At 45.4% G+C, this 96,021-nt stretch carries 87 protein-coding genes, 1 rRNA gene and 3 pseudogenes; 59 read left to right on the forward strand and 32 right to left on the reverse strand.

What is annotated here, in order from left to right; all coding sequences use genetic code 11:
- Nucleotides 1-553: 553 nt before the first annotated feature.
- Nucleotides 554-1,105, forward strand: coding sequence for a gamma carbonic anhydrase family protein (locus DPF93_RS16610; protein WP_114767232.1), 552 nt, complete (start codon nt 554-556; stop codon nt 1,103-1,105).
- Here DPF93_RS16610 and DPF93_RS16615 read toward each other — a convergent pair.
- The 4 genes from DPF93_RS16615 to tsaC all read right to left on the reverse strand — a co-directional run bounded on the left by DPF93_RS16615 (nt 1,095) and on the right by tsaC (nt 3,763).
- On the reverse strand, nt 1,095-1,361 hold the full coding sequence (locus DPF93_RS16615) for a DUF1488 family protein (protein WP_114767233.1): 267 nt from the start codon (nt 1,359-1,361) through the stop codon (nt 1,095-1,097). The genes DPF93_RS16610 and DPF93_RS16615 overlap by 11 nt on opposite strands.
- Complete coding sequence (gene aroE / locus DPF93_RS16620) at nt 1,361-2,194, reverse strand: shikimate dehydrogenase (RefSeq protein WP_114767234.1); 834 nt, start codon at nt 2,192-2,194, stop codon at nt 1,361-1,363. Before aroE ends, DPF93_RS16615 begins: the two co-directional genes overlap by 1 nt.
- A gap of 69 nt (nt 2,195-2,263) precedes the next feature.
- On the reverse strand, nt 2,264-3,187 hold the full coding sequence (hemF, locus tag DPF93_RS16625) for an oxygen-dependent coproporphyrinogen oxidase (protein ID WP_114767235.1): 924 nt from the start codon (nt 3,185-3,187) through the stop codon (nt 2,264-2,266).
- 18 nt (nt 3,188-3,205) lie between these two features.
- Nucleotides 3,206-3,763 (reverse strand): L-threonylcarbamoyladenylate synthase type 1 TsaC, encoded by a 558-nt coding sequence (gene tsaC, locus DPF93_RS16630; protein WP_114767236.1) that lies wholly within the window; start codon nt 3,761-3,763, stop codon nt 3,206-3,208.
- 251 nt (nt 3,764-4,014) lie between these two features.
- Between tsaC and purE the strand changes: the two genes are divergently transcribed.
- Both purE and DPF93_RS16640 read left to right on the forward strand, forming a co-directional pair.
- A complete protein-coding gene (gene purE, locus DPF93_RS16635) occupies nt 4,015-4,500 on the forward strand; it encodes a 5-(carboxyamino)imidazole ribonucleotide mutase (RefSeq protein WP_114767237.1) in 486 nt (161 codons plus the stop codon).
- Nucleotides 4,501-4,503: 3 nt separating this feature from the next.
- Nucleotides 4,504-5,637 carry a 5-(carboxyamino)imidazole ribonucleotide synthase gene (locus tag DPF93_RS16640; RefSeq protein ID WP_114767238.1) on the forward strand — a complete coding sequence of 378 codons (1,134 nt, stop codon included), beginning with the start codon at nt 4,504-4,506 and terminating at the stop codon, nt 5,635-5,637.
- A 49-nt stretch (nt 5,638-5,686) separates the two neighbouring features.
- Here the strand turns inward: DPF93_RS16640 and DPF93_RS16645 are convergent, their stop codons facing one another.
- From DPF93_RS16645 to DPF93_RS16660, 4 genes are read right to left on the reverse strand one after another with little or no spacing between them, the layout of a single operon-like run.
- Entirely contained in the window at nt 5,687-6,268 is a 582-nt protein-coding gene (locus DPF93_RS16645; RefSeq protein WP_114767239.1) for a DNA topoisomerase family protein, read from the reverse strand.
- A gap of 22 nt (nt 6,269-6,290) precedes the next feature.
- Nucleotides 6,291-6,767 (reverse strand): DUF494 family protein, encoded by a 477-nt coding sequence (locus tag DPF93_RS16650; protein WP_114767240.1) that lies wholly within the window; start codon nt 6,765-6,767, stop codon nt 6,291-6,293.
- A 2-nt stretch (nt 6,768-6,769) separates the two neighbouring features.
- Nucleotides 6,770-7,885: a DNA-processing protein DprA gene (gene dprA / locus DPF93_RS16655; protein ID WP_114767241.1), complete on the reverse strand. Its 1,116-nt coding sequence runs from the start codon at nt 7,883-7,885 to the stop codon at nt 6,770-6,772.
- A complete protein-coding gene (locus DPF93_RS16660) occupies nt 7,878-8,363 on the reverse strand; it encodes a hypothetical protein (protein ID WP_114767242.1) in 486 nt (161 codons plus the stop codon). The genes dprA and DPF93_RS16660 overlap by 8 nt, the downstream gene beginning before the upstream one ends.
- A 172-nt stretch (nt 8,364-8,535) precedes the next feature.
- Here DPF93_RS16660 and def point away from each other — a divergent pair, with 172 nt between their 5' ends.
- The 5 genes from def to DPF93_RS16685 all read left to right on the forward strand — a co-directional run bounded on the left by def (nt 8,536) and on the right by DPF93_RS16685 (nt 14,411).
- Nucleotides 8,536-9,048: a peptide deformylase gene (gene def / locus DPF93_RS16665; RefSeq protein WP_114767243.1), complete on the forward strand. Its 513-nt coding sequence runs from the start codon at nt 8,536-8,538 to the stop codon at nt 9,046-9,048.
- 32 nt (nt 9,049-9,080) lie between these two features.
- Nucleotides 9,081-10,028 (forward strand): methionyl-tRNA formyltransferase, encoded by a 948-nt coding sequence (fmt, locus tag DPF93_RS16670; protein WP_114767244.1) that lies wholly within the window; start codon nt 9,081-9,083, stop codon nt 10,026-10,028.
- Nucleotides 10,029-10,146: 118 nt separating this feature from the next.
- Nucleotides 10,147-11,427, forward strand: a complete 1,281-nt coding sequence (gene rsmB / locus DPF93_RS16675) for a 16S rRNA (cytosine(967)-C(5))-methyltransferase RsmB (protein WP_114767245.1) — start codon at nt 10,147-10,149, stop codon at nt 11,425-11,427.
- Nucleotides 11,428-11,575: 148 nt separating this feature from the next.
- Nucleotides 11,576-12,952, forward strand: coding sequence for a Trk system potassium transporter TrkA (gene trkA, locus DPF93_RS16680; RefSeq protein ID WP_075648186.1), 1,377 nt, complete (start codon nt 11,576-11,578; stop codon nt 12,950-12,952).
- Between the two features lie 13 nt (nt 12,953-12,965).
- Nucleotides 12,966-14,411, forward strand: coding sequence for a TrkH family potassium uptake protein (locus DPF93_RS16685; protein WP_114767246.1), 1,446 nt, complete (start codon nt 12,966-12,968; stop codon nt 14,409-14,411).
- Between the two features lie 14 nt (nt 14,412-14,425).
- On the opposite strand, the gene trhA is transcribed toward DPF93_RS16685, so the two are convergent.
- On the reverse strand, nt 14,426-15,082 hold the full coding sequence (trhA, locus tag DPF93_RS16690) for a PAQR family membrane homeostasis protein TrhA (RefSeq protein ID WP_114767247.1): 657 nt from the start codon (nt 15,080-15,082) through the stop codon (nt 14,426-14,428).
- Between the two features lie 108 nt (nt 15,083-15,190).
- Nucleotides 15,191-15,988, reverse strand: coding sequence for a sporulation protein (locus DPF93_RS16695; RefSeq protein ID WP_114767248.1), 798 nt, complete (start codon nt 15,986-15,988; stop codon nt 15,191-15,193).
- A gap of 438 nt (nt 15,989-16,426) precedes the next feature.
- Here DPF93_RS16695 and DPF93_RS21355 point away from each other — a divergent pair, with 438 nt between their 5' ends.
- From DPF93_RS21355 to DPF93_RS16715, 5 genes are all read left to right on the forward strand, one after another.
- Nucleotides 16,427-16,594, forward strand: a complete 168-nt coding sequence (locus tag DPF93_RS21355; protein WP_164675389.1) for a hypothetical protein — start codon at nt 16,427-16,429, stop codon at nt 16,592-16,594.
- A gap of 131 nt (nt 16,595-16,725) precedes the next feature.
- Nucleotides 16,726-16,992: a YihD family protein gene (locus tag DPF93_RS16700; protein ID WP_114767249.1), complete on the forward strand. Its 267-nt coding sequence runs from the start codon at nt 16,726-16,728 to the stop codon at nt 16,990-16,992.
- A 307-nt stretch (nt 16,993-17,299) separates the two neighbouring features.
- Nucleotides 17,300-18,718 (forward strand): cytochrome c oxidase accessory protein CcoG, encoded by a 1,419-nt coding sequence (gene ccoG / locus DPF93_RS16705; protein ID WP_114767250.1) that lies wholly within the window; start codon nt 17,300-17,302, stop codon nt 18,716-18,718.
- 57 nt (nt 18,719-18,775) lie between these two features.
- Nucleotides 18,776-19,762 (forward strand): serine/threonine protein kinase, encoded by a 987-nt coding sequence (locus DPF93_RS16710; RefSeq protein ID WP_114767251.1) that lies wholly within the window; start codon nt 18,776-18,778, stop codon nt 19,760-19,762.
- A 30-nt stretch (nt 19,763-19,792) separates the two neighbouring features.
- Nucleotides 19,793-20,395: a thiol:disulfide interchange protein DsbA/DsbL gene (locus tag DPF93_RS16715; RefSeq protein WP_114767252.1), complete on the forward strand. Its 603-nt coding sequence runs from the start codon at nt 19,793-19,795 to the stop codon at nt 20,393-20,395.
- A 15-nt stretch (nt 20,396-20,410) separates the two neighbouring features.
- On the opposite strand, the gene DPF93_RS16720 is transcribed toward DPF93_RS16715, so the two are convergent.
- Entirely contained in the window at nt 20,411-21,355 is a 945-nt protein-coding gene (locus DPF93_RS16720) for an acyltransferase (RefSeq protein WP_114767253.1), read from the reverse strand.
- A gap of 174 nt (nt 21,356-21,529) precedes the next feature.
- On the opposite strand from DPF93_RS16720, the gene DPF93_RS16725 reads away from it, so the two are divergent.
- Nucleotides 21,530-22,498, forward strand: coding sequence for a DUF2860 domain-containing protein (locus DPF93_RS16725; protein WP_114767254.1), 969 nt, complete (start codon nt 21,530-21,532; stop codon nt 22,496-22,498).
- Between the two features lie 111 nt (nt 22,499-22,609).
- On the opposite strand, the pseudogene DPF93_RS16730 reads toward DPF93_RS16725, so the two are convergent.
- Nucleotides 22,610-23,530: pseudogene (locus DPF93_RS16730) on the reverse strand (YifB family Mg chelatase-like AAA ATPase); the annotation flags it as partial.
- Between the two features lie 1,139 nt (nt 23,531-24,669).
- Between DPF93_RS16730 and DPF93_RS16735 the strand changes: the two are divergent.
- Nucleotides 24,670-24,921: a hypothetical protein gene (locus DPF93_RS16735; protein ID WP_114767255.1), complete on the forward strand. Its 252-nt coding sequence runs from the start codon at nt 24,670-24,672 to the stop codon at nt 24,919-24,921.
- 34 nt (nt 24,922-24,955) lie between these two features.
- Here the strand turns inward: DPF93_RS16735 and DPF93_RS21560 are convergent.
- Nucleotides 24,956-25,063 (reverse strand): annotated as a pseudogene (locus DPF93_RS21560) (IS630 family transposase); the annotation flags it as partial.
- A gap of 675 nt (nt 25,064-25,738) precedes the next feature.
- Here DPF93_RS21560 and DPF93_RS16740 point away from each other — a divergent pair.
- Complete coding sequence (locus DPF93_RS16740) at nt 25,739-26,404, forward strand: hypothetical protein (RefSeq protein ID WP_114767256.1); 666 nt, start codon at nt 25,739-25,741, stop codon at nt 26,402-26,404.
- A gap of 141 nt (nt 26,405-26,545) precedes the next feature.
- Here DPF93_RS16740 and DPF93_RS16745 read toward each other — a convergent pair whose 3' ends face one another.
- A complete protein-coding gene (locus DPF93_RS16745) occupies nt 26,546-27,175 on the reverse strand; it encodes a hypothetical protein (RefSeq protein WP_114767257.1) in 630 nt (209 codons plus the stop codon).
- A 216-nt stretch (nt 27,176-27,391) separates the two neighbouring features.
- On the opposite strand from DPF93_RS16745, the gene DPF93_RS16750 reads away from it, so the two are divergent.
- The 4 genes from DPF93_RS16750 (at nt 27,392) to DPF93_RS16765 (ending at nt 31,396) form a co-directional block, all read left to right on the forward strand.
- Nucleotides 27,392-27,763: a hypothetical protein gene (locus tag DPF93_RS16750; RefSeq protein WP_123777563.1), complete on the forward strand. Its 372-nt coding sequence runs from the start codon at nt 27,392-27,394 to the stop codon at nt 27,761-27,763.
- 365 nt (nt 27,764-28,128) lie between these two features.
- Nucleotides 28,129-29,583, forward strand: a complete 1,455-nt coding sequence (locus DPF93_RS16755; protein ID WP_114767259.1) for an SIR2 family protein — start codon at nt 28,129-28,131, stop codon at nt 29,581-29,583.
- Nucleotide 29,584: 1 nt separating this feature from the next.
- Nucleotides 29,585-30,025 (forward strand): TIR domain-containing protein, encoded by a 441-nt coding sequence (locus DPF93_RS16760; RefSeq protein WP_114767260.1) that lies wholly within the window; start codon nt 29,585-29,587, stop codon nt 30,023-30,025.
- A 459-nt stretch (nt 30,026-30,484) separates the two neighbouring features.
- The gene (locus DPF93_RS16765; protein WP_114767261.1) at nt 30,485-31,396 is read left to right on the forward strand and encodes a restriction endonuclease; all 912 of its coding nucleotides are present in this window, start codon (nt 30,485-30,487) and stop codon (nt 31,394-31,396) included.
- Nucleotides 31,397-31,606: 210 nt separating this feature from the next.
- On the opposite strand, the gene DPF93_RS16770 is transcribed toward DPF93_RS16765, so the two are convergent.
- The 5 genes and pseudogenes from DPF93_RS16770 to DPF93_RS16790 form a co-directional block, all read right to left on the reverse strand.
- The gene (locus tag DPF93_RS16770) at nt 31,607-32,011 is read right to left on the reverse strand and encodes a hypothetical protein (protein ID WP_114767262.1); all 405 of its coding nucleotides are present in this window, start codon (nt 32,009-32,011) and stop codon (nt 31,607-31,609) included.
- The gene (locus tag DPF93_RS16775; protein ID WP_114767263.1) at nt 32,004-34,061 is read right to left on the reverse strand and encodes a hypothetical protein; all 2,058 of its coding nucleotides are present in this window, start codon (nt 34,059-34,061) and stop codon (nt 32,004-32,006) included. The genes DPF93_RS16770 and DPF93_RS16775 overlap by 8 nt, the downstream gene beginning before the upstream one ends.
- A complete protein-coding gene (locus DPF93_RS16780) occupies nt 34,054-37,149 on the reverse strand; it encodes a hypothetical protein (protein ID WP_114767264.1) in 3,096 nt (1,031 codons plus the stop codon). The genes DPF93_RS16775 and DPF93_RS16780 overlap by 8 nt, the downstream gene beginning before the upstream one ends.
- Nucleotides 37,146-38,621 carry a tyrosine-type recombinase/integrase gene (locus DPF93_RS16785; protein WP_114767265.1) on the reverse strand — a complete coding sequence of 492 codons (1,476 nt, stop codon included), beginning with the start codon at nt 38,619-38,621 and terminating at the stop codon, nt 37,146-37,148. Before DPF93_RS16785 ends, DPF93_RS16780 begins: the two co-directional genes overlap by 4 nt.
- Before the next feature lie 97 nt (nt 38,622-38,718).
- Nucleotides 38,719-39,327 (reverse strand): annotated as a pseudogene (locus DPF93_RS16790) (magnesium chelatase domain-containing protein); the annotation flags it as partial.
- A 490-nt stretch (nt 39,328-39,817) separates the two neighbouring features.
- Between DPF93_RS16790 and ilvG the strand changes: the two are divergent.
- The 6 genes from ilvG to acuI all read left to right on the forward strand — a co-directional run bounded on the left by ilvG (nt 39,818) and on the right by acuI (nt 47,327).
- The gene (gene ilvG / locus DPF93_RS16795; protein WP_114767267.1) at nt 39,818-41,464 is read left to right on the forward strand and encodes an acetolactate synthase 2 catalytic subunit; all 1,647 of its coding nucleotides are present in this window, start codon (nt 39,818-39,820) and stop codon (nt 41,462-41,464) included.
- 1 nt (nt 41,465) lies between these two features.
- Nucleotides 41,466-41,750, forward strand: coding sequence for an acetolactate synthase 2 small subunit (gene ilvM, locus DPF93_RS16800; RefSeq protein ID WP_114767268.1), 285 nt, complete (start codon nt 41,466-41,468; stop codon nt 41,748-41,750).
- 12 nt (nt 41,751-41,762) lie between these two features.
- Nucleotides 41,763-42,707, forward strand: coding sequence for a branched-chain-amino-acid transaminase (gene ilvE / locus DPF93_RS16805; protein WP_114767269.1), 945 nt, complete (start codon nt 41,763-41,765; stop codon nt 42,705-42,707).
- Nucleotides 42,708-42,721: 14 nt separating this feature from the next.
- Nucleotides 42,722-44,563: a dihydroxy-acid dehydratase gene (gene ilvD / locus DPF93_RS16810; protein ID WP_114767270.1), complete on the forward strand. Its 1,842-nt coding sequence runs from the start codon at nt 42,722-42,724 to the stop codon at nt 44,561-44,563.
- Nucleotides 44,564-44,567: 4 nt separating this feature from the next.
- A complete protein-coding gene (gene ilvA, locus DPF93_RS16815; protein ID WP_114767271.1) occupies nt 44,568-46,118 on the forward strand; it encodes a threonine ammonia-lyase, biosynthetic in 1,551 nt (516 codons plus the stop codon).
- 228 nt (nt 46,119-46,346) lie between these two features.
- Nucleotides 46,347-47,327 carry an acrylyl-CoA reductase (NADPH) gene (gene acuI, locus DPF93_RS16820; RefSeq protein ID WP_114767272.1) on the forward strand — a complete coding sequence of 327 codons (981 nt, stop codon included), beginning with the start codon at nt 46,347-46,349 and terminating at the stop codon, nt 47,325-47,327.
- Nucleotides 47,328-47,415: 88 nt separating this feature from the next.
- On the opposite strand, the gene DPF93_RS16825 is transcribed toward acuI, so the two are convergent.
- The gene (locus tag DPF93_RS16825; RefSeq protein WP_114767273.1) at nt 47,416-48,357 is read right to left on the reverse strand and encodes a LysR family transcriptional regulator; all 942 of its coding nucleotides are present in this window, start codon (nt 48,355-48,357) and stop codon (nt 47,416-47,418) included.
- A 579-nt stretch (nt 48,358-48,936) separates the two neighbouring features.
- Here DPF93_RS16825 and tusA point away from each other — a divergent pair.
- Nucleotides 48,937-49,185, forward strand: coding sequence for a sulfurtransferase TusA (gene tusA / locus DPF93_RS16830; protein WP_114767310.1), 249 nt, complete (start codon nt 48,937-48,939; stop codon nt 49,183-49,185).
- Nucleotides 49,186-49,275: 90 nt separating this feature from the next.
- On the opposite strand, the gene DPF93_RS16835 is transcribed toward tusA, so the two are convergent.
- From DPF93_RS16835 to DPF93_RS16845, 3 genes are all read right to left on the reverse strand, one after another.
- On the reverse strand, nt 49,276-49,536 hold the full coding sequence (locus DPF93_RS16835; protein WP_114767274.1) for a hypothetical protein: 261 nt from the start codon (nt 49,534-49,536) through the stop codon (nt 49,276-49,278).
- A 228-nt stretch (nt 49,537-49,764) separates the two neighbouring features.
- Nucleotides 49,765-51,438, reverse strand: a complete 1,674-nt coding sequence (locus DPF93_RS16840) for an ABC transporter substrate-binding protein (RefSeq protein WP_114767275.1) — start codon at nt 51,436-51,438, stop codon at nt 49,765-49,767.
- 301 nt (nt 51,439-51,739) lie between these two features.
- Nucleotides 51,740-52,294 (reverse strand): TMEM165/GDT1 family protein, encoded by a 555-nt coding sequence (locus DPF93_RS16845; RefSeq protein WP_114767276.1) that lies wholly within the window; start codon nt 52,292-52,294, stop codon nt 51,740-51,742.
- 495 nt (nt 52,295-52,789) lie between these two features.
- Here DPF93_RS16845 and glyQ point away from each other — a divergent pair, with 495 nt between their 5' ends.
- From glyQ to DPF93_RS16860, 3 genes are all read left to right on the forward strand, one after another.
- Nucleotides 52,790-53,707 carry a glycine--tRNA ligase subunit alpha gene (gene glyQ / locus DPF93_RS16850; protein WP_075707150.1) on the forward strand — a complete coding sequence of 306 codons (918 nt, stop codon included), beginning with the start codon at nt 52,790-52,792 and terminating at the stop codon, nt 53,705-53,707.
- Nucleotides 53,708-53,721: 14 nt separating this feature from the next.
- Complete coding sequence (glyS, locus tag DPF93_RS16855) at nt 53,722-55,788, forward strand: glycine--tRNA ligase subunit beta (protein ID WP_114767277.1); 2,067 nt, start codon at nt 53,722-53,724, stop codon at nt 55,786-55,788.
- 318 nt (nt 55,789-56,106) lie between these two features.
- Complete coding sequence (locus DPF93_RS16860; protein WP_114767278.1) at nt 56,107-57,360, forward strand: valine--pyruvate transaminase; 1,254 nt, start codon at nt 56,107-56,109, stop codon at nt 57,358-57,360.
- Between the two features lie 113 nt (nt 57,361-57,473).
- Here the strand turns inward: DPF93_RS16860 and DPF93_RS16865 are convergent, their stop codons facing one another.
- The 5 genes from DPF93_RS16865 to dnaA all read right to left on the reverse strand — a co-directional run bounded on the left by DPF93_RS16865 (nt 57,474) and on the right by dnaA (nt 64,516).
- Nucleotides 57,474-57,911, reverse strand: a complete 438-nt coding sequence (locus DPF93_RS16865; protein WP_075648163.1) for an Hsp20 family protein — start codon at nt 57,909-57,911, stop codon at nt 57,474-57,476.
- A 506-nt stretch (nt 57,912-58,417) separates the two neighbouring features.
- Nucleotides 58,418-60,835, reverse strand: a complete 2,418-nt coding sequence (gyrB, locus tag DPF93_RS16870; RefSeq protein ID WP_114767279.1) for a DNA topoisomerase (ATP-hydrolyzing) subunit B — start codon at nt 60,833-60,835, stop codon at nt 58,418-58,420.
- Between the two features lie 17 nt (nt 60,836-60,852).
- On the reverse strand, nt 60,853-61,932 hold the full coding sequence (gene recF / locus DPF93_RS16875) for a DNA replication/repair protein RecF (protein ID WP_114767280.1): 1,080 nt from the start codon (nt 61,930-61,932) through the stop codon (nt 60,853-60,855).
- Nucleotide 61,933: 1 nt separating this feature from the next.
- Nucleotides 61,934-63,034 (reverse strand): DNA polymerase III subunit beta, encoded by a 1,101-nt coding sequence (dnaN, locus tag DPF93_RS16880; RefSeq protein ID WP_114767281.1) that lies wholly within the window; start codon nt 63,032-63,034, stop codon nt 61,934-61,936.
- Between the two features lie 75 nt (nt 63,035-63,109).
- Nucleotides 63,110-64,516 carry a chromosomal replication initiator protein DnaA gene (gene dnaA / locus DPF93_RS16885; protein ID WP_114767282.1) on the reverse strand — a complete coding sequence of 469 codons (1,407 nt, stop codon included), beginning with the start codon at nt 64,514-64,516 and terminating at the stop codon, nt 63,110-63,112.
- Nucleotides 64,517-64,913: 397 nt separating this feature from the next.
- Between dnaA and DPF93_RS16890 the strand changes: the two genes are divergently transcribed.
- From DPF93_RS16890 to glmU, 23 genes are all read left to right on the forward strand, one after another.
- Nucleotides 64,914-65,675, forward strand: a complete 762-nt coding sequence (locus DPF93_RS16890) for an amino acid ABC transporter substrate-binding protein (RefSeq protein ID WP_114767283.1) — start codon at nt 64,914-64,916, stop codon at nt 65,673-65,675.
- 71 nt (nt 65,676-65,746) lie between these two features.
- Nucleotides 65,747-66,418 (forward strand): amino acid ABC transporter permease, encoded by a 672-nt coding sequence (locus DPF93_RS16895; RefSeq protein WP_114767284.1) that lies wholly within the window; start codon nt 65,747-65,749, stop codon nt 66,416-66,418.
- The gene (locus DPF93_RS16900; protein ID WP_114767285.1) at nt 66,415-67,152 is read left to right on the forward strand and encodes an amino acid ABC transporter ATP-binding protein; all 738 of its coding nucleotides are present in this window, start codon (nt 66,415-66,417) and stop codon (nt 67,150-67,152) included. The genes DPF93_RS16895 and DPF93_RS16900 overlap by 4 nt, the downstream gene beginning before the upstream one ends.
- A 227-nt stretch (nt 67,153-67,379) precedes the next feature.
- Nucleotides 67,380-67,514, forward strand: coding sequence for a 50S ribosomal protein L34 (gene rpmH, locus DPF93_RS16905; RefSeq protein WP_005378825.1), 135 nt, complete (start codon nt 67,380-67,382; stop codon nt 67,512-67,514).
- A 46-nt stretch (nt 67,515-67,560) separates the two neighbouring features.
- Nucleotides 67,561-67,884, forward strand: a complete 324-nt coding sequence (gene rnpA / locus DPF93_RS16910; protein ID WP_244204749.1) for a ribonuclease P protein component — start codon at nt 67,561-67,563, stop codon at nt 67,882-67,884.
- Complete coding sequence (gene yidD / locus DPF93_RS16915) at nt 67,851-68,108, forward strand: membrane protein insertion efficiency factor YidD (protein WP_114767287.1); 258 nt, start codon at nt 67,851-67,853, stop codon at nt 68,106-68,108. The genes rnpA and yidD overlap by 34 nt, the downstream gene beginning before the upstream one ends.
- Before the next feature lie 2 nt (nt 68,109-68,110).
- A complete protein-coding gene (gene yidC / locus DPF93_RS16920) occupies nt 68,111-69,730 on the forward strand; it encodes a membrane protein insertase YidC (RefSeq protein ID WP_114767288.1) in 1,620 nt (539 codons plus the stop codon).
- 116 nt (nt 69,731-69,846) lie between these two features.
- A complete protein-coding gene (gene mnmE / locus DPF93_RS16925) occupies nt 69,847-71,208 on the forward strand; it encodes a tRNA uridine-5-carboxymethylaminomethyl(34) synthesis GTPase MnmE (protein ID WP_075648152.1) in 1,362 nt (453 codons plus the stop codon).
- Between the two features lie 75 nt (nt 71,209-71,283).
- Nucleotides 71,284-71,718, forward strand: coding sequence for an FMN-binding protein MioC (gene mioC, locus DPF93_RS16930; RefSeq protein ID WP_114767289.1), 435 nt, complete (start codon nt 71,284-71,286; stop codon nt 71,716-71,718).
- 505 nt (nt 71,719-72,223) lie between these two features.
- Nucleotides 72,224-74,119 (forward strand): tRNA uridine-5-carboxymethylaminomethyl(34) synthesis enzyme MnmG, encoded by a 1,896-nt coding sequence (mnmG, locus tag DPF93_RS16940; RefSeq protein ID WP_114767291.1) that lies wholly within the window; start codon nt 72,224-72,226, stop codon nt 74,117-74,119.
- On the forward strand, nt 74,119-74,751 hold the full coding sequence (rsmG, locus tag DPF93_RS16945; RefSeq protein WP_114767292.1) for a 16S rRNA (guanine(527)-N(7))-methyltransferase RsmG: 633 nt from the start codon (nt 74,119-74,121) through the stop codon (nt 74,749-74,751). The genes mnmG and rsmG overlap by 1 nt, the downstream gene beginning before the upstream one ends.
- Before the next feature lie 14 nt (nt 74,752-74,765).
- On the forward strand, nt 74,766-75,539 hold the full coding sequence (locus DPF93_RS16950) for a ParA family protein (RefSeq protein ID WP_114767293.1): 774 nt from the start codon (nt 74,766-74,768) through the stop codon (nt 75,537-75,539).
- Between the two features lie 24 nt (nt 75,540-75,563).
- Nucleotides 75,564-76,445 (forward strand): ParB/RepB/Spo0J family partition protein, encoded by an 882-nt coding sequence (locus DPF93_RS16955; protein ID WP_114767294.1) that lies wholly within the window; start codon nt 75,564-75,566, stop codon nt 76,443-76,445.
- Between the two features lie 187 nt (nt 76,446-76,632).
- Nucleotides 76,633-77,022 (forward strand): F0F1 ATP synthase subunit I, encoded by a 390-nt coding sequence (locus DPF93_RS16960; RefSeq protein WP_114767295.1) that lies wholly within the window; start codon nt 76,633-76,635, stop codon nt 77,020-77,022.
- Between the two features lie 8 nt (nt 77,023-77,030).
- Complete coding sequence (gene atpB / locus DPF93_RS16965) at nt 77,031-77,840, forward strand: F0F1 ATP synthase subunit A (RefSeq protein WP_075648145.1); 810 nt, start codon at nt 77,031-77,033, stop codon at nt 77,838-77,840.
- A 55-nt stretch (nt 77,841-77,895) separates the two neighbouring features.
- Nucleotides 77,896-78,150 carry a F0F1 ATP synthase subunit C gene (gene atpE, locus DPF93_RS16970; RefSeq protein WP_002540812.1) on the forward strand — a complete coding sequence of 85 codons (255 nt, stop codon included), beginning with the start codon at nt 77,896-77,898 and terminating at the stop codon, nt 78,148-78,150.
- A gap of 73 nt (nt 78,151-78,223) precedes the next feature.
- Nucleotides 78,224-78,694: a F0F1 ATP synthase subunit B gene (gene atpF, locus DPF93_RS16975; protein ID WP_114767296.1), complete on the forward strand. Its 471-nt coding sequence runs from the start codon at nt 78,224-78,226 to the stop codon at nt 78,692-78,694.
- Nucleotides 78,695-78,708: 14 nt separating this feature from the next.
- Nucleotides 78,709-79,242 (forward strand): F0F1 ATP synthase subunit delta, encoded by a 534-nt coding sequence (gene atpH, locus DPF93_RS16980; RefSeq protein ID WP_114767297.1) that lies wholly within the window; start codon nt 78,709-78,711, stop codon nt 79,240-79,242.
- Between the two features lie 13 nt (nt 79,243-79,255).
- On the forward strand, nt 79,256-80,797 hold the full coding sequence (gene atpA, locus DPF93_RS16985; RefSeq protein ID WP_114767298.1) for a F0F1 ATP synthase subunit alpha: 1,542 nt from the start codon (nt 79,256-79,258) through the stop codon (nt 80,795-80,797).
- A gap of 42 nt (nt 80,798-80,839) precedes the next feature.
- Nucleotides 80,840-81,706 carry a F0F1 ATP synthase subunit gamma gene (gene atpG, locus DPF93_RS16990; protein ID WP_114767299.1) on the forward strand — a complete coding sequence of 289 codons (867 nt, stop codon included), beginning with the start codon at nt 80,840-80,842 and terminating at the stop codon, nt 81,704-81,706.
- A 35-nt stretch (nt 81,707-81,741) separates the two neighbouring features.
- The gene (atpD, locus tag DPF93_RS16995; protein WP_114767300.1) at nt 81,742-83,145 is read left to right on the forward strand and encodes a F0F1 ATP synthase subunit beta; all 1,404 of its coding nucleotides are present in this window, start codon (nt 81,742-81,744) and stop codon (nt 83,143-83,145) included.
- Between the two features lie 18 nt (nt 83,146-83,163).
- Entirely contained in the window at nt 83,164-83,586 is a 423-nt protein-coding gene (locus tag DPF93_RS17000; RefSeq protein WP_114767301.1) for a F0F1 ATP synthase subunit epsilon, read from the forward strand.
- A 144-nt stretch (nt 83,587-83,730) separates the two neighbouring features.
- Nucleotides 83,731-85,092: a bifunctional UDP-N-acetylglucosamine diphosphorylase/glucosamine-1-phosphate N-acetyltransferase GlmU gene (gene glmU, locus DPF93_RS17005; RefSeq protein ID WP_114767302.1), complete on the forward strand. Its 1,362-nt coding sequence runs from the start codon at nt 83,731-83,733 to the stop codon at nt 85,090-85,092.
- A gap of 71 nt (nt 85,093-85,163) precedes the next feature.
- Here the strand turns inward: glmU and DPF93_RS17010 are convergent, their stop codons facing one another.
- The gene (locus DPF93_RS17010; RefSeq protein ID WP_425275312.1) at nt 85,164-85,868 is read right to left on the reverse strand and encodes an amino acid ABC transporter permease; all 705 of its coding nucleotides are present in this window, start codon (nt 85,866-85,868) and stop codon (nt 85,164-85,166) included.
- Between the two features lie 157 nt (nt 85,869-86,025).
- On the opposite strand from DPF93_RS17010, the gene DPF93_RS17015 reads away from it, so the two are divergent.
- Nucleotides 86,026-86,796 carry a transporter substrate-binding domain-containing protein gene (locus DPF93_RS17015; protein WP_114767304.1) on the forward strand — a complete coding sequence of 257 codons (771 nt, stop codon included), beginning with the start codon at nt 86,026-86,028 and terminating at the stop codon, nt 86,794-86,796.
- 34 nt (nt 86,797-86,830) lie between these two features.
- Here the strand turns inward: DPF93_RS17015 and punC are convergent, their stop codons facing one another.
- Nucleotides 86,831-88,042 (reverse strand): purine nucleoside transporter PunC, encoded by a 1,212-nt coding sequence (gene punC, locus DPF93_RS17020; protein ID WP_114767305.1) that lies wholly within the window; start codon nt 88,040-88,042, stop codon nt 86,831-86,833.
- A 156-nt stretch (nt 88,043-88,198) separates the two neighbouring features.
- Here punC and punR point away from each other — a divergent pair, with 156 nt between their 5' ends.
- On the forward strand, nt 88,199-89,101 hold the full coding sequence (punR, locus tag DPF93_RS17025) for a DNA-binding transcriptional activator PunR (protein WP_114767311.1): 903 nt from the start codon (nt 88,199-88,201) through the stop codon (nt 89,099-89,101).
- Between the two features lie 48 nt (nt 89,102-89,149).
- Here punR and fadA read toward each other — a convergent pair whose 3' ends face one another.
- Both fadA and fadB read right to left on the reverse strand, forming a co-directional pair.
- Nucleotides 89,150-90,325, reverse strand: a complete 1,176-nt coding sequence (fadA, locus tag DPF93_RS17030) for an acetyl-CoA C-acyltransferase FadA (RefSeq protein WP_114767312.1) — start codon at nt 90,323-90,325, stop codon at nt 89,150-89,152.
- Nucleotides 90,326-90,338: 13 nt separating this feature from the next.
- A complete protein-coding gene (fadB, locus tag DPF93_RS17035) occupies nt 90,339-92,510 on the reverse strand; it encodes a fatty acid oxidation complex subunit alpha FadB (RefSeq protein WP_114767306.1) in 2,172 nt (723 codons plus the stop codon).
- Between the two features lie 202 nt (nt 92,511-92,712).
- Between fadB and DPF93_RS17040 the strand changes: the two genes are divergently transcribed.
- From DPF93_RS17040 to DPF93_RS17060, 4 genes are all read left to right on the forward strand, one after another.
- Entirely contained in the window at nt 92,713-93,339 is a 627-nt protein-coding gene (locus DPF93_RS17040; RefSeq protein WP_114767307.1) for a YigZ family protein, read from the forward strand.
- 33 nt (nt 93,340-93,372) lie between these two features.
- Entirely contained in the window at nt 93,373-94,830 is a 1,458-nt protein-coding gene (locus tag DPF93_RS17045) for a TrkH family potassium uptake protein (RefSeq protein ID WP_114767308.1), read from the forward strand.
- Between the two features lie 9 nt (nt 94,831-94,839).
- Complete coding sequence (gene hemG, locus DPF93_RS17050; protein WP_114767309.1) at nt 94,840-95,367, forward strand: menaquinone-dependent protoporphyrinogen IX dehydrogenase; 528 nt, start codon at nt 94,840-94,842, stop codon at nt 95,365-95,367.
- 450 nt (nt 95,368-95,817) lie between these two features.
- Nucleotides 95,818-96,021: ribosomal RNA gene (locus tag DPF93_RS17060) — 16S ribosomal RNA — on the forward strand; the annotation flags it as partial.

Here is a 96,021-nt window from a genome sequence, read left to right on the forward strand (position 1 = left end):
CCTGCCGCCAGCGTTCAATCTGAGCCATGATCAAACTCTTCAATTTAAGATTTTGGTGACTCAATGAATACTGATTACATTACATAGTAATGTTGAATTGACTGTGCCGATACTAAGTATCGAATTGGTCACTCAGTTCATTGAAATCAAATTTGAAGCCTAAGCTTCTAATTGGATTATCATCAACGAGTGCCCACACAGATTGATAGGTTTATATTGTTAAAGAGCTTTCTTCTTTGTGACTCACATCACTTCGGAAGAGGCGGTCATTTTAGCGAGATAAAGTTTAGTGTCAACCACTTTTTTCAAACTTTTTTCAAGCGTTTCGCTTGGCTAAGTAACCTTGCTAACTTGGCGCTCGTTTCTTTCGAAGCTTTGCCGTGTCAGCGAGGTGGCATTATAGAGATCGGCGTCACATTGGCAAGCCCTTTTTATGCTTTTTTTTGATTTTTTTATCATTTGGGTATTTTCTAGTCACAAACGCCTATTTCTTCAACTCTTCTTCGCACAAACACAGCTATATTAAGCTTGAAACATCTATTCAGGAGCAAAAATGAGTTCATTACGCAGTTATAAAGGTATCGCCCCGACGCTTGGTCAACGCGTCTATATAGATAGTAGTTCAGTTTTAGTTGGCGATATCACCATCGGCGATGATTCAAGTATTTGGCCATTGGTTGCAGCTCGTGGTGACGTCAACCATATAGAGATAGGTCAACGTAGCAACATTCAAGATGGTAGCGTATTGCATGTCACTCATAAAAATGCGCAAAATCCAGCGGGCTATCCACTTATCATAGGTAATGATGTAACGGTTGGACATAAGGTCATGTTGCATGGCTGCACTATCAAAGATCGCGTTTTGGTTGGTATGGGCGCGATTGTGCTTGATGGTGCGGTAATAGAAGAAGAGGTGATGATTGGCGCGGGCAGTTTAGTCCCGCCAGGGAAAGTATTAGAAAGTGGTTTTCTTTATGTGGGCAGCCCAGTGAAACAAGCACGTCCATTAAAAGAAGAAGAACGTGCCTTTTTACTGAAATCTGCCAATAACTATGTACAGAATAAAGAAGACTACTTACATCAAGTCGAAAATATTACACTGTAAGTTCAATTAAGCCTGCAGAGTTGTACTCTTCCTCTTCTATTAGCTGTTCAGCAAGCTCTTCGATTTCAAAGCGGTTTTGCTCAAAAACCACTAACGCTTGCTGAGCAGTAGTCACTGACTCCCCTGCCAGAGAACTCAAATACTCAAGCGACGCCACGCATTTAATTAACGCCCCAGCTTGTTGAGCAGGAAACTTTACCCCGTTCAACCCATCGTCCCAGTCTTGAATATCTGGAAATAGAATCGACTGATTCATTATATACCTTCTAAGTTTTTTCTCAGTTCACGCAAGATTTGCTTTGTACCCGGTCTTAAACCACGCCACAACATAAAACTCTCTGCCGCCTGACCGACCAACATGCCGAGTCCGTCGTAAGCTTGAGCAATATCCTGCTCAAGTGCCCATTGATTAAAAGCGGTTTTACCTTGTCCATACATCATGTCATAGGCAATCGTCGTTGGGGTAAAAATAGCAGCAGAGATGGCAGGTAGTTCGCCACTCAAACTGGCAGAGGTGGAGTTAATCACCACATCAAAACCAGTTTGAACCTGATCCATCGGCAAAGCTTGAATCGGACCTAACTCGGCAAACATATCGGCGAGCTGCTGAGCTTTACTAAAAGTTCGATTGGTGATCACGATTTGCTGCGGCTTTAACTCTAACAGTGGTTGAATCACACCTCTCGCTGCGCCACCCGCACCAATGATCAGAATACGCGCACCTGTAAGTGGCACTTGGTAGTTTTGTAAATCCAACACTAAACCCGCACCATCAGTGTTGTCGCCCAAAATAATGCCATCATCCAGCTTCTTAAGGGTATTCACCGCGCCAGCCAACTCTGCTCTTGGCGTTAATCGATCGGCAAATTGATAGGCATCTTCTTTGAATGGTACGGTAACATTACAGCCACGACCACCTTGCGAGAAAAATGCTTGCGCCGCGTCGCTGAAACCATCGATTGGTGCTAGCTCTGCGGTATAGCTCAGCGGCTGGTTGGTTTGGCGAGCAAACAGAGTGTGGATAAACGGCGACTTACTGTGCCCAATGGGATTGCCAAACACGGCGTAGCGATCAATTTGCTGAGTCATATCCTTATTACCAAAAACAAAATAGGGTCATATCACGACCCTATCATTATCTATATATAGAGGAAAGAGCTACCACTCTCTTGGCTTTAGGTAATGCTGATACAAATCGGCTTCTGCTGAGCCAGGTTCTGGTTGGTAGCCATATTCCCAACGCGCCATTGGCGGCATCGACATCAAAATGGACTCAGTCCGCCCACCGCTTTGTAAGCCAAACAAGGTGCCACGGTCGAATACAAGGTTAAACTCAACATAACGACCGCGACGATAGAGTTGGAATTGTCTTTCTCTTACACCGTATGAGGTCGTTTTGCGACGCTCAACAATCGGTAGATAAGCTTGGGTGTATCCTTCACCGACCGCTTTCATGTAAGCAAAGCACTTATCAAACTCCCACTGATTGAGATCATCAAAGAACAAGCCACCGACACCGCGGGTTTCGTCGCGATGGGGTAAATAGAAGTATTTGTCACACCAAGCTTTGTGCTCGCTATAAACATCATCGCCAAAAGGAGCGCAGATTTCTTTCGCCGTTTGGTGCCAATAAACACAATCTTCTTCAAATGGGTAAAAAGGCGTGAGGTCAAAACCGCCGCCAAACCACCAGATCGGGGCTTCCCCCTCTTTTTCGGCAATAAAGAAGCGCACATTAGCATGCGATGTGGGTACATAAGGGTTATGCGGATGCATCACCAACGAAACCCCCATAGCTTCAAAACTACGCCCTGCAAGTTCTGGTCGATGAGCCGTCGCAGAGGCTGGCATCTCTTGTCCGCTGACGTGAGAAAAGTTTACCCCGCCTTGTTCGAACACCGCACCATTGGTCATCACACGGGTTCGGCCGCCACCAGCCAAACGTTCACCAGGTTGGCGTTGCCAAGCATCCTGCTCAAAGCTGGCTTTTCCATCGGCTTGCTCTAACTGCGCACAAATTTGATCTTGTAGCGCCATTAAGAACTGTTTGACCGCGTGTTTATCGATTGTTGAACTTGGCATGGTTGGCTTCCTTTATTGTTATCCCTGTCTTAGCACTTGCAGCGTTTTTGCATCGCGAATTTCACTCGGCTTATCGCGTCCACTCGTCTCACCACGTAAAATCGCCACCAGCTCTCCACCAAGTTGCGCTTCCACTTCTTCAGTGGTCATGCATGGCGGTAAGCCCGAAAGGTTGGCGCTGGTAGAGGTAAGTGGTTTACCAAAGGCTAGGCAGATTTTTTGCACCAGTGGGTGATCGGTCACGCGCACGGCAATCGAATCAAATTGCCCTGAGACCCAGTTTGAAACTTTATCGCTCGCCGGCATGATCCAAGTATATGGACCTGGCCAAGAGGCTTTAACCGTGTTTAATTGCTCTTCGGTTAACTGCGACTCATCAATATAAGGCAGCAACTGCTCATAGCTTGCGGCAATCAGAATCAATCCTTTCTCGACCGGACGCTGCTTTAAGGTTAATAGTTTTTCAATTGCTTGCGGGCTATCGGGATCACAGCCGACACCGAAGACACCTTCGGTTGGATAGGCAATCACTTCACCTTGCTGTAATGCACTCAGCGCTTGCTCAAAGTTGTCCACTCAAGTTTCCTTTCTAATTTCGAGACCGCAACAACTTGGCATCGTTGCTCGCCAAGATATCAAGTTGGAATGGTATGTTAACATTTTTGCTCAGTTTACTAACAATCTGCCGCGCTGACTAAAGCAATTTTTTTATAAATTGTGTCAATTCAATTTTTACCTCGCGCAAACGTTTGCTTGAGGTAAAAATACTCGTATAATGCGCACAAATTAACTTGGTATTCCCCAGTGGCAGCTTGAAGGAGTGTGAGATGAAAGTCGGAATTATCATGGGTTCAAAATCAGATTGGCCAACCATGAAACTTGCAGCAGAGATGCTCGACACATTTGGCGTAAGCTATGAAACCAAAGTGGTTTCTGCGCACCGAACCCCTCAACTGCTAGCAGAATACGCCACCAGCGCCAAAGAGCGTGGCATCAAAGTGATCATCGCGGGGGCAGGCGGTGCTGCGCACCTACCGGGTATGACGGCTGCCTTTACTAGCCTGCCAGTACTGGGGGTACCGGTACAATCTCGCGCACTAAAAGGCATGGATTCACTGTTATCAATCGTACAAATGCCAAAAGGTATTGCTGTCGGTACACTGGCGATTGGTGAAGCGGGCGCTGCCAACGCCGGCATTCTTGCGGCACAGATCATCGGCACTCATGATGAAACTGTGATGGCAAAAGTGGAAGCTTTCCGTAACGAACAAACAGAAACGGTTCTCGCAAACTCAAATCCAGCAGAGGATTAATCCATGCATGTTTTGGTTTTAGGCTCTGGTCAGCTAGCGCGCATGATGTCGCTGGCAGGTGCACCACTCAATATTGAGCTTACGGCTTATGACGTAAGTAATGGCAATATCGTCCACCCACTAACGCAAACAGTTTTAGGTAGTGGTTTAGATAATGCTATCGCTCATGCCGATGTGATTACGGCTGAATTTGAGCATATTCCACATCATATTCTCGACCTGTGCGAGCAAAGCGGTAAGTTTCTCCCATCTCCCGGCGCTATCAAGGCCGGTGGCGATCGCCGTATCGAAAAAGCTCTCTTGGATAATGCAGGCGTGCGTAATGCCAAGTATGCGGTGATTGAAACTCGCGAAGATTTTACTCGTGCGATTGAGCATGTCGGCATACCTATGGTGCTAAAAAGCGCTCTTGGTGGCTACGATGGCAAAGGACAGTGGCGTTTAAAAGATGCGTCTGATGTTGATGTGATTTGGCAGCAAATGGCAGATTGCATCGCAAGTAGCGATAACCAAGCCATTGTCGCCGAGCAGTTTATCCCATTTCAACGTGAAGTTTCTTTGGTAGGCGCGCGCGGTAAAGACGGTTCGATTGCAGTGTACCCATTGGCGGAAAATGTGCATACCAATGGTGTACTCAGCCTTTCCACCGCTATCGCCGATCAAGCACTGCAAGAGCAAGCACAGCAAATGTTTACCGCAGTGGCAGACAGCTTAGATTACGTGGGCGTATTGGCGCTGGAGTTTTTCGACCTTGATGGGCAATTACTGGTAAATGAAATCGCCCCACGCGTGCACAACTCTGGTCACTGGACCCAGCAAGGCGCTGAAACTTGCCAGTTTGAAAACCATCTGCGCGCAGTCTGCGGCTTACCATTAGGTAGCACCAAATTGGTACGAGAAACGGCAATGATCAATATTCTCGGTGAAGATAGGTTACCGAAAGAGCTACTCTCTATGCCGGGTTGCCATATTCACTGGTATGGCAAAGAAAAACGTGCAGGGCGCAAGATGGGACATATTAATGTCTGCGGCGACTACAGTGGTGAGCTGCAACGCAGACTCTGCGCACTAGCTGATGTATTAGATGCTAAAGCCTTTCCAGCCGTGCATGATTTTGCCAAAGCGTTCTCCGCTTAGCGATTCATATTCAGCACACAACAAAAAAGCGACGTATCTAAACGGAGCATTAACTGTCTGTTTGAGTGTGCTGGCATTTCCGATCGGCACACTGCAACCTATTTCCACTGGCGAGCTTCTTCTCCACCAACAACGGAAAAGCACATGCCTGACATTTGCCAGCCACAGGTGGCTGATTGACGGCAAATTTGCACTTCGGGTAGTTGTCACATGCGTAGAACAACTTACCAAAGCGCGTTTTTCGCTCCACCAAATGCCCTTTGCTGCACTCAGGACAAGCAACCTCGTCGCTTTGCTCCGGCTCATTTTGCTCAAGCGATTCGATATGATGACATGTCGGATAGTGACTGCAGCCAATAAACATCCCATAACGTCCTTGGCGCAGTACTAGCTCATTGCCACATTGCGGGCAAGGTACGCCGAGTTCTTTAATGATATGCCCATCGTTTTGGTGCAGCGGTTTGATGTAGTCGCACTCTGGGTAAAGATTACAACCTAAAAAGGGACCATGTTTGCCGTGGCGAAGCTGTAGCTCACCCTCACGCTGCTCAAGCTGACATTTCGGACAAGCTTGGTGCTCTAACGCGTGCTCATGGGCAGAAAACAGTTGCTGGTCGATTTTACTACTCATATAAATGTGGCTACTGCTTAAGTTAGTGAAGAATACCTTGCTCTTTGGTATACAGCAGCTCTTCCATAAGCGTGTAGGCATTTTCATTGCCCGGCACATTAAATAGCACCATCAATACAATCCATTTGAGGTCTTCGAGTTCAAAATCATCGGTCTCTAACCCCATCACTCGGTCAATCACCATTTCGCGAGTTTCAGTGGTTAATACACTGACTTGTTCCAAAAACATCAAAAAGCCACGACACTCGATATCAAGGCGATCCATTTCTTTGGCAGTGTAGATACGCGTTGACGACGCGCCACTCACTGAAATAGCCGAATCAAGCTCACCTTGTTGCAAGGCAGCCAACTCTTCTAACCAGACAAGGGCTTTATAAATGTCTTTTTGATCAAAACCCGCTCGAAGCAATTCATCTTCAAGCTCATCTTGATTGACCTGTAACTCAGCATCGCTATGGATGTAAGTTTCAAATAGATACATTAGGATATCCATCATCATAGCTAGCCCCTCCCCTTACGAATATAGCCACCGGAAACCGCAACAACATGCCCTAAGAGCTCAAGCTCTAACAGCTGCATCATGACATCTTGCACTGGAATATTGGTCCTTTGTGCCAGAATATCAACTGGTGTCACTTCTCTGCCTACGTTAGCTAGAAGATCAGCAAATGGCAATTTTTCTTTCGCTTCTTTTTCAATCGCCTGATTTGTCTCGATAACGGGTCGATACTGAGTAGACCAACTTCGCAGCGTCTCTATTTCATTTACGATGTCTTCCACGGTTTGGATTAAACACGCGCCCTGCTTTATCAGTTGGTTACACCCTTTTGCTTGCGGGCTATGAATCGAACCCGGTAAGGCAAACACATCTCGTCCTTGCTCGGCGGCATAGCGAGCTGTGATTAGTGAGCCGCTCTTTTCCGTCGCCTCAACCACCAATACTCCCAAAGAGAGACCACTAATAATGCGATTACGACGCGGGAAGTTTGCCGCTTTAGGCAGTATCGCCGGGTGAAACTCAGACACCAACGCCCCTTGTTGCTCTATTCGCGCGGCGAGCTGCTTGTGCCTTGAGGGGTAGATGGTATTAAGACCACACCCTAGCACTGCCACGCTGGTTCCACCGTATTGCAGCGCACCATCATGCGCATGACCATCAACCCCTAATGCTAAACCGCTGGTGACGGTCAAACCACTCTCAGCTAGTGCGCGGGCAAAATAGTGCGCGTTTTGTAAACCATCGATGGTTGCATGGCGACTGCCGACCATCGCCACTTGGGGTGAACTCAAACTGGCAAGCGCGCCTTTTACAAACAGCAGTGGCGGCGGTGCAGGCACTTGTGCCAACAAAGGGGGATAATGCGGGTCATCCAAGGTCACGATATGGTGAGAAGGAGATTGAACCAACCAGGTTAGACACTGCTCGATGTATTCAAGCTTCGGTCGCTGTAGGAAACCGACTTGCGCGGCTGTCAGACCTGTCGCGCGCAATTGCAATTCATCCCATGCGAGCAGCTCCTCAGGCGCCGCTTTGGCTAACAGTTTTTGTAGCCCTTTAGCACCGAGTCGCGGCGTAAAGTAGAGAGTTAACCAAGCCCTGAGCTTTGCCTCATTCATTGCGTTCAATCTGTGTCAGCGGCAAGGCAACATCATCTACACGCACTTCTTGTAGTAAGTGGGTTATCTGTAAACGAGACATCACGTTGCTGGTTTCTTGTAGCTTCGCCCAAGCCACCGCTTGCAATTGCACCCATTGCCTCTCTCCTTGCTCAAACACTTGCGTTGGATGATAGATCCCCCACAGCACTTGCGTTTGCTCGCCGCTGATAAATAAGCGCTCATCAGCAGTAATGTAGTGTTTACCATGATTCAGTCCCAACACTCGAGGAGCTTGTTGAATTTGTTGCTGCGTAATAATCACCGAGCGCTGATTGCGCTGCTGTTCAAGCAATGAAGAAGGCGCTTTTTCCAGTGAGGGCATGACTTGGCGCATTTGCGGCACCAGCTTAATCGTCGGCAGTGTCTGAGCATAGGTGTTAAAGGCGAGAGGATGCGAGATAACAAGGAGAAAAAGCGGGGCTGGTATCCGAGACATAACGCACTCCTTGCATTGATTGGTCGATAAACCTGACAACAAAGATGGTTACTTTATCGACAGAAAAGCACCTCAAAAAGCGTATTGATGCTGTCATTTGAGGTCTAAAATGTCTAGAATTGAGCCAACGAGGATAATCTCGATTCGGCACAAATCAATATTTCGAGTGAATATGTCTGTATTACAAGTATTAACATTCCCAGATGATCGCCTTCGCACTGTGGCTAAACCAGTAGAAGCTGTGACTCCAGAAATTCAAAAAATCGTCGACGACATGATTGAAACCATGTACGACGAAGAAGGTATCGGTCTTGCTGCGACGCAAGTTGATGTTCACCAGCGTATCGTCGTTATCGATATTTCAGAAAACCGTAATGAGCCAATGGTGCTGATTAACCCTGAAATTCTAGAGAAACGCGGCGAAGATGGCATTGAAGAAGGGTGTCTTTCAGTTCCTGGTGCTCGCGCTCTTGTGCCACGCGCAGCAGAAGTGACGGTAAAAGCACTAAACCGCGATGGTGAAGAGTACACCTTCGAAGCGGATGACCTACTAGCAATTTGTGTGCAGCACGAACTGGATCATCTAGAAGGTAAGCTGTTTGTGGATTACCTATCGCCACTTAAGCGCAAGCGTATTCAAGACAAGCTGGCGAAAATCAAACGCTTCAATGAAAAACAGCACTAAACTGCGATCATAATAATTAGAAGGAAAGTACCTTGAGCAAGCCTTTACGTATTGTATTTGCTGGTACTCCGGACTTCGCCGCCCGTCATTTGGCGGCGTTGTTGTCTTCGGAGCACGAAGTTATTGCGGTCTACACACAGCCTGATCGCCCCGCTGGTCGCGGTAAAAAACTGACGGCAAGTGCGGTAAAACAGATCGCGGTTGAACACAACATTCCGGTATACCAACCAGAAAACTTTAAGTCAGACGAAGCTAAGCAAGAATTAGCCGATCTAAATGCTGACATCATGGTTGTTGTGGCATACGGTCTACTGCTACCACAAGTGGTACTGGATACACCTAAGCTGGGTTGTATTAACGTACACGGCTCAATTCTTCCACGCTGGCGTGGCGCTGCACCTATCCAACGTTCAATTTGGGCGGGTGATGCCGAAACAGGCGTGACCATCATGCAGATGGACATCGGTCTTGATACTGGCGATATGCTAAAAATCGCGACGCTACCAATCGAAGCAAGCGACACCAGCGCATCAATGTACGAAAAACTGGCTGAACTTGGTCCGGTTGCCTTGGTTGATTGCTTAGCCGATATCGCAATAGGTAAAGCAGTGCCAGTTAAGCAAGATGACGAGCTGGCAAACTACGCGAAAAAGCTAAGCAAAGAAGAAGCGCGCATTGACTGGAATAACGACGCAGCGCACATTGAACGCTGTGTGCGTGCTTTTAACCCATGGCCAATGAGCCACTTTGAAGTCGCAGAAAACAGCATCAAAGTATGGCAAAGCCGTGTTGCAGAGCAAAGCAGCAATAAGCCTGCTGGTACGATTATCCAAGCGGATAAATCAGGCATCTATGTGGCAACAGGCAATGGCGTGTTGGTACTAGAGCAACTGCAAGTACCAGGTAAAAAAGCCATGTCAGTTCAAGATATTCTGAACTCACGTGCGGCTTGGTTTGAAGTAGGTAGCCAACTGGCTTAATTCAAACCAAAACCAATGCGTAATCCGCGCAATGGTGACAATACCTGTCAAGTAACAGGCAGGTATATAAGAACTTTTTGAGGGCAGAGATGCCCTCCTTTACTTTAAGGTATTCAACATGAATGTTCGCGCTGCGGCAGCTAATGTCCTTTTCCAAGTTGTCGACAAAGGTCAATCACTCTCTAACGCCCTTCCTGCGGCTCAACAGCAGATTCGACCTCGTGACCATGCTCTATTACAAGAGATTTGCTACGGTGCGCTGCGTTACTTGCCTCGTTTAGAATCTATCGCCAATGAGTTGATGGACAAGCCGCTAAAAGGCAAACAACGTGTCTTCCACCACCTAATCCTTGTGGGAATTTACCAGCTGAGCTTTATGCGTATTCCTGCCCACGCAGCGGTTGGCGAAACCGTTGAGGGCACCAAAGATCTTAAAGGTCCGCGCCTACGAGGCTTAATCAATGCGGTATTGCGTAACTACCAGCGCAATCAAGAGCAATTGGATGAGCAAGCCGTTAGCCACAACGCAGGCAAATACGGTCACCCAAGTTGGTTACTGAAACTGCTGCAACAAGCGTATCCAGAGCAGTGGCAAAACATTGTTGAAGCCAACAACAGCAAAGCGCCAATGTGGCTGCGTGTGAACCACCAGCACCATAGCCGTGATAAATACCAAGCGCTACTCGATAAAGAAGGCATCGAAACTAGCCTTCATCCACAAGCCGCTGACGCTCTGAAACTCGCTGCGCCTTGTGATGTCACTAAGCTGCCAGGTTTTGAAAAAGGCTGGGTATCGGTCCAAGATGCCGCGGCTCAGTTGTCACTGGATTACCTAACCCCGCAAGATGGTGAACTGATTCTAGATTGCTGCGCGGCACCAGGTGGTAAAACGGCACACATTCTTGAGCGCACCAAAGATGCACAAGTGGTCGCAATCGACTGTGATGACTCACGTCTAAAACGTGTGCACGACAACCTGAAGCGCCTTAACCTTCAAGCAGAAGTAATTTGTGGCGACGCGCGCAAACCACAAGATTGGTGGCACGGCGAACAGTTCGATCGCATTCTATTGGATGCACCATGTTCGGCAACGGGCGTCATTCGTCGTCACCCAGACATCAAGTGGCTACGTCGCGCTGACGACATCGACGCATTGGCTGAACTGCAAAGTGAAATCATTGATGCGATGTGGCAACAACTAAAACCAGGCGGAACCTTAGTTTACGCAACTTGCTCTATCACCCCGCAAGAGAACAAACTACAGGTGAAAGCTTTCCTTGAGCGCACTAAAGATGCACAGCTGCAAGGCTCTGAGAGCGACAACCCTGGTCGTCAAATCCTTCCAGGTGAAGACGATATGGATGGTTTCTACTACGCAGTAATGACCAAAAAAGCCTAGTTCTGTCATAAAAGTGAAACTTATTCTTCGTAGGTTTCACTTTTATTTTCAAGGCATTGGAATACGAACTATACCTAGTAGGTAAGAGTTAATATATATTAACCACAATAGCCTAATGGGTATTTCAGTAACAAAATGAGATAAGAATATGAAGATCATCATTCTTGGCGCAGGTCAGGTTGGCGGTACTTTGGCAGAAAACCTTGTTGGTGAAAATAACGATATCACCATCGTCGATAAAGACAGTGACCGACTGCGTGAACTGCAAGATAAATATGATTTACGTGTTGTAAATGGTCATGCAAGTCACCCAGATGTACTCCGCGAAGCAGGAGCGCAAGATGCCGATATGCTAGTCGCGGTGACCAACACCGATGAAACCAACATGGCAGCCTGCCAAGTGGCGTTTTCTCTGTTTAATACGCCCAATCGAATTGCTCGTATTCGTTCCCCTCAATACCTTGCTGAAAAAGAAGCGCTATTCCAATCTGGCGCGGTTCCCGTTGACCACCTTATCGCTCCTGAAGAACTCGTCACGAGTTACATTGAACGTCTGATCCAATACCCGGGCGCCCTGCAAGTAGTCAGCTTTGCCGAGCAAAAGGTCAGCTTAGTTGCGGTTAAAGCCTACTATGGCGGTCCATTAGTGGGTAATGCGCTCTCCGCTCTGCGTGAGCACATGCCGCACATTGATACTCGTGTCGCCGCGATATTCCGTCAAGGTCGTCCTATTCGTCCACAAGGCACCACGATTATTGAAGCAGACGATGAAGTGTTCTTCGTTGCTGCGAGTAACCACATTCGCTCCGTAATGAGTGAATTGCAACGCCTTGAAAAGCCATACCGCCGCATCATGATTGTTGGGGGTGGTAACATCGGTGCCAGCTTGGCTAAACGCCTTGAACAGAACTACAGCGTCAAGCTAATTGAGCGAAATTACCAGCGTGCTGAGCGCCTCTCAGAAGAGTTGGAAAACACCATCGTATTCTGTGGTGATGCCGCAGACCAAGAGCTACTGACCGAAGAAAACATCGACCAAGTGGATGTATTCATTGCCCTGACCAACGAAGATGAAACCAACATCATGTCAGCCATGCTTGCCAAACGTATGGGTGCGAAGAAGGTAATGGTGCTGATCCAACGCGGTGCATACGTCGACTTGGTACAAGGTGGGGTTATCGATGTGGCAATCTCGCCGCAGCAAGCCACCATCTCAGCCCTGCTCACTCACGTGCGTCGTGCTGATATTGTTAACGTATCTTCGCTGCGCCGTGGCGCTGCAGAAGCAATCGAAGCGATTGCCCACGGTGATGAGAGCACCTCAAAAGTGGTCGGTCGCGCGATTGGCGATATTAAACTGCCACCAGGCACCACCATTGGTGCGATTGTGCGTGGTGAAGAAGTACTGATTGCCCACGACAGAACGGTTATCGAACAAGATGACCACGTGGTAATGTTCTTGGTCGATAAGAAGTATGTCCCTGATGTAGAGACACTCTTCCAGCCGAGTCCGTTCTTCCTCTAAGGCGCAGTTCAACATGGTTAATTTTCGTCCCGTACTGTTCGTTATAGGGTTAGTACTGTCTAAACTCGCCCTATTTATGTACGTACCCACCCTAGTGGCATTTTTCTCTGGCACCTCGGGGTTTATCGAGTTTGGTCAATCGGTCTTGATCACGCACGTGGTGGCTTTTTTCTGCTTAACCATAGGTCGCACCGCGACCTTTAAACTCAGCGTGCGCGATATGTTCCTTATTACCAGTTTGGTTTGGACCATTGCCAGTGCCTTTGCCGCGCTGCCGTTTGTGTTTATCAATCACATTAGCTTTACTGACGCCTACTTTGAGACCATGTCGGGTATCACCACCACCGGTTCAACCGTGTTAAGTGGCTTAGATAACATGGCACCGAGCATCTTGTTGTGGCGCTCGATCTTGCAATGGCTGGGCGGTATTGGCTTTATCGTAATGGCAGTAGCCATCCTACCGATGCTTAACGTCGGTGGTATGAAGCTATTCCAAACCGAATCTTCCGATTGGTCAGATAAAAGTAGCCCGCGCGCCAAAACCGTGGCGAAAAACATCGTCTTGGTGTACCTAACACTCACAGGCTTGTGCATGCTAGGGTTCTTGTTCTCCGGCATGAATCTGTTTGAAGCGATCAACCACTCGTTCACGACACTCTCTACCGGTGGTTACTCCACTTCAGATGGTTCGATGAACCACTTCTCTCATGGCGCACACTGGAACGCGACCCTATTTATGTTCCTCGGTGGCTTGCCATTCTTGTTGTTTGTCTCAGCATTAACTAAGCGTAAACCGAGCATTTTGCTTAAAGACGCACAGGTGCGTGGCTTTGCCTATCTAGTATTGGCAACAGGGGTGGTGATCAGTACTTGGCTGGTGCTGCGTAATGACTACACCGTGCTGGATGCGGTACGTGTTTCGCTCTTCAATATTGTTTCGGTAGTGACCACCACAGGTTTTGGTTTAGAAGACTTTACCGCTTGGGGCGCCCTACCCGGCACGCTATTTTTCTTCCTGCTGATGGTCGGCGCATGTTCCGGGTCAACCTCTGGCGGGATGAAAATCTTCCGCTTCCAGATCGCCATGACGCTACTTAACAAGCAAATAATGAAGCTTATCCACCCATCAGGGGTGTTTATTCAGCGTTACAACCAACGCCCGGTCAATGACGATATTGTGCGTTCCGTAGTGGCATTTTGCTTAACTTACTTTATTACTATTATTGTTGTGGCGGGCTGTTTAAGTGCCTTAGGGCTCGATCCGGTAACCAGTATCTCTGGTTCAATTACCGCGGTGGCAAACGTTGGTCCAGGTATGGGGACCATTATCGGACCAACTGGTAACTTCTCTACCTTACCAGATACCGCCAAGTGGATTTTAAGCTTTGGTATGTTGATGGGGCGCTTAGAGATCCTCACCATTTTGGTGCTATTCTTCCCCGCCTTCTGGAAACGTTAATCTGTCAGCCAGTATCACACTGGCTGTACAAAATAATAAATTGCTAAGAAATGACAGGCGCATCCTGCCAAAACAAAGCCATGCCAAATGGCATGATTGTATGGGATGCGTTTGGCAACATAAAACACCACCCCCAACGAGTAAATCACCCCACCAACTGCGAGTAATGTCAGCCCTTCCCACGCTAAATTCATCGCCAATTGATAAATCACCACTAGCGATAACCAACCCATCATTAAATAGGTCAACAAAGAGAGCTTCTTGAAGCGATAAACAAATGCCAGCTTCATAATGATGCCAACCAGCGCAATGCTCCAAATCACGATCATCAGACCAATCGCCAGCGGCGTACGTAGACTGACCAATAAAAATGGCGTGTAACTACCGGCAATCAATAGGTAAATGGCGCAATGATCGAAGGTTTTAAGCGCCCGTTTTGCCCGCTTATAAGGAATCGCGTGGTAGAGGGTGGAAGCCAGAAATAGCAAGATAATACTGCTACCGTAGATACTCATGCTGGTTATCGTCAGCGCATCGGCATTGTGATCAATGGCTTTTACCAACAGCAGCACCAAGCCGACAATCCCCAGTAACATCCCAATGGCGTGGGTAATCGTATTGGCGATTTCTTCTTTGACGCTATAAGCGGCTGATTTGTTATCGTCAGGCATAAATGAGTACTCGAGATTGTAGCAACCAATCCCGAGTATGGCACATTAAGCTTACACGTGTAAGCTTAAATTAATAACAATCTGTGAAGGACGCAAAAGCAAGGAGACTTAACAGGTCTCTTCTAAATAGGCTAATACTTGCTTACCCGCGTCTTGCGGATCGGTCGACAATGGGATCGGCAACTCGCGCTTTAGCTGACCTACACCCAACAGAGACGCCAACATACCGCGTGCACCATCACGGTGTCGGTCGACTTCAAACCAAAGCTTAAGCTGTTGCTCTTCACGATACGCCACCAACTCCAACTCGCGCCAACGTCCGTGGTAAGGTCCAGTAGTCGGAACAAACTCAAACTCTTGTACAAACGGCAACGCAAAGCCGTCTACCGCTTCGCACTCAACTTGACGAATTCGCATCCCTTGCGCTTCAAGCGCCGTTAAAATGCCATCCATTAATGGGTCGGGACGCACCGTCAGAATATCGGTATCACTTGGGTCTTTGGCTAGCGCGATGTCCAGCCCTGTATCGAGCCAAACTTTAGAATCTCCAATGGTAATTGGTGTATTCCACGGCACATCTAGTTCCACATCAAAATCGCGGGTTTCTCCCGGATGAATGGTGAAGGCGTAAGGCAAGTTCCACTCCGCCAGCACATAACTTTGCGGCGCACGGCGTTTATTTGTCGTCTCATGCTGCGCTTTATCGGGATTAAGCGGCACTTCTTTGATGTAGCGACAACAAAGTTTGAGCTCAATATTATCGATCGCCTGCTCGGTCGAGCCGCCATAAACATGAATCGTCACATTCACTTTCTGCCCAGGGTAAAGCACTTCTTGCTGCAAGACAGAATCAACTTGAGCAGAGCCAATACCAAAACTGGCGAGGGTCTTCTTAAAAAATGACATTTCACTCCTCCTTGAAACAGCACAACGTCAAAGCAAACTGACTTTCTAATTATACGCGCTACTGAGCCAAGATAGCATTTCGGGTAAACCACCATATCGTAGCGCCATTGAATAACCATCGCATATTCTTTTACCTAGGGCTACTCACCTTGCTGCGCTTTTCAAATCATCGCTTGGTCACTGTTCACAATTTCACCACAACATCTGCATAATCCTGATAAATTGTAGTGATTTATACTGTTATTACAGTGATTACATATCGACCAATTTATAGCTTGGTGCTAACCTATCTTTGATATGTTGTTTATATCACCATCCCTCTTCAATCATTTGGATTGGCGTAGGCCAGAAGGAGCCAAACTTCAGCAATGAAGCTCAACTCATGATTGATTAGGCCATTACGTTGGCAATGGATATGCCTGACAGTTAGGTAAATAAATGCGCCCAACAACAGTCAGGTTTTCGCACACAAACCGTAGTGCAATGCGTCGTCGCAGTGGTTTCACCAAAGCGTTAGTCGCACCAAAACTTACGCCAGCAATCTCTTTGGTGGAGAAGCCAACTCTTTTGGTTACAACCCCAAGTGAAGAGATCAAGGCGGCATAATTAAAAAGCGCAGTCTCGCTGCGCTTTTTTCTTGCCAACAATCCCCACCAAACTATTTTGCTGATTGCTATCTACCCTGCGGATTTGTTACCTTTGACCGAAAATCATTATAAATATTGTGGAGAAAGTTAATGAATTGCCATCGCATCGAAGAGTTGCTCGAATTATTAGGTCCTGAGTGGCAAAAAGACCAAGAGCTCAACCTACTGCAGTTTATCGTTAAACTTGCTCAAGAAGCAGGTTACCAAGGTCAACTAGAAGATCTGACCGATGATGTGCTGATCTACCATCTTAAAATGCGCAACAGCGCCAAAGATGAAATGATCCCAGGTCTGAAAAAAGACCAAGAAGATGATTTCAAAACAGCGATCCTTAAAGCGCGCGGCATCATCAAATAAATGAAAACGCTCAATCACTTAAAGCAGCCAATGGCTGCTTTTTTCTTGCCTACTAGTTAAATCCTCTGTTAATCCGGTGATTTAATAAGGATAATTATTGTTAAAGGTTGATAGCGTTAAAGAAATGATTTTGTTATTCGCTGTATACTTTCTCTTCTAATGATAATGTTAATAAACACTGCAATGTCTGAAGTACCCCCGCTCAAACAACATTTTATCGCCCCATTTTGTTGAGCGAACGGTAACTTCACAATTCAAATGAGCGTAACAAAAGAAATGCGCCATGAAGAAGCCTAGAGGAAGCGTAATGAGTCAGGACAAAATCGATATAAAGGATGTGACTCCCAAAACTTTTAACCCCAAGACCCACAAAGGACAAGGCGACCGCTTTAATCCGAATAATCGTATCTACGTGCGAGAAAGTAAGGGCAAATATCAAAAACTGCGCCGCTATGGTGGTTGGTTCTTACTGCTATTATTCGCGTTAATTCCGTGGATTCCATTTGGTGAGCGCCAAGCGATTTTGCTCGATATTGGCAACCAACAGTTCAACTTCTTTGGTACCACGCTCTACCCGCAAGATCTCACCCTACTGGCGACCCTATTTGTGATTGCCGCCTTTGGTCTGTTTTTTATCACCACCTTTTTAGGTCGGGTATGGTGTGGGTATCTCTGTCCACAGACAGTGTGGACCTTTATCTATATCTGGTTTGAGGAGAAACTCGAGGGCAGCGCCAATAAACGCCGCAAGCAAGACTCCGGCAAACTCACATCACAACTGATGCTACGCAAAGCCATCAAACACTTAGCTTGGGTTGCGGTTGCGCTAATCACCGGCTTTACCTTTGTTGGCTATTTCGTGCCGATCAAAGCGTTAGTGGTCGATTTCTTCACCTTTAACGCCAGTTTCTGGCCTGTGTTTTGGGTGGTGTTCTTTGCCATCTGTACCTACGCTAACGCCGGTTGGATGCGTTCAATTGTCTGTATCCATATGTGTCCTTATGCGCGCTTCCAATCGGCGATGTTTGATAAAGACACCTTTATCGTCGGTTACGATGTGAAACGCGGCGAAAATCGCGGTCCTCGTTCACGCAAAGCCGATCCTAAAGCACTCGGACTTGGCGATTGCATTGACTGTAATTTGTGTGTGCAAGTTTGCCCAACCGGAATCGACATTCGCGATGGACTACAATACGAGTGTATTAACTGTGGTGCCTGTATTGATGCCTGTGACCAAACCATGGAACGCATGGGCTACGAAAAAGGGCTGATCAACTACACCACTGAACACCGCCTCTCAGGGCATAAAACCAAAGTGATGCGCCCTAAACTTATCGGTTATGGCGCGGTTCTGTTGGTGATTATCGGCTTGTTCTTTGCGCAAATTGCCACCGTTGAACCCGTTGGCATGAACGTACTGCGTGACCGCAATCAGCTCTATCGCGAGAATGGACAAGGTGAGATTGAAAACACCTACACCTTAAAAATCATCAATAAGACCCAGCAAGCTCAAGAGTATAACTTGCGTGTCACCGGCTTAGATGATGTCTCGTGGTACGGTAAACAAACTGTCCAAGTCGCTCCGGGGGAAGTTCTCACCTTGCCAATGAGCCTTGGCGTCAACCCAGAAAATCTCGACTCTGCGGTTTCAACAATTCAGTTTATACTGTCTGACAGTGAAGAGTTTACCGTGACGGTTGAAAGCAGGTTCCTCAAGAACTTATAAGCCGACTTGACCCAACAAGGATACGGAAAGGGCTCAGTAATGAGCCCTTTTATTTCTATGTCAGAAACAGCATTTAACTTTGAAGCGCTTACCCCTGATTTTATGTGGTATGCGCTCGAAAGCATCGGCATTCGTGCCGAGTCCGGCTTTCTTGCCCTCAACAGCTACGAAAACCGCGTCTATCAATTTAGCGACGAAGAACGTCAGCGCTATGTGGTCAAGTTCTACCGCCCAGAACGCTGGACGCGCGAGCAGATCCAAGAAGAGCATGACTTTACGCTTGAGCTGATTGAGTCTGAAATTCCAGTTGCACCGCCATGCAAAATCAACGGTGATACCTTACATGAGTATCAAGGTTACCTATTTGCACTCTTTGCCAGTGTCGGTGGACGCCAGTTTGAGGTCGATAATCTGGAACAGCTTGAAGGGGTCGGTCGATTCTTAGGTCGCATACACAAAGTTGGCGCACGTCAGCCGTTTATTCATCGCCCGACCATCAGTTTGCAAGAGTACCTCTACCAACCAAGAGAGATTTTACAACAATCACCTTTTATCCCGATGCACTTAGAGAATGCTTTCTTTAATGATTTGGATATCTTGATTGGTCAGCTAGAGCAACATTGGCAACAGCCAAGTCAAATTCTGCGTTTACATGGCGATTGCCACCCGGGCAATATTCTCTGGCGTGATGGTCCGATGTTTGTCGATCTGGATGACTCACGCAATGGTCCGGCGGTGCAAGATCTGTGGATGCTGCTTAACGGTGAGCGTGCAGATAAGCTTATGCAGTTGGATATCCTGCTTGAGGCATACCAAGAATTTAGCGATTTCAATATGAGTGAGTTGAAACTAATCGAGCCATTGCGCGGTCTACGTATGGTGCACTATATGGCATGGTTAGCAAAAAGATGGCACGATCCTGCCTTCCCGATTGCCTTTCCTTGGTTTGATGATCCAAAGTATTGGGAAAGTCAGGTGTTGGCATTTAAAGAACAGATTTCAGTGCTCAACGAGCCACCACTATCACTGATGCCACAATGGTAAAGTCAGCAAAGCAAATACATGGAGAAAATAATGAAAAAGCTGTTTGCACTATTTACAACTTTAATACTGAGCTTCTCAGTTCAGGCAGCTAAGTTTACCGAGGGCGAGTACTACAAAGTGCTAGACCTTGAGCCTGCGAAAAAACCAGTGGTAACTGAATTTTTCTCATTCTACTGCCCACATTGTAATACTTTCGACCCAATTATTCGCCAGCTAAAAGCACAGCTACCTGAAGGCGTTAAACTGCAAAAAAACCACGTATCATTTATGGGTGGTGCAATGGGTCTGCCAATGAGTAAAGCTTTCGCCACCATGATTGTGCTAAAAGTCGAAGAGAAAATGGCGCCAATCATGTTTAACCGCATCCACAACATGCGTAAAGCACCAAAAAATGAAGCAGAAATTCGCCAAATCTTCCTAGATGAAGGTATTGAAGCGAAGAAATTCGACGCGGCTTACAACGGTTTCGCGGTCGATTCGATGGTGCGTCGCATGGACAAGCAGTTCAATGACAGCGGTCTTGCTGGCGTTCCAGCGGTTATCGTTAACAACAAGTACCTAGTGGAAGCCGGCTCAATCACCAGCATCGATGAGTACTTCGCGCTAGTTAACTACCTACTGACGCTAAAATAATTAACCAAAAAGGAGCTACGGCTCCTTTTTTAGTACCACTGGCATTTCGGTTTGCTCGCCTGACGGCTCGGATTGTGGCGATGACTGATAGATACTGGCTAATTTGGCATCCTTACGTTGCCACACGTCTCCGAGCCAAAGCTGAAACTGGCGTTTGTACTTTTTATCGTTGAAGTAATCACCGCTAACCTGCTCATCAATTGGCAGCAACTCCACCTCAACCACGATGCGCTTCATTCGCCCCATCAACATATCTTTAAACGGCTGCTTGGTGTTTTCAGGATAAGCCAGTGTTACATCAATAATCTGATCAAATTGCTCGCCCATTGCCGCTAACGTATAAGCAATACCACCCGATTTTGGCTGTAATAAATGCTGATAGCCCGCTTTACTCTTAGCGTGTTTCTGCTCGGTAAAGCGCGTGCCCTCAACGTAGTTCACCACTGTAGTTGGGATATGTTTAAACTTGGCACAAGAACGGCGCGTGGTATGTAAATCATCACCGCGCTTTTCCGGATTACGCAGTAAATACTGGCGTGAGTAGCGGCGCATAAACGGCATATCAAGCGCCCAACAAGCCATGCCGATAAACGGCACATAAAGTAACTGCTGCTTGAGAAAGAATTTTGGCATTGGAATGCTGTCTTTGAATACATAGCACAGCACTACGATATCAGTCCAACTGCGGTGGTTAGAGAACATCAAATACCAGGCATCTTGGCTAAGTCCCTCGACACCTTTGATATCCCATTTCACATCATTTGTTGCACGCAAGATCACACCGTTGATGGTTGCCCATAACCACATCACGCGATTTGCACTATAGGTTATCCAGCGCCTGAAGAACTTTATTGGCACAATCAGTTTAAATATCGCTAATAAACAAATAATTAGCGACATCACTGCTGAGTTGATAACAACCAGCGATACATTGATGAAAAATAATAGATACGCCAACATAATAAATCAGGTTAAAATTCGCGCCGAATAAAAAACGATATGCAATTATACAAACCCTTTCACAGTTTGAAACAATTAGCCAATTGGTCAGATTTGTTGTTTTGAACGTACGCAGGGTTTCTATCCCACTACCAATCAACGTTAAGTGGCAAATTGCTTAATTACCGAGGAATCATGAACGTAAAATATTCTCTAGTTGCGTTAGCACTAATGAGTGGCTCTGCTTGGGCACAACTTGCTGAAACTGCCGGCTTCGCTGGTGAAATCTCTCTCAGCACAGGCTTTTACTCTGTAGAGTCAAACCTAAATACCCATGACGACAATAAAAACCTAAACACAACATCATCTGGTGCACCAAATGATTCAGTGAGCGGCGGTCTACTGCTTCCACTAGGTAACTTGTCATACACTTTTGGTGAGAACCTTAACCAGCAGTTCTACATGGGTACCTCTCGTGAAGATATCGCAACCGGTACACTAGCGTTCGAGATGGGTTACAAATATCAACTGGCATCAGGCATGATCATCGACGCATCGATTCTGCCAACCATTATGTCGGGTGAAGTGTGGGCAGACCCATACCAAGCAACCAATCGTCAAACAACAGATGAAGATGGTAATGCTTACCGCCTTAAGCTAGAGAATATTGCTGGTAGTAAGTTCTCTGTGGATATGGCTTACGCAACTAAAGATGTAGAAAACGACGTACTTGGTGCGACAGAACCGACTCTACGCCGCGATGCAGATGCGTTCTACTTTAAGACTGACTATAAGTACATGGTTGACCAAACCACGATGCTTAAACCACGTCTATCATTTATCAGCTCAGATGCAGATGGCGATGCCAACTCTTTTAAAGGCTACGGTGTAGAACTAAGCTACTTCAAATTCCTAGGTCGCCATCAATTTGCACTAACCGCTGGTTTTGACACGCGTGATTACGATGCGAACAACCCAGTGTTCAATCAAACTCGTGAAGATGATGAGATGAGCCTATTCGCTGCTTACGAATACGCGAACTTTATGGACTGGCAAGATTGGTCATTCATCTCATTTGCTGGTTTTAACAGCTCAGATTCAAACATCGATTTCTACGATAAAAACGAGCTAATCATGTCGGTAGGTATGAACTACCAGTTCTAATCAGCATAGCTAACTAATCTGTAAAGCTAACTGATTTACATAGTTAAATCATGACGATTTGTGAAACCCACCTTTTGGTGGGTTTTTTATTATTCACAATAGTGACTATCGCTAAACCGCTTGGGCATGCAGGTGTTTCAACAAGCGATCCATTGCCCGATAACCCAACGCTTCAGCGAGATGCGGGCGGGCAATACGCTCTTCACCAGCTAAGTCAGCGATGGTACGTGCCACTTTGATGATGCGATGGTAAGCCCGCACCGATAAGCCGAGTCGGTGTAGCGCCTGCTCCAAAAATTGCGCATCACTTTTCTCTAATTGGCAATCACGTTCTATTTCTCGACTTGCGAGCAGCGCATTGGCTTTGCCACTACGCGCTAACATAACCTCGCGCGCTTGCAGCACCCGTCCTTTCACCAGCGAGGTTGTTTCGCCACGCTCACCACCAGCGGCTAACGTCCCTTTGGGCAGCGCCGGGATTTCAATCGACATATCAAAGCGATCCAGCAGCGGTCCAGACAGGCGGCTCAAATAACGCAGCGCCGCTTGGGTATTGCCTTGCGGCTTGCTGGCATCATAGTGACCCGACGGACTAGGATTAAGCGCACCAATCAATTGAAAACGGGCGGGAAAGCGGGTTTTACCTTGCGCGCGCGAAATAATGATTTCGCCCGACTCAAGCGGCTCGCGCAATGCATCGAGCACTTTGCGCTCAAACTCAGGCATTTCATCGAGAAATAGCAAACCATTATGCGCCAGAGAGATCTCCCCCGGTCTGGGCACTGAGCCGCCCCCCACCAGTGCTGCCATCGAACTAGAGTGATGCGGGGCGCGAAATGGGCGCATTTTCCAGTTAAATTGATTGATGTCTTGCTGAGTTAGCGATGCCACTGACGCAGACTCCATCGCCTCTTGATCCGACATCTCAGGTAGCAGATCACTCAAACGTGACGCTAGCATCGTCTTGCCTGTACCGGGCGGACCGAGAAACAACAGGTTATGGTGTCCTGCAGCGGCAATTTCTACTCTTCTAGCGTCACCTGCTTTTTTACTAAAAGTATTACAAACATTGCCAGATAAAGCCTACAAAGAGATAACACAAAAAAGTGTTACTTATGCATACTTTATCTGTACTGATCTGAGTTTTTATGGGAAATCGTTACCTAAACCGAGGGATTTGAACGAGTCCAATAAAGTCGTTCATTTACAATAAAATTTGTCATTTCTCCTCTGTCAGTTCACTTGGTAGAGGTGATGCGAACTGACTATAGCAAACACGCCTTTGCCCCAATACGTGTTTAGAACGCAAGAAACCATCATGAGATTTATTTGAGAAACAAGCTGTTTCCCAATTGCCCAACAGGTTGTTGGACAAACTTTACCCCCTCAACTTTGCAATAGGTTATTGTGAAAATCACTCGAAAGCACTTCTGCCCCAAACCGGTTTGTAATCGGCATTAGAACGAATAAAAAATTCTGATTTAGATATGCTGTCCCATGCAACAACCTATGCTGTCCCATGCAACAACCTATGCTGTCCCATGCAATAACCTATGCTGTCCCATGAGTTAGGGCATTTGCGTCTCAATACATTTATAGATCACTAATTAAAACAAGAGCTTATAACGAAATTAATATAGGAACTTGGATAACATCAGAGCGCAGCTGTCCACAAGGTTATAAATGTGCACAAAGCGAACAATTGGATAAAGATGGGTAATCTTAAGTTTGAAGTGCGACCAAATACGTGTCGGAGGACAATAATGTTCGGTTCCAATAAAGATTGATCGCTTTTTGGCTATATCAAGTCAGCTAAAACACTTTTTTACAGAACCGTTACAGTCGGCACGTTTAAACACGAAAGTGCCCCATTCCCTGTTTCGACTGATTCAACACGTCCATCACAAAGCTTCATCTGACTTAATTTTCCTAATCCAACTACGTGACCCAATTCACTGTGCCACTACACTCTGCATTTAGTTAGCTTACGTGATAATTGATTTATGGGATCTTACTTTGGTTTTTGATAGAGATTGTTGTAGTGCGTACTGGATCAGGTAGTGCAATATCTTTATTGAAAAACAGTTATTCATAAGTACGATTTGGTGATGCGCAAAGATGAACTATATCGATTCAAAGCGTTATTTCAGTAACATTGCGAGGGTAAATAAATGAAAAGTATATTCGGTTACACTTGGCTTTTAGGTGTTTCTGTCTTAATGCTCCCCTTTATGGTACTCATTTGGATTAGTGCGATCTGGTGGCTCCCTATAAGTTGGCTGATGGATCTACTGGAAGCGAAAATGTCTCCTGAAGCTAAGAAGGTTTGTGAATATATTTGGAAAGCTATTTTGATAGTTTTCATTATTTACATGATCATTAACCCACCTTCTAGTGGTTATTACAATTACCGTGGTCGTTAATAAGGAGGGGTTATGAAGCTCTATCTATACCGAATCAACGTGAAGATGCAGGCTTGAGTACCTGAAAATCATCATTAATTCGAGATGTCAAAGAGCCAGCGATCTCTAGAAGAGTCACAGCAAAAAATGTTTGTATAGTAGCCCATCTATGCCCCAGACATATTGTGAACGCACGTAATCATGATGAGATTCATTTGGGCAACAATCTGTTGGCCAATTGCGAACAACTTGTTTCTGCCCCGAAGTTTGTTATGACTCACATCTGTACATGGAAACTTGAAGGGAAATATCTTAGTTTTTCTAACATCCAGATACGACAAGAGCCACTAGAAGTGGCTCTATTACGCGCTACCTGCGGTCAATACTCGATGAGCGGAAGAGAACAGGGCTATTTGAATTCATCTGTCTACGAGTGGAGCCGAAGCCACGCTTCTCATAGCAAGCATCAGTAGTATATGCTTGTAACCTGTTGAGTTCAAATTTAGCTGAACATACTGGCAAGCTTATGCCCCTTTTCTACTTAGTGCTTTTACTCATTTACATCCTGTTAATGAGGTTTTCCCCTACTAAAAGTTATCCATTCTGTAGCATCATTAGCACAGTGAGTTCTCGTGATGTATCACAGGGTAAATTTAATCTATACAGATTAATTCTACATTTAGTATTTATTTAGCTGGCTTTCGTAGTTAAGTTTATGTTTTTATGTATAAAAACCCACTAATCTTAGGGTAAAGAAAGAACTAGGCAGAAAATTTCTGTATTTAAATATAGATTAATTCTGCCTAATAACTGTTAGGCAATTAGCTGGAGACATACGATGGATGCTTTTGAAAGTGGCTTAGCTTGCTATTGTCATCAGAGCCAAAATGAAGTTAATCGAATTAGACGATTTTCCCAATCTATAGATTCTCACTGGGAATCGAAAGCTAAACGTTTGGACAGCGAATTTGAGAAATCGTTGGCAGAAACTACCTGCGAAGATAAGCGTCAAGAGTTAGGTGAGACCTATGGAATGTTTTACTATGAAGACATAGTAAAGAGTGAATGGATACACAAACATAGTGTAGTAATTACTATTTCGAGTTTTGTCGAAAATTCCTTATATGAGTTATGTGAACTACTCGCACTACATCAAGGTCAGCCTCTAAAGTTACATGAGAAAGGGAGGCTGTCGAAGGTAGAGAAATGTCTACTCTACCTTGAAGACAATGCTCATCTTAATCTCGCTGAGTGCAAAGAAGAAGCCGATGCAATGATTGTCGCTTATAAGTTAAGGAACCAGATAATCCATAACAACGGCAAAGTGACCGAACGGTTTGAGAAGCAGAAGGCTCAATGGAAAGGGTTGGTTAAAGGCCGTTTAGGTGCTTATATTGAAATCGACAGCAAATTTCTAACATGGTACTTAGAACAAGTTGCGGCGTTTTACTATAAGTTAGCTCCGGAAGTGTCGTCATTTATACAACGTACAAAAATTGCCTAACAAAGCGTTCAAGACGGACTCCCAACGCATGGCGTTTTCAGCTTTCTTCAGTTTAAGTGTTTATGTCACAATGGTTTAGGTAGGGTGGTTTGCGTTGCTCGCCACTTAACGCGGCGTTATGTGACCAACTCACCATCTGTCCTATGCAGGTCTACAAGCAGACCCCAGAAACTGAATGTGCTCGCTAGTTTTCACATTTGGTCCAATTAGAATAATGCTGATGTCTCCGTTGGTATTTAGATAGGGTATCCCTTGACCGCCAGCCATAGCCTCATATTGCATTGTTCTAAATTCCATCTCATAACCTTGAGCTATCAAGAAGTTACGAATTTCATATGCGTACTTCTCCGCTTCTTGGTCATTCATCGCAATTGAAAAGTCTACTTTCTTCTGAATATCTAAAGCCTTCAGCAACTCACGCTTAAGTTCTGATGTTAATGTGCGCTCTTGTGAGCCTAGTACAACTTTATGTGCTGTAATGCCGCCACTTTGGTTATGGGATGTTACTGATTGATTGTATTGAACTTGTTGCTCATTTCCGTTGTTACGTTTCTTTAAGCTAGTAAAAATAAAGGCAAGGCTTATACCGATTGTTACATAGGCAATTAGAGTAATTATGTAAGTATACTGCTCAAAAGTGTAGGACAGCTTCTCTGGATCAATGTTAAAAGTGATTAGCCACTTGTTAATGTTTGATTTTACAGACTCAGGGCTGTTTTCTATCAAAATGACAATTAGGCTAGCTAAAAATGCAAACAGTGAACCTTTCATATACATACTCCGAGTTTGAACATCATGAATGTTATCATATGCTGTATGGTTGGTAATGCATTTGGTAACATAACAAAGCATTTAAGACGGATTCTCAACGCTTGGCAATTTCAGCTTAGGTCAGCTTCAGTGCTAAATGTGGCAAGGTTTAAGGTGGGGTGGTCGCGTTGTTCACCACTTAATGCAGCGTTAGATTTTATACGGAGAATATTAGAGTTGGACGAAAAAACTATAGCTGATATAGCTGAGAAGATAACGATGGACGTCAGTATATTAACTGCTTTGATCGGATTAGGCGGAGTCATTGTTGGAGCTTTAATCGCAATCATAGGTAACGTGATTATTTTTAAAATGCAGAATAAACAGCAGAAAACAATCGATGATGCGAGAAAAGCATTACTTAATAAAATGCTAAGTGACAAAAAATTTAGCGAAGGACGCTCTTTAGAAACATTGTCGAAAGTTACAGGTGCAGAACCTGAAGAATGCCGTCGTTTACTTATCGAAATTCAGGCTCGGGGTTTTACTTTAAAAGATGGGCGCGAAGGCTGGGTTTACATTAAAAATAGACCACTTTCGACACAATAAATCTAACAAGCGTTTAAGATTTCAAGATGCTTTTTCTAATCAGGTAGACTCTTTGGGTGGCATCGCCCTATCACGCTTTTGTCCAGAACCTTCGCAGGTGGCACTTCGAAACTCAAAAGTGCCCCATTCCTTGTTAGGGAGCCAGCAAAACTAGTAGCTATAAACCCACTCCTTATCGTTTCCATGTATCCGCATGACTGTTCCATCTTTGGCGCAGGCATGTGAGGTGCTGGATCTGTTAACTGTATGATTGAATGCCATTATTTGAGATGTTAACTTTAGAGTCACTAATGGAAGAATTCCATTGAATAAGATGTCATACGAACCAGCATTGTTGCTAACAACTCGTCGTAAGGAATACACGCTTGACTAAAAAAGAAAGAGAAAAAGCAAGATTAGTAAAAGAGCTTCTAGATGCTATTGAGAATAGAAATTTAGCTGTATTTGCTGGAGCTGGCTTGTCGATACCTGCTGGGTACGTAAATTGGAAGCAGTTATTACAGCCCATCGCTGATGAGCTAGACCTAGATATTAACAGGGAAGAGAATAACTTAGTTCAGTTAGCCCAATATCACTGCAATGTGAATCAATCAAATAGGGGGAAGATAAATCAGCTATTAGTTAATGAGTTTTCTCAAATGGCGAGTCTTACCGAAAATCATAAAATATTGGCGCGCCTTCCGGTAGAAACATTCTGGACTACCAATTATGACAGGATGATTGAGTCAGCTCTGTTAGATGCGGGTAAAACGCCTGATGTAAAGTACAATAATAAACAACTAGCAATCACAGTGCCCAAGAGGGATGCGATTGTTTATAAAATGCATGGTGATGTTGAACATCCTAGCGAAGCCATTTTAACGAAAGATGACTATGAAAGTTATCACGTAAAAATGCAGCCTTTTCTCAATGCTCTGAGCGGCGACCTAATTTCAAAAACGTTCCTATTTCTTGGTTTTAGTTTTACCGATCCAAATCTTGATTACATACTTAGTCGAGTCCGAATCGCGTATAGCAGAGACCAAAGACCACATTATTGCCTGCTGAAAAATCTAACGAAAGATCAAGATGAAAGTGATGCAGATTTTGAATACAGGGAAAGAAAGCAAGAGCTTTTTATTCAAGATTTACTTAGGTTTGGAATCAAGTCAGTGATGGTTGATGAATATAGTGAAATCACTGCTGTTCTTCAAACGTTAGAAATGAAAACTAAGTCAAGGTCTATTTTCATATCTGGTGCTGCTAATGATTATGCCCCATATGAAAAAGCCGAATCGGAAAAGTTTGTGTATGAATTGAGTAAAGATCTGATTTCTAGCGGGTACCGAGTTGTATCTGGCTTTGGATTGGGGATTGGAAGTTCCGTGATATCTGGAGCACTAGAGTCATTATACATGAGCGGAAATAAGTTAGACGACAATCAGCTTTTATTAAGACCTTTTCCGCAGAATCAGATTGGGAAAACGGATTTGAAGTTACTTTGGCGAAAATACCGAGAAGATATGATTTCATATGCAGGCATAGCAATTTTCCTATTTGGTAACAAACTAGTTGAAGGGAATGTGATTCTATCTGATGGAATGAGAGAGGAATATGAAATAGCTCAAAATCAGGGGTTGTTTGTAGTGCCTGTCGGTGCGACTGGTTCTATGGCTGAAGTACTATGGACTGAGCTTAAATCAGCCATTGAGTCTAAGGAAGTTTCGTTCCCTAAGAATTTAGAAAATGCACTGTTATCACTTGGTGATAGTAGTTTGAGTTTTGACGAAATCAAAAAATCAATATTAGAAATTGCGTTAACCATAAATAAAGGAGTCTGACATGGCTAGGAAAGTATTTTTCAGCTTTAAATATCAAGATGTTTCAAGATCTATGGTGGTGAGAAATAGTTGGGTCACACAAGGGAAAGAAGCAGCAGGTTTTATAGATAAAGCCGAATTTGAAGAAGTAAAGAAGAAGGGTGATGCAGCTATTAGAAGTTGGATTGATAAGCAGCTAGAAGGAACTTCAGTTACCGTGGTTTTGGTGGGCGAGAAAACCTGTAGTAGCCGTTGGGTAAAATACGAAATAGAACAAAGTATTAAGCGTGGCAATGGACTTTTGGGAATAGACATCAGCAAAATTAAAAACCTGCAAGGTGAAACGTCTGAGCGCTGCGGTCAAATACCTAAAGGATACCAGTTTTACCTTTGGAATAAAGATGAGGGATATAAAAATATGGGGGACTGGATTGAAACAGCGGCAAAAGAGGCAGGTAAGTAAAAACCTATAGCAAACGGCGCTAAGCAAAGGCCCAATCCTCTCCGGTTTGGGCGTTGGCGACCCGAGTATTACCCCTCATTTTCCTGACTCATTTTTGTCCAGAACCTTCGCAGGTGGCACTTCGAAACTCAAAAGTGCCCCAAAACTGTTTAGCTCAAGGTTCCTGACCACTTACTCATGTCAGTTCTTGACCTACATATACTAATAACAAATTATTAGCCTAGTTGATCATTTGTGATTATACAGACATGTTTTGCAATTTATGAGTGGAAGGAAGAATAAGACTCATAAAACAGTATGTTGCTGCTATGGCGTCTGTATTTTCTGAAAATACTATAAAGCCAATGTTTGCTGAAAAGAAACTGTTAGCGGATGTTCTGTTTACCTCACTTACTAGTACAAAGAACAGTTAAGTTTATTTAGAATGACTTAAGCTGTAATTTTAGTAAGGTTTTCAATATGAGCTTTCCCTCAGATATCAAAATGGCGATGCGAGATTGTATCCTCAAAATTTTTTGGCCTAAAAAGGACATATTAAGTTTTTTTAGTAATTGTGGTTGTTCCAAACAAGATATGACAGTCATCGGGAATCTCGCTGACGTACATCGTCACGAAATCATCGATAACATGTTTGATCACCTATCTAATAAAAGCGACCAAGGGTTAGGTGTTTTCAGGTCAATGCTGCAAGCTCTGACTAATTGGTCTCAATTTGACCCCTATTACTTTGATAAGCTGCGCAAGCTCAATAGAACTGATGCTGAGGGTTCTATTAGCCACTTAAAACAGCTGCAAGAGATTCGAGATCATAAGATAAAGGCCGAGCGCAAAGCCCGTGAAGAACGAGCGGAGGCAAATCAAAAACCGACACAAACATTGAATGCACTGAAAGAGCGTTACCTGGCTTTAATGTCGGGAGTGGAGTCATTACAGCGTAGAGGTTATGAGTTAGAACAGATTCTGTTAGAGCTTGCAAAGCTATCTAAATGCGAAACAACTGAGCCTTTCAGAGTGAGGGGGGAGCAGATAGATGGTGCTATCAAATTTGATGGTGAGCACTACATTGTTGAAGCAAAATGGCAAGAACAATCAGCGTCTAATGAACCGATCTATCAATTAGTGGGAAAAGTAGAAGGTAAGCTTTACGGCCGAGGAATTTTCGTATCGATTAATGGATTCAGTACAAATGTTTTAAGCTCTTTAGTGCATGGAAAGGCAATAAAAACAATACTCGTTGATGGACAAGATCTGATGATGGTTTTAGAAGGATATCAAACATTTTCTGATATGTTAGACAAGAAAGTGAAGTCGGCTCAAACGAAAGGCGACATATACGTTAACGCTATTGATGGGCGTTCTAAAATCAGATAACAAACGTCCAAGGATTCAACATACTTTTGCTCATCTGACAGACTTTATTGTCATTTCCATCGTGTTTCGGGTAGCAGTGCACTTTAAAAATGATCAAACTTGAGCTTTTCTGTAGGATACGAATCGCTTGAAAAGGCACGTTTCCGATCAAATTTTATTGTCCTCCGACACCAAAGCAGTCAGATCGTGTATGAGTTAAGTCACTACACATTAAAGCTTTCCATACTTTTCTTTATATTCTAGTAGTAACTCAGATGCATTCTCGTACCTGACTCTCATATCATCATACATGCTGTACAAAGCATTAATGTGTGATAGTAAGACCGCTACGTCATCATCTTTAGCCGACTTACTCAACTGTGATATAGCATTCTGCTGCTTCTTAATCTGCTCTGTCAGCTTCTTATTCTTATCGGATAAATCTCTATTATCCCATTGTTCTTTTTGAACTTGCCTTGCAGTGTCTATTTTTGCCAATAGTTTAGGATAGTTATTGGCGATGTTAGAGCGTTGGCAGCCTAGATATCTCGCGATGGCATTAGCATTGACTTTTCTATCTTCACTGATAAAGAGAGCTAAAACCTGCTCAATTTTTTCCTCTGATACTTTACCCATTATAAACCTCTTTTGTTCCATTACCTTCTATATCAGATATAGCCTTATCAGCTGATGCTAGCGTCCTTTTCAAGACACTTAATAAGGCTTGGTATCTATCAGCTAAGCCAGCATCCATGATTCGACTAATGCCTCGCTCGGCGCTGTTTTGGGTTGCTGTCCAAAATGGTAAGTGCCTTCTAGTCGCAAAATATGTATGGCAATGAATACAGCTATCAGGAACGGCCACATTATGCATTTTACAGCTAGAACCTGCTGCACAATAACCATGAGGTAAACCAAGGATTCCATCACTGTTTTTTGTCGCTAAGGAAATTAACTCTTGGATACTCTCTATATGTTCCTGATGGTCTGTCGAGAATATAATTTCTGATTGACCTTTATTTAGTTTATTGATGATATTTTTCAGTCGCTTTCCGCCGCCACCACCTATTTCACCTTTCATAGCGCTTTCAACAATATCTGTAATTGCTTCCTCTGTTAAAAGAGCATCAAATCCCTCGATAAGATTTCTTAAATCGTCAATCGCTTCAAAACCACGTTGAGCATAAACAAATGTGACCATCTCTCTCATATGCTTAAATTGTTGGGATATATGATGAATATCACCTAACTTATTGGCAATAATGAACCACGCAAAACTATGCCTTAGCATATGAGGCGTAACTCTGAAAATATCTCCTACTTTATATTTAACTCCTCTCATACCAGAGTTTGCACTTACTGATTTATAGTTACATTTGTATTTTTTTAAAAAATCAATATCAGACTCTGTTACTTCAACTTCAATTAAATCTAACGATACCGCAGTCGTACCTTGCCCAGAAGTATCTGTTTTTATTGGGTTGATTGGTTTAGGAAACCAGAGGCTTCCTGTTTGTGATGCGTAGTTAAATGCGAAGAGGTAATTACTTTTAAGAGCTTCTTTAAATAGCTCCGCGTTCGTTTTAGTAATTTTTGAAGGGTAGTATTCTAGAATTAGCTTAATTCTATCATAATAGACGTCATTAACGTCACTTAATAACCTCATAGCGTCATACACTTGTTTACAGGACACCCAATCAAGAACAACATCCTCATTGGTATATTTCCTCAACGTTGACTCAATGAAATATTTCATCTTCCCGTTTTCTATTTTACGCTTATGAGAGTTATTTCTTGTTGCCTTGCCTTCCGATACCCTAAATCCTGTAAGAGCTAACATCATAGTAAAGGTATAAGGGGTTATTCGTTTTATATTGTTTCTTAAGGTTCTGTATTCAATAATTTCATCATTACTGAGCTCTCTCTTCAAAAGATAATAAATAGAATGTGTTGTATCTGATTTTCTTAATGCGTAATCTTCCAAATTGACATTAACTTTTTTCCCTAGGGTGATAAATCGTTTTATGTCCTTTTTATTTTCAAATAACTCACTACATTCGGAAATTATTTTTTTCAGAATCATCGGTGGAACTAATGGGTGCTTCAGTCGGTTTATAGTATCAGCTTCATTTCGTTTGTCCTTAGTGTTATTTTTTATAATTTCCTTTACAAATGGTTTGTTAATAAAGTTAAGATCTAACAACACGGTCAAGGAGTCCTTGACTACACCAACTGTTGACTGACCATGCTTCTGCCTATAGTTAATATAAGATGAAACAATATCATTAAATTTCAACTTTGGTAATTCACCTAATTCATGAAATGATTCATAACCTCTGGAGTTAAGATACTTTGATAACCTTATCAGTTCTTTTATTATCCTTGAAGATGTACTGAATCTTTTTGTGGCACCTCCTAGTTTAGTACCACGCTTAGTCATTAATATAAGGATCAATTTCACTTCAAATTCGAATATAGGAAGCGTATCTATTACGAGTCTTTTTTCAGTTCTATTTGGTCTAAACTTATTGCCTTTAAAATTGTAAGTTTCGGCGTTCAACTGTGAATCATAGACAATAAAATCAGGTATTTCATTAATTTCCTTCAATGTTAGCCTGTTAATTTTGTAGCTTCCATCTTGCTCTTGAGACACTAGCTTATCAAACACTTCATCCAATTTATTCATGGCTATAACCTACAATATCAGATAATGGAAATGCAAACTCCCAATCAGGGTGTAGCCCATTTTTCTCAATTAGAGATCTCGCTTTATTAACAATATCTGGCTTAGATTCTTCTATGAAAGATATAATTTCATCAACTCTCTTTGACAGTATATCAACGAACTCCCTCTGATTTTCAGGGTCTTCATTGTTGACTATAGCTCGCTCCATTGATGATATGACATATTCTTTATATGACAATAATTTCCACATATGGTCTGCGTCTTTTACTACTTTAAAATACTTACACCAAATACAGGCAAGAAAATCGCCACAATACTTATTGTATTTGTCAACAAGTTTAGAATTTAATTTATTATATCGTTTCACTTCGTCGCTATCGGGTTCTGATGAACAAACCCCTGCTGGCGTTTCTTGAGCATTACCAAGTTCATTAATATCATCAATAGCATTTAACTCGTGGCTTATTTCTTTCCCTGATAAGTAGTTAGCCATTATATCGATCCCCCTTGAAAGTGTTTCCTCACCCTCAGATTTTGATATAACTTTGTAGCTTTTAAGGAAAGTTTGAAAGTTATGAGCCGCCAAACTCTCATACTCTCTCACACTCTTGGCTATATTTTTATAAATAAAATTGACACCACCTCTCCTAACTTTTCTTGGGTTATAATGTATCTCGCACCCCAAGTTTGATATTAATTTAGGTAGCCTTCTTAGATTACCAGCCTCTATCCTTCTTGCACCATTTACTTCACACGGCTCTATAAATAAATAATTTTCAAGATGGGATTTTTCTCTTAATTCAGAAGTTAGGTTATCTCTGACAAATAGAATATCTCTCACAACCGACCTTAAGTCGCGATCTGTAACTGAATTGCCATCGAAATAATATTGACTTGGCTTATACGATCGTCTATTTTTAATTAAAACCAAGTCATAGTTTTCTTGATTAGTTATAGGGTTAACTCTTTTGGTTAATCTGTCTAGTGATAAGTCCAATAATGGCTGTTGATTCCAACCTGTCTTAATTTGTATCTTTGCATAATAGAAATATATTTTATTACGTAAAGATGTATTCTTACACCTTAGTGCTTTCTCTATATAAAAAGCCAACTCTCTAACTTCTTCCACTGTATAGTGTTTATCGCCATTACCAGAAAGCTTCTTAATTTTCTCATCTTTGGCGGTTGATATAACATACACATCAGGAATCTCTCCAGCAAACTCGCCAATAATACTCCTAAATGATGTTCTATATTGCATAATTGTTTTAGAATTTTCGCTCTTATTTTTTACAAGGGATTGAAATATCTCTAAGCAAGTAACACCTATATTGTATCTTCTATCAACAAAGGCTAATAATCCATTATCTTTAATTGCCTCTAATTGTTTACTAGATAACCTTGGCAAGACTTTTTTCAAACCAGCTATAAAATTCTGAATCTTTGAGTAATAGGTTGTTTCAGATATATCAACCTGGTCTAGATTTCGCATATATTCTTCATGTTTTACCTTGAAATCATGAAAGGCCTTTTCTGATAAATTCCCTAAGACATCTAGACTCATAGACTTCATTTCATCATTTCTTGATATTCCGCTAAAATATATCGTATATGGAGAATCTTTTATAACAAAGACTTCTTTATTGAAATATTGATTTAGTATTGATAGTCCAAGGCGATAGAGTGACTTTGTTCCAATTACGCTTGCGCGGTCATTGACCCTATCATTGATATCTTCTTTATCTAAATAATTAAGACCTAATCTGCATAACTCATTAAACTCATTATCAGATAGTATTTCTTTTAGCAGTGGAAGGCCGATAGAATCAAAGTCTGAAAAGTAATGCATGGCAGTGATTCTACTTACCCCCTTAAATTCATGACTAGCAGCTATATCAGCTAATTCATTGAATATTAACTTTGAGTGCTTGTAGGTGTTCTTTAAAAACACCTCCCCTCCATATAACTTCATTGGCACTCTATAATTTGGATAATCAATACCTAGCGGAGCCAAGACTTCAATCATAGACTTATGGTTAAAATGAACTACATCCCTCTTTAAATCTTCTGACAATTCTATGTTTTCATTGAATATCGCCAGATTTATATCAGTGAATGTTTCTTTATACTTATCAGTGCTTTTTATGTACTCTATTGCTTCTAATACACCAGCTATACCCAACCTGACAGTGCCTTCTTTAGCATCATTACTTAGTTTCTTAACTTTCCAATCAGCAATTGCATCAAAAAACTCAATCGACACATTGTAAGCACTGTATAGAATAGGGGTATCAATCCCTTCATGTTTAGTTGTTGTAATTAAATCAGCCTGCTTATAAACACCATTAGAGTAATTTATTAAATTAGTTAGTTGTTTTATTAGTAGCGAAGCTGATTTTTCGTCACTTGCATTGTATATGGTATACTCAAGTTCGATCCAATCCACCTTATTGATTATAAATGGAAGCAAACCTTTTTCTTTTAAATTATTGATTTGCTGATTATTCAAAAGGGGCAAGATGTCAAAAAAACCTTTAATAGAGCCAGCAAGCGTTCCTGATAATCCACCATATTTGTAAACAGAGGAAGTTAAGTTTCTTAGATCTTGAAAAAGCTTTGTACCCAAAAGTCCATGATTAAAAATGAGATCACTGTGTAGTTGAAGTCGGTACTCATTACCTACCAGTGTATCTGTAGTCACTATTTTAGATGTTACATAAATACCATGAGAGTAATTTATTGTATTTGCTAAAGCCTTTCTTAATCCTACTGCTTTTTTGGGGTTAGATGCATGAGCAGCATGAATAAGATATTCTAACTCAACCCATGCCTCTGTTTCTTCTAACAAGAAGCTTACGCCAGAACCTCTCAACATCTGAAGGTTTTCATCGGGTAAACATTCCAAGAGTTCAAAGAAATAATTTATTGTTTGGATCTTTGTGTGCCTTGATACTCCCGCAGGTAGAGGGGTTATGATTATGCTATCTAATTGCTTCAGTAGCCTAGAGTCTTGCAAATGATGCCTTTCAATGATGGATTCATTCTTCTCGTGAAACTTTTTGACCATGTTTGCTTCATTTATTGTCATCCCTGCTCCTCACTTCCTAGCTCTCTTACTGAAGCTTCCACTTCTTTACTTAGCTCCTGTTTTTCCCGAGTTAAACGTTCTTCAACATCCTTGTAAATTTCACTAACCCACAGGTCTAACTTCTCATCATATGTAATGCCTCTAGCCACATTAACGTAATGCTGTAATGTAGTGTCCCAGCTATTGTGACCTAGCAGCTCCATAACCTTCCATTTGATGAAACCTAATGGCATCCCCATAGCGAACATAGCTTTAATTAGCCTTGTAGCATATGTGGCTCTAGAGCCATGAAAGTGCGGCTCATCAAGGATTAGGTTGCCTTTTTTTCTGAGTTCTGGTCTCGATTTGGAAACAATATTAATAACTGAGCGCTCAGAGATTCTGGCCCCATGTTGGTTTATAAACAATGGCTTACCGTGTGTTTTTTCGTAAGCTAATACATCGGAGTGCTCTGGAAGGCTTTCTAAGTAGGATTTGTACTTAGGCATATGCCTGAGTCGTTTAGCAGAATTCTTGTAGGCAAAAAGGCGTGACATCAGTTTCTTGGGGACTAATACGGTTCTTCGCTTGTCATTTTTGCCAATTATCTCAACATCGAATACTGATTTATCAGAGAGTTCAGGATCGTCTATTTGTTCAGCAGGTAAGCGTGTTATTTCTTTAGCTCTGAGACCCACTTGAAAACCTAAATCAGCCCACAGGCGTCTTGTCTCAAACTGCATGTATTGAGTTCCGAAAAAAGCCGTGATTTCAGCTAGTGACCAAGGCTGATTGTCTCGTTTTACCCTATCCGATTTGTGTTTCTTCGGCACTCTTAGGTCAGTTGTTTGTACTTGGAGTGGTTTCTTATATGCAGAAATAACAGCATCAGGAGCAAAGAGAAAATCCAACTCATCATCGTCTTTATCCTTGCTCTTGGATACTGAAACGTACTTGTAATCAAAAGGGATCTTGTCAATTCGACCAGTCTTATACATCCATTCGTAAAACTGTTTAACGTGCAAGAGTAAAAGGTTCCCAGTGCTGAACTCTATCTCTCTAGATTTCACTCTATCAATAACATGGCTTTTAAATCGGTATGGCGGCAGCCATAGTTTCTGGTCAGCAGAGAAAGTGTTTAGCAGTCCATCGTAAATATATAAGTTCTGTTCTTCACAGAAGGTAAGGTATGCTTTGAGTGAAGTTGCTATCTTATCAAGTGTGATCACCTGAACTGTCTCACCATCGTTATCTCTATTCTTGTCCTCTATATCCTTATAATTAACACGACCTGTGTATTTCTGCTGTAAGAACAAGTTAGCATCAAGACATTCACTCATCATAGAAGTGCTATGCAAGATGGGAAACTTAAGTACAACTTCTGGTGCCTGATATTTGATAACTCTTAAATGTTCGCCATTCAGTGCTTCTGTCTCTCCATTGAAAGAACCTAATGCACCTACTTCTAATTCGATCGCCTTCTTAAGAATCATATGGATGACCACAGTTAAGTAACATTAAATAAAAAGTAACATTTTATCCGTTATATTCTAGGTGACACTTCCATAAATGCGATCGAGGTGACGGTGATGCGCGCTTACCTTGCTGTTGACCAATGATGTCTTGTAAATCGCGCGATAAACCGGTGCGACCTTGCTCTAACTCGGTTTGATGTAAGCTCAGTTTCTGCTGTCCACACAGATCGGCGCACACTTCTAGCAAGCTTTGCGCAGAATGATGCACCTCACTTCCGACTAATGCCGCTTGGTCACCATTCGCATGCGGCACCACCAAACTGCGTCCTTGGTTTTGCACCGTTAAAGCTGCCGGTAACACACCTTTGACCGAGCGCAGCGCGCCTGACAGTGCAAGCTCACCGACAAATTCTTTGTTTTTAAACGCCTCGAGTGGAATTTGCTGTGAAGCGGCTAAAATTCCCAGTGCGATGGGTAAATCAAACCGCCCCCCCTCTTTGGGCAGATCCGCAGGGGCTAAGTTGACCGTGATCCGTTTTGCGGGAAACTCAAAACGAGAGTTGATGATCGCACTGCGCACTCGATCGCGCGATTCTTTGACTGTGGTTTCGGGTAAACCAACCAGCGCAAAGCCCGGCATACCGTTACTGATGTGAACTTCCACCGTAACCAACGGCGCTTCTACCCCTACTGACGCTCGGCTATAAACTACCGCTAATCCCATATCCCTTCCTATTTACTCAACCGATTTAATCGCTTATTTTTATAGCGCCATTGTTATATAGCGTGGCGAGTTGCTGATATAATGTGAAAAAAGAATGAGTTTTTGCTTGTCAATTAACGGAAATATGTGATACCACTAGTGATGTAAATTTAGACGTATCATATTACGCAAACACAACAGTAAAGAATTAATAATGAATCTGAACGCCCGCTTACATGCACTGATTGCCCTGATTATCGTGGTCATTATCGGATCGCGCGGGGTCTAGTGGGCGAAAGAAAGCCAAGAATTAGATAAACCCCCGCACTGAAAAGTCCGGGGGTTTTTTTACAATCAATTTGAATGATTTTTATGCAGCGCAGATAACAACTTAATTATAACGACTACTCGATTCACCGGAACTCGAACGGGTAGTAACAGGAAGAATGGGAGCGCACATGAAGTGCAAATATCATAAGGAAGGCTACTCACGTAGCGCAGGAGGCGGACAATGACAGGTGCACAGTTAGTCGTTGCCGCACTAAAGCAACAAGGCATCAAAACGGTATTTGGTTACCCAGGCGGGGCAATCATGCCCATCTACGACGCACTCTATGATGGCGGCGTTGAACACATCTTATGTCGTCATGAACAAGGCGCCGCCATGGCTGCAATTGGTATGGCACGCTCAACCCAAGAAGTCGCGGTATGTATGGCAACATCCGGACCGGGTGCTACCAACCTAGTGACAGGTCTGGCGGATGCGTTTATGGATTCCATACCACTTGTTGCCATCACAGGTCAGGTTGCCAGTTCACACATCGGCACCGACGCGTTCCAAGAGATGGATGTGATCGGCATGTCACTCTCTTGTACCAAGCACAGCTACTTAGTCACCGATATTAACGACCTTGCGCCCACCCTAGCGGAAGCCTTTGAAGTGGCGAAAACTGGTCGCCCAGGACCTGTGATTGTCGATATCGCTAAAGATGTCCAGCTTGCCCAAACCCCCGTTACCGATTTACCCCCCTTTACACCACCAGCCATGCCGGTAGCCAGTGCCGAAGCGATAGCCAAAGCGCAACAACTACTCGCGCAAAGCTCACGCCCAGTTTTGTATGTAGGTGGCGGTGTACAACTTGGCAATGCGACCCAATCCGTACGCGAGTTTCTACGTCTTAACCCAATGCCAGCTGTCAGCACCTTAAAAGGTTTGGGTACTATCGAGCGCCATGACCCACACTATCTTGGCATGCTCGGCATGCATGGCACTAAAGCTGCCAACTTAGTGGTGCAAGAGTGTGACTTGTTGATTGCGGTTGGCGCGCGCTTTGATGACCGCGTGACGGGTAAGCTCGATACCTTCGCTCCGACAGCAAAAATTATCCACATTGATATTGATGCCGCAGAAATCCATAAACTGCGTCATGCTCATGCGCCGCTGCGCGGTGAAATCAACACTGTCCTACCGCAACTTGAACTGACTCAAGATATTACGCCGTGGGTCAAACACAGCGAAAGCTTGCGCAGCGGCTTTAAATGGCGCTATGACCACCCGGGTGAGCTGATTTTCGCTCCCGGTTTGCTTAAGCAATTGTCTGATTTGATGCCTGACAGCTCGATCGTGTCTACCGATGTTGGTCAACACCAAATGTGGGCAGCGCAGCACATCCAACCGCGTGAACCACAAAACTTCATCACATCAGCAGGTCTTGGCACTATGGGGTTTGGTTTGCCTGCAGCGATGGGCGCTGCCGTAGCTCGTCCTGATGACCAATCAATTCTCATCACTGGTGATGGTTCATTTATGATGAACATCCAAGAGCTTGGCACGCTTAAGCGCCGCCAAATCCCAGTCAAAATCGTGCTACTGAATAACCAACGCTTAGGCATGGTGCGCCAATGGCAGTCGCTGTTTTTTGATGGTCGCCACAGTGAAACCATTCTCGATGATAACCCTGATTTTATTACGCTAGCGAAAGCGTTTGATATTCCGGGTAAAACCATCACTAAGAAAGAAGAAGTTGAACCGGCTCTAAAAGAGATGCTAGCAAGCAAAACTTCTTACTTACTTCATGTCTTAATTGATGAAGAAGAGAACGTATGGCCACTCGTTCCACCGGGTGCGTCAAACAGTGACATGCTGGAGAACACCTAACATGGAAAGATATTTACTCGACATTAAAGCGGACGATAAGCCAGTTTTGCTAGAGCGTGTTCTACGTGTGATCCGCCATCGTGGTTTTATCATCAAACAAGTCGCCGCCACGCAAAATCATGAGAGTCACGTGGCGAGCGTAGAAATCATTGTAGATAGCGATCGTCCTATCTCATTTATCACTAATCAAATTGAAAAACTCTGGGATGTTCGCACTGTTGACGTCACACAAATCGCCCGTGATGAACTACCAAATAACAACCTCCAACAAAAAATCTGTGCATAAGGAAGGCAAGCAATGGCTACAAGAACAGCAGACTATATTTGGTTCAACGGTGAAATGGTTCCTTGGGCGGAGGCGAACGTTCACGTCCTCACTCATGCCATGCATTATGGTACGTCTGTATTTGAAGGGGTGCGCTGTTACAACACACCAAAAGGACCGATCGTCTTCCGTCATCGTGAGCACGCACAACGTCTAAAAGATTCAGCAAAAATTTATCGCTTCCCGATCCCATACTCAGTTGAGCAGATCATGGAAGCCACGCGTGAAACATTGCGTCAGAACAAACTCGATAACGCCTACATTCGTCCACTTGCCTTTGTTGGCAACGTTGGTCTTGGCGTCTGCCCACCAGCGGGTACTGAGATGGAACTGATCATTGCCGCATTCCCATGGGGTTCTTACCTTGGCGAAGAAGCGCTAGAAAATGGCGTCGCCGCAATGATTTCTAGCTGGAATCGCTCAGCACCAAACACGATTCCTACCGCCGCTAAAGCGGGTGGTAACTACCTATCATCACTATTAGTTGGCGGCGAAGCGCGTCGTCACGGTTATGCCGAAGGCATTGCCCTAAGCGTCGATGGTTACCTTTCTGAAGGTGCGGGTGAGAACATCTTTGTGGTTAAAGATGGCGTACTGTCTACTCCACCAGCCACCAGCGCAATTCTGCCGGGCATCACTCGTGATTCGATCATGACTCTGGCGCGCGATATGGGTTATGAAGTGCGCGAAGCGAACATTGCTCGTGAAGCACTCTACCTTGCCGACGAAATCTTTATGACAGGTACGGCAGCAGAAGTGGTACCGGTAAGTTCTGTTGACCAAATTGAGATTGGCACGGGCAAACGCGGTCCAATCACCAAACAAATTCAAGAAGCATACTTTGGTCTGTTTAACGGCACCACCGAAGATAAGTGGGGATGGCTTGATTACATCTACCCACAAGATGCAGCCAAGTAGTAGAGGACAAGGATATGCCTAAATACCGTTCAGCCACCACCACCCACGGACGCAACATGGCTGGCGCACGTGCGCTTTGGCGCGCAACGGGAGTAAAAGACGAAGATTTCGGTAAACCAATCATCGCCGTAGTGAACTCATTTACCCAATTTGTACCAGGTCACGTACATCTAAAAGACCTTGGTCAGCTGGTGGCAGCAGAAATCGAACAAGCCGGCGGGATTGCCAAAGAATTTAATACCATTGCGGTTGATGATGGTATCGCCATGGGTCACGGCGGCATGCTGTATTCACTGCCATCGCGCGAACTGATCGCCGATTCGGTTGAATACATGGTTAACGCGCACTGTGCCGATGCCATGGTGTGCATCTCCAACTGTGACAAAATCACACCGGGAATGCTAATGGCGTCAATGCGCCTGAATATTCCAGTGATCTTTGTTTCTGGTGGTCCTATGGAAGCGGGTAAAACCAAGCTTTCTGATCAAATCATCAAACTCGATCTGGTTGATGCGATGATCCAAGGTGCCGATCCAAACGTCTCTGATGAGCAAAGCGAACAAATTGAGCGCTCAGCTTGCCCAACCTGTGGTTCATGTTCTGGTATGTTTACGGCCAACTCGATGAACTGTTTAACGGAAGCGCTAGGTCTGTCACAACCAGGCAATGGCTCACTGCTTGCGACCCACGCCGATCGTAAAGAGCTGTTTATCAATGCTGGTAAACGCATTGTTGAACTAACCAAGCGCTACTACGAGCAAGATGATGCAAGTGCACTGCCACGCAATATCGCGACAAAAGATGCGTTTGAAAACGCGATGGCGCTAGATATTGCTATGGGCGGCTCAACCAACACGGTTCTACACTTGCTTGCTGCCGCGCAAGAAGGTGAAGTGGACTTCGACATGACCGATATCGACCGTATGTCACGTCTTGTGCCACACTTGTGCAAAGTGGCACCATCGACACAGAAATACCATATGGAAGATGTTCACCGCGCTGGTGGTGTGGTCGGTATCTTAGGCGAACTCGATCGCGCAGGTCTACTGCACAACCAATCAAAAACCGTACTTGGGCTAACTTGGGAAGAGCAGTTAGCACAATACGACATCATGCTAACGGACTCCGCCGAAGTAAAAAGCTTCTACCGCGCAGGTCCGGCCGGCATTCGCACCACTCAAGCTTTCTCGCAAGATTGCCGTTGGGATACGTTGGACGATGATCGCGCAGAAGGCTGTATTCGCACCAAAGAAAATGCCTTTAGCCAAGATGGCGGTCTTGCGGTACTCAAAGGCAATATTGCACTAGATGGCTGTATCGTTAAAACGGCTGGCGTGGATGAAAGCATTCTAAAATTCACCGGTCCTGCTGTGGTATTTGAAAGCCAAGAGGATGCAGTCGATGGCATCTTAGGTGGCAAAGTCAAAGCCGGTGATGTAGTGGTGATTCGCTACGAAGGACCGAAAGGCGGTCCTGGCATGCAAGAGATGCTCTACCCAACCACTTACCTTAAGTCGATGGGACTGGGTAAAGAGTGTGCGCTATTAACTGACGGTCGCTTCTCTGGCGGTACCTCGGGGCTATCTATCGGTCACGCTTCGCCAGAAGCGGCAAATGGTGGTGCCATTGGTTTGGTTCGCCAAGGCGATATCATTGCGATTGATATCCCGAACCGAACAATCTCACTAGAGATCGATGAACAAGAACTTGCTGAACGTCGCCAAGAGCAAGACAAGCTAGGCTGGAAACCCGTTTCCCGTGAACGCGAAGTCTCGTTTGCGCTTAAAGCGTACGCCAGCATGGCAACCAGCGCAGACAAAGGTGCGGTGCGCGATAAGAGTAAACTTGAGGGGTAAAACCATGAGTGACTCCGTTGGCGAACATAAACAATCTGGCGCAGATTATCTGCGCCAAGTGCTGCGCGCTCCGGTTTACGAGGTAGCAATCGTCACGCCGCTACAAGCGATGCCAAGACTGTCTGCTCGTATCGGTAACCAAGTGCAACTCAAGCGAGAGGACCGCCAACCGGTCCACTCTTTTAAACTGCGCGGCGCTTACAATATGGTTTCCAGTCTTAGCGATGGGCAAAAAGCGGCAGGGGTCATTGCGGCCTCAGCCGGTAACCACGCACAAGGCATGGCGCTATCTGGCACTAAGCTTGGCATTAAAACCACCATTGTGATGCCGAAAACCACCCCCGATATCAAAGTCGAAGCGGTGCGCGGTTTTGGTGGCAATGTGGTGCTGCACGGCAATAACTTTGATGAAGCCAAAGCCGAAGCAGAGCGTTTAGCCCAAGAGTGCGGTTACACCTTTGTCCCGCCATTTGATCACCCGTTAGTGATTGCTGGGCAAGGTACGATTGGCATGGAAATGCTGCAGCAAAATGGTCACCTAGATTACATCTTCGTTCCAGTCGGCGGCGGTGGTTTAGCGGCAGGTGTTGCGGTACTGGTTAAACAATTGATGCCAGAAATCAAAGTCATTGCGGTTGAGCCGGAAGATTCTGCGTGCCTGAAAGCCGCGCTTGATGCCGGTGAACCTGTGGTAATTGACCAAGTCAGCATGTTTGCCGATGGTGTCGCCGTTAAGCGTATTGGTGAAGAGACCTTCCGTCTGTGTGACAAGTACCTTGATGGACACATCACCGTCTCAAGTGATGAGATCTGCTCAGCGGTCAAAGATATCTTTGAAGATACCCGAGCGATTGCCGAGCCTTCTGGGGCGCTTGCGCTGGCAGGGTTGAAAAAGTTTGCCGAGCAAAACCAACTGCGTGGCAAGCAACTGGGTACGGTGTTATCTGGTGCCAATACCAACTTCCATGGATTGCGTTACGTCTCTGAACGCTGCGAGCTGGGTGAAAAACGCGAAGGTCTCTTAGCGGTGACTATCCCCGAGCGTCAAGGTGCTTTCTTTGAGTTCTGCAATCTGATTGGTGGTCGTGCGGTAACTGAGTTTAACTACCGCTATAACGATGACGCCCTTGCTAATATCTTTGTCGGTGTGCGTCTTAATGGTGGACAAGAAGAGCTTGAGCACATCATTCAAGATCTGCGCAGTGGCGGCTACCCAGTGGTCGATCTCTCTGATGATGAAATGGCAAAACTGCACGTGCGCTACATGATTGGTGGTAAACCATCTAAGCCGCTGCAAGAGCGTTTATACAGTTTTGAGTTCCCGGAATACCCAGGTGCACTGCTGAAGTTCTTAAGCACGCTAGGTACGCATTGGAATATCAGCCTGTTCAATTACCGCAACCACGGCGCTGACTATGGTCGCGTACTGTGTGGTTTTGAACTGGCAGACAGCGATTTAACCCGTTTTTCTGCCCATCTAAGAGAACTCGGCTATCAATGCAAAGATGAAACCGATAACCCGTCTTATCAATTCTTCTTATCTTCACCGCGTTAACCTCGATATCTATTGAGCAAGCTCTTAGTTTTGACCTAAAGCCAGTCGTAAGACTGGCTTTGTTCTATGGTTAAAATACTGATTCTTTGGAATTAATGCATTTAATACATAATATTAATGCTAAAGTTTCATTTTTGTCATAGCCATAACCCGACTACACTGTGTGGGTAGAATTTAGAACAGTTTATTTGCTGCACTATTCATTTGCTGCATTATGCGGAGATCCCTATGTTTAACGCTCTAATCCTAAATCAAGAAGACAAACGCACTATCGCTTCAATCGAGCAGATCGACGAAGCACAACTACCGGAAGGTAACGTTCTTATCGACGTTGATTACTCATCACTAAACTACAAAGATGGTTTGGCGATCACAGGTAAAGGCAAAATCATCCGTAACTTCCCTATGGTTCCAGGTATCGACCTAGCGGGTAAAGTTGTTAGCTCTGACGACGCTCGTTACCAAGCAGGTGATGAAGTGGTTCTTACAGGTTGGGGCGTGGGTGAAAACCACTGGGGCGGCATGGCGCAGCGTGCACGTCTAAACGCAGATTGGCTAGTACCACTACCAAAAGGTTTCGACGGCAAAAAAGCAATGATGGTGGGTACAGCAGGCTTTACTGCCATGCTATGTGTACAAGCACTGCTTGATGCGGGCATCAAACCAGAAGCAGGTGAAATTCTTGTCACTGGCGCAAGTGGTGGCGTAGGTTCAGTAGCAGTAACCCTACTTGCTCAACTAGGTTACAAAGTGGCAGCTGTCACTGGTCGTGTCGAGCAAAACGGCCCACTACTAGAAAAACTAGGCGCTAGCCGCATCATCGACCGCGTTGAGTTTGAAGAGCCAGCACGTCCACTTGAAAAACAAGTTTGGGCAGGTGCTGTGGATACCGTAGGTAGCAAAGTGCTAGCAAAAGTACTCGCACAAATGGATTACAACAGCGCAGTAGCGGCATGTGGTCTAGCGGGTGGTTTCGACCTACCAACCACTGTGATGCCATTTATTCTACGTAACGTGCGCCTACAAGGTGTCGACTCAGTAAGCTGCCCAACTGAAAAACGTATCGCAGCATGGGAAAAATTGGTTGAGCTACTACCTGACAGCTACTTCGAGCAAGCGTGTACTGAAGCAACGCTAGAAGAAGCGCCAAAATACGCCGAAGACATCACTAACGGTCAAGTTACTGGTCGTGTCGTGATTAAGCTATAACGCTTAGCGAGAAGAATTAAGAGCCAGCAATGCTGGCTCTTTTTGTATCGATTCAATCGCGGTTGAACGTCGAGTTGGACGTAGAAAATTAGTCTAATCCCATATCTTCAATCCGCTTGGCAATCAAACGGCTACACTCTTCACGTAACACGCCACGAATCCATTCCTGTGCCGGAGAATGCTCACAACGAGGATGCCAAATCAGCGAGTAATCAAAGGGCGTAAAATGAAATGGCAATGGTTTAACGACTAAGTCATAACGCTCAGACACCAAATAAGCTAAGTCAGCCGGAACAGTAATAATCAGCGGCATGGTATCGACAATCGCCAGCGCCGCTTCAAGGTGATAAGCCCTAAGCACCATTCGACGTTGCGGCAGATCCACCAACGCTTGCTCTATCAGCGCTTTTACCCCATCACTGACGGCAATCATTGCATGCGGGTAGCTGAGATAATCATCAAGGCTCATCTCTTTATCCGCTAGCGGATGGTGCTTAGAGAGCAAGCAAAACACACCAACGCGCCCAATCACTTCACTGCGCAGCGGCTCAACCGGTCCAATCGGACGGCAAATGGCTAAATCTGCCCCTTCGTAAGTCAACTGATCGCCTAAGCGATCATGGTGCAGTGGAATAAAGTTGAGCGACACCAATGGCGCTTCTTGATAAATTCTCGGGATGGCGAACGGTAAAATAGTCTGCATCGCGTAATCCGTGGTCGCGATGGTAAACGTCTGCTCGCAGCTGCGTGGATCAAATTCTGCCGGCGCCAGTAACTGACGCAAAGACTCGAGTGGCACGCCAAGCTGTGCATCAATTTCTAACGCCTTTTCCGTCGGGATCAGGTGTTGACCTTGTCGGGTAAAGAGCGGGTCATTGAGCAAGCTGCGCAAACGCCCCAACACACGACTCATCGCCGATTGGCTTAAATTCAGTCTCGTTGCCGCTTTGCTCACACTGCACTCTTCAATTAACACACGCAGCGCCACTAACAAATTCAAATCACGGCGATAAATCTCTTCTAATTCCACGCAAGGGTTCCAAACACGAGTAATGGAGTAAGTGTACTATATCCCTTGGCAACATTGCGCTACTCGTCCCGCATTTGCTTCAACGCCTTAAATATCGAATCGCACTTAACACTCGAATCACGAAAGGCAAATAAACCGACGTAACAAATCTTGCGGTGGGATGAATAAATAGCAGGCAAAAAAAATCCCGCCTTTCGGCGGGGAAGCCCAAGAAAACTGGGGATAGTGTCGGAATGTGTTTGGAAGATGTCTCTTTCAACATACATTGGTCGGTTTGTACTCTCTCAAAAGCTTTCCCTCTAGCGCTTGTTGACTCAAATCCCTACAATTACAGCCAAGATGTGTCGCGAGTGGTTTTGCTCTTGTTGACCTAAGCTAAAGTCCAAGAGTACTTAACAAAAGCTTCTCTGTATCAATCCAAGCAGGTCGGTCAAACTGGCTATGAATTGGTGTTGAAATGATTTTGTTACCAACTTGTTAATTAAATTAAAACAAAATGATCATTTTGCCAAGTGATTATTGAATATTTTTTCTCCACTAGTATTATCAACCGCCTCAAAAGGCAATGAAGTGATGACCATGACATTCAATCCAGAACAGGCTACGCATACGTTAGAAGCAGAAGGACTACGCTGCCCAGAGCCAGTAATGATGGTCAGGAAGACAATTCGTAACATGCAAGAAGGTGATGTACTGCTAGTGAAAGCGGATGATCCTTCGACTACTCGTGATATCCCAAGCTTTTGTCGCTTTATGGATCACCAACTGATAGGCGCGCAAACAGAAACCTTGCCCTACCAGTACCTTATTAAGAAAGGGTTAAACTAAAATGACACCCCAGCTCTGATTTAAACCAGAGCACATTGAGTGTCATTTCGCACTGAAATGAAAAACGGCAGCCTCTGGCTGCCGTTTTGTTTATTCATCATATTCGAGGGTTCGCACTTCCGCCTGTAGCTTGCGGATTTGCTGTTGCATTGAGCGCATCTCTTCATGCATCGGGATAATGTGCGCCACACGAATCCAAGCTTCGACGGTTAAACCCGCTAAAACAATCGCACCCGCTACCATAGGTAGCCACATATCCGTTAACACCATACCGAGTAGGGTTAAAGCTAACCCAAAGGTGAATAGATAGCTTTGACTCTTCGGGGACATCCCCATATAACGTGTCAGCATACTCTTGCCCTCCACCACTAATGGTTAAGATTAAATTAGCATGACAAACATGACACTTATATGTCACCGGTCACGCTATATGCCGATTTTGCTTGGGAGTTTGAACTGGCTCAAATTCTGTGACTAATTGAAAACTGGCACTATTTTAAGTAATAAACACGCCGCCCACGCCACCGTTCAAAAAAGGCTCTAACCACAAGATTAGAGCCTGATTCGAGTTAGGTAAACTTAACTGCGTGGCTTGAGATCAAGCACATGCAACAGACGCTCTGGCGTGCCTTCCCAAATCATAGGACGACCTTTGGGATTGTCTTTAGTCCACCAGCCCGTAAAGCGCTTAGTGTTGTATTGGTAGAAGTTCGGACCTGACAGTACAGGCACCGTCACTTGGTTCTCTGCAATCAAAGCTTGAATTGAGTGCGCAATCTTACGCTGCTCTTGGCTATCTGCGGTTTTGTAGAAGCTATCCAACAACTTATCTAGATCCGCATTTTTCCAATGGTGCATCGCAAAGCGTGGCATGCCTTCTGACGACTGCAGACGTGAGTGATAACCGCTATCCCAGTAGGTATGTGGCGTTGGACCATGGAAATAGTTGGTGTAAGCAATATCGTAATCAGCGTTGATCATGCCTTTGTTGTAAATCGAGAAATCTGGCGTACGTGCTTTGGCATGAATGCCCACTTCCGCTAACTGCTCAACTGCCAACATCACGGTATTGTTAAAGTCTGTCCAACCTTGTGGTGATTGGATCGATAACTCAAACTCTGCCCCCGATGGTGACTCAACAAAGCCATCGCCATTGGTATCTTTGTAACCTGCTTGTGCCAAAAGCGCTTTAGCTTTTTCTGGCGAGTAGGTCATAAATGGCTTGTACTTATTGTGCACCGTTTCATCTGACCAAGTTTCAAACGCATAGCCTAAGCCAGACGCAAAATCGTTCAACACCGCATTACCATAGTTGGCAATATCAATCAGCGTTTGACGATCCAGTGCCATGGAGAAAGCACGGCGGAACTCAATATCGCTCAACACTTCCTGTTTCACGCTATCTTTCGCCGCATAGTTAAATACAAACGCTTGAGTGCCTGCTGGTGGGAACCAGTAACCATGATCCGGTGACGCTTTTAAGAAGGTCTCATCAATATCCGGGACAAATGAACCAGCCCAGTCGATACGTGAGTTAATAAGTTCACCCAGAACTTGGTCGTTGTGGTTCATTTGCGGAATACGCAAGCAATCCACGTCTAGGTTGTCATTATCCCAATAGTTCGGGTTACGACACTGCAGAAATAGTGTTGAGGTAAATTGCGGCAGTTCTGTAAACGGTCCTGTACCGATAGGATTTGGGTTGGTAAATGCAGCCGGATCTTCTACCGATTTCCATTGATGCTCAGGAACCACAGGGACTAGCGCGATTTCATAACTGATGTTGGTGTTCACTTCCAATAAGTGGAAACGCACTTGGTACTGCCCAAGCTTCTCAACCGATTTGATTTTGCTGCTGATACCACGGTCATCAATATTTGGGTTAGCGGTGACGAGATTAAAAGTAAATACCACATCATCCGCATCAAAAGTTTCACCATCTGACCACTTCACCCCTTCGCGCAAATCAAAGGTTATGCTGAGCAGGTCATTACTCATTTCGTAATTGGTCGCCAAACGGAAGTTGGGAATATTGCCTTTTAGCTCATTAAACACCACCAGCGGTTCAAAGATAAAATCACGCGCGGTGTGCAAACGAGAGACCGCATACGGGTTGAAGTTACGGATCAACGACGCATTGTGGTTAGGAATGATGGTGAGTTGCGACATATTATCGACATCTGCCGCTAGTGCAGATTGAGCAGAGAGCGTCAAAGCCGATGCAATCACTGCTGAGAGTAAAGTTGTTTTCATGACGTTACCTTATCAATAGAGACGAACACAAAATAACCAGTTACACCCACAGCAGCAACACACCTAAAACGTATTGCAAAACAGGTATTTATATTATTATTAACAGCAGAGGTAAGTTTGACCTACCAGAAACGTCGCTTTGTCACAGCGAACCGTCACAACCTCGAACTGAGTCGAAAATAATCTGCCATCTTGTTAGAAAATTACCACATACCGAAATGATCTCGTCCGATTCAACAAGAAAAGGAAAATGCGAGTCGATTAAAATTCTGCTCAACTCGCACAACCTGATCCGCTAGCGTTAAAAAAACGCAGCCGCGATGGCAAGCGCAAAGAAGAGCACCGCGCTGATCTTGCGAATCAGTGCCAAAGGAAGCTTATCCGCAGACATCTTACCCATGAGCACCACCGGCACATTAGCGACCATCATGCCGAGCGTGGTACCGACAATCACCATCATCAGTGCATCAGCATATTGCGCGCCCAAAATAGAGGTAGCGATCTGAGTTTTATCGCCAATTTCAGCGATAAAGAACGCAACAAAACTGGTCACAAAAGCGCTTTTGCCACAATAAGTTTGCTCGTCATCAAGCTTATCTGGGATCAATACCCAGCCAGCCATCAACAGAAAGCTAATCGTCACAACCCAACGCAGAATATCTGGTGAAAGGTAATCGGCAATCACAACGCCTAACCAAGCGGCTAAAGCATGATTTGCTAAGGTCGCGAAGAGAATCGCGAGGATAATTGGAATCGGTTTACGATAACGACTGGCAAGAACCAGCGACAATAGCTGGGTTTTGTCGCCGATCTCAGCGATCGCAACCGTAGTTAAAGATAGTGCTAATACACTCACAACATGCTCATTGCGAGGCGGGGATTATAGTTTTTATAACCATAGACAAACCTCACGCCCCACCCCGGTTCGTGATGATTTGTCTAAGGTCTTGCTAAACTTGCCAAGGGTGGCAAGTCTTGGACGCCATGGTGATTTTGCACCAATTATGTTGACGAACAAACTCACTCACCAGACGGTGATTTAAGTAAGCTACTCCCCAAAGACGGCGCAATTCTAACCATCCACGCGCCGATGCTCAAGTACCGTTTTGTAAGCAAAAATCACCTGTAGAAGGCAATTTTGCGCTCAAATAGCCAAATATGTCGATAATTAGGCAAACTTAGCCAGTCTGGCTATGAAATAAGCAAGATTAGCTCTACTCCCACGTACAATATCTGGGTATACTTGATTGTTATTTTATTCAACCGTCATTACTCCCAAACGTCAGTGCTGAGGTCGCAAACCTCACCCAAGATGCCATGCGAGTAATTAGAGAATCGCGCGAAACGACTTATGCAAAAATACGATATCAAAACCTTCCAGGGAATGATCCTCGCGCTGCAGGATTATTGGGCTCAAAATGGTTGCACCATTGTTCAACCGCTAGATATGGAAGTGGGTGCGGGTACCTCTCATCCAATGACCTGTCTACGAGCGCTTGGCCCAGAGCCAATGTCTACAGCTTACGTACAACCTTCTCGTCGTCCAACTGATGGTCGTTACGGTGAAAACCCTAACCGTCTACAGCACTACTACCAATTCCAAGTAGCGCTAAAACCATCACCAGACAATATCCAAGAGTTGTACCTAGGTTCTCTAGAAGTACTTGGTATTGACCCACTAGTACACGACATTCGTTTCGTGGAAGACAACTGGGAAAACCCAACACTAGGCGCATGGGGTCTAGGCTGGGAAGTATGGCTAAACGGTATGGAAGTAACTCAGTTTACTTACTTCCAACAAGTTGGCGGTCTTGAATGTAAACCCGTTACCGGTGAAATCACTTACGGTATCGAGCGTCTAGCAATGTACATCCAAGAAGTAGACTCTGTTTACGATCTCACTTGGAACATTGCGCCAGATGGCAGCAAGGTTACTTACGGTGATATCTTCCACCAAAACGAAGTTGAGCAATCAACTTACAACTTTGAACACGCTGACGTAGATTTCCTATTTGGTTTCTTTGAACAGTGTGAGAAAGAGTGTCAAAACCTACTTGCACTTGAAACGCCGCTTCCGCTTCCTGCATACGAGCGCATTCTAAAAGCAGCACACGCGTTTAACCTACTGGATGCTCGCAAAGCAATCTCAGTAACTGAACGTCAACGCTACATCCTGCGCATCCGTAACCTGACTAAGTCAGTAGCAGAAGCATACTACGCATCGCGTGAAGCACTAGGCTTCCCAATGTGTAAAAAAGAACAAGCGTAAGGGGTAGTAAGAACATGGCAAAAGAATTTCTAATCGAGCTAGGTACTGAAGAACTGCCACCAACGCAACTTCGCACTCTGGCTGAAGCATTCGCAGCAAACTTTGAAGCTGAACTGAAAGGTGCTGAGCTAACGCACGAAGGCGTAAAATGGTACGCAGCACCTCGTCGTCTCGCGCTTAAAGTGGCAGCACTGGCAGAAAACCAAGCAGACAAGATCGTTGAAAAACGTGGTCCTGCGGTATCTGCAGCATTTGATGCAGAAGGTAACGCAACCAAAGCCGCTCAAGGTTGGGCACGTGGTTGTGGTATCACCGTTGAACAAGCTGAACGCATGGTAACGGACAAAGGCGAATGGCTACTGTTCAAACAAGAAGTAAAAGGCCAACCAACTGCGGATATCGTGGTTGAACTAGCAGCAAAAGCGCTAGCAGGTCTGCCAATTGCAAAACCTATGCGTTGGGGCAACAAAACGACTCAGTTTATCCGCCCAGTAAAAACACTCACGATGCTAATGGGTAGCGACCTTATTCAAGGTGAAATCCTAGGCGTAGCTTCTGATCGCGTTATCCGTGGTCACCGCTTTATGGGTGAGCGCGAGTTCACTATCGATTCTGCAGAGCAATACCCGGCACTTCTAGAAGAGCGCGGTAAAGTGATGGCAGATTACGAAGCGCGTAAAGCTATCATTCTTGCTGACGCACAAAAAGCGGCAGCGGCAATCGGCGGTATCGCTGATCTAGAAGATGACCTAGTCGAAGAAGTGACTTCTCTGGTTGAATGGCCAGTGGTACTAACCGCTAAGTTCGAAGAAGAGTTCCTGAAAGTGCCGGCTGAAGCATTGGTTTACACCATGAAAGGCGACCAAAAGTACTTCCCAGTTTACGATGAAAACAAGAAGCTACTACCTAACTTCATCTTCGTGTCTAACATTGAATCGAAAGAGCCTCGTTACGTGATTGAAGGTAACGAGAAAGTGGTTCGTCCACGTCTTGCTGATGCTGAGTTCTTCTTCAACACTGACCGTAAGAGCAAGCTAGTCGATCGTCTGCCAATGCTAGAAAACGCGATTTTCCAACAGCAACTTGGCACCATCAAAGACAAAACCGATCGCATCACTGAACTGGCTGGCTACATTGCTGAGCAAATCGGTGCGGACGTTGAGAAATCAAAACGCGCAGGTCTGCTAGCAAAATGTGACCTAATGACATCAATGGTATTCGAATTTACCGATACTCAAGGTGTTATGGGCATGCACTACGCTCGCCATGACGGTGAAGCGGAAGAAGTAGCAGTGGCACTGAACGAGCAATACATGCCTCGTTTCGCTGGTGATGACCTACCATCAAACGGTGTATCAGCAGCGGTTGCTATGGCAGACAAGCTAGACACTATCGTCGGTATCTTCGGTATCGGTCAAGCGCCAAAAGGTTCTGACCCATTTGCACTGCGCCGCGCATCTCTAGGTGTACTGCGTATTATCGTTGAATACGGTTACAACCTAGACCTAGTAGACCTAGTAGCGAAGGCGAAGTCACTGTTCGGCGAGCGTTTAACTAACGACAACGTTGAGCAAGAAGTGATTGAGTTTATGCTTGGTCGTTTCCGTGCATGGTACCAAGATGAAGGTTTTAGCGTTGACATCATTCAAGCGGTATTGGCACGTCGTCCAACTAAACCAGCTGACTTTGACCAACGTGTTAAAGCGGTTTCTCACTTCCGTGAACTGGAAGCGGCAGAAGCACTGGCAGCGGCGAACAAACGTGTAGGTAACATCCTAGCGAAATTCGATGGCGAGCTAGCCGCAGAAATCGACCTTGCGTTACTGCAAGAAGATGCGGAAAAAGTACTGGCTGAAAACGTGGAAGTGATGACTGAAGCGCTGGAACCAGCATTTGCAACCGGTAACTACCAAGAAGCACTAAGCAAGCTAGCAGACCTTCGTGAGCCGGTTGATGCGTTCTTCGACAACGTAATGGTTATGGCAGATGATGAAGCGCTGAAGACGAACCGTCTAACGCTACTGAACAACCTACGTAACCTGTTCCTACAGATCGCAGATATCTCATTACTGCAAAAGTAATCGACTCCAAGAATTGAGAGCCGATCGCTAAGATAGCAAAAGGGAAGCCAATGGCTTCCCTTTTTTATTGCTTACGACCACCAGCCAATCCGCATTCATTTCCTCTCCCGTATTTCATGCTTATTAAGCTTGGTTTGATTAAATAGTTTCTAACTAGACTATCTATAAGCAGAGAAAAGCACTTTTCTCTTATCTTGTGCAAATTTGTGCTTTGCGTCTCAAAGCCATTGCGGTATGTTCAAGGATTACTCGATTCGTCAGCAATGTACTGACGCCATACACATGAAAGCAAACACAATGTACTAGGTCTAACAAAGCATGCAATTCTCAAAATTTGGTGAAAAATTTAATCAGTATTCCGGTATCACGCAGTTAATGGACGATTTGAATGATGGTCTGCGCACACCAGGCGCCATCATGCTCGGAGGGGGCAACCCAGCCGCCATTCCTGCCATGCTCGACTACTTTCATCAAGCCAGTGAGAAAATGCTCGCCAATGGCGAACTGGTCGCCGCCCTCGCCAACTATGATGGTCCTCAGGGCAAAGACAGCTTTGTGAAAGCACTGGCTAACTTACTTAAACAGACTTATGGCTGGGATATCAGCGAAAAGAACATCAGCCTAACCAATGGCAGCCAAAGCGGCTTCTTCTATCTGTTTAACTTGTTAGCGGGCAAACAACCAAACGGGTCACACAAGAAAATCCTGCTACCACTGGCGCCGGAATACATCGGCTACGGTGATGCAGGTATCGATGAAGATATCTTCGTCTCTTACCATCCGGAGATAGAGCTACTTGATGATGGTCTATTTAAATACCATGTCGACTTTGAACAGCTAACCATCGATGACTCTATCGCCGCAATCTGTGCATCACGCCCAACCAACCCAACCGGCAATGTCCTGACCGATGAAGAGATCCATAAGCTGGATAAACTGGCACGCCAGCATAATATTCCACTGATCATCGATAACGCCTACGGCTTACCGTTCCCGAACATCATCTTTGAAGATGTCGAACCGTTTTGGAATGACAACACCATTTTGTGTATGAGCCTATCGAAACTTGGTTTGCCCGGTGTGCGATGTGGGATTGTGATTGCCAGCGAAGCGATCACCGAAGCGATGACCAATATGAATGGCATTATTAGCTTAGCACCGAGCAGTGTTGGTCCCGCTTACGCTAACCATATGATTGAAAATGGTGATCTGCTTAAACTCAGCACTGAGGTGATTAAACCTTTTTATCGCCAAAAAGCGCTGCGTGCGGTTGAGCTGCTGCAACAAGCCATCACAGATCCTCGCTTTAAAATTCATAAGCCGGAAGGGGCGATCTTCTTGTGGCTGTGGTTTGATGAACTGCCAATTACCACTATGGAACTGTATAAGCGCCTGAAAGCGCGTGCGGTTCTGATTGTTCCGGGAGAATACTTCTTTATTGGTCAAGAAGGCGACTGGGACCACGCTCACCAATGCTTGCGTATGAACTACGTGCAAGACGATGAGATGATGCAAAAAGGTATCGCGATTATCGCAGAAGAAGTGGTAAAAGCTTATCGTGAAGGTAAGTAGGCTCACCAGCTAAGTGGCTATTCTGTTTAGAATCTCGGTTTTAGAAATCCAAAACTAAAAAGAGCGCCCATCTGGCGCTCTTTCTCATTCTATAACCGTGTATGGCTATCTGATTAATTATTTTCAATCAGGCTGTTGCCACCGATAGCAATCTTACGTGGTTGCATTGCTTCTGGAATTTCGCGAACTAAATCGATATGAAGTAGACCGTTTTCCATTGAAGCCCCAACAACTTTCACGTAATCTGCCAATTGGAATTTACGCTCGAAATCGCGCTCTGCAATGCCTTGGTAAACGTAGTTTTTACCTTCTTCCGCTTTACGCTCACCTTTAACAATCAACATATTTTCGTTTTGAGTCAGATCTAACTGCTCTTCAGCAAAGCCTGCCACCGCCATAGTAATACGGTAGTTATGCTCGTCTTTTTGCTCGATGTTGTATGGAGGGTAACCGCCAGAAGTGTTTTTCGCAGAGCTTGCTTCCATCAGGTTGAACAGACGGTCGAAGCCAATTGCATTACGGTATAGTGGTGAGAAATCTACATTACGCATAATCCTATCCTCTTATTAAGCAATAGTCTTAGCCCGGATGAGGGTCATCCACATGGCGCATTTATGCAAGAAAGCGCCGAGCTAAGGGATTCGATGATTCATTCCTCTGACCTACTCTTTAGGTTCGGGGACATGATGTCGAATCTAGGGTCAAGTTGTGTGCTAATTTGAGTATCCTCTCCTGAGCGATCTCATTTAGCGATTCCAGAGGCGCTGCACTTCTCTTGTTGAGCAAGTTAGCCATCCCTCTTCATAATTAGATATAAGGTCAAAAGATCGGCTTTCAAGGGATCGGCTAAAAATATTTTTTAGATCCCCGACTCGGTCGTCCCTCCCTCTCGAGGATGACGCTCTAAGATTATGATAAATAAAGCCCAATCTTTCTAACGATGTCATATTCTCGAAGCGAAGCGTTCCCGCATCTCAATTCTTTATCATAACGATCGCCCAATAAAAAACGCAGACATTACTGTCTGCGTTTTTAAATTTAGACGACAAATTAGCGTCTACACATCCAAGTTTGCTACCTTCAAAGCATTCTCTTCGATGAAGTTACGACGCGGCTCAACTTGGTCACCCATCAGCGTAGTAAACAATTGGTCTGCACCTACGGCATCTTCAATCGTTACTTGCATCATGCGACGAGTTTCTGGGTCCATTGTGGTTTCCCAAAGCTGATCTGGGTTCATCTCACCAAGACCTTTGTAGCGCTGTAGGCTTAGACCACGACGTGATTCTTTGATTAGCCACTCGAGTGCATCAACAAAGCTTGCCACTGGCTGAGTACGCTCACCACGTTTGATGTAAGCACCCTCTTCAATCAGACCATCTAGTGCTTCTGATAGTGTCGCTAGTTTGCCGTACTCTTTCGAGTTAAGCAGATCAGCACTTAGTGCATACTCATAAGTCACACCGTGGGTACGTACGATGATTTTCGGTAGATTAATACCTAGCTCTGCGTGTTGCTCAACTTCAAAGCTGTAGTGGCTTGCGCCGACTTCTTTAGCGTTTAGTTGCTCAACTAGCTGTTTCGTCCACGCTTCCACAGCAGCTGCGTCTTGGCATTGCTCAGCGGTGATACGCGGTACGTAGATTAACTCATGCACAAGCGCACGTGGGTAGCGGCGGCTCATGCGATCCACCAGCTTAATCGTTGCGTTGTACTGCTGTACTAGCTTCTCTAACGCTTCACCTGCAAGTGCTGGTGCTTCTGCATTAACGTGTAGTGCTGCATTGTCCAGTGCCAAAGCGACTTGGTACTGGTTCATTGCATCTTCATCTTTGATGTACTGCTCTTGTTTGCCTTTCTTCACTTTGTATAGTGGTGGCTGAGCAATGTACACATAGCCGCGCTCAATCAGCTCTGGCATTTGACGGTAGAAGAAGGTCAACAGTAGCGTACGAATGTGCGAACCGTCGACGTCAGCATCGGTCATGATGATGATGTTGTGGTAACGCAGTTTATCTGGGTTGTATTCGTCACGACCGATACCACAACCAAGTGCAGTAATTAGCGTTGCAACTTCTTGAGAAGAAAGCATTTTATCAAAACGTGCTTTCTCAACGTTTAGGATCTTACCTTTGAGTGGCAGGATAGCTTGGTTCTTACGGTTACGACCTTGTTTTGCTGAACCACCCGCAGAGTCACCCTCCACTATGTATAGTTCAGACAGTGCAGGATCTTTTTCCTGACAGTCAGCAAGTTTGCCTGGTAGACCCGCTAGATCAAGCGCACCTTTACGACGCGTCATTTCACGCGCTTTACGTGCCGCTTCACGCGCACGAGCTGCATCAATGATCTTCGAACAAACCATCTTAGCTTCTGACGGGTGCTCCGCTAGGAATTCCGACAGTTTCTCACCCATGGTTGACTCAACCGCAGATTTCACTTCAGATGAAACTAGCTTGTCTTTGGTTTGGCTTGAGAATTTTGGATCAGGCACTTTAACCGAAACAACCGCGGTTAGACCTTCACGCGCATCATCACCCGATGTCGCAGTCTTGGCTTTTTTCGAGAAGCCTTCTTTATCCATGAAAGTGTTCAGTGTACGCGTTAGCGCTGCACGGAAACCAGCTAGGTGCGTACCACCATCGCGTTGTGGAATGTTGTTGGTGAAACAGTAGATGTTCTCTTGGAAACCATCGTTCCACTGCATTGCCACTTCAACCGAGATGCCATCTTCACGCTCAGAGTTGAAGTGGAAAACTTTCTCATGGATTGGTGTTTTGTTGGTATTTAGGTGATTAACAAACGCTTGGATACCACCTTCGTACATGAAGTGATCGTGTTTGTCTTCTTCGCGCTCGTCGTTAAGCTTGATAGAAACACCTGAGTTTAGGAATGATAGCTCACGTAGACGTTTCGCTAGGATGTCATAGTGGAATTCTACGTTTGAGAACGTCTGGTCACTTGGCCAGAAACGGATCATGGTACCGGTTTTGTCAGTATCACCCACTACCGCTAGTGGCGCTTGAGGCTCACCATGGTGGTAAGTTTGGGTATGGATATGACCACCACGATGGATTGTCAGTTCCACTTTTTCAGACAGAGCGTTTACTACCGATACACCTACACCGTGCAGACCGCCCGATACTTTGTACGAGTTGTCATCGAACTTACCACCCGCGTGCAGTACCGTCATGATAACTTCGGCTGCCGACACTTTCTCTTCCGGGTGCATCTCAGTTGGGATACCACGGCCATCATCACTAACAGAAACAGAGTTATCCTCATGGATTGTCACAATGATGTCTTTACAGTGACCTGCCAACGCTTCATCAATTGAGTTATCCACCACCTCAAAGACCATGTGGTGAAGACCGGTGCCGTCGTCCGTGTCGCCGATGTACATACCTGGGCGCTTACGAACTGCGTCCAGACCCTTCAGTACCTTAATACTCGATGAATCGTAATTTTCAGACATGAGTTATCTTCCGCTATTTATAGTTGCTCTATTGTGCCATGTTCCACATGGAACATCTTGCCTTTATCGTCGTACATATCGGCAATTTGACCCTCAGTAATAGAGCTTACAAAAACTTGAGCCCCCGTCTCTTTCAAGCAATCAGCAAGACGCTTGCGACGTTGACTATCTAATTCCGATGCAAAGTCATCAATTAAGTAAATGCATTGCTTTCCGGTCATTTCGGTAAGGAGCTGCCCTTGCGCCACGCGCAGAGCACACACCATCAGTTTTAACTGACCACGTGAAAGCACATCTTCTACTGGTGTACCGTTCACTTTTATGCGCAAATCGGCTTTATTAGGTCCACTAAAGGTGTAACCTAACGCTTGATCGCGCTCGAAGTTCTTTTCGAGGATTTGTTGATAAGGCGTATCCTTATCCCACCCACGATAATACTTCAATTGAATCTCAAATTCTGGCAAAAATGCTCCGCAGATCTGCTCTGCTTTGACACACATCTGCTCTACATAGCGCGCACGCCATTGGCTAATGTTCTCAGCCAAACGTGCCATTTCTTGGTCCCAATAGCTAAGTTCACGATAGCTACGAGCCGTTTTCAATAACGCGTTACGCTGCTTATTCAGACGACGGAATCGTCCCCATGCATCATAAAATGCCGATTCGGAGTGAAACACACCCCAATCGATAAAAGCACGGCGATGTTTAGGACCATCGGTCAACAAATCAAACCCTTCAGGGTGGATAAGTTGCAGCGGCAGCACTTGAGCCAGTTGCGCTAACTTTTGCCCAGATTGACCGCCTATTTTAACCTCTGTTGTGCCGTCGCGCTGCTTATTAATCCCAATCGGTAGCTCAAATTGATCCGAGTTCAAAAAACGGCCGTGAACAAACAACTCATCACATTCATTTTGGATCACACGTCCAGTTAAACTGCTTTTAAAAGAACGCCCATGTCCGAGCAAATAGATCGCTTCGAGGACGCTGGTCTTACCGCTACCGTTAGGACCAATAAGAAAGTTAAAGCCTGCTGATAGTTGGATATCACAGGCTTCAATATTGCGAAATTGCTTAATAATAAGGCGAGATAGCGGCATGCTAGAGTCGGATCGGCATCACCACGTACAGAGCGCTGTCGTCGTCGGCGTTTTCAATCAACGCACTGGCATTGGCATCTGACATGGAAATACGCACTTTTTCACAGCGCAGCGTATTCAAGACATCAAGTACATAACTTACGTTGAAACCGATTTCGATCGCATCACCGTCAAAGTTGACGTCCAACATCTCTTCCGCTTCTTCTTGCTCAGGGTTGTTGGCAGTAATGCGCATCTCGTTGTCGGCAAGATTCACGCGCACACCGCGGAATTTCTCATTCGACAGAATAGCCGCGCGCGAGAATGCTTGGCGCAGTTCATCACAGTTCGCTTCTAACGTTTTGGTGGTGCTTTGTGGCATTACTCGGCGGTAGTCAGGGAAACGACCATCAACCAGTTTAGAGGTGAAAACAAAGTTATTCACTTCTGCACGCACGTTCGAGCTACCAATTTGCAAAACCACTGGCTGCTCTGGCGCATCCAACAGCTTAACCAGCTCTTGCACACCTTTACGCGGCACGATGATTTGCTTAGTCGCAAAATCAGCCCCAAGAGAAACCAGTGATACCGCCATACGGTGACCATCGGTTGCCACACTACGCAAAGTGGTGCCATCGATTTCAAACAGCATGCCGTTAAGGTAGTAACGTACGTCTTGGTTCGCCATTGAGAATTGAGTTTTCTCAATCAGACCACGCAGTTCAGCTTGGGTCAGTGACACTTCAACTTCACTTTGCCAATCTTCAATATTTGGAAAATCGTTCGCAGGTAGGGTTGCCAGTGAAAAACGGCTACGACCTGAGCGAACTTGCACGCGATCGCCTTCCAAGACGAAAGTGATCACTGAATCGTCTGGCAGACCACGGCAGATATCAAGAAACTTACGTGATGGCACAGTAATGCTGCCCGCTTCGAAATCCCCTTCAAGGGTCACTCGGCTGATCAGCTCAACTTCCAAATCGGTTGCGGTCATTGATAAGGTATTTTCTTCAACCTTGATCAATAGGTTACCAAGAATTGGTAACGTAGGTCGGCCGCCCAAAGCACCCGACACTTGTTGAAGTGGTTTCAGTAGATGACTGCGTTCAATGGAAAATTTCATAATGCGCTCTTGTTTGAATTCTTGATGGCGTTTAGCTCTATAGCCAATACTAGCAACTGATAAGAATACAGCGAATTAAGAAGAAAGGGTACGAATCAAGTTCGAGTAATCTTCTTTAATATCGTGACTCTCTTCGCGCAGTTGCTCAATCTTACGACATGCATGCAGTACCGTCGTATGGTCACGACCACCAAACGCATCGCCAATTTCTGGCAAACTGTGGTTGGTTAGCTCTTTGGCTAGTGCCATCGCCAACTGACGAGGACGTGCAACCGAACGCGATCGGCGTTTAGACAGTAAATCAGCCACTTTAATCTTGTAGTATTCCGCGACCGTCTTTTGAATATTATCAATCGTCACCAGCTTTTCTTGCAGAGCCAGTAAGTCACGCAGCGCTTCACGCACAAAATCAATCGTGATTGGACGACCGGTAAAGTTCGCATTAGCGATCACACGGTTTAGCGCACCTTCAAGCTCACGAACGTTTGAGCGCAGACGTTTAGCAATAAAGAATGCCACTTCATCCGCCAAATGAATTTGGTGATCTTCGGCTTTCTTCATCAAGATAGCGACGCGCGTTTCCAGTTCAGGCGGCTCGATCGCAACCGTCAAACCCCAACCAAAACGCGATTTTAGACGATCTTCAACCCCGCTGATCTCTTTTGGATAGCGATCTGAGGTCAAAATGATCTGTTGATTACCTTCAAGCAATGCGTTGAAAGTATGGAAAAATTCTTCTTGAGAACGCTCTTTGTTAGCAAAGAACTGAATATCATCGATAAGCAGCGCATCTACACTGCGGTAGTAGCGTTTGAACTCTTCAATCGCGTTGTTTTGCAGTGCTTTTACCATGTCTTGCACAAAACGTTCCGAGTGCATGTACACCACTTTGGCATTTGGCTTGTTATCAACAATCGCGTTGCCAACCGCATGCAATAAGTGGGTTTTACCAAGACCGGTGCCGCCATATAGGAACAGTGGGTTGTATGCCGCACCTGGGTTATCAGCGACCTGACGTGCTGCAGCCAAACCCAGTTGGTTCGACTTACCTTCAACAAAGTTATTGAACTTGTGTTTTGGGTTCACGTTCGAGCGGTGGTTGATGTTTGCCATCGCTTGCGCATCATCGTCCCACGTTTTGTGTACTGGCTTGCGCGCTTGCAGTTGTGCTGGCGCTGAAGATTCCGCTGCCACATCCGCAGGTGTGCGCTTTGGTGCCGGAGTTGGCGCAGCCACACGGCGGCTACCCACTTCAAAACGTAGATTCGGGATATCGTTACCACAGTACTCTTGCAGTAGACGGTTGATGCTATTTAGGTACTTATCGCGCACCCAATCCAAAACAAATCGGTTTGGTGCAAACAAAGTGAGTGTATTGTCATTAAGCTCCGCTTGTAACGGACGTACCCACATACTGAATTCTGTAGCTGGTAGCTCTTCTTGAAGCTGTTGCAGGCATTGCAACCAAAGCGAAGATGACACAGAGACCCCACTCGAGATAATTGATCGGAAAAGAGAACAGATTTTACCTGTTGATAACCAAGATCGCCAGCAAATGATCGACGATCCAGTGAATAAGATCTAAGTTATTCACAATTTTCTCGCGATTATTCGATGGATCATCACACCCAATCCCGCGATTACCCACAAATTGATCCACATTTCACCGTTTTTACGCAGATCCAGCATTTGGTGATAACTCTGTGTATGAAGTTATTTTTACCAAGCTTATCCACAAGCAAATCCAATTATTCTCGAAAAACAAGCCCTGACAAATAATAATCTTATTACTAAGCTATCTAGTTTATCGCTCTTTGTTATTTATCTAAGCAGATTCTCATATGTAGTATTTGTAACCATAAATTTATGAGGATGTAATATGAAAAACTGGATAAAAACAACAATTGCTACCATCGCCCTTTCGACTGCTGCACTACAAGCGTCGGCTGAAACCGTGATTGATGAAGTAAAGGTGGGGATGTCTGGTCGTTACTTCCCATTTACTTTTGTGGAAAAAGATAAGCTACAAGGCTTTGAAGTCGACTTGTGGGATGAAATTGGCAAGCGTAATGGCTACCAAGTGGAATATGTCACAGCAAACTTCTCGGGGTTGTTTGGCCTGCTAGAAACGGGGCGTATCGACACCATTTCTAACCAGATCACCATGACTGACGCGCGTAAAGCTAAGTACCTATTTGCTGACCCGTATGTGGTTGATGGCGCTCAGATCACGGTACGCAAAGGTAATGATGAGATCCAAGATGTCACGGATCTGGCGGGTAAAACCGTAGCCGTTAACCTAGGATCTAACTTTGAGCAGCTACTGCGCCAATACGATAAAGATGGTCAGATCAATATCAAAACCTACGACACTGGTATTGAACACGATGTTGCTTTAGGTCGCGCGGACGCCTTTGTTATGGACCGTCTATCAGCGCTGGAGCTGATCAAAAAAACCGGTCTACCATTACAACTAGCGGGCGAACCGTTTGAAACAATCCAAAACGCGTGGCCATTTGTCGATAACGCCCGTGGTAAGCAACTGCAAACTGAAGTTAACCAAGCACTCAGTGAAATGCGTGCAGATGGCACTCTAAAAACCATCTCAGAAAAATGGTTTGGTGCAGATATTACTCACTAAGCTCTAATAATCATCCAACACAATAAAGGTGGAGTAACTCCACCTTTTCTTTTCTCTTTTAGGTAAGGTTTATGGGTTTTGATTTTAACTACATGCTTGAGTTGATGCCGATCTTACTCAAGTATCTTGGCACCACCATGGAGATGGCATCATGGGGCTTGGTCTTTTCACTGATCTTAGCCGTTATTCTTGCCAATATTCGTGTTTTTCGCCTACCAGTGTTGGATCAACTTAGCCAACTCTACATCAGTTTTTTCCGTGGCACGCCATTGCTGGTGCAGCTGTTTTTGCTCTATTACGGTTTACCGCAAATTTTCCCGATCATGGTCGGCATCGATGCCTTTAGCGCCGCCATCATAGGTTTAACCCTACACTTTGCTGCGTATATGGCAGAGAGTATTCGCGCGGCGATTATCGGCATCGACCGCAGCCAAATGGAGGCAAGCTTGTCGGTGGGTATGACTACCACTCAAGCGATGCGCCGCATTATTTTGCCGCAAGCAACCCGCGTGGCACTGCCTTCATTGATGAACTATTTCATCGATATGATTAAGTCGACCTCCCTCGCCTTTACCCTTGGCGTGGCAGAAATCATGGCCAAAGCACAAATGGAAGCGTCATCGAGTTTTCGCTTCTTTGAAGCGTTCTTGGCGGTGGCGCTGATTTACTGGGGTGTAGTGGTGATTCTGACTCGCGTGCAGATTTGGGCTGAGAATAGATTGAATAAGGCGTACCTACGATGATCAAATTAGACAATATTCATAAACGCTTTGGTGACAGCGAAGTGCTAAAAGGCATTGATCTTGAAATCAAACAAGGTGAGATCATTGTGATTATCGGCTCTAGCGGCACCGGTAAATCGACCTTGCTACGTTGTGTCAACTTTTTAGAGCAAGCCGACCAAGGTACCATCACTATTGATGATGTTAGTGTCGACAGCCAAAAGCACAGCAAAGCGGAAATCTTAGCGCTACGCCGAAAAACCGGTTTTGTGTTTCAAAACTACGCGCTGTTTGCCCATATGACCGCCAGACAAAACATCGCCGAAGGCTTGATCACCGTGCGCAACTGGAAAAAAGCCGATGCCCTCGCCCGCGCTCAGCAAATCCTTGATGATATTGGACTGGGTGACAAAGGCGATAGCTACCCTGCCGCCCTATCTGGTGGACAGCAACAACGTGTTGGCATCGGTCGCGCGATGGCATTGCAGCCAGAACTATTGCTATTTGATGAGCCGACTTCAGCGTTGGATCCGGAATGGGTGGGTGAAGTGTTGAATCTAATGAAGCACCTCGCCACTCAACACCAAACCATGCTGGTGGTCACTCATGAAATGCAATTTGCCAAAGAAGTCGCTGACCGAGTGATCTTCATGGCAGAGGGAAACATCGTCGAACAAGGATCGCCTGCGGAAATTTTCGACAATCCGCAAGATCCACGACTGAAAAAGTTCCTCAATCAAGTCGGAGTTGAATAAAGATCCAACAGAAGGATCGCTTGATCCTTGAGATTTTGCTCACACTACGTATAATCGCCCGACGCGGAATTTCATACACATGAGTCGTTGACACAATTTGTGAGTGTGATTACAATTCCGCCTCTTTGTTGAGAGGCGTCGGTTGTCCTCTTTATATATAAGAAGACTATCTGCCCACGCCGGGTTAACTAAAGAACCTAAAACTACTGATCAGTAAGGTAATTATCATGAAACGCACTTTTCAACCTACAGTTCTAAAGCGCAAGCGTACTCACGGCTTCCGTGCTCGCATGGCAACTAAGAACGGTCGTAAAGTAATTAATGCACGTCGTGCTAAAGGCCGTGCGCGCCTGTCAAAATAATAATTAATTTATTTTGAATACGTACGCGTTCAATCGGGAGTTACGCTTGTTAACTCCCGAGCATTATCAAAATGTCTTCAAGCAAGCTCATCGAGCTGGCTCACCTCATTTCACCATCATTGCACGCAACAATAACCTAACGCATCCTCGCCTAGGTTTAGCCGTTCCTAAAAAGCAAATCAAAACTGCTGTTGGTCGTAACCGCTTTAAGCGTCTTTCTCGTGAAAGCTTTCGTAACAATCAACATAATCTACCGAATAAAGATTTTGTTGTTATTGCGAAGAAAAGCGCACAAGATTTAAGCAATGATGAATTGTTCAAATTGTTTGATAAGCTATGGCAACGACTGTCTCGCCCATCACGTGGCTAGCAATCGGTGTAGTCCGACTTTATCAAGGTCTCATTAGTCCGCTTATCGGACCACGGTGTCGTTTTCAACCAACATGCTCAACTTATGCCGTAGAAGCACTGAAAGCTCACGGTTTTGTAAAAGGATGTTGGTTATCGAGCAAACGTCTATTAAAATGCCACCCTCTAAATGAAGGGGGCTTTGACCCCGTTCCACCAGTTCAAAAACACGACAGAGATAAATAACGATGGATTCTCAACGTAATATCCTGTTAATCGCCTTGGCTTTGGTTTCATTTCTACTTTACCAGCAATGGAATGTAGCTAAGAACCCAGCTCCTCAAGCGATTGAACAGGCACAATCAAGCAGCTCCCTACCTGCACCATCTTTTGCCGATGAGCTAGACCCTGCGCCTGCTCAACAGGCAACAGCGAAAGCGATTACTGTAACAACGGATGTATTAACTCTGTCTATTGATACGGTTGGTGGTGATGTTGTTCAAGCTGACCTTAACCAATACACAGCTGAACTAAATTCTCCTGAACTGTTTGAGCTACTGAAAAACGAACCGGGTCACCAGTTTATTGCCCAAAGTGGTCTAGTGGGTCCTCAAGGTATCGACCTGAGCAGCACTAACCGCCCTCACTACGCAGTAAGCGCTGACAGCTTCACGCTAGCAGACGGTCAAGACGAACTACGTGTTCCAATGACATTCGCGGCAAACGGTATCGAGTACACCAAGACATTCATCCTAAAACGTGGCAGCTACGCAGTTGACGTTGAATATGATGTGGTGAACAACTCTGGTAACAACGCTACATTTGGTATGTATGCTCACCTACGTCAAAACGTAATGGATGACGGCGGCAGCATCACAATGCCAACTTACCGTGGCGGTGCGTACTCAACTGAAGATACTAAGTACAAGAAATACAGCTTCGAAGATATGCAAGATCGCAACTTGTCTATCAACCTGACTGACGGTCAAGGTTGGGCAGCAATGATCCAGCACTACTTCGCAAGCGCGTGGATTCCACGTGATGAACCAGGTACTAACCTTTACACTCGCGTTATTGGCAACCTAGCGGACATCGGTGTTCGTATGCCAAACAAAACCATCGCGAATGGCGAAACTGCAGAAATGACAGCAACGCTATGGGTTGGTCCAAAACTGCAAGACCAAATGGCAGCAGTTGCACCACACCTAGACCTAGTAGTGGACTACGGTTGGCTATGGTTTATTGCGAAACCTCTACACTGGCTACTATCAACCATTCACGGTTTCGTTGGTAACTGGGGTGTAGCAATCATCCTACTGACTTTCGTTGTGCGTGGTGCGATGTACCCACTAACGAAAGCGCAATACACCTCTATGGCGAAAATGCGCATGCTGCAACCTAAACTGCAAGCAATGCGTGAGCGTATCGGCGATGACCGTCAACGCATGAGCCAAGAGATGATGGAACTGTACAAGAAAGAGAAAGTAAACCCGCTAGGCGGCTGTCTACCTCTACTTCTACAGATGCCTATCTTCATTGCGCTTTACTGGGCACTAATGGAATCGGTTGAGCTTCGTCACTCACCATTCTTCGGTTGGATTCACGATCTATCAGCGCAAGACCCATACTACATCTTGCCGCTACTGATGGGTGCGTCGATGTTCCTAATCCAGAAGATGAGCCCAACAACAGTTACTGACCCAATGCAGCAGAAGATCATGACCTTTATGCCGGTTATGTTTACCTTCTTCTTCCTGTTCTTCCCATCAGGTCTAGTTCTGTACTGGTTGGTATCGAACATCGTAACTCTTATCCAGCAGACACTTATCTACAAGTCTCTGGAGAAGAAAGGCTTACACTCTAAGTAAGTTTGATTCGAAAACAAAGGCGACCAAAAGGTCGCCTTTTTTATTGGAGCTGATTACAATTCAGCTAATCGCATTATTTAGCTCAATAGAGCCACTCAATCATAGGCACACTCTTTATGACTACAGATACCATTGTCGCTCAAGCTACTGCACCCGGTCGCGGCGGTGTCGGTATTATCCGCGTCTCAGGTCCGCTAGCAGAAAAAGTTGCGCTGGAAGTGACAGGTAAGACTCTTCGTCCCCGCTACGCAGAATACCTACCATTTAGTGACGAAGCGGGTAATCAGCTAGACCAAGGCATTGCGCTTTACTTCCCTAACCCGCATTCATTCACAGGTGAAGATGTACTTGAACTGCAAGGTCATGGCGGTCCTGTGGTGATGGATATGCTGATCAAGCGTATTCTAAAAATCGACGGCATTCGCACAGCGCGCCCTGGCGAGTTCTCAGAACGTGCCTTTTTAAACGACAAGCTCGATTTAGCCCAAGCAGAGGCAATTGCCGATCTGATTGATGCCAGCTCAGAAGAAGCGGCAAAATCAGCGCTACAGTCGCTGCAAGGCGCCTTCTCACAACGCATCAATACGCTGGTGGAATCGCTAATTCATTTACGCATCTACGTAGAAGCCGCGATTGATTTTCCAGAAGAAGAGATTGATTTTCTTGCCGACGGCAAAGTGTCAGCCGATCTGCAAGCGATCATCGATAACCTCAATGCAGTACGCAAAGAAGCCAATCAAGGCGCGATTATGCGTGAAGGGATGAAAGTGGTGATTGCCGGTCGCCCGAACGCCGGTAAATCAAGCTTACTCAATGCCCTATCAGGTAAAGAATCAGCCATCGTAACCGATATTGCGGGCACCACACGCGATGTATTGCGTGAACACATCCATATCGATGGCATGCCGCTGCATATTATCGACACCGCAGGTCTGCGTGATGCGTCAGATGAAGTGGAAAAAATTGGTATTGAGCGCGCCTGGGATGAAATTGCTCAAGCTGACCGCGTGCTGTTTATGGTCGATGGCACCACCACAGATGCAACCGATCCCAAAGATATTTGGCCAGACTTCGTTGATCGTCTGCCAGACAGCATTGGCATGACGGTGATCCGCAATAAAGCCGATCAAACCGGTGAAGAGCTAGGCATTTGCCATGTTAACTCACCAACCCTGATCCGCCTGTCAGCCAAAACTGGCGCAGGTGTTGACGCGCTGCGCAGTCATCTAAAAGAGTGCATGGGCTTCGCTGGTGGTCATGAAGGTGGTTTTATGGCACGCCGACGCCACCTAGAAGCGCTGGAGCGCGCCTCTGAGCACCTTGATATTGGTCAACAGCAGCTTGAAGGCTACATGGCAGGAGAGATTCTGGCAGAAGAGCTACGCATCGCCCAGCAGCATCTCAATGAGATCACCGGAGAGTTCAGCTCTGATGACCTACTCGGTCGCATCTTCTCTTCTTTCTGTATCGGTAAATAATCAATAAACGCGTGCCTTGGGTGCGCGTTTTTTCTATCCAAAACACGCAATCGAATCTGTGAGGGATCAAAACCAATGATTCATATCATTACAGGCAGTACCTTAGGTGGTGCGGAATACGTTGGCGATCACCTAAGTGATCTGCTGGTCGAAAAAGGGTTAGAAACTACGATCCACAACCAGCCAAATCTCGCTGAGATCGACAACCAAGGCACTTGGTTGATCGTCACATCAACCCACGGCGCAGGCGATTACCCTGACAATATTCAGCCTTTTATCCAAGCACTGCAGGCAACACCACCTAAGATGAGTGAGGTCAAATATGCGGTGATTGCTATTGGTGATTCAAGTTACGACACCTTCTGTGCGGCAGGCAAACACGCCTACGACCTACTAGAAAACATAGGTGCAACGCCAATTTGCGATGTTTTCACTATTGATGTGTTAGCGCATTCAGTACCGGAAGATGCTGCCGAAGCGTGGTTTCACGATCATATTGAACGCTTATAAGCCAATTGAAGGTTAAAATACGCGGAAAAAATACGCGCAAGATTAGAGAAGGTCAGCTTTGCTGGCCTCTTTTTTTGCCCTGTGGATAGAGTTGCCAACAAAAAACCTGTCTAACTGCACAAAAAACACCCAATCAATCTGTGCATAACTCATGGTTTATCCGGTGATTAACCTATAGTTATCCAAAGAGCAACTTTGATCCAAACTTACCCCTGTGTATAACCACCGATTTTGATCCCAGCTAATCCTCGATCTGATCAAGGTAAGATCACATGATATGATCCAAATAAGATCCATGATCTTGTTGATCATTTTTAAGTTATCCACAGAGATCGTCGATCCTAATAGTAGATCTAATAAAAGATCATATATATAGATCTTATATATATTTAGTTTGCTCACCTAAAATGAAAAAGTACAAAAGCGTTTTTCTCTCTACTAGAAAGCAGGTAGAATATCGCTCTTTTTATCTGTCCGACTTTTCTTGAATACCAGAGGTCAGTTCATGCTTTATCACGAAAACTTTGACGTCATCGTTGTTGGTGGCGGTCATGCAGGAACGGAAGCCGCACTCGCATCAGCGCGTACAGGGCAAAAAACCCTCTTATTGACTCATAATATTGACACGCTAGGTCAAATGTCTTGTAACCCAGCCATTGGTGGTATTGGTAAAGGGCATCTAGTGAAAGAAGTTGATGCTATGGGTGGCTTAATGGCTCAAGCCATTGATCATGCTGGTATTCAATTTCGTACATTGAATGCTTCTAAAGGTCCAGCGGTACGTGCTACTCGCGCGCAAGCTGACCGAGCACTGTACAAAGCGTTTGTTCGCGATGTACTAGAAAACACGCCAAACCTAACGCTATTCCAACAAGCAGTGGATGATCTGATTGTTGAGAATGATCGCGCAGTGGGTGTTATCACTCAAATGGGTCTCAAATTCCGCGCCAAAGCGGTGGTGTTGACGGTGGGTACCTTCCTTGGTGGTAAGATTCACATCGGTATGGAAAGCTCGTCAGGTGGCCGTGCAGGCGATCCTCCATCGATCGCACTAGCAAACCGCTTACGTGAATTACCATTGCGTGTTGATCGTTTAAAAACCGGTACACCGCCACGTATCGATGCGCGTAGTGTCGATTTTTCTGTGCTTGAAGCGCAACACGGTGATAATCCAACACCTGTGTTCTCGTTTATGGGTAACCGTAACCAGCATCCGCGTCAGATCCCGTGTTTTATCACTCATACCAATGAGCGTACTCACGATGTGATCCGCAACAACCTTGATCGCAGCCCAATGTATGCGGGTGTGATCGAAGGTATTGGTCCACGTTACTGCCCATCGATTGAAGACAAGGTGATGCGTTTTGCTGATAAAAACAGCCACCAAATCTTTATTGAGCCTGAAGGTTTAACCACCACTGAGTTGTACCCGAATGGTATTTCCACCAGCTTGCCGTTTGACGTACAGGTGCAAATCGTACGCTCAATGAAAGGTTTTGAGAACGCGCATATCGTGCGTCCTGGCTACGCGATTGAATACGATTTCTTTGATCCGCGCGATTTGAAGCAAACCTACGAGAATAAATTTATCGCAGGTCTGTTCTTTGCTGGTCAAATTAACGGTACCACAGGTTACGAAGAAGCAGCTGCGCAAGGTTTGATGGCGGGTCTAAACGCTAGTTTGTTCAGCCAAGACAAAGAAGGCTGGAGCCCTCGTCGTGACCAAGCGTATGTTGGCGTACTGATCGATGACCTATCGACCATGGGCACCAAAGAACCGTACCGTATGTTTACTTCTCGTGCGGAATACCGTTTGCTACTGCGTGAAGACAACGCAGACCTACGTTTGACGGAAAAAGCTCGTGAGCTTGGTTTGATTGATGATGTTCGTTGGGCACGCTTCAACGAAAAAATCGACAATATGGAAAAAGAGCGTCAACGCCTAAAAGAAACTTGGATGAATCCAAAGTCGGCAGGTGTTGATGAGTTGAACGCACTGCTAAAAGCGCCAATGGCACGTGAAGCAAGTGGTGAAGATCTTCTGCGTCGTCCTGAGATCACTTATGCACAGCTGACCCAGTTAGCGGCATTCCAGCCACCACTGGAAGATCAACAAGCGGCTGAACAAGTTGAAATTCAAGTGAAGTACGAAGGTTACATCAAGCGTCAGCAAGATGAGATCGAGAAATCACTGCGCCACGAGAATACCAAACTGCCAGCAGATTTGGATTACAAACAGGTTAGCGGACTGTCTAACGAAGTGGTGCTAAAACTTTCGGAAGCGAAACCTGAATCGATTGGTATTGCCTCGCGCATTTCTGGCATTACGCCAGCAGCGATTTCTATTTTGTTGGTGCACCTGAAAAAACAAGGTTTACTGAAAAAAGGCGAGGAAGCGTAATGTCTGTTTTACTTCAAAAACTGGATGCGTTGCTTGCTCAAACGGATTTAGAAGTTTCAGAACGTCAACGTGAGCAGTTGGTGGGTTATGTGGAACTGCTTAACAAGTGGAACAAAGCCTACAACCTAACTTCTGTGCGTGATCCTAATGAAATGTTGGTGAAACACATTCTCGATAGCATCATTGTCAGTACACACCTTGAGGGTGAGCGTTTTATTGATGTGGGTACCGGCCCTGGTTTGCCTGGTATCCCATTGTCAATCATGAACCCTGACAAAGAGTTTCATCTGTTGGATAGCTTGGGTAAACGCATTCGCTTTATCAAGCAAGTGGTTCACGAACTGAAAATTGAAAACGTGACGCCGATTCAAAGTCGAGTGGAAGAGTATCAACCTGAAGACAAGTTTGATGGTGTACTAAGCCGAGCTTTTGCCTCTATGGTTGATATGGTTGAGTGGTGTCATCATTTACCGAAAGATCACACGGGACGCTTCTTAGCGCTCAAGGGGCAATTATCACAGGATGAGATTGCTGAACTACCTGAGTGGTGTTGTGTGACCGATATCAAACCTTTGCAAGTTCCTCAATTGGAAGGTGAGCGTCATCTAGTAATCTTATCGCGCAAGGAATAATAGCGAGGTAGATCGTGGGAAAAATTGTAGCCATTGCCAACCAAAAAGGCGGTGTTGGGAAAACAACGACTTGTATTAATTTAGCTGCGTCTATGGCGGCAACTAAACGCAAGGTTCTGGTTATTGATCTTGACCCACAGGGCAACGCAACCATGGCGAGTGGTGTCGACAAGTATCAAGTTGACGCCACTGCATACGAGCTGTTGGTCGAAGATGTCGCGTTTAAAGACGTGGTGATCACTAAGACCACCGGGCATTACGACCTGATTGCCGCCAATGGTGACGTCACAGCCGCTGAAATTAAGTTGATGGAAGTGTTCGCGCGTGAGATCCGTTTAAAGCAAGCTTTAGCGTCGGTTCGCGATAACTATGATTTCATCTTTATTGATTGTCCTCCTTCTCTAAACCTTCTTACAATCAATGCCATGGCCGCAGCAGATTCTGTGTTAGTGCCAATGCAGTGTGAGTATTTTGCACTAGAAGGTTTAACTGCGTTAATGGATACCATTAGCAAGCTAGCCGCTGTTGTTAACGAGAATCTAAAGATTGAAGGGTTATTGCGCACCATGTATGACCCAAGAAACCGGCTTTCCAATGAAGTATCCGATCAATTGAAAAAGCACTTTGGTAACAAGGTGTACCGCACTGTTATTCCTCGCAATGTTCGCTTAGCAGAAGCGCCGAGTCACGGTAAGCCTGCGATGTACTACGACAAACATTCCGCTGGCGCTAAAGCTTATCTAGCCTTAGCGGGTGAAATGCTTCGTCGAGAAGAAGTACCTGCTTAACACTAACTTAAGGAAAGTAAATTCATGTCTAAACGTGGTTTAGGTAAAGGGCTTGATGCGCTTCTTTCAACCAGTTCGCTGGCGCGTGAACGTCAGCAGGCAGTGAATTTGAGCCAAGAGCTGTCTAGCAATGGTCAATTAACCGAACTTGGCATCAATTTGCTGCGTCCGGGAGTGTATCAACCACGTCAAGATATGGCGGAAGAAGCGCTGGAAGAGTTGGCTGCTTCAATTGAATCACAAGGCATTATCCAACCGATCGTGGTGCGTCAGGTGGATCATGATAAGTTCGAAATCATTGCGGGTGAGCGTCGTTGGCGCGCGGCTCGCAAGGCGGGCTTAAGCCAAGTGCCTTGTTTGGTGAAGAAAGTGGAAGATCGCGCAGCGATCGCCATGGCTTTGATCGAAAATATTCAGCGTGAAGATCTGAATGTGATCGAAGAAGCGCAAGCGCTGGAGCGTTTGCAAAACGAATTTTCACTGACCCATCAGCAAGTGGCTGATGTGATCGGTAAGTCACGCGCAAGCGTGAGTAACATTCTGCGCTTGAACCAACTGGAAGCAGACGTCAAACAGTTAGTCGCACAAAAGCAGCTCGAAATGGGGCATGCGCGCGCATTGATTGTACTGCAAGGTGAACAGCAAATTGAGGCGGCGAAACAAGTGGCTGCTAAACAGATGACCGTGCGTCAAACTGAACAATTTGTTAAAAAGTGTTTAAAGCCAGCTGTTGAGGCAAAAAATGCGACAGACGACGCTGAAACTCAACAAATGTCACAAAAATTGAGTGAAATTCTTGGGGCAAAAGTTGCAATTGTTCGTTCCGAGAACGGTAAGGCAAAAGTGACAATAAATGTGGACGAACCTCAAAAATTGGCGCAATTAATTGCCAAGTTGCAGAGCTAAATGAGATAATTGATCTTCGTCAAGTTTTATAAAATCAGATTTTTATGTAAAAGTTGTCGGTTTGTAAACAGAATTGTAACTTTTTGCGGTGTTTTCATTGCATTCAATTCGACTGACCGTATAATTTTTGCCAATTTCCCAGCGCCTAGGATGTAATAGCTGTGGATTTTACTAGAGGTATGAATACATGGTAGCGGCGTTAGCTAGACCTGGACGAGAGCTTGCTAAGCAATTGTTGATGATCCAGCTTGGCGCGGTTACGTTAGTGGCGGCGGGTATGGCTGCGACTGTGAATATTGAATGGGGACTTTCCGCATTAATTGGTGGCGGCATTTGTGTCTTAGCCAATGCGGTGTTTGCTTTGTGTGCTTTCATGTTTAGTGGAGCTCGTGCGGCAAAGAAAGTCGCGGCATCCTTTTACACGGGTGAAGTGCTTAAAATCCTTATCACAGTAGTGCTGTTCTCGTTTGCTTACATGTATATACAGGTGGAACTTGTTCCCCTAAAACTAACCTATTTGCTGGCTCTAGGTATTAATATCTGTGCGCCAGTGCTTTTCATTAACAACAAAAAATAGGATGAGTTATGGCTGCGCCAGGTGAAGCGCTAACACAATCCGGATATATTGCTCACCACCTTTCAAACCTTTCCTTTGGAAAGTTTGGCTGGGTGGAAGAAGCAAGCTTCTGGAATGTTCATATCGATAGCCTGTTTTTTTCTTGGTTTACTGGTTTAATCTTCCTCGGAATTTTTTACAAAGTAGCAAAGAAAGCAACAGTAGGTGTACCGGGTAAGCTTCAGTGTGCTGTAGAAATGATCGTTGAATTTGTCGCGGAAAACGTCAAAGACACGTTCCATGGACGCAACCCTCTGATAGCGCCTTTAGCACTAACTATCTTTTGTTGGGTATTTTTAATGAACGTGATGGACTTAGTTCCGATCGATTTCTTACCTTACCCAGCAGAGCATTGGCTCGGAATCCCTTACTTGAAAGTGGTACCGTCTGCTGATGTGAACATCACCATGGCTATGGCACTAGGCGTATTTGCTCTGATGATTTACTACAGCATCAAAGTGAAAGGTCTAGGTGGCTTTGCAAAGGAATTAGCATTACATCCGTTTAATCACCCTGTAATGATTCCGTTTAACCTACTGATTGAAGTGGTATCGCTACTTGCGAAACCTCTATCACTTGGTATGCGTCTATTCGGTAACATGTTCGCAGGTGAGGTTGTATTCATTCTTTGTGCGGCAATGCTACCATGGTACTTACAATGGATGGGTTCACTACCGTGGGCAATCTTCCATATCTTGGTTATTACGATTCAAGCCTTCGTGTTTATGATGTTGACAATTGTTTACCTGTCAATGGCTCACGAAGACAGTGATCATTAATTTTTTAAGCTTTTTATTTGGGCACTAAGCCAACAACTATAAATTGGAGATAGTAATGGAAACTTTACTGAGCTTTTCTGCAATCGCCGTAGGTATTATCGTCGGTCTTGCTTCTCTTGGTACAGCGATTGGTTTCGCACTTCTAGGTGGTAAATTCCTTGAAGGTGCAGCACGTCAACCAGAAATGGCTCCTATGCTACAAGTTAAGATGTTCATCATCGCGGGTCTACTTGATGCGGTTCCAATGATCGGTATCGTAATCGCGCTACTGTTCACTTTCGCAAACCCATTCGTTGGTCAACTAGGTTAATCACTTATTGCCAAGGGCAAGCCACACGGTTTGCCATTGATTAACACTAAGTCCAAATAGAGGGGTAGCTGTTGTGAATATGAACGCAACTCTGCTAGGTCAAGCAATCTCGTTCGCACTATTCGTGTGGTTCTGCATGAAGTATGTATGGCCACCATTGATGAATGCGATTGAAGAGCGTCAGAAGAAAATTGCTGACGGTCTACAAGCGGCAGAACGAGCTGCAAAAGACTTGGACCTAGCACAAGCCAACGCTTCTGATCAGTTGAAAGAAGCGAAGCGCACAGCATCTGAGATCATTGAGCAAGCTAACAAGCGTAAAGCTCAAATTCTAGATGAAGCTCGCGAGGAAGCTCAGGTTGAACGCCAGAACATCCTTAATCAAGCTGAAGCTGAACTAGAAGCTGAACGCAACCGCGCACGTGATGAACTGCGTAAACAAGTTGCAACTCTGGCTGTAGCTGGTGCTGAGAAAATCCTTGAACGCTCTATCGATAAAGATGCGCACAAAGATATTCTCGACAACATTACTGCAAAACTTTAAGTCTGGGGGCGCATATGTCTGATTTGACTACTATCGCACGCCCCTATGCTAAAGCAGCATTCGACTTTGCAGTGGAAAAAGAGCAATTGGAACAATGGGGACAAATGCTCTCTTTCGCTGCTGAAGTAGCCCAAAACGCACAAGTGAAAGAGCTTTTATCAAGCTCGATGTCTGCTGACAAACTAGCAGAGATTTTTGTTGCAGTTTGTGGTGAACAAGTAGATGCACACGGTCAAAACCTATTGAAGGTGATGGCTGAGAATGGTCGATTAAAGGCCCTTCCTGATGTAAGCGAGCAATTCTTCATTTTGAAGAAAGAGCATGAGAAAGAAATCGATGTTGAAGTGATTTCAGCAACCGAACTTTCTGATGAACAGCTAGCGAATATCGGTGGCAAACTTGAGCAGCGCTTAGCGCGTAAAGTGAAGCTGAATTGCAGTGTAGACGAAGCCCTACTTGGTGGGGTAATAATTCGAGCCGGAGACCTAGTCATCGATGACTCAGCGCGTGGTCGTTTGAACCGCCTGAGCGATGCATTGCAGTCTTAATGGGGATTGGAGCATGCAACTTAATTCCACGGAAATTAGCGATCTGATCAAACAACGTATCGAGTCTTTCGAAGTTGTTAGTGAAGCTCGCAACGAGGGTACTATCGTATCGGTAAGCGATGGTATCATCCGCATTCACGGCCTAGCGGACGTGATGCAAGGTGAAATGATTGAATTACCGGGTGGCCGTTATGCACTTGCACTTAACCTTGAGCGTGACTCGGTTGGTGCGGTTGTAATGGGCCCATATGCTGACCTTAAGGAAGGCATGAAAGTTACAGGTACTGGTCGCATTCTTGAAGTGCCAGTAGGTCCAGAACTACTAGGTCGCGTAGTGAACACACTAGGTGAGCCTATCGATGGTAAAGGTCCAATCGAAGCTAAACTAACTTCGCCTGTAGAAGTGATTGCACCAGGTGTAATCGACCGTAAATCGGTAGACCAACCTGTACAAACTGGTTACAAGTCAGTTGACTCAATGATCCCAATCGGTCGTGGTCAGCGTGAGCTAGTGATCGGTGACCGCCAAACTGGTAAAACAGCAATGGCGATCGATGCGATCATCAACCAGAAAAACTCAGGTATTTTCTCAATCTACGTAGCAATCGGTCAGAAAGCTTCTACCATCGCTAACGTAGTACGCAAACTAGAAGAACATGGCGCACTAGCGAACACTATCGTTGTTGTGGCATCAGCTTCTGAGTCTGCTGCACTGCAATACCTAGCGCCTTACGCTGGTTGTGCAATGGGTGAATACTTCCGCGATCGCGGCGAAGACGCACTGATTGTTTACGATGATCTATCTAAGCAAGCAGTAGCTTACCGTCAGATCTCTCTACTACTAAAACGTCCACCAGGCCGTGAGGCATTCCCAGGTGACGTATTCTACCTTCACTCGCGTCTACTAGAGCGTGCAGCTCGTGTAAACGAAGAGTACGTAGAGCGTTTCACTAACGGTGAAGTGAAAGGTAAGACTGGTTCTTTGACTGCTCTTCCTATCATCGAAACTCAAGCAGGTGACGTTTCAGCATTCGTACCGACTAACGTAATCTCGATTACCGATGGTCAGATCTTCCTACAAACTGAGCTATTCAACGCAGGTGTACGTCCAGCAGTTGACCCAGGTATCTCAGTATCTCGTGTAGGTGGTTCGGCACAGACGAAAATCATCAAGAAGCTATCAGGCGGTATCCGTACTGCACTAGCTCAGTACCGTGAACTAGCGGCATTCGCACAGTTCTCGTCTGACCTTGATGACGCGACTAAGAAACAGCTAGACCACGGTCAAAAAGTAACTGAGCTAATGAAGCAGAAGCAATACGCTCCATTCTCAGTATTTGACCAAGCACTAGTGATCTTCGCGGCAGAGCGCGGTTACCTAGCAGATGTTGAACTAAGCAAACTGCTAGATTTCGAAGCGGCTCTACTATCGTACGCTCGCGGTCAATACGCTGAACTTGCAGCTGAGATCGACAAGACGGGTGCTTACAACGATGAAATCGAAGCTCAGTTGAAGAAACTGACTGACGACTTCAAAGCAACCCAAACTTGGTAATAGGTCGGTGGCAGTAATGCCACCAACTAATGGAGAGTAACGATGGCCGGCGCAAAAGAGATACGTAATAAAATCGGTAGTGTTAAAAGCACTCAGAAAATTACGAAAGCGATGGAAATGGTAGCAGCTTCAAAAATGCGTCGTTCTCAAGATGCAATGGAAGCTTCTCGTCCATACGCTGAAACAATGCGTAAAGTGATCGGTCATGTGGCTAATGCAAATCTAGAGTACCGTCATCCGTACCTAGAAGAGCGTGAAGCTAAGCGTGTTGGTTACATCATCGTTTCTACAGACCGTGGTCTGTGTGGTGGCTTGAACATTAACGTGTTCAAAAAAGCCCTCACTGATATGCAGGCGTGGAAAGAAAAAGGTGCTGAAGTTGAACTTGCATTAGTGGGTTCAAAAGCAACAGGCTTTTTCAAACACAGCGGCGCAAAAGTAGCTGCTCAGGTTTCTGGTCTTGGTGATCAACCAAGCCTAGAAGACCTAATCGGTTCTGTTGGCGTAATGCTGAAGAAATACGATGAAGGTGAACTGGATCGTCTATATGTGGTTTTCAACAAGTTTGTGAACACCATGATTCAGGAACCAACGATCGATCAATTGCTACCTTTGCCTAAATCGGACAGCGAAGAGATGCAGCGTGAGCACTCATGGGACTACATCTATGAGCCTGAGCCAAAGCCTCTATTGGACACACTTTTAGTGCGTTACGTAGAGTCTCAGGTTTACCAAGGTGTAGTAGAAAACCTTGCTTGTGAGCAAGCGGCCCGAATGATTGCGATGAAAGCTGCAACGGATAACGCGACCAACTTGATTGAAGATCTAGAACTTGTGTACAACAAAGCCCGTCAGGCTGCGATCACACAAGAACTGTCAGAAATCGTTGGCGGCGCTGCTGCGGTTTAAGTTTAGGTAAAACGAAATAGTTTAGAGGATTAACGATGGCTACAGGTAAGATCGTACAGATCATCGGTGCGGTAGTCGACGTAGAGTTCCCACAGAGCGAAGTACCTAGTGTATATGACGCTCTAAACGTTACGGACTCAAAAGAGCGTCTAGTTCTTGAAGTTCAGCAACAGCTAGGCGGTGGCGTAGTTCGTTGTATCGTAATGGGTAGCTCAGATGGTTTACGTCGTGGAGTTGAAGTTGTTAACACTGGCGCTCCAATTTCAGTACCAGTAGGTACTAAAACCCTAGGTCGTATCATGAACGTTCTAGGTGACGCGATTGACGAGCGTGGCGAAATCGGTGCGGAAGAGCTTTACTCTATCCACCGTGAAGCGCCAAGCTACGAAGAGCAATCAAACGAAACAGCACTTCTTGAAACTGGCGTAAAAGTAATCGACCTAGTTTGTCCATTCGCGAAGGGTGGTAAAATCGGTCTATTCGGTGGTGCAGGTGTAGGTAAGACCGTTAACATGATGGAGCTTATCAACAACATCGCACTACAACACTCTGGTCTTTCAGTATTTGCGGGTGTAGGTGAGCGTACTCGTGAGGGTAACGACTTCTACTACGAAATGCAGGAAGCTGGCGTTGTAAACGTTGAGAAGCCAGAAGAATCAAAAGTAGCGATGGTTTACGGTCAGATGAACGAGCCACCAGGCAACCGTCTACGTGTTGCACTGACGGGTCTAACGATGGCAGAACGTTTCCGTGACGAAGGTCGTGACGTACTACTGTTCATCGATAACATCTACCGTTACACACTGGCGGGTACTGAGGTTTCGGCACTTCTAGGTCGTATGCCTTCAGCGGTAGGTTACCAGCCTACACTTGCAGAAGAAATGGGTGTTCTACAGGAACGTATCACGTCAACTCGTCAAGGTTCTATCACGTCTGTACAGGCGGTATACGTACCTGCGGATGACTTGACTGACCCATCTCCAGCAACAACGTTCGCGCACTTGGATGCAACGGTTGTACTTAACCGTAACATCGCAGCGATGGGTCTATACCCAGCGATCGACCCACTAGATTCTACATCTCGTCAGCTTGACCCACTTGTTGTTGGTCAAGAGCACTACGATGTGGCTCGTGGCGTTCAGCAAACTCTTCAGCGCTACAAAGAGCTGAAAGATATCATTGCGATCCTAGGTATGGACGAGCTATCTGAATCAGATAAGCAAGTTGTATCTCGTGCACGTAAGATTGAGCGTTTCCTAACTCAGCCTTACCACGTAGCGGAAGTATTTACGGGTGACCCAGGCGTATACGTACCTCTTAAAGAGACTCTACGTGGCTTTAAAGGTCTACTAGCTGGTGAATACGATGACATTCCAGAGCAAGCGTTCATGTACTGCGGTACGATTGACGATGCTATCGAGAATGCTAAGAAGCTATAAGGCTAACTAGGAGGCGATATGGCACCAATAACCTTTCATCTAGACGTAGTAAGCGCAGAGAAAAAGCTTTTCTCTGGTCGCGTTGAAACGTTCCAGGTGACCGGTAGCGAAGGTGAGCTAGGTATTTTCCATGGCCACACTCCGCTGCTGACCGCTATTAAGCCTGGTATGGTGCGTATTGTGAAACAGCACGGCCACGAAGAGTTCATTTATGTCTCTGGTGGTATGGTCGAAGTTCAGCCGGGTACTGCTACAGTACTGGCTGATACTGCGATTCGTGGTGAAGATCTAGACGCAGCGAAGGCAGAAGAAGCTAAGCGTCGCGCTGAGGAGCAAATCCAGAACCAGCACGGCGACATGGACTTCGCACAAGCGGCCAGTGAACTGGCTAAAGCCATTGCTCAGCTACGAGTTATCGAGCTGACCAAAAACCGCCGTTAATTTGCATTAATAGTGGTTATAAAGTGATAAAGGCGACCTTATGGTCGCCTTTTTGTTTATTTATTAACGCCAAGCATTAACTAATGAATTAATGCTGGCTACAATATGCGCCAATTGAAAAAATAAACGTCATAGGTTCTACAAATGAAATTTAGCGCTGTCATTCTTGCTGCGGGTAAGGGCACTCGCATGTATTCAAACATGCCAAAGGTACTGCATACATTGGCAGGTAAACCAATGGCGAAACACGTGATTGATACCTGTGCTGGGCTAGGCGCACAAAATATTCATTTAGTGTACGGTCATGGCGGCGATCAAATGCAGGCGGCACTGGCGAATGAACCTGTCAATTGGGTACTGCAAGCTCAGCAATTAGGTACCGGCCATGCGGTCGATCAAGCGTCTGATCAATTTGAAGATGATGAGAAGATCTTGGTGCTGTACGGTGACGTTCCATTGATCTCATCTGAAACGGTAGAGAATTTACTCGATGCACAGCCAAATGGCGGTATTGCGCTACTGACCGTCGTGCTTGATAACCCAATGGGCTACGGACGTATTGTGCGTAAGAACGGTCCAGTGGTTGCTATCGTTGAACAAAAAGATGCGACTGACGAGCAGAAGCTGATCAAAGAAATTAACACTGGCGTGATGGTTGCGACGGGTGGCGATCTGAAACGTTGGCTATCGGGTTTGAATAACAACAATGCGCAAGGTGAGTACTACTTAACCGATATCATTGCGGCTGCGCATGAAGAAGGGCGTGCGGTTGAAGCGGTACACCCAGTTAACCCGATTGAAGTGGAAGGCGTTAATGACCGTGCTCAGCTTGCTCGACTTGAGCGTGCTTACCAATCAATGCAAGCACAGAAATTGCTGGAACAAGGTGTAATGCTACGCGATCCAGCGCGCTTTGACCTACGTGGTGAACTGCAGTGCGGCTTGGATGTTGAAATTGATGTTAACGTGATTATCGAAGGCTCGGTTTCTATCGGCGATAACGTAAAAATCGGTGCTGGCTGTGTGCTGAAAGATTGTGAGATTGATGACAATACCATCATCCGTCCATATAGCGTGATTGAAGGCGCAACAATCGGTGAAGAGTGTACAGTAGGTCCATTTACGCGTCTGCGCCCAGGCGCTGAACTACGTAACGATGCGCACGTAGGTAACTTTGTTGAAGTGAAAAACGTGCGTCTTGGTGAAGGTTCAAAAGCCAATCATCTGACGTATCTAGGTGATGCGGAAATCGGTCAGCGTGTTAACGTCGGCGCCGGTGTGATCACCTGTAACTACGATGGTGCGAACAAGTTTAAAACCATCATTGGCGACGACGTATTTGTTGGCTCAGATAGCCAGCTGATTGCGCCTGTTACTATCGCAAACGGTGCAACGATTGGTGCAGGTACGACATTGACCAAAGATGTGGCAGAAGGTGAGTTAGTGATCACTCGCGCCAAAGAGCGCAAAATTACAGGCTGGCAACGCCCAGTAAAGAAAAAGTAATCTTGCTTGATTGTTGTAAAAAACCGCTCATCAGAGCGGTTTTTTGTTTTACGCACTTCTTTTACCGATTATTAATAGCTAGGAATGGCAATGCGCTTTTCTAGCCAGCGGACTGCTTGTGAGACCAGTAGAATCAGCACTAAATACTCCAACACGAGGAAAGTATAGATCTCGAGTGGTAAGTACTCATTAACCACCAGCTCGTTGGCACGGCGAGTTAAATCGCTCAAACCAATCACACTGACCAAAGAACTCATCTTAAGGATATAGACAAATTGGTTCCCCAGTGGTGGCAAAATTTGTCGAAAAGCTTCTGGCAGTACTACCAGCCGCATTTTCTGCCAGTAATTGAACCCAAGAGATTCTGCTGCCTCATGCTGCCCTCGATTGATGGCTTGAATACCGCCGCGAAACACTTCTGCCATAAAAGCACTTTCGGCGATCGTCAGTGCTATCACGCCCGCCCAGAAATGGTTAAGAGAAACATCCATTAACGTCGGCATGCCGTAGTAGACCCACAACAACAATACCAACACCGGAATCGATCGGATCACTTCGACATAAAGGCGATTTAACCACTGCAGTGGCTTGTGCTTTGATAAGCCCAATAAAGCGACAAACAGCCCAAGTGACATAGCTAGTAACATACTGATTAGCGAGACTTGGATGGTGTCATTAAAGCCCGCTAACAAAAAACGTATATTGGTGCTGCCTTGAGCTGTGGTGGGATCAAGCACATACCAACCCCATTGATAGTCCGCACAACCTGTCAGCATCAGTAAACTCAGTGGCCAAAATCGTTGGTAGCTCACAGTTACTCCCTAAACTAGTGAAAAACGCCGTTTGTTATTAGTATGTTATCAATGAAGTCTATCTGATGGTTAATAATTAAACGGAATATCTTTGACTATCTAGTTTTGCAAAGGAGTGACAATGAAGAAAATTTTGGCGATTTTAGCGCTATTGTTAGTCAGCCAATTAGCGCAGGCACAAAGCCGATTACACGAGATATTAGACAGTGGGGTGTTACGTGTCGGCACGACTGGTGATTGGAATCCAATGAGCATCAAAGATCCTGGTACCAACAGTTATCGTGGTTTTGATATTGATGTCACCCGTGAACTGGCAAAAGATCTTGGGGTGGAAGTGGAATATGTCGCTACGGATTGGAAGACCTTGGTCAATGGCATTACGGCTAACAAATATGACATTACTGGCAGTGCATCTCTCAATATGTCGCGCGCCAAAGTCGCCGGTTACAGCCAACCTTATTTTTATCTCGCCTTTGTGCCCGTGGTGCAAAAGAAAGATCTCGCTAAATTTAGTGATTGGAGTGATTTTGATACACCAGACATCAAAGTAGCGGCAACCTTAGGGACGGTGCAAGAGAAGATGGTTAAAGACTTCTTCCCATCGGCTCAGCATATTGTCATTGAAGCGCCCGCACGTGATTTTCAAGAGTTGCTTGCTCGTCGTGCCGATGTGTCAGTGACGTCCAATGTCGAAGCTGCGACGCTGGTGGAGAAATTTAAGCAATTAGCGATTGTGCCAGTTAAAGAACCACGTAAACCGACGCCAATTGCTATGTTGTTGCCGCAAAATGATCAGGTATGGATTAACTACATCAATCACTGGGTTGAGCTGAAGAAAACTCAGGGCTTTTTTAAAGCCACGGCAAAAAAGTGGGGCTTACAAAGCCTTTAATAGCAAAAGAGCCGCGAATGCGGCTCTTCTCATTTTACTCTTCACTTACCACGCGAGAATTGTCTGGCGTCGTAAAGTGTTGAGAAAGGTCACGGTTGGAAACGATGTAGCCAACCCACATACCCAGCATACAAATCACAATCGCAATGCCAGTGGCGTGTTGTGCTTGGCTTGCTAGCGCTGCCACAAGGGCACTGGATAGGCTGCTGACACTGATTTGTAAGCTGTTTTGCAAACCAGCTGCTGTTGCAGGGCTTTGCTTGGCGCTACCCAGGGCGCGGTTAACCACGATTGGATACATCGCACCGTTAGCAACCGCAATCAGACAGAATGGTGCTAGGATTGGCCAGATTGAGCTCAGTTCCCATTGTGATGCGACAAAAATCATAATGGATGCAAGGCTAAATAGAGCCACTAACTGACGTAGAACTTTTTCATCACCATATTTAGCCACCATCACTTTACCTAGCCAGCCGCCAGCCATAAATGCAATGGTCTGAGGAATAAAGCTAAGACCAATGTCTTTTGCTTCATAGCCCAGTTGCGCCATGATTTCTGGCATGCCAGTTAGGTAGGCAAAGAACGCTGCCGATGCGGTAGCAAACATCATCACGTTACCCAAGTAAGTTTTAGAACTCACTAGAGCGCGAATGTCTGCCGCAACTGACGTTTGTTTGGTTTCTACTTGCTCTTGCGGTTGGCGCATGGTTGCCATAACAAGCAAGATACCCATCACGGTCAGTGCGTAGAAGATACTGTGCCAACCAAAGCTATCTGCCAGTAACACGCCCAATTGTGGTGCTAGTGCTGGAGAAAGCGCCACTAACGGCATGATGGTGGCAAAGATTTGTTGGCTGGTGCTGCTGTAGCGTTTGATCACCATCGCTTGCCAAATTACCGCCGGTGCACAGACCCCAATCGCTTGAACAAAGCGCAGTGTCAGCAGCTGCCAAACTTGATCGCTAAATGCCAGACCAAGAGAAGAGACGGTAAACAGTGCTAAGCCTACCGCCAGAGTATTACGGTGACCAAACTTATCAGACGCTAAGCCCCACAGTAGTTGACCACTTGCCATACCGACCAAAAAGACCGTAAGAGAAAGGGCAATTTGTTCTGGACCGGTGGCAAAATCGACTTCCATCATCTTAAATGCAGGAAGGTACATGTCGGTGGCAATAAAGCCGAGCATAGAAAGTGCTGATAAATAGAACAGCTGCAGTTTTGACACTTTAGTTGAGGCGTTCATTTGATGACCATTCAAAAAAATTCATACATAAGGGATTTACATACACTGCTGTAGTGCATGTTATTCGATGTCTCGCATTCTATTTTTGGTAATTAATAAAATGAAACGTTAATATTTGTGGTTATCAATCAAAAATTTTGAAGGATAGCTATGAGCGTGTTTTCGCGTAACTCACTAAAAATGATCGATACCGTTGCTCGCTTGGGCAGCTTTACCGCGGCGGCGGAGGTACTGCACAAAGTGCCTTCAGCAATCAGTTATAGCGTCAGGCAAATGGAGCAAGATCTTGATGTGGTGTTATTTAAGCGTTTACCGCGCAAGGTCGAACTGACGCCAGCAGGAGAAGTGTTCTTAACCGAAGCCCGTGCCATGCTAAGGCAAATGGAAGAGGTAAAGAGTCAAACACGACGTGCGGCGCATGGCTGGCAAAAAACCTTAAAGCTGACCTTAGACAATGTGGTGCGTTTGGATCAAATGAAGCCATTGATCGAAGCATTCTATGCCACGTTTGAGCATGCTGAGTTGCAGATCAATATGGAAGTGTTCAATGGATCTTGGGAAGCCATCTCGCAAGGGCGTGCTGATATTGTGATTGGTGCGACCGCCGCTATCCCGGTTGGTGGTGACTTTGAAGTTAAAGAGATGGGGGTATTGGACTGGGCATTTGTGATGTCGCCAAGCCACCCGTGTGTGCGTGAGCAAGTATTAAGCGAAGAGTTTGTCAGTCAGTTTCCTGCGATCTGCTTAGATGATACCTCCAATGTTTTACCTAAACGCCATACCGTACATTACCCACAGCAAAGACGTTTGCTGTTGCCCAATTGGTACAGTGCGATTGAGTGTCTGAAAAATGGAGTTGGTGTCGGCTATATGCCTCGGCATATCGCGCAACCCTTGATTGAAGAGGGCGTGCTGGTGGAGAAAATTTTGCCTGAGGACAAACCTTTAAGTTACTGCTGCTTAGTATGGCGTAAAGATGAAAACCACAAAATGATTGAGTGGATGGTCGATTATTTAGGTTCGAGTGAGCAGTTATATAACGATTGGTTACGCGCATAAAAAACGCCAGCAACGGCTGGCGCTTGTATTGGTGCAATATGCGATTCGCTAAGGGCGCTCAAATACTGTTGCGATCCCTTGTCCTAAACCGATACACATAGTCGCTAAACCATATTTGGCGTCTTTGGCTTCCATCAAATTGATCAGCGTGGTTGAAATACGTGAACCTGAACAGCCAAGCGGGTGCCCAAGAGCGATCGCGCCACCATTTAGATTCACTTTCTCATCCATTACATTGAGTAGTCCAAGATCTTTCGCAACCGGTAGCGCTTGGGCTGCAAAGGCTTCATTGAGCTCAACCACATCCATGTCTTCTACAGTCAGCCCTGCACGTTTCAGGGCTTTTTGTGTCGCAGGTACGGGACCATAACCCATGATGGATGGATCGCAACCGGCGATAGCCATACTCTTGATATACGCGCGAATCGGCAAGCCTAGTTGCTTCGCTTTATCTTCACTCATAATCAGCATTGCAGACGCACCGTCAGAGAGGGCAGAAGAAGAGCCAGCAGTCACGGTACCATTGGCTGGGTCAAACACTGGACGCAATTGTGCCAGACCTTCAACGCTGGTCTCTGGACGAATCACTTCATCGTCTTCGAGCAGCATTAAGGTGCCATCCGCGGCATGCCCTTCGGTCGGGAGTATTTCGTTTTTAAAACGTCCTTCGACGGTTGCGGCATGAGCTCTAGCGTGAGAGCGAGCAGCAAATTCATCTTGCTGCTCACGGCTAATGCCATGCAATTTACCGAGCATTTCTGCGGTTAAGCCCATCATGCCAGCGGCTTTCGCGACGTTTTTTGCCATACCAGGATGGAAATCTACGCCATGGTTCATTGGTACATGCCCCATGTGCTCAACACCACCAATCAGGCAGATCTCAGCATCGCCAGTCATAATTGCACGGGTGCCATCATGCAGTGCCTGCATTGATGAACCACATAAGCGATTGACGGTAACCGCTCCGATTTCGATCGGCAGACCCGCCAGTAAAGCCGCATTACGTGCGACGTTAAAGCCTTGCTCTAGTGTTTGTTGTACACAACCCCAATAGATATCTTCGATCTCACTTGGGTTGACCTGTGGGTTGCGGGCAAGAATGCCTTTCATTAAATGTGCCGACAGATCTTCTGCGCGGATATTGCGATAAGCGCCGCCTTTTGAACGTCCCATTGGGGTTCGAAGACAGTCAACGATTACTACTTTTCTTGTCTCTATAGTCATGTTCGATTCCCCCTTAAATTGAACCTTGCTGCTGGTTGGCATAAAAGCGTTCGCCTTTGGCTGCCATATCAATCAATAACTGCGGTACCTGATACATGGCACCTAAATCTTGATATTGCTTAGCTTGTTCAATGTAGGTATCAAGCCCCATGTTATCGAGATAGCGGAATACGCCACCTCTAAATGGAGGGAAACCGAGACCATAGATCAGCGCCATGTCAGCTTCTTGCGGTGAGGCAATAATGCCTTGTTCAAGACACAGCACGACTTCATTGATCATTGGGATCATAGTGCGAGCGATGATGGTTTGATCGTCAAACTCCTGCTTATCACGACAGACATCAGCCAGCAGAGGTAAGATCTCAGCATCGAAGGTTTTCTTTGGTTTGCCTTTACGATCAACCGTATAGTTATAGAAACCACTGCCATTTTTCTGACCGTACTTTTCTGCCTCAAACAGAACATCAATCACGTCACGCTCGGCTTTTGCCATGCGCTCAGGGAAACCTTGCGCCATAACATCTTGTGCGTGGTGTGCAGTATCAATCCCGACGACGTCGAGTAGGTAAGCGGGTCCCATTGGCCAGCCAAATTTACGCTCCATCACTTTATCGACTTGAGTAAAATCTGCCCCGTCACGCAACAACATACTAAAGCCGCCAAAATACGGGAACAGTACGCGATTGACGAAGAAGCCTGGGCAATCATTCACTACGATAGGTGACTTACCCATTTTCGCCGCGTAAGCGACGACGCGATTAATGGTTTCTTCTGAGGTGTGTTGACCGCGAATGATTTCCACCAATGGCATACGGTGCACTGGATTAAAGAAGTGCATGCCACAGAAATTTTCTGGACGCTGGAGGGATTGTGCCAATAAGTCGATTGGAATCGTCGACGTATTGGAGGTGATCACTGTATCGTCAGCAACATTTTGCTCCACTTCACTAAGTACGGCGGCTTTAACTTTTGGGTTTTCAACCACCGCTTCAACGATAACGTCAGCCTGCTCAATACCCGAGTAATGCAGGCTAGGAGTGATTGAGCCAAGAATGCCCGCCAGCTTAAAGCCATCAATCTGACCGCGCTCAAGTCGTTTGTTAAGCAACTTTGACGCCTCATTCATGCCGAGATCAAGCGATGCTTGGGCAATGTCCTTCATCATTACCGGCACACCTTTCAATGCCGATTGATAAGCAATTCCGCCACCCATGATACCGGCGCCAAGAACCGCAGCACGTTGCGTCTCTTTATTGGCAGACTTGGCGGCTTTTTTAGCGATACCTTTGATGTACTGATCGCTTAGGAATAGACCGACTAGAGCACTGGCTTCAGGCGATTTAGCGAGGCGAACAAAGTATTTACGTTCAACGTCGAGCGCTTCGTTACGCGCCAAGGTTGCACCTTCTTCGATGGTTTTTACTGCCGCCATCGGCGCTGGGTAATGTGGACCGGCTTTTTGTGCGACCAAACCTTTTGCCATGGTAAAGCTCATCATTGATTCGAGCTTACTTAGCGTAAGTGGTGATGTTTTTTGCTTGCGACGAGATTGCCAATCTACTTTCTCACTGATCGCTTGTTGTAGTGTGGCGAGTGCCGATTGAGTCAGCGCTTCGCTATCGACCACCGCATCAAGTAAGCCAAGTTTAAGCGCTTCATTTGCGCGGCAAGCTTTACCTTGGGTAATGATTTCCATTGCACTGTCAGCACCGATCACGCGTGGCAGTCGCACACAGCCTCCAAAGCCAGGCATGATACCGAGTTTCGTCTCAGGCAAACCAATGCTGGTGGTTTTATCACCAATGCGGAAATCGGTAGCGAGTACACACTCACACCCGCCGCCAAGTGTATGCCCTTTCAGTACCGATAGGGTCGGGAAAGGCAAATCTTCCAGCTTAGAAAATATTTGATTGGCGAACTGAAGCCACTGATCAAGTTCTTGGTCGGTTTTGGCAAATAAACCAAGAAACTCAGTGATATCGGCACCGACGATAAAGGCATCTTTATCACTCGTGAGCATTAAACCACGAATGTTGGTCGTTTGTTTGAGAGCATCAAGTGCAGCGTCGAGCGATTCTAGTGTGGCTAAATCGAGTTTGTTTACCGAGTTTGGAGAGCTAAAACAAAGCTCGGCAATACCGTCGTGCACTTCCTTTACATGTAGGGTGTTGGCTTGGTAAATCATGTCTATCTCCGTGACATTTAATCTACAAATTAAATTTTATAGTTCTGGTACGACTTGTTTCGCTTTTAGTGTGGACTTGAGAATGTTTAATTTCAACACAAAATTCAAACAAGTGTTTAACATTGTGATTTAAGTATTCCACTCTTCTTTTGCTAATGGCTCGTGATAAACTTGCTATCACTATGTATTTTGCAAATAAATCATGAACGATAAGCCCTATTTAATTCCTGCTCAGCCAGTCATTTTTGAAGAAGAGATAAAAAAGAGTCTTTTCATTACCTATTTGGCGCATACCCCTAATGTTGCGGCAGCAAAGTCTTTTGTTGATGAAATAAAGAAAAAGCATGCCGACGCGCGCCATAATTGCTGGGGTTTTGTCGCAGGTCGTCCAGAAGATTCGATGCAGTGGGGCTTTAGTGATGATGGTGAACCATCCGGTACAGCAGGTAAGCCGATTTTAGCCCAACTTTCTGGTTCTGGTGTTGGTGAGATAAGTGCAGTAGTGACACGCTATTATGGTGGTATTCGTCTGGGAACGGGCGGCTTAGTCAAAGCTTATGGTGGTGGAGTGCAACAAGCGCTTAAGCTGCTTCAAACTATCGAGAAAAAAATCACCACATTAATTACGCTCAAGTTAGACTATGGTTTTATGCCAGTCGCACAATCGTTGTTTGCTCAGTTCGGTGTGCAGGAAGTTGAGGCACAATATAGTGATGAGGTTGAGCTCACCCTTGAAATCGAAGTCCGTGAGTTAGAGGCTTTTACTCAAACGATCATCAATAAAAGTGGCGCTAAAGCCATTATTACCCCGCTTAACGGGACTAAATAGGAAGTAAGAAGCCAAGCTTCACGTCATTAAGCAATGCAATTTAGATCTATTATCCGAATCGTAGGGCTGTTACTTGCCCTGTTTAGCGTCTCGATGCTTGCCCCTGCCTTGGTAGCGCTCATCTACCGAGATGGTGCGGGTGTACCCTTTGTTACCACCTTCTTTGTTCTACTTTTTTGTGGCGCAATTTGCTGGTTTCCAAATCGACATCATAAGCATGAACTGAAAGCTCGAGATGGCTTTTTAATTGTTGTTCTCTTTTGGACGGTAATCGGTAGTGCCGGTTCTCTGCCATTTCTACTCGCTGATAACCCAAGTGTGTCGGTAACGGATGCCTTTTTTGAATCCTTTTCCGCGTTAACGACCACTGGTGCGACGGTGATTGTCGGTCTGGACCATTTACCTAAAGCGATTTTGTTCTACCGTCAGTTCTTACAATGGTTTGGTGGGATGGGGATCATCGTGTTAGCCGTCGCTATACTGCCAGTGTTAGGTATCGGCGGAATGCAGCTGTATCGAGCTGAGATTCCCGGTCCAGTAAAAGACAGCAAAATGACCCCTCGTATTGCCGAAACGGCAAAAGCGTTGTGGTACATCTATTTAAGCTTAACGATAGCTTGTGCCGTCGCGTTTTGGTTGGCGGGGATGACACCGTTTGACGCCATTGGTCATAGCTTCTCAACCATTGCAATTGGTGGTTTCTCGACCCATGATGCGAGTATGGGTTATTTCGACAGTTATGCCATCAATATGATCACAGTGGTATTCCTGTTAATTTCAGCCTGTAACTACTCGTTGCACTTTGCCGCTTTTGCCTCTGGTGGTGTGCATCCTAAGTACTATTGGAAAGACCCAGAGTTTCGTGCCTTTATCTTTATCCAGGTGCTTCTCTTCTTAGTGTGCTTTTTGATGTTGCTGAGTCACCATTCGTACGACACGATGTACGAGGCATTTGATCAGGCGTTGTTCCAAACGGTTTCAATTTCCACCACAGCAGGTTTTACCACCACGGGGTTTGCTGAGTGGCCACTGTTTTTACCTGTGCTGCTCTTGTTCTCTTCTTTTATAGGAGGATGTGCAGGCTCAACAGGTGGCGGCATGAAAGTTATCCGTATCTTACTGCTGACCTTACAAGGTGCGCGTGAACTTAAGCGATTAGTGCATCCTCGAGCGGTGTATACGATTAAGTTGGGTGGTAGTGCGCTTCCTCAGCGTGTTGTTGATGCGGTATGGGGCTTTTTCTCCGCATACGCTTTGGTATTTGTCGTATGTATGTTGGCGTTGATTGCTACCGGGATGGACGAACTCAGTGCGTTCTCTGCGGTGGCGGCAACATTAAACAACTTAGGACCGGGCTTAGGTGAAGTTGCGCTCCATTTTGGTGAGATTAACGATAAAGCCAAATGGGTGTTAGTGGTATCGATGTTGTTTGGCCGTCTCGAAATCTTTACCTTACTAATATTACTGACTCCAACTTTTTGGCGTAGCTAAGGATTAAATGTGAAAAAGGCACTGTTTCTATATTCGTCCCAAGAAGGGCAGACAGTTAAAATTCTCAAACGTATTGAAGCTCAGATGGATGAATACCAATGTGAGTTGGTCGATTTGCATCAAGCAGATAGCATTGACTTCTCTTTGTATGAGCGCGTACTAATTGGTGCATCGATTCGTTATGGCAAACTCAATAAAAAGCTCTATCAGTTTATTGAAGCCAATCTTGCGCAGTTGCAGCAACATAAAGTCGCTTTCTTTTGCGTTAACCTAACCGCAAGAAAAGAAGACCAAGGTAAAGATACCCCAGAAGGGAGTGTCTACATTAAGAAGTTCTTGCAGCTTTCACCTTGGCAACCGAGTTTGATCGGCGTGTTTGCTGGGGCTCTCTATTACCCACGTTACCGCTGGTTCGATAAAATGATGATTAAACTGATTATGACGCTAACTGGCGGAGAGACCGACACCAGCAAAGAAGTTGAGTATACCAACTGGGAAAAAGTGAGTTTATTTGCCGATAAATTTAAAGAAATGTAAATAAAACCGCCTGTTTTGGCGGTTTTAGATTAATAATTCATCGAACGATAAAAAAAACGAAAAAACTGTAAAAAAGCACTTGCCAAAGTAAACGCGATCTCTATAATGCGCCCTCGTTGACACGGCAAAGCTTCGCAAGAAACGAACGCCAAGTTAACAAGGTTAAATTAGCCAAGCGAAACGCTTGAAAAAAAGTTTGAAAAAAGTGGTTGACACTAAACTTTATCTCGCTAAAATGACCGTCCGTTTTGAGAGAACTCAAAACGAAAAGCTCTTTAACAATATAAACCTATCAATCTGTGTGGGCACTCGTTGATGATAATCCAAATTAGAAGCTTAGGCTTCAAATTAGATTTCAATGAAACGAAGTGACCATTGCTAGAAATAGCAGCACAGTCAATTCAAACATTACTATGTAATGTTCAGTATTCATTGAGTCGACAAAATCTTAAATTGAAGAGTTTGATCATGGCTCAGATTGAACGCTGGCGGCAGGCCTAACACATGCAAGTCGAGCGGCAGCGACAACATTGAACCTTCGGGGGATTTGTTGGGCGGCGAGCGGCGGACGGGTGAGTAATGCCTAGGAAATTGCCCTGATGTGGGGGATAACCATTGGAAACGATGGCTAATACCGCATGATGCCTACGGGCC

This window comes from Vibrio rhodolitus, from assembly GCF_003350325.1.
In the GTDB taxonomy this organism is placed as follows: Bacteria; Pseudomonadota; Gammaproteobacteria; order Enterobacterales; family Vibrionaceae; genus Vibrio; species Vibrio rhodolitus.

What these genes read in the sequence shown, in the direction of transcription:
- DPF93_RS21355 (WP_164675389.1), top strand. Translation starts at nt 16,427, where the DNA reads ATGCGCCCAACAACAGTCAGGTTTTCGCACACAAACCGTAGTGCAATG.
- trhA (WP_114767247.1), bottom strand. Translation starts at nt 15,082, where the DNA reads ATGCCTGACGATAACAAATCAGCCGCTTATAGCGTCAAAGAAGAAATC.
- def (WP_114767243.1), top strand. Translation starts at nt 8,536, where the DNA reads ATGTCTGTATTACAAGTATTAACATTCCCAGATGATCGCCTTCGCACT.
- ilvG (WP_114767267.1), top strand. Translation starts at nt 39,818, where the DNA reads ATGACAGGTGCACAGTTAGTCGTTGCCGCACTAAAGCAACAAGGCATC.
- DPF93_RS16660 (WP_114767242.1), bottom strand. Translation starts at nt 8,363, where the DNA reads ATGTCTCGGATACCAGCCCCGCTTTTTCTCCTTGTTATCTCGCATCCT.
- DPF93_RS16840 (WP_114767275.1), bottom strand. Translation starts at nt 51,438, where the DNA reads ATGAAAACAACTTTACTCTCAGCAGTGATTGCATCGGCTTTGACGCTC.
- mioC (WP_114767289.1), top strand. Translation starts at nt 71,284, where the DNA reads ATGATTCATATCATTACAGGCAGTACCTTAGGTGGTGCGGAATACGTT.
- atpD (WP_114767300.1), top strand. Translation starts at nt 81,742, where the DNA reads ATGGCTACAGGTAAGATCGTACAGATCATCGGTGCGGTAGTCGACGTA.
- DPF93_RS16865 (WP_075648163.1), bottom strand. Translation starts at nt 57,911, where the DNA reads ATGCGTAATGTAGATTTCTCACCACTATACCGTAATGCAATTGGCTTC.
- punC (WP_114767305.1), bottom strand. Translation starts at nt 88,042, where the DNA reads ATGAACGCCTCAACTAAAGTGTCAAAACTGCAGCTGTTCTATTTATCA.
- DPF93_RS16735 (WP_114767255.1), top strand. Translation starts at nt 24,670, where the DNA reads ATGAAAAGTATATTCGGTTACACTTGGCTTTTAGGTGTTTCTGTCTTA.
- ilvE (WP_114767269.1), top strand. Translation starts at nt 41,763, where the DNA reads ATGGCTACAAGAACAGCAGACTATATTTGGTTCAACGGTGAAATGGTT.
- DPF93_RS16765 (WP_114767261.1), top strand. Translation starts at nt 30,485, where the DNA reads ATGAGCTTTCCCTCAGATATCAAAATGGCGATGCGAGATTGTATCCTC.
- yidD (WP_114767287.1), top strand. Translation starts at nt 67,851, where the DNA reads ATGGCAACGACTGTCTCGCCCATCACGTGGCTAGCAATCGGTGTAGTC.
- purE (WP_114767237.1), top strand. Translation starts at nt 4,015, where the DNA reads ATGAAAGTCGGAATTATCATGGGTTCAAAATCAGATTGGCCAACCATG.
- DPF93_RS16720 (WP_114767253.1), bottom strand. Translation starts at nt 21,355, where the DNA reads ATGTTGGCGTATCTATTATTTTTCATCAATGTATCGCTGGTTGTTATC.
- fadB (WP_114767306.1), bottom strand. Translation starts at nt 92,510, where the DNA reads ATGATTTACCAAGCCAACACCCTACATGTAAAGGAAGTGCACGACGGT.
- aroE (WP_114767234.1), bottom strand. Translation starts at nt 2,194, where the DNA reads ATGACTCAGCAAATTGATCGCTACGCCGTGTTTGGCAATCCCATTGGG.
- DPF93_RS17040 (WP_114767307.1), top strand. Translation starts at nt 92,713, where the DNA reads ATGAACGATAAGCCCTATTTAATTCCTGCTCAGCCAGTCATTTTTGAA.
- recF (WP_114767280.1), bottom strand. Translation starts at nt 61,932, where the DNA reads ATGCCGCTATCTCGCCTTATTATTAAGCAATTTCGCAATATTGAAGCC.
- DPF93_RS17045 (WP_114767308.1), top strand. Translation starts at nt 93,373, where the DNA reads ATGCAATTTAGATCTATTATCCGAATCGTAGGGCTGTTACTTGCCCTG.
- tusA (WP_114767310.1), top strand. Translation starts at nt 48,937, where the DNA reads ATGACATTCAATCCAGAACAGGCTACGCATACGTTAGAAGCAGAAGGA.
- mnmE (WP_075648152.1), top strand. Translation starts at nt 69,847, where the DNA reads ATGACTACAGATACCATTGTCGCTCAAGCTACTGCACCCGGTCGCGGC.
- DPF93_RS16725 (WP_114767254.1), top strand. Translation starts at nt 21,530, where the DNA reads ATGAACGTAAAATATTCTCTAGTTGCGTTAGCACTAATGAGTGGCTCT.
- DPF93_RS16900 (WP_114767285.1), top strand. Translation starts at nt 66,415, where the DNA reads ATGATCAAATTAGACAATATTCATAAACGCTTTGGTGACAGCGAAGTG.
- atpA (WP_114767298.1), top strand. Translation starts at nt 79,256, where the DNA reads ATGCAACTTAATTCCACGGAAATTAGCGATCTGATCAAACAACGTATC.
- glmU (WP_114767302.1), top strand. Translation starts at nt 83,731, where the DNA reads ATGAAATTTAGCGCTGTCATTCTTGCTGCGGGTAAGGGCACTCGCATG.
- ilvM (WP_114767268.1), top strand. Translation starts at nt 41,466, where the DNA reads ATGGAAAGATATTTACTCGACATTAAAGCGGACGATAAGCCAGTTTTG.
- DPF93_RS17010 (WP_425275312.1), bottom strand. Translation starts at nt 85,868, where the DNA reads ATGCTGACAGGTTGTGCGGACTATCAATGGGGTTGGTATGTGCTTGAT.
- DPF93_RS16715 (WP_114767252.1), top strand. Translation starts at nt 19,793, where the DNA reads ATGAAAAAGCTGTTTGCACTATTTACAACTTTAATACTGAGCTTCTCA.
- DPF93_RS16640 (WP_114767238.1), top strand. Translation starts at nt 4,504, where the DNA reads ATGCATGTTTTGGTTTTAGGCTCTGGTCAGCTAGCGCGCATGATGTCG.
- dprA (WP_114767241.1), bottom strand. Translation starts at nt 7,885, where the DNA reads ATGAATGAGGCAAAGCTCAGGGCTTGGTTAACTCTCTACTTTACGCCG.
- DPF93_RS17000 (WP_114767301.1), top strand. Translation starts at nt 83,164, where the DNA reads ATGGCACCAATAACCTTTCATCTAGACGTAGTAAGCGCAGAGAAAAAG.
- atpE (WP_002540812.1), top strand. Translation starts at nt 77,896, where the DNA reads ATGGAAACTTTACTGAGCTTTTCTGCAATCGCCGTAGGTATTATCGTC.
- atpG (WP_114767299.1), top strand. Translation starts at nt 80,840, where the DNA reads ATGGCCGGCGCAAAAGAGATACGTAATAAAATCGGTAGTGTTAAAAGC.
- ilvA (WP_114767271.1), top strand. Translation starts at nt 44,568, where the DNA reads ATGAGTGACTCCGTTGGCGAACATAAACAATCTGGCGCAGATTATCTG.
- DPF93_RS16780 (WP_114767264.1), bottom strand. Translation starts at nt 37,149, where the DNA reads ATGACAATAAATGAAGCAAACATGGTCAAAAAGTTTCACGAGAAGAAT.
- yidC (WP_114767288.1), top strand. Translation starts at nt 68,111, where the DNA reads ATGGATTCTCAACGTAATATCCTGTTAATCGCCTTGGCTTTGGTTTCA.
- DPF93_RS16890 (WP_114767283.1), top strand. Translation starts at nt 64,914, where the DNA reads ATGAAAAACTGGATAAAAACAACAATTGCTACCATCGCCCTTTCGACT.
- DPF93_RS16835 (WP_114767274.1), bottom strand. Translation starts at nt 49,536, where the DNA reads ATGCTGACACGTTATATGGGGATGTCCCCGAAGAGTCAAAGCTATCTA.
- trkA (WP_075648186.1), top strand. Translation starts at nt 11,576, where the DNA reads ATGAAGATCATCATTCTTGGCGCAGGTCAGGTTGGCGGTACTTTGGCA.
- ccoG (WP_114767250.1), top strand. Translation starts at nt 17,300, where the DNA reads ATGAGTCAGGACAAAATCGATATAAAGGATGTGACTCCCAAAACTTTT.
- ilvD (WP_114767270.1), top strand. Translation starts at nt 42,722, where the DNA reads ATGCCTAAATACCGTTCAGCCACCACCACCCACGGACGCAACATGGCT.
- acuI (WP_114767272.1), top strand. Translation starts at nt 46,347, where the DNA reads ATGTTTAACGCTCTAATCCTAAATCAAGAAGACAAACGCACTATCGCT.
- DPF93_RS16695 (WP_114767248.1), bottom strand. Translation starts at nt 15,988, where the DNA reads ATGTCATTTTTTAAGAAGACCCTCGCCAGTTTTGGTATTGGCTCTGCT.
- DPF93_RS16745 (WP_114767257.1), bottom strand. Translation starts at nt 27,175, where the DNA reads ATGAAAGGTTCACTGTTTGCATTTTTAGCTAGCCTAATTGTCATTTTG.
- atpH (WP_114767297.1), top strand. Translation starts at nt 78,709, where the DNA reads ATGTCTGATTTGACTACTATCGCACGCCCCTATGCTAAAGCAGCATTC.
- DPF93_RS16615 (WP_114767233.1), bottom strand. Translation starts at nt 1,361, where the DNA reads ATGAATCAGTCGATTCTATTTCCAGATATTCAAGACTGGGACGATGGG.
- DPF93_RS16775 (WP_114767263.1), bottom strand. Translation starts at nt 34,061, where the DNA reads ATGAATAAATTGGATGAAGTGTTTGATAAGCTAGTGTCTCAAGAGCAA.
- DPF93_RS16685 (WP_114767246.1), top strand. Translation starts at nt 12,966, where the DNA reads ATGGTTAATTTTCGTCCCGTACTGTTCGTTATAGGGTTAGTACTGTCT.
- DPF93_RS16785 (WP_114767265.1), bottom strand. Translation starts at nt 38,621, where the DNA reads ATGATTCTTAAGAAGGCGATCGAATTAGAAGTAGGTGCATTAGGTTCT.
- DPF93_RS16710 (WP_114767251.1), top strand. Translation starts at nt 18,776, where the DNA reads ATGTCAGAAACAGCATTTAACTTTGAAGCGCTTACCCCTGATTTTATG.
- glyQ (WP_075707150.1), top strand. Translation starts at nt 52,790, where the DNA reads ATGCAAAAATACGATATCAAAACCTTCCAGGGAATGATCCTCGCGCTG.
- DPF93_RS16860 (WP_114767278.1), top strand. Translation starts at nt 56,107, where the DNA reads ATGCAATTCTCAAAATTTGGTGAAAAATTTAATCAGTATTCCGGTATC.
- DPF93_RS17015 (WP_114767304.1), top strand. Translation starts at nt 86,026, where the DNA reads ATGAAGAAAATTTTGGCGATTTTAGCGCTATTGTTAGTCAGCCAATTA.
- DPF93_RS16895 (WP_114767284.1), top strand. Translation starts at nt 65,747, where the DNA reads ATGGGTTTTGATTTTAACTACATGCTTGAGTTGATGCCGATCTTACTC.
- DPF93_RS16650 (WP_114767240.1), bottom strand. Translation starts at nt 6,767, where the DNA reads ATGATGATGGATATCCTAATGTATCTATTTGAAACTTACATCCATAGC.
- atpB (WP_075648145.1), top strand. Translation starts at nt 77,031, where the DNA reads ATGGCTGCGCCAGGTGAAGCGCTAACACAATCCGGATATATTGCTCAC.
- rpmH (WP_005378825.1), top strand. Translation starts at nt 67,380, where the DNA reads ATGAAACGCACTTTTCAACCTACAGTTCTAAAGCGCAAGCGTACTCAC.
- DPF93_RS16740 (WP_114767256.1), top strand. Translation starts at nt 25,739, where the DNA reads ATGGATGCTTTTGAAAGTGGCTTAGCTTGCTATTGTCATCAGAGCCAA.
- DPF93_RS16960 (WP_114767295.1), top strand. Translation starts at nt 76,633, where the DNA reads ATGGTAGCGGCGTTAGCTAGACCTGGACGAGAGCTTGCTAAGCAATTG.
- DPF93_RS16770 (WP_114767262.1), bottom strand. Translation starts at nt 32,011, where the DNA reads ATGGGTAAAGTATCAGAGGAAAAAATTGAGCAGGTTTTAGCTCTCTTT.
- DPF93_RS16645 (WP_114767239.1), bottom strand. Translation starts at nt 6,268, where the DNA reads ATGAGTAGTAAAATCGACCAGCAACTGTTTTCTGCCCATGAGCACGCG.
- glyS (WP_114767277.1), top strand. Translation starts at nt 53,722, where the DNA reads ATGGCAAAAGAATTTCTAATCGAGCTAGGTACTGAAGAACTGCCACCA.
- DPF93_RS16760 (WP_114767260.1), top strand. Translation starts at nt 29,585, where the DNA reads ATGGCTAGGAAAGTATTTTTCAGCTTTAAATATCAAGATGTTTCAAGA.
- mnmG (WP_114767291.1), top strand. Translation starts at nt 72,224, where the DNA reads ATGCTTTATCACGAAAACTTTGACGTCATCGTTGTTGGTGGCGGTCAT.
- DPF93_RS16700 (WP_114767249.1), top strand. Translation starts at nt 16,726, where the DNA reads ATGAATTGCCATCGCATCGAAGAGTTGCTCGAATTATTAGGTCCTGAG.
- DPF93_RS16955 (WP_114767294.1), top strand. Translation starts at nt 75,564, where the DNA reads ATGTCTAAACGTGGTTTAGGTAAAGGGCTTGATGCGCTTCTTTCAACC.
- rsmB (WP_114767245.1), top strand. Translation starts at nt 10,147, where the DNA reads ATGAATGTTCGCGCTGCGGCAGCTAATGTCCTTTTCCAAGTTGTCGAC.
- dnaN (WP_114767281.1), bottom strand. Translation starts at nt 63,034, where the DNA reads ATGAAATTTTCCATTGAACGCAGTCATCTACTGAAACCACTTCAACAA.
- gyrB (WP_114767279.1), bottom strand. Translation starts at nt 60,835, where the DNA reads ATGTCTGAAAATTACGATTCATCGAGTATTAAGGTACTGAAGGGTCTG.
- fadA (WP_114767312.1), bottom strand. Translation starts at nt 90,325, where the DNA reads ATGACTATAGAGACAAGAAAAGTAGTAATCGTTGACTGTCTTCGAACC.
- hemF (WP_114767235.1), bottom strand. Translation starts at nt 3,187, where the DNA reads ATGCCAAGTTCAACAATCGATAAACACGCGGTCAAACAGTTCTTAATG.
- DPF93_RS16610 (WP_114767232.1), top strand. Translation starts at nt 554, where the DNA reads ATGAGTTCATTACGCAGTTATAAAGGTATCGCCCCGACGCTTGGTCAA.
- rsmG (WP_114767292.1), top strand. Translation starts at nt 74,119, where the DNA reads ATGTCTGTTTTACTTCAAAAACTGGATGCGTTGCTTGCTCAAACGGAT.